Source organism: Paraclostridium dentum, from assembly GCF_048568265.1.
GTDB classification, from domain to species: domain Bacteria; phylum Bacillota; class Clostridia; order Peptostreptococcales; family Peptostreptococcaceae; genus Paraclostridium; species Paraclostridium dentum.
Genome location: NZ_CP183813.1, coordinates 922742 through 1038084 on the forward strand (window position 1 = coordinate 922742; position 115343 = coordinate 1038084).

General features: G+C 27.9%; 94 protein-coding genes (2 of these 94 running past the window's edge). 79 read left to right on the forward strand and 15 right to left on the reverse strand.

The genetic code is table 11. The features are described from left to right. From ACN6I1_RS04075 to ACN6I1_RS04145, 15 genes are all read left to right on the forward strand, one after another. Positions 1-731, forward strand: partial view of an efflux RND transporter periplasmic adaptor subunit gene (locus tag ACN6I1_RS04075; protein ID WP_419742807.1) — the 3' portion only. It extends 340 nt beyond the left edge of the window; 731 of the gene's 1071 nt are visible here — the last part of the coding sequence; its start codon lies beyond the left edge, outside the window; its stop codon occupies positions 729-731. 130 nt (positions 732-861) lie between these two features. After that, a complete protein-coding gene (locus ACN6I1_RS04080) occupies positions 862-1347 on the forward strand; it encodes a hypothetical protein (RefSeq protein ID WP_419742808.1) in 486 nt (161 codons plus the stop codon). Positions 1348-1575: 228 nt separating this feature from the next. Next, positions 1576-1761, forward strand: coding sequence for a hypothetical protein (locus tag ACN6I1_RS04085; RefSeq protein WP_021429319.1), 186 nt, complete (start codon positions 1576-1578; stop codon positions 1759-1761). A 35-nt stretch (positions 1762-1796) separates the two neighbouring features. Beyond that, positions 1797-2489, forward strand: a complete 693-nt coding sequence (locus tag ACN6I1_RS04090) for an iron-sulfur cluster assembly scaffold protein (protein ID WP_419742809.1) — start codon at positions 1797-1799, stop codon at positions 2487-2489. A 22-nt stretch (positions 2490-2511) separates the two neighbouring features. Beyond that, positions 2512-3510 (forward strand): GGGtGRT protein, encoded by a 999-nt coding sequence (locus tag ACN6I1_RS04095; protein ID WP_419742810.1) that lies wholly within the window; start codon positions 2512-2514, stop codon positions 3508-3510. 215 nt (positions 3511-3725) lie between these two features. After that, the gene (locus ACN6I1_RS04100) at positions 3726-4142 is read left to right on the forward strand and encodes a hypothetical protein (RefSeq protein WP_025162867.1); all 417 of its coding nucleotides are present in this window, start codon (positions 3726-3728) and stop codon (positions 4140-4142) included. 323 nt (positions 4143-4465) lie between these two features. Then, positions 4466-5695, forward strand: coding sequence for a nitrogenase component 1 (locus ACN6I1_RS04105; RefSeq protein ID WP_419742811.1), 1230 nt, complete (start codon positions 4466-4468; stop codon positions 5693-5695). A 119-nt stretch (positions 5696-5814) separates the two neighbouring features. Then, positions 5815-6339: a hypothetical protein gene (locus tag ACN6I1_RS04110; protein ID WP_419742812.1), complete on the forward strand. Its 525-nt coding sequence runs from the start codon at positions 5815-5817 to the stop codon at positions 6337-6339. A 135-nt stretch (positions 6340-6474) separates the two neighbouring features. Beyond that, a complete protein-coding gene (locus ACN6I1_RS04115) occupies positions 6475-7011 on the forward strand; it encodes a hypothetical protein (protein WP_419742813.1) in 537 nt (178 codons plus the stop codon). A 189-nt stretch (positions 7012-7200) separates the two neighbouring features. After that, positions 7201-8022, forward strand: coding sequence for an N-acetylmuramoyl-L-alanine amidase (locus tag ACN6I1_RS04120; RefSeq protein ID WP_419742814.1), 822 nt, complete (start codon positions 7201-7203; stop codon positions 8020-8022). A gap of 166 nt (positions 8023-8188) precedes the next feature. Next, complete coding sequence (gene kdpA, locus ACN6I1_RS04125) at positions 8189-9934, forward strand: potassium-transporting ATPase subunit KdpA (protein WP_419742815.1); 1746 nt, start codon at positions 8189-8191, stop codon at positions 9932-9934. 25 nt (positions 9935-9959) lie between these two features. Then, positions 9960-12020, forward strand: a complete 2061-nt coding sequence (gene kdpB, locus ACN6I1_RS04130; protein WP_419742816.1) for a potassium-transporting ATPase subunit KdpB — start codon at positions 9960-9962, stop codon at positions 12018-12020. 20 nt (positions 12021-12040) lie between these two features. Further along, positions 12041-12610, forward strand: coding sequence for a potassium-transporting ATPase subunit KdpC (gene kdpC / locus ACN6I1_RS04135; RefSeq protein ID WP_419742817.1), 570 nt, complete (start codon positions 12041-12043; stop codon positions 12608-12610). A gap of 15 nt (positions 12611-12625) precedes the next feature. Next, positions 12626-15322, forward strand: coding sequence for an ATP-binding protein (locus ACN6I1_RS04140; protein ID WP_419742818.1), 2697 nt, complete (start codon positions 12626-12628; stop codon positions 15320-15322). 16 nt (positions 15323-15338) lie between these two features. Then, the gene (locus ACN6I1_RS04145; RefSeq protein ID WP_419742819.1) at positions 15339-16034 is read left to right on the forward strand and encodes a response regulator transcription factor; all 696 of its coding nucleotides are present in this window, start codon (positions 15339-15341) and stop codon (positions 16032-16034) included. 279 nt (positions 16035-16313) lie between these two features. Here the strand turns inward: ACN6I1_RS04145 and ACN6I1_RS04150 are convergent, their stop codons facing one another. Beyond that, positions 16314-16733, reverse strand: a complete 420-nt coding sequence (locus ACN6I1_RS04150; RefSeq protein WP_419742820.1) for a flavodoxin — start codon at positions 16731-16733, stop codon at positions 16314-16316. 197 nt (positions 16734-16930) lie between these two features. Between ACN6I1_RS04150 and ACN6I1_RS04155 the strand changes: the two genes are divergently transcribed. The 4 genes from ACN6I1_RS04155 (at position 16931) to ACN6I1_RS04170 (ending at position 21626) form a co-directional block, all read left to right on the forward strand. Further along, the gene (locus tag ACN6I1_RS04155; protein WP_419742821.1) at positions 16931-17650 is read left to right on the forward strand and encodes a viroplasmin family protein; all 720 of its coding nucleotides are present in this window, start codon (positions 16931-16933) and stop codon (positions 17648-17650) included. 267 nt (positions 17651-17917) lie between these two features. After that, positions 17918-19183 carry an MFS transporter gene (locus ACN6I1_RS04160; RefSeq protein WP_419742822.1) on the forward strand — a complete coding sequence of 422 codons (1266 nt, stop codon included), beginning with the start codon at positions 17918-17920 and terminating at the stop codon, positions 19181-19183. Between the two features lie 107 nt (positions 19184-19290). Next, positions 19291-19515, forward strand: coding sequence for a small, acid-soluble spore protein, alpha/beta type (locus ACN6I1_RS04165; RefSeq protein WP_419742823.1), 225 nt, complete (start codon positions 19291-19293; stop codon positions 19513-19515). A gap of 155 nt (positions 19516-19670) precedes the next feature. Beyond that, a complete protein-coding gene (locus ACN6I1_RS04170; RefSeq protein ID WP_419742824.1) occupies positions 19671-21626 on the forward strand; it encodes an ABC transporter substrate binding protein in 1956 nt (651 codons plus the stop codon). 58 nt (positions 21627-21684) lie between these two features. Here the strand turns inward: ACN6I1_RS04170 and tnpA are convergent, their stop codons facing one another. The 3 genes from tnpA to ACN6I1_RS04185 all read right to left on the reverse strand — a co-directional run bounded on the left by tnpA (position 21685) and on the right by ACN6I1_RS04185 (position 24639). Then, positions 21685-22086: an IS200/IS605 family transposase gene (gene tnpA, locus ACN6I1_RS04175; RefSeq protein WP_419742825.1), complete on the reverse strand. Its 402-nt coding sequence runs from the start codon at positions 22084-22086 to the stop codon at positions 21685-21687. Between the two features lie 9 nt (positions 22087-22095). Further along, positions 22096-23163: an FUSC family protein gene (locus ACN6I1_RS04180; RefSeq protein ID WP_419742826.1), complete on the reverse strand. Its 1068-nt coding sequence runs from the start codon at positions 23161-23163 to the stop codon at positions 22096-22098. 123 nt (positions 23164-23286) lie between these two features. After that, a complete protein-coding gene (locus tag ACN6I1_RS04185) occupies positions 23287-24639 on the reverse strand; it encodes an MATE family efflux transporter (RefSeq protein ID WP_419742827.1) in 1353 nt (450 codons plus the stop codon). Positions 24640-24826: 187 nt separating this feature from the next. Here ACN6I1_RS04185 and ACN6I1_RS04190 point away from each other — a divergent pair, with 187 nt between their 5' ends. The 34 genes from ACN6I1_RS04190 (at position 24827) to ACN6I1_RS04355 (ending at position 56747) form a co-directional block, all read left to right on the forward strand. After that, complete coding sequence (locus ACN6I1_RS04190) at positions 24827-25465, forward strand: nitroreductase family protein (protein WP_150842336.1); 639 nt, start codon at positions 24827-24829, stop codon at positions 25463-25465. Between the two features lie 452 nt (positions 25466-25917). Continuing rightward, positions 25918-26502 (forward strand): accessory gene regulator B family protein, encoded by a 585-nt coding sequence (locus ACN6I1_RS04195; RefSeq protein ID WP_419742828.1) that lies wholly within the window; start codon positions 25918-25920, stop codon positions 26500-26502. A gap of 179 nt (positions 26503-26681) precedes the next feature. Continuing rightward, entirely contained in the window at positions 26682-27725 is a 1044-nt protein-coding gene (cax, locus tag ACN6I1_RS04200) for a calcium/proton exchanger (protein WP_419742829.1), read from the forward strand. Between the two features lie 258 nt (positions 27726-27983). Beyond that, a complete protein-coding gene (locus ACN6I1_RS04205; RefSeq protein ID WP_419742830.1) occupies positions 27984-30104 on the forward strand; it encodes an EAL domain-containing protein in 2121 nt (706 codons plus the stop codon). A gap of 74 nt (positions 30105-30178) precedes the next feature. Beyond that, on the forward strand, positions 30179-30844 hold the full coding sequence (locus tag ACN6I1_RS04210) for a response regulator transcription factor (protein WP_419742831.1): 666 nt from the start codon (positions 30179-30181) through the stop codon (positions 30842-30844). A gap of 1 nt (position 30845) precedes the next feature. Beyond that, positions 30846-32285: a sensor histidine kinase gene (locus ACN6I1_RS04215; protein WP_419742832.1), complete on the forward strand. Its 1440-nt coding sequence runs from the start codon at positions 30846-30848 to the stop codon at positions 32283-32285. A 77-nt stretch (positions 32286-32362) separates the two neighbouring features. Beyond that, positions 32363-32776, forward strand: a complete 414-nt coding sequence (locus tag ACN6I1_RS04220) for a hypothetical protein (protein ID WP_419742833.1) — start codon at positions 32363-32365, stop codon at positions 32774-32776. A gap of 775 nt (positions 32777-33551) precedes the next feature. Beyond that, entirely contained in the window at positions 33552-34493 is a 942-nt protein-coding gene (locus ACN6I1_RS04225; RefSeq protein WP_419742834.1) for an SH3 domain-containing protein, read from the forward strand. A gap of 321 nt (positions 34494-34814) precedes the next feature. After that, positions 34815-35693, forward strand: a complete 879-nt coding sequence (locus ACN6I1_RS04230) for a Rossmann-like and DUF2520 domain-containing protein (protein ID WP_419742835.1) — start codon at positions 34815-34817, stop codon at positions 35691-35693. Further along, positions 35668-36495 (forward strand): 3-methyl-2-oxobutanoate hydroxymethyltransferase, encoded by an 828-nt coding sequence (gene panB, locus ACN6I1_RS04235; protein ID WP_419742836.1) that lies wholly within the window; start codon positions 35668-35670, stop codon positions 36493-36495. Before ACN6I1_RS04230 ends, panB begins: the two co-directional genes overlap by 26 nt. Before the next feature lie 13 nt (positions 36496-36508). After that, positions 36509-37348, forward strand: a complete 840-nt coding sequence (gene panC, locus ACN6I1_RS04240) for a pantoate--beta-alanine ligase (protein WP_419742837.1) — start codon at positions 36509-36511, stop codon at positions 37346-37348. A 100-nt stretch (positions 37349-37448) separates the two neighbouring features. Next, positions 37449-37598, forward strand: a complete 150-nt coding sequence (locus ACN6I1_RS04245) for a hypothetical protein (RefSeq protein WP_419742838.1) — start codon at positions 37449-37451, stop codon at positions 37596-37598. A gap of 170 nt (positions 37599-37768) precedes the next feature. Next, positions 37769-38887: an FtsW/RodA/SpoVE family cell cycle protein gene (locus ACN6I1_RS04250; protein ID WP_039966016.1), complete on the forward strand. Its 1119-nt coding sequence runs from the start codon at positions 37769-37771 to the stop codon at positions 38885-38887. 28 nt (positions 38888-38915) lie between these two features. Further along, positions 38916-39605, forward strand: a complete 690-nt coding sequence (locus ACN6I1_RS04255; protein ID WP_419742839.1) for a response regulator transcription factor — start codon at positions 38916-38918, stop codon at positions 39603-39605. Then, a complete protein-coding gene (locus ACN6I1_RS04260; protein ID WP_419742840.1) occupies positions 39592-40992 on the forward strand; it encodes a sensor histidine kinase in 1401 nt (466 codons plus the stop codon). Before ACN6I1_RS04255 ends, ACN6I1_RS04260 begins: the two co-directional genes overlap by 14 nt. Positions 40993-41149: 157 nt before the next feature. Further along, the gene (locus tag ACN6I1_RS04265) at positions 41150-42280 is read left to right on the forward strand and encodes a 1-propanol dehydrogenase PduQ (RefSeq protein ID WP_419742841.1); all 1131 of its coding nucleotides are present in this window, start codon (positions 41150-41152) and stop codon (positions 42278-42280) included. Between the two features lie 187 nt (positions 42281-42467). After that, positions 42468-42818, forward strand: a complete 351-nt coding sequence (gene eutS / locus ACN6I1_RS04270; protein ID WP_021429273.1) for an ethanolamine utilization microcompartment protein EutS — start codon at positions 42468-42470, stop codon at positions 42816-42818. A 2-nt stretch (positions 42819-42820) separates the two neighbouring features. Then, on the forward strand, positions 42821-43246 hold the full coding sequence (locus ACN6I1_RS04275; protein ID WP_021432396.1) for a EutP/PduV family microcompartment system protein: 426 nt from the start codon (positions 42821-42823) through the stop codon (positions 43244-43246). A gap of 20 nt (positions 43247-43266) precedes the next feature. After that, positions 43267-43842 (forward strand): ANTAR domain-containing response regulator, encoded by a 576-nt coding sequence (locus ACN6I1_RS04280; RefSeq protein WP_021432397.1) that lies wholly within the window; start codon positions 43267-43269, stop codon positions 43840-43842. Between the two features lie 4 nt (positions 43843-43846). Continuing rightward, positions 43847-45223 (forward strand): histidine kinase N-terminal domain-containing protein, encoded by a 1377-nt coding sequence (locus tag ACN6I1_RS04285; RefSeq protein WP_419742842.1) that lies wholly within the window; start codon positions 43847-43849, stop codon positions 45221-45223. 160 nt (positions 45224-45383) lie between these two features. Beyond that, positions 45384-46817 carry an ethanolamine ammonia-lyase reactivating factor EutA gene (eutA, locus tag ACN6I1_RS04290; protein ID WP_021432399.1) on the forward strand — a complete coding sequence of 478 codons (1434 nt, stop codon included), beginning with the start codon at positions 45384-45386 and terminating at the stop codon, positions 46815-46817. A gap of 17 nt (positions 46818-46834) precedes the next feature. Continuing rightward, positions 46835-48199 (forward strand): ethanolamine ammonia-lyase subunit EutB, encoded by a 1365-nt coding sequence (locus tag ACN6I1_RS04295; RefSeq protein ID WP_021429282.1) that lies wholly within the window; start codon positions 46835-46837, stop codon positions 48197-48199. 11 nt (positions 48200-48210) lie between these two features. Next, complete coding sequence (gene eutC / locus ACN6I1_RS04300; protein ID WP_419742843.1) at positions 48211-49092, forward strand: ethanolamine ammonia-lyase subunit EutC; 882 nt, start codon at positions 48211-48213, stop codon at positions 49090-49092. A 22-nt stretch (positions 49093-49114) separates the two neighbouring features. Then, on the forward strand, positions 49115-49768 hold the full coding sequence (eutL, locus tag ACN6I1_RS04305) for an ethanolamine utilization microcompartment protein EutL (RefSeq protein ID WP_021429304.1): 654 nt from the start codon (positions 49115-49117) through the stop codon (positions 49766-49768). A gap of 9 nt (positions 49769-49777) precedes the next feature. Next, positions 49778-50344: a BMC domain-containing protein gene (locus ACN6I1_RS04310; protein WP_278548244.1), complete on the forward strand. Its 567-nt coding sequence runs from the start codon at positions 49778-49780 to the stop codon at positions 50342-50344. Between the two features lie 2 nt (positions 50345-50346). Further along, entirely contained in the window at positions 50347-51816 is a 1470-nt protein-coding gene (locus ACN6I1_RS04315) for an acetaldehyde dehydrogenase (acetylating) (protein ID WP_419742844.1), read from the forward strand. Positions 51817-51881: 65 nt separating this feature from the next. Next, a complete protein-coding gene (gene eutM, locus ACN6I1_RS04320) occupies positions 51882-52169 on the forward strand; it encodes an ethanolamine utilization microcompartment protein EutM (RefSeq protein WP_021429341.1) in 288 nt (95 codons plus the stop codon). Positions 52170-52243: 74 nt separating this feature from the next. Beyond that, positions 52244-53002, forward strand: a complete 759-nt coding sequence (locus tag ACN6I1_RS04325) for a cobalamin adenosyltransferase (protein ID WP_419742845.1) — start codon at positions 52244-52246, stop codon at positions 53000-53002. A 12-nt stretch (positions 53003-53014) separates the two neighbouring features. After that, positions 53015-53647, forward strand: coding sequence for an ethanolamine utilization phosphate acetyltransferase EutD (gene eutD / locus ACN6I1_RS04330; RefSeq protein ID WP_220797550.1), 633 nt, complete (start codon positions 53015-53017; stop codon positions 53645-53647). A 14-nt stretch (positions 53648-53661) separates the two neighbouring features. Further along, complete coding sequence (locus ACN6I1_RS04335; RefSeq protein WP_419742846.1) at positions 53662-54342, forward strand: TIGR02536 family ethanolamine utilization protein; 681 nt, start codon at positions 53662-53664, stop codon at positions 54340-54342. A 13-nt stretch (positions 54343-54355) separates the two neighbouring features. Then, positions 54356-54628, forward strand: a complete 273-nt coding sequence (locus ACN6I1_RS04340) for a EutN/CcmL family microcompartment protein (RefSeq protein ID WP_195946488.1) — start codon at positions 54356-54358, stop codon at positions 54626-54628. Further along, positions 54621-55178, forward strand: a complete 558-nt coding sequence (locus tag ACN6I1_RS04345; RefSeq protein ID WP_419742847.1) for a BMC domain-containing protein — start codon at positions 54621-54623, stop codon at positions 55176-55178. The genes ACN6I1_RS04340 and ACN6I1_RS04345 overlap by 8 nt, the downstream gene beginning before the upstream one ends. Before the next feature lie 2 nt (positions 55179-55180). Beyond that, on the forward strand, positions 55181-56272 hold the full coding sequence (eutH, locus tag ACN6I1_RS04350; protein ID WP_419742848.1) for an ethanolamine utilization protein EutH: 1092 nt from the start codon (positions 55181-55183) through the stop codon (positions 56270-56272). A 1-nt stretch (position 56273) separates the two neighbouring features. Beyond that, complete coding sequence (locus ACN6I1_RS04355; protein ID WP_419742849.1) at positions 56274-56747, forward strand: cupin domain-containing protein; 474 nt, start codon at positions 56274-56276, stop codon at positions 56745-56747. Positions 56748-56884: 137 nt separating this feature from the next. Here ACN6I1_RS04355 and ACN6I1_RS04360 read toward each other — a convergent pair whose 3' ends face one another. Then, on the reverse strand, positions 56885-58126 hold the full coding sequence (locus ACN6I1_RS04360; RefSeq protein WP_419742850.1) for a peptidoglycan-binding protein: 1242 nt from the start codon (positions 58124-58126) through the stop codon (positions 56885-56887). Positions 58127-58332: 206 nt separating this feature from the next. Here ACN6I1_RS04360 and ACN6I1_RS04365 point away from each other — a divergent pair, with 206 nt between their 5' ends. After that, entirely contained in the window at positions 58333-60315 is a 1983-nt protein-coding gene (locus ACN6I1_RS04365) for an ATP-binding protein (protein WP_419742851.1), read from the forward strand. Between the two features lie 46 nt (positions 60316-60361). Here the strand turns inward: ACN6I1_RS04365 and ACN6I1_RS04370 are convergent, their stop codons facing one another. From ACN6I1_RS04370 to ACN6I1_RS04380, 3 genes are all read right to left on the reverse strand, one after another. Then, positions 60362-62230: a hypothetical protein gene (locus tag ACN6I1_RS04370; protein WP_419742852.1), complete on the reverse strand. Its 1869-nt coding sequence runs from the start codon at positions 62228-62230 to the stop codon at positions 60362-60364. Between the two features lie 2 nt (positions 62231-62232). Beyond that, positions 62233-64326: an efflux RND transporter permease subunit gene (locus tag ACN6I1_RS04375; protein ID WP_419742853.1), complete on the reverse strand. Its 2094-nt coding sequence runs from the start codon at positions 64324-64326 to the stop codon at positions 62233-62235. A 76-nt stretch (positions 64327-64402) separates the two neighbouring features. Then, the gene (locus tag ACN6I1_RS04380) at positions 64403-65065 is read right to left on the reverse strand and encodes a TetR/AcrR family transcriptional regulator (RefSeq protein WP_419742854.1); all 663 of its coding nucleotides are present in this window, start codon (positions 65063-65065) and stop codon (positions 64403-64405) included. 187 nt (positions 65066-65252) lie between these two features. Between ACN6I1_RS04380 and htpG the strand changes: the two genes are divergently transcribed. Beyond that, on the forward strand, positions 65253-67127 hold the full coding sequence (gene htpG, locus ACN6I1_RS04385) for a molecular chaperone HtpG (protein WP_419742855.1): 1875 nt from the start codon (positions 65253-65255) through the stop codon (positions 67125-67127). Between the two features lie 87 nt (positions 67128-67214). Here the strand turns inward: htpG and ACN6I1_RS04390 are convergent, their stop codons facing one another. Further along, positions 67215-67466: a hypothetical protein gene (locus tag ACN6I1_RS04390; RefSeq protein ID WP_419742856.1), complete on the reverse strand. Its 252-nt coding sequence runs from the start codon at positions 67464-67466 to the stop codon at positions 67215-67217. A gap of 467 nt (positions 67467-67933) precedes the next feature. Beyond that, positions 67934-68239 (reverse strand): hypothetical protein, encoded by a 306-nt coding sequence (locus ACN6I1_RS04395; RefSeq protein ID WP_419742857.1) that lies wholly within the window; start codon positions 68237-68239, stop codon positions 67934-67936. 165 nt (positions 68240-68404) lie between these two features. Between ACN6I1_RS04395 and ACN6I1_RS04400 the strand changes: the two genes are divergently transcribed. The 11 genes from ACN6I1_RS04400 to ACN6I1_RS04450 all read left to right on the forward strand — a co-directional run bounded on the left by ACN6I1_RS04400 (position 68405) and on the right by ACN6I1_RS04450 (position 92111). Then, entirely contained in the window at positions 68405-70393 is a 1989-nt protein-coding gene (locus ACN6I1_RS04400) for a diguanylate cyclase (protein WP_419742858.1), read from the forward strand. Between the two features lie 604 nt (positions 70394-70997). After that, on the forward strand, positions 70998-72383 hold the full coding sequence (locus ACN6I1_RS04405) for a peptide MFS transporter (RefSeq protein WP_419742859.1): 1386 nt from the start codon (positions 70998-71000) through the stop codon (positions 72381-72383). A 347-nt stretch (positions 72384-72730) separates the two neighbouring features. Then, entirely contained in the window at positions 72731-74668 is a 1938-nt protein-coding gene (locus ACN6I1_RS04410) for a sigma-54-dependent Fis family transcriptional regulator (protein WP_419742860.1), read from the forward strand. Positions 74669-74907: 239 nt separating this feature from the next. Beyond that, positions 74908-75981, forward strand: a complete 1074-nt coding sequence (locus tag ACN6I1_RS04415) for a 2,3-butanediol dehydrogenase (protein ID WP_419742861.1) — start codon at positions 74908-74910, stop codon at positions 75979-75981. Between the two features lie 376 nt (positions 75982-76357). Continuing rightward, positions 76358-77485, forward strand: coding sequence for an ABC transporter ATP-binding protein (locus ACN6I1_RS04420; RefSeq protein WP_234248583.1), 1128 nt, complete (start codon positions 76358-76360; stop codon positions 77483-77485). A gap of 1 nt (position 77486) precedes the next feature. Continuing rightward, a complete protein-coding gene (locus tag ACN6I1_RS04425; RefSeq protein WP_419742862.1) occupies positions 77487-79046 on the forward strand; it encodes a glycine betaine ABC transporter substrate-binding protein in 1560 nt (519 codons plus the stop codon). 193 nt (positions 79047-79239) lie between these two features. Then, positions 79240-80688, forward strand: a complete 1449-nt coding sequence (locus tag ACN6I1_RS04430) for a YjiH family protein (protein WP_419742863.1) — start codon at positions 79240-79242, stop codon at positions 80686-80688. Positions 80689-81242: 554 nt separating this feature from the next. After that, entirely contained in the window at positions 81243-83663 is a 2421-nt protein-coding gene (gene dptF / locus ACN6I1_RS04435) for a DNA phosphorothioation-dependent restriction protein DptF (protein ID WP_419742864.1), read from the forward strand. Between the two features lie 2 nt (positions 83664-83665). Beyond that, complete coding sequence (gene dptG / locus ACN6I1_RS04440) at positions 83666-85069, forward strand: DNA phosphorothioation-dependent restriction protein DptG (protein WP_419742865.1); 1404 nt, start codon at positions 83666-83668, stop codon at positions 85067-85069. After that, the gene (gene dptH, locus ACN6I1_RS04445) at positions 85050-90215 is read left to right on the forward strand and encodes a DNA phosphorothioation-dependent restriction protein DptH (protein WP_419742866.1); all 5166 of its coding nucleotides are present in this window, start codon (positions 85050-85052) and stop codon (positions 90213-90215) included. Before dptG ends, dptH begins: the two co-directional genes overlap by 20 nt. 66 nt (positions 90216-90281) lie before the next feature. Continuing rightward, positions 90282-92111 (forward strand): DUF262 domain-containing protein, encoded by a 1830-nt coding sequence (locus ACN6I1_RS04450; protein ID WP_419742867.1) that lies wholly within the window; start codon positions 90282-90284, stop codon positions 92109-92111. 29 nt (positions 92112-92140) lie between these two features. Here ACN6I1_RS04450 and ACN6I1_RS04455 read toward each other — a convergent pair whose 3' ends face one another. Genes ACN6I1_RS04455 through dndC form a run of 3 tightly spaced genes read right to left on the reverse strand, consistent with a single transcriptional unit; the run spans position 92141 to position 96139 of the window. After that, a complete protein-coding gene (locus ACN6I1_RS04455) occupies positions 92141-92524 on the reverse strand; it encodes a DndE family protein (RefSeq protein ID WP_419742868.1) in 384 nt (127 codons plus the stop codon). A 2-nt stretch (positions 92525-92526) separates the two neighbouring features. After that, positions 92527-94686: an AAA family ATPase gene (locus tag ACN6I1_RS04460; protein WP_419742869.1), complete on the reverse strand. Its 2160-nt coding sequence runs from the start codon at positions 94684-94686 to the stop codon at positions 92527-92529. Beyond that, entirely contained in the window at positions 94676-96139 is a 1464-nt protein-coding gene (dndC, locus tag ACN6I1_RS04465) for a DNA phosphorothioation system sulfurtransferase DndC (protein WP_419742870.1), read from the reverse strand. Before dndC ends, ACN6I1_RS04460 begins: the two co-directional genes overlap by 11 nt. A 979-nt stretch (positions 96140-97118) precedes the next feature. On the opposite strand from dndC, the gene ACN6I1_RS04470 reads away from it, so the two are divergent. The 6 genes from ACN6I1_RS04470 to ACN6I1_RS04495 all read left to right on the forward strand — a co-directional run bounded on the left by ACN6I1_RS04470 (position 97119) and on the right by ACN6I1_RS04495 (position 105330). Beyond that, on the forward strand, positions 97119-97718 hold the full coding sequence (locus ACN6I1_RS04470) for a hypothetical protein (protein WP_419742871.1): 600 nt from the start codon (positions 97119-97121) through the stop codon (positions 97716-97718). A gap of 437 nt (positions 97719-98155) precedes the next feature. Further along, positions 98156-99499, forward strand: a complete 1344-nt coding sequence (locus tag ACN6I1_RS04475) for a PTS sugar transporter subunit IIC (RefSeq protein ID WP_419742872.1) — start codon at positions 98156-98158, stop codon at positions 99497-99499. 27 nt (positions 99500-99526) lie between these two features. Beyond that, entirely contained in the window at positions 99527-102196 is a 2670-nt protein-coding gene (locus tag ACN6I1_RS04480; RefSeq protein WP_419742873.1) for a glycoside hydrolase family 38 C-terminal domain-containing protein, read from the forward strand. Between the two features lie 12 nt (positions 102197-102208). Further along, entirely contained in the window at positions 102209-103726 is a 1518-nt protein-coding gene (locus ACN6I1_RS04485) for a DUF4127 family protein (RefSeq protein WP_419742874.1), read from the forward strand. An 83-nt stretch (positions 103727-103809) separates the two neighbouring features. Further along, positions 103810-104550 (forward strand): MurR/RpiR family transcriptional regulator, encoded by a 741-nt coding sequence (locus ACN6I1_RS04490; protein ID WP_220796715.1) that lies wholly within the window; start codon positions 103810-103812, stop codon positions 104548-104550. Between the two features lie 180 nt (positions 104551-104730). After that, entirely contained in the window at positions 104731-105330 is a 600-nt protein-coding gene (locus ACN6I1_RS04495; RefSeq protein ID WP_419742875.1) for a hypothetical protein, read from the forward strand. A 162-nt stretch (positions 105331-105492) separates the two neighbouring features. Here the strand turns inward: ACN6I1_RS04495 and ACN6I1_RS04500 are convergent, their stop codons facing one another. Then, positions 105493-106656, reverse strand: coding sequence for an SLC13 family permease (locus ACN6I1_RS04500; RefSeq protein ID WP_419742876.1), 1164 nt, complete (start codon positions 106654-106656; stop codon positions 105493-105495). Between the two features lie 505 nt (positions 106657-107161). Between ACN6I1_RS04500 and ACN6I1_RS04505 the strand changes: the two genes are divergently transcribed. The 7 genes from ACN6I1_RS04505 (at position 107162) to ACN6I1_RS04535 (ending at position 114231) form a co-directional block, all read left to right on the forward strand. Beyond that, positions 107162-108037 carry a sulfite exporter TauE/SafE family protein gene (locus ACN6I1_RS04505; protein WP_419742877.1) on the forward strand — a complete coding sequence of 292 codons (876 nt, stop codon included), beginning with the start codon at positions 107162-107164 and terminating at the stop codon, positions 108035-108037. 160 nt (positions 108038-108197) lie between these two features. Beyond that, complete coding sequence (locus ACN6I1_RS04510) at positions 108198-108674, forward strand: LURP-one-related/scramblase family protein (RefSeq protein WP_053831034.1); 477 nt, start codon at positions 108198-108200, stop codon at positions 108672-108674. Between the two features lie 89 nt (positions 108675-108763). After that, positions 108764-109477: a carbonic anhydrase gene (locus tag ACN6I1_RS04515; RefSeq protein ID WP_419742878.1), complete on the forward strand. Its 714-nt coding sequence runs from the start codon at positions 108764-108766 to the stop codon at positions 109475-109477. Between the two features lie 129 nt (positions 109478-109606). Then, positions 109607-111529 (forward strand): FUSC family protein, encoded by a 1923-nt coding sequence (locus tag ACN6I1_RS04520; RefSeq protein WP_419742879.1) that lies wholly within the window; start codon positions 109607-109609, stop codon positions 111527-111529. A 216-nt stretch (positions 111530-111745) separates the two neighbouring features. Further along, positions 111746-113161 (forward strand): carbon starvation protein A, encoded by a 1416-nt coding sequence (locus tag ACN6I1_RS04525; RefSeq protein WP_419742880.1) that lies wholly within the window; start codon positions 111746-111748, stop codon positions 113159-113161. Between the two features lie 148 nt (positions 113162-113309). Beyond that, positions 113310-113774: a MarR family winged helix-turn-helix transcriptional regulator gene (locus ACN6I1_RS04530; RefSeq protein WP_150842512.1), complete on the forward strand. Its 465-nt coding sequence runs from the start codon at positions 113310-113312 to the stop codon at positions 113772-113774. A gap of 13 nt (positions 113775-113787) precedes the next feature. Further along, entirely contained in the window at positions 113788-114231 is a 444-nt protein-coding gene (locus ACN6I1_RS04535; RefSeq protein ID WP_419742881.1) for a GNAT family N-acetyltransferase, read from the forward strand. 89 nt (positions 114232-114320) lie between these two features. Here ACN6I1_RS04535 and pseI read toward each other — a convergent pair whose 3' ends face one another. Beyond that, positions 114321-115343: the 3' portion of a pseudaminic acid synthase gene (pseI, locus tag ACN6I1_RS04540; RefSeq protein ID WP_419742882.1), read on the reverse strand. The gene runs 18 nt beyond the window's last position; only the last 1023 of its 1041 coding nucleotides appear in the window; its start codon lies beyond the right edge, outside the window; its stop codon occupies positions 114321-114323.

A 115343-nucleotide genomic window follows, 5' to 3' on the forward strand; every position in this document is an offset into this window, starting at 1 on the left:
AACAGTTAACAACAAAAGAAGAGGAACTAAAAGTTATTCAAGATGAAACTTTAAAGAAAACCATGGAGGAAGAAATAACTAAATTAAATGATAAGATAAAAATAATTGAAGATAAATCTAGTTATTCAGTGGAAGCTCCTTTTGCAGGTAAGGTATATATAAGCCATCAAAACAGTAGTGAAAATGAGACTGCTCCAATTATGACATTAGACTCTGAAGATCTTTATGTAAAAGGGCAAGTTAGTGAACAGGATTTATCAAAGATAAATCTAAATCAAGAAGTACAAGTGATGGTAAACTCTACTAAAGAAAAGGTAAAAGGAAAAGTTACTTTTATCGGGGAGCGACCTTCAGTTGATAAAATTACATCAAAAAAGGATTCAAAGCAAGGTTTATCTTACTATGATATAAAGGTTAATTTTTTAGAAAACCAAGATTTAAAAAATATTAAAAATGGATTTCATGTTCAAACTACTATAGAGGTACTTAATAATCCTATAAAAGTTCCATATACTGCATTATTACAACAGGATGAAAAAAGATTTGTTTATAAGGTAATAGACGGAATTGTATATAAACAAGAAGTTAAAACAGGTGAGACGAATAATGAATTTGCAGTAATAACTGAAGGTGTAGGAGAAAAAGATAAAATAATAAAATCTGCAAATAATAAAAATATAAAAGAGGGAGAAAATATTTATCCTAGTAAAGAAAATTCAATGGAAGATTAGCTAGTTTTGTAAAAATAAATATAAAAAAATGATTATTTGTATAACATTTTGTAGAAAACATGCATATATATTATTAAGATGCTGATATTTATATATCACATTTAATAACAAAAAAAGGGTGAATAGATTTATGACATGCAACTACAAAAACAAGTTTAATAAATGTAATCCAGGTTGTAATGAGGAATGTTTAAATGACTGTAGTGAGTGTAGTAAGTACCAACAATTAGCTCATGAAAAATGTGAACAAGCTAACTGTATGATAAACAAAGCTAGTAGAGTTGCTCAGCAAGCTAAACAAGCAGAACAAAGAGCTGATTGTTTAAAACAACAAGCATTAGAAGAATGTGCAAGAGCAAATTGCTTATGGGAAGAATATAGAAGATTAGCTAAACAAGGTGAATCTTTAATGAATGAAGCTAAAAACTGTATGGAAGCAAGTGTAAAATGCTATAAAGATTGCTACAAAGACGACTTTGGATGTAATATGGCTGACTATGGGTATAAACCATGTTTAAATGAAAATAATGGATGTAATCACGAGTGTAACCATGAATGCAATCACGATTGTAATCATGTAAATAAATGTAGTCACAATGATAATTGCGAATGCTAATAAATAAAATTTATTAATTAAGAGCAACACTATTTTAAATATAGTGTTGCTTTTGATTTGTTATAAAGATTAAATGAGAAAAGTTAGAAAAATAAGAATATTAGGTATTATAAGTCTAATATTGATTTAATTTTAACGTAGTCATATAATAAATGCATAATAAATTTTCAAAAATTTTACTTTTAATATTTAGTTTAGATGGAAATCCTAAGTATGAGGTGATTTAATATGAAGGAAAACAATATCAAAAAAAATATTAAAAGTGAAAACTTACAAAAAAAAGAGAAAAGAATTAACTCTGTTGTAAACTCTATATTAAGCGAAAGTACTAGCAATTCAGATCCAGATGGACACTATACAGGATGTCCTAAAGGAGAGGCTATTAGACCGATACAAGATGTAGATGATTTATAAGAAGAGAAAAATTACACCAAGGAAGGAGATTTCTTATGATTTACACAACAGAAATCACAAATATGTGTAAAATAAACAAAGGACCAAACCATGGACCAGCTCCAATACCAGAAGAAGGTAAATGGGTGAAAGCAACTCAAATTACAGATATATCAGGATTAACACATGGTGTAGGATGGTGTGCGCCTCAACAAGGAGCATGCAAACTTACACTAAATGTTAAAGAGGGTATAATTCAAGAAGCCTTGGTTGAAACAATAGGATGTTCAGGTATGACACATTCAGCAGCAATGGCGTCTGAAATTCTTCCAGGCAAAACTATATTAGAAGCATTAAATACAGACTTAGTATGTGATGCTATAAATACTGCTATGAGAGAACTGTTTTTACAAATAGTATATGGTAGAAGCCAAACTGCATTTTCAGAAGGTGGATTACCTGTAGGATCTGGACTTGAAGACCTTGGAAAAGGACTTAGAAGTCAAGTTGGAACTATGTATGGAAGTCTTGAAAAAGGACCTAGATATTTAGAAATGGCAGAAGGATATATTACTAAATTAGCATTAGATGAAGATAATGAAATAATAGGATATGAATATGTTCACCTAGGAAAAATGATGGAAATGGTGGCTAAGGGAATTGAAGCAAATGAAGCTCTAGAAAAAGCTAAGTCTAACTATGGTAGATTTGATGAAGGTGCTAAATTTGTTGACCCAAGACATGAATAAATAATAAGGAAGGTGAACTATAATGGCTTTATTTGAAAGTTATGAAAGAAGAATAAATCAAATAACTCCAGTATTAGAAAAATACGGAATTAATTCTATAGAAGAATGTAGAGAACTTTGTAAATCAAAAGGATTTGATCCTTATCAAATAGTTAAAGATACTCAAAACATAGCTTTTGAAAATGCATGCTGGGCATATACAGTAGGAGCAGCTATAGCTATAAAAAAAGAGTGCAAAAAAGCAGCAGAAGCAGCAGAAGCAATAGGAGAAGGATTACAAGCGTTTTGTATTCCAGGTTCTGTTGCAGATGATAGAAAAGTTGGGATAGGACATGGAAACCTAGGTGGGATGCTTTTAAGAGATGAAACTAAATGTTTTGCGTTTTTAGCAGGCCACGAGTCTTTTGCCGCAGCTGAAGGTGCTATAAAAATAGCTGAAAAAGCTAATAAAGTTAGAAAAGAAGATTTAAGAGTTATATTAAACGGACTTGGAAAAGATGCAGCATATATAATATCAAGAATAAATGGATTTACATATGTACAAACTGAGTTTGATTATTATACAGGTGAATTAAAAGTAGTAAAAGAGAAGGCTTTTTCAAAGGGTGAAAGAAGTAAAGTTAAATGTTATGGATGTGATGATGTTAGAGAAGGAGTTGCAATTATGCACCATGAGGGAGTAGATGTATCTATAACTGGTAACTCAACTAATCCAACAAGATTCCAACATCCAGTAGCAGGAACTTATAAAAAGGAGTGCTACCAAGAGGGGAAAAAATATTTTTCAGTAGCTTCAGGAGGAGGAACAGGAAGAACTCTTCATCCTGATAATATGGGTGCTGGACCGGCATCTTATGGTATGACTGATACTATGGGAAGAATGCATTCTGATGCACAATTTGCTGGATCTTCATCTGTACCAGCTCATGTTGAGATGATGGGACTTATAGGTATGGGAAATAATCCTATGGTAGGGGCTACAGTTGCAATTGCAGTTGCCGTAGAGGAAAGTTTTAAATAAATTTTAGTGGGTGTAAAATAAAAAGGTAGTGATTAAAATTTTTAATCACTACCTTTTTATTTTTAAAACATTACAATTTTCTCATTTTATTATAAAAATAGATAATAGTATTTAATGATTTATATAAGTACTTTAATAGAAAAAAACTATACTAAGAGACTATCGTTCATAAATACAAATCAACTTGATATAATAGAAGAAAAGGGGGGATTATTGTGAATTTAAATTCAATGGATTGCAGATTAGAAGAACAAAAGAAAAAGGTTATACAAGAATATAGATTACATTTAAACTCTAATTGTAATTGGGAGTATATACACCCAAAAGGAAAGTATCAGCCTATTGAATACTTTTCACAGAAATTTGTGGAAAAACATTCTGCGCTTGCTATGGTGTTTCAAATACATAAACTTTGCTTTGCTAAGATTAAATATTTTGAAAACAACGTAGATGATTTTATACCATATTCATACTCCTTTAAGTCTGGATTTGAAAGATGTGAAATGCATAAAGTTCAGTTTTTATACCACATATATAGTCACTATATGATTGGAATTGCTGAACTTCAGGATATAAAAGATATAGATGAATTTAAAAAATTATGTGCTTATTTGGAAAGCTTTAAAAATTAATTTAAAAAAATAAAAAAATATGATTCGAATAAAAAAAAATGGGTATAAACAAAAATAAACGTTTAAATAAGTAATGTTAAATGTAAAAGCTTATATAGGGGACAATCCAATTATTGCTTTTGAAATTGTGAATATTTAAATGATTTAATAAAATTATATAGTAAAATTAAAAATCTAAATAGTATATAAATTATTTAAAATAAATCTTTTCCAAAATGGAATTCCAATATGTAAGCTAAAAATAGCTTTTAACTTATTTATACAATCTGAGGTTTAATGATTGTATAAAAATTTGATGTTGGCACCATTGGAGGAATTATATTATGGATGAAGAATTTAAATATTTAAAAATACCTGATGATAAAATAGGAATAATATGGACACTATCGTGTATAAGTGATATATGTGTAATTGAATTTGGAACGCACATAAAGACTCATCATTTTGTAGAAAATATAAACAAAATATGCAATGAGAATAAATGCAAGATATATTCTATACATATTGACGAAGAAGAAAATGTTTGCAATGTATTTGGGAAATTGAAAGATGCTATTATAAATTTAGATAATGATATTAAACCTAAATATATTTTTATTGTAGAATCTTCTCAGCCATGTATAATTGGTGAAAAGATATTAGATTTATGCAAAGATTTAAAGGGTGTTGCAAATTGCAAGTTACTACCTATAAATATGAGCAATTTAAATTATGACTATAATATAGGACGAGAATTTGCATTAGAATTTTTAGCTAAAAAAATAGTAAAGCATAATGAAAAAGACATGAATAAATATAACATAATGGGATTTAGTGTTGATAAATACAATTATTTAGCAGATATAAAAGAGTTACAAAGGATAATGAAAGAGCTATTTAATAAAGAAGTAAACACTATGTTTACAGTTAACTCTAGTATTGAACAAATAGAAAATGCATCAAAGGCATCATTGAATATAGTAGCTAGAAAAGAAGCACTAAAAGCTGCTAAATATATGGAAGAAGAGTATGGAATACCATATATTTATATAAATTTATACGGATTTAAAAATGTTATAAAATTTATAGAATCGATAAAAAAAATAGATGGATATAAATTAGATGAAGAAAAATACAATGATGAAATGACCCAAGTAAAAAAGAGATTGCTTCAAGTAAAAAAGAAATTTTATTTTTATAAAGGAAGTAAAGACTGTGCTATATTTGGGGATTTCGATACTGTTATAGGAATTAGTGAAATGCTAAAAGAATTAGGATTTAATGTTGATAGAAAAGAAATTATTTATAAGACGTGTGATGATGCAAACATTGTAAATGAGAAATTATATCTAGAAACAACCAAATATTTAAATGATAAAGAACTATTGATACTTTTAGGGGATAGGGTTAGTATCGATATGAGACATAAATCTAAGAAAGATTTACAAATAAGCAGTACCAGTTTAGATTTAGTTGATAAATGTATTGATACACCTTATATTGGTTTTAAGGGATGTATGTATATAATTAATCAGATTTTAAATATAGATATAAATAGTGAAATAGAAGCTTAGATAGCTTCTATTTTTTTTGTTTTAAAATAGAAGAAAATGTTAACAAATATATTATTTAGGCATATTATATATTACAGATGAAAAATCTGTAGAATAAATAAAAGGGTGTGTATTTATCTATGAGTTGTAAAAAGAATATGTGGAATAACTGCGAAAGTAATAAATGGGACAACGTATGCTACTATAAATGTAAAAATGGATGTTCTAAAAATTGTAATAAAGAAATAGCTAGAACAAAATGTCTTATAGATGATATAAGAGCTAAAAATAATTTATTAGGCAAAGACTTAAAAGATGCTAAGCAAAATCAAAAAGTTGTTAAATCAGCTTTAGATAATATAGATGATAATGTAGCTAATTTAGTTAAAGATATAGGACATATAGAAGATGCCTTAATTAATGCTGTAAAGAGCTTAAATTGCATAATTAAAGATTTAGATAATGCTATACCAGCACAAAATGCAGCACTAGAAGACATAAAAGATGCTCAAGATAAACAAAAAGATTTAAAAGATTTGATAGACAATTTAGAATGTGCTTTTGATGATACAGTAGAATGTTTAAAAGAAAAAGACGGAAATCCAATATTAATACCTTTGGATGATTGTGATGAAGAAAAACCAGACTGGGGTTGCGGTTGCTAGTTATATAGTATTTTTAGGAATGTAAATTTATTTACATTCCTTTTTTGTGAGATCAAAAAGTAAACAAAAGCAAGTGTTAGGCATAATATGGATTACAGGCTAAAAGCTTAAAAATTTGTAAGGGGGATTTTAAAGATGAGCTATAAACAAAATGGTTGGAATGAATGTGAAAATGCAAATAAATGGGAAAATGTATGTTATTACAAATGTAAGGATCATGGATGTGGTGGAGAAAATTGTAAAAAGGATATAGAGAGAACAGAAAATATTATAGATAGTATAAAATTAAGAAATGAAGAATTAGGCAATGATTTAAAAAATGCTAAAGACAACCAAAAAGAAGTAAAATCAGCACTAGTTGCAATTAATGATAATGTTGGAAACTTAGCAAATAATTTGGGAGAAATAGAAGCTGCACTAGCGCAAGCAGCTTGTGATTTGAAATCCATAATGGATGAATTGGAAAAAGCTGTTCCAGCACAAAATGCAGCTATTAAGGATATAAAAGATGCTCAAGGTAAACAAAATGATATAAATGTATTAGCTGATGAGCTAGAAAAATCATTTGAAAAAACTGTTAATTGTTTAAAGAAAAGAGATAAACCGCCAGTATTGATACCTTGGGATGACTGTGATGATGATTCTGAAGAATCTGGATGTGATTGTGATTAATAACTAAAATAAAAAAGGTGCATTCTAGTTAGATTGAATGTACCTTTTTTATTTTGATTATTAATTTGAGAAAATTTGGGTATGGACTCATAAAATGTAAAAAAAAATAAGGGTGTTGAAAAAAATGAAAAATTATGTATAATAGTTTGTGTAGTAAAAATTACATAAAAGTTAAAAAGGAGGAATATTTTGAAAATTACGACAATAAGAAAAGGTGTAGTAGCTGTAGTTTTATCAACAGCATTTATGTCGACAATGACAGTTTCTCACGCAAATAATTATAAGGTGTTCATAGATGCAGGCCATGGTGGAAATGACAATGGATCTGCTTATAATAATAGAATCGAAGATAATTTAAATCTTCAAATAGCTAATAAAGTTGAAGCAAAGCTAGAAAAACGTGGAATAGATATTATGACTAGTAGAAAAAGTGATGAATATGTTTCACTAAGAGAAAGAACAAATAAGTCAAACTTAGCAGATGTTGATATGTTTGTATCTATTCATCAAAATGCAGCAGAAGATACAACTACAAAAGGTATAGAAACTTTTTATTATAACGATGAAAATAAAGAGTTTGCAGATGTAGTTCAAAAAAGTTTATTAAGTAGCACTAATGGACTTAATAGAGGTGTTAAAAAAGGAAACTTACAAGTTTTAAGAGACAATGAAGCTCCAGCAGTACTTGTAGAGTGTGGGTTTATATCTAATGAGGATGAAGGAAATAAGTTAACAACTAATGAATATCAAGAAAGAGTAGCTAATGGTATAGTTGACGGAGTTGTTTCAAACCTAGGATTTAAAGATGAAAAAGGACTTAAAGTTAATAAAAATGTGGCTATAGCTTTATCTGATGGGGTTTGTGTAAGAAACGGAAGAGGTAGTATGTTTAACTCAATCGGATATTTATCAAAGGGAGAAAAAGTTGAAGTTTTAGACACTAAATTTGATTGGCATAAAATAAAGTTTAATGGACAGATTGGATATGTATCTAATGTGTATGTAAAATAATAAATATCATTTAAAAGGTTATCTAAGAAATTAGGTAACCTTTTTTGTTTGGAGTTAATTTGTCTATTTTTATCTTTATACAATCTTAATGCAGTAATAATTATCTTAACCTCCACTTTATACTAAAACACATAAAATGAGTATATAGAAAATTTAGGAGGAGATTATGAAGATGAGTATTGTAATTCAAGTATTTATTTTTCTTGCAGTAGTTATATTACTAGCAAAACCTTTAGGTATTTATATATCGAAAGTATTTAAAGATGAAAAGGTGTTTTTAACTAGGATATTAGCACCAATCGAAAAATTTATATACAAGGTGTTAAATATAAAAAAAGATGAAGAAATGAATGGTAAGGAATATATATTAAGTGTTATTTCATTTAGTATAATAAGTCTAATATTTGTATTTTTATTACAAATGATTCAATATATACTTCCATTAAATCCAGAAAAGCTAAAAAATTTAGATTGGAAATTAGCGTTTAACACAGCTACAAGTTTTGTTACAAATACAAACTGGCAAGCTTATAGTGGAGAAAGTACTTTAAGCTATTTAACTCAAATGTTAGGATTAACGGTTCAAAACTTTTTATCAGCAGCAGTAGGAATAAGTGTACTTATGGTATTAATAAGAGGATTTAAAAGAAGTAAATGCAACTCTATAGGAAATTTTTGGAAAGATTTAACTAAATCAACTTTATATATACTTTTACCTCTTTCTGTTGTTTTAGCTATATTTTTAACAACACAAGGTGTAGTACAAAATTTAAAACCTTATCAAGAAGTTAAGTTAGTTCAGAGTGTAGAAACAGAAAATAAGGGTGTAGTAGACAATCAAATAATTCCAGGAGGCCCTGCAGCAAGTCAAATTGCTATAAAACAATTAGGTACTAATGGAGGTGGATTCTTTGGTACAAATTCAGCATATCCATTTGAAAATCCAACTTATTTATCTAATATGGCGCAAGTTGTTTCTATAATTTTAATACCTGCAGCATTATGTTTTACATTTGGAGAGATGGTAAACGATAGAAAGCAAGGAAATGTAATTTTATGTGCAATGATGATTATATTCACACTAGCGATATCATCTGCAATGTATTTTGAATTTAAAGCTACTCCAGAACTTGCAAATAATAAGTATATAACAAGTGAATTTAAATCTGACCAGTCTGGTGGAAATATGGAAGGAAAAGAATCTAGGTTTGGAGTAATAAATTCAGCTATATGGGGAGTAACAACTACTTCGGCATCAAATGGATCTGTAAACTCTATGCATGACTCTTTTACACCAATGGGAGGAATGATTTTAACATTACTTATGCAATTAGGTGAGGTTGTATTTGGAGGCGTTGGATGTGGTCTTTATGGAATGCTTGCATTTGTAATTCTTACTGTATTTATATCAGGGCTTATGGTAGGTAGAACTCCAGAATATCTAGGTAAAAAAATAGAACCATTTGAAATGAAAATGGCATCAATTTTAATAATAACTACACCGGCGTTAGTATTAGTTGGAAGTGCTATCACATGTATGGTTCCAAATATAGACTTTTTCTTAACTAATAATGGACCACATGGTTTTTCAGAAATTCTATATGCACTAAGTTCTACAGGAAATAACAATGGAAGTGCGTTTGCAGGATTTTATGCAAATAATAATTTTATGAATATATTAACAAGTATAATAATGATATTAGCTCGTTTTATACCAATAGTTTTAATTATAAAGATAGCCCAATCATTAGCTAGTAAAAAAATAGTACCACAAAGTGCAGGGACATTAGCAACTAATAATATGCTATTTGTATTTTTATTAGTGGGAGTTGTTCTTATGATAGGGGCATTAGGTTTTTTACCATCACTAGCCCTTGGGCCAATTGCAGAACATTTGAATATGTTTTTTTAAACTTTAGTATAAGGGAGATATTATTATGAGTAATTCAAATAAAAGTTTTATAAGTAAAGATATTTTAAAAGATGCTATAAAAGATTCTATTAAAAAGTTAAGCTTTAAAGTGCAGCTTAAAAACCCAGTTATGTTTGTAGTATATATAGGATCAATAATTACTAGTTTAATAACTATTATGTCATTTTTAAATATGACGAATGACAATACATCATTTGCTTTAATGATAAGTATTTTTTTATGGTCAACAGTACTATTTGCAAATTTCGCAGAAGCTATAGCTGAAGGAAGAGGTAAAGCTCAAGCTAGTAGTTTGAGAGCTGCAAAAAAAGATGTATTAGCTAAAAAGCTAAAGTCTTGCAATAAAAATAGTGAGTTTGAAATGATACAATCAAGCTTATTAAAAAAAGGAGATATAGTTTTAGTTGATGCAAATGAGCAAGTTCCTGCAGATGGAGATGTTATAGAAGGAGTTGCATCAGTAGATGAAAGTGCTATAACTGGGGAGAGTGCTCCAGTTATAAGAGAATCAGGTGGAGATAGATGTGCAGTAACAGGTGGAACTACAGTAGTTTCTGATTATTTAATAGTAGAAGTAACATCAAGTCCAGGAGAAAGTTTTCTAGATAAGATGATTGCTATGGTAGAAGGAGCTAAAAGGAAAAAAACACCAAATGAAATAGCTTTACAAACATTATTAATTGCATTAACTTCAATATTTTTAATAGTAACAGTAACTTTATATCCATTTAGTTATTTTGCAGTAAAACAAAATGGAGTAGGGACTGTAGTTTCTATAACTTCACTGGTAGCTTTATTAGTTTGTTTAGCTCCAACCACTATTGGAGGGTTACTTTCTTCAATTGGAATTGCAGGAATGAGTAGATTAAATAATAAAAATGTTCTTGCAACATCAGGAAGAGCTATAGAAGCAGCGGGAGATGTAGATGTATTACTTTTAGATAAAACAGGAACTATAACTCATGGAAATAGACAAGCAAGTGATTTTATACCTCTTAAGCATGTAGACATGAAGGAATTTATAAACTGTGCAAAATTAAGCTCTATATTAGATGAAACCCCTGAGGGAAGAAGTATAGTCGTGCTTGCAAATAAGATACATCCATTAGATGATAATAATTCATCAAATAATGATATAGAATTTGTAGCCTTTTCAGCAAAGACTAGAATGAGTGGAGCTAACTTAATTGAAGATAAAATAAGAAAAGGTGCAGCTAGTGCTATAAAACAGTTTGTAGAAAAACAAGGTGGAAAATATCCAAAGGAATGTGATGAAATCGTTGAGGAAATTTCAAAAAAAGGTGGAACTCCTTTAGTTGTTTGTAAAAACAATAGGGTATTAGGGGTGATATATTTAAAAGATATTCTTAAAAAAGGAGTATATGAAAAGTTCAATGATTTAAGAAAGATGGGAATAAAGACGATAATGATAACAGGAGATAATCCTTTAACAGCAGCGGCAATAGCAGCAGAAGCTGGAGTTGATGATTTTTTAGCAGAGGCAACACCTAAAGCTAAACTTGATTTAATTCATGAGTATCAAAGAAAGGGGCATTTGGTAGCTATGACAGGTGATGGTAGTAATGATGCTCCTGCCCTTGCTCAAGCAGATGTTGCTGTTGCTATGAATACGGGGACACAAGCTGCAAAAGAAGCAGGGAACATGGTAGATTTAGATTCTAGTCCAACCAAATTAATAGAAATAGTAAAAATAGGCAAACAGCTACTTATGACAAGAGGAGCTCTTACGACTTTTAGTATTGCAAATGATATCGCTAAGTATTTTGCAATAATACCACCATTATTTTTAGGGGTTTATCCACAGTTGAATAAGTTGAACATAATGAATCTTAATAGCCCTGAAAGTGCTATAATGAGTGCGGTTATATACAATGCAATTATAATAATTGCATTAGTACCACTTGCACTTAAAGGAGTTAAGTATAGAGAGTTACCTGCAAGTAAACTTTTATCAAGAAATTTAATGATATATGGTGTAGGTGGCATTATAACACCATTTATATGTATAAAAATTATAGACATGATTATAGGTACAATTTTATAATATGATAAGGAGATTGAGATATGAAATATATAAAAAGAGCATCGTTAATATTTTTAATTATGACAGTCATAACTGGGGTTATATATCCATTAACAATAACTGCTTTTGCTCAAATATTTGTACCAAATAAAGCAAATGGTAGTATAATTGAAGAAAACGATAAAAAGATAGGATCAAAACTTATCGGGCAAAACTTTACAGATCCAAAATATTTCTGGTCAAGACCATCAGAAACGCAAGATTATCCATACAATCCGTTAGGGTCTTCTGGAAGCAATATGTCTCCAACTGGGGAAAATTTTAAAAAAGTATTAAATGAAAGAATAAAAATGTATAAAAAATATGATGAAAAAAATACAGAAAAAATTCCTGTAGATTTGGTAACTGCATCAGCAAGTGGGTTAGATCCAGATATATCTTTAAGGGGAGCTAAGTACCAAGTTGATAGAGTTTCTAAGTATAGTAAAGTTTCTAAAGAAAAATTATTAGAACTTATAGATAAAAATACAAATTCTAAGCTTATAGGTATGTTTGGAGAACCTACAGTAAATGTATTACAGCTTAATCTAGATTTGGAAAAAATTAAATAATTAGTAGGGGGATTTATGAATAGACCAGATCCGGAAAGTTTATTAAATAAAATAAATAAAGAAGAGAAAAGTCAAAAAAGAGGTCAATTAAAAATTTTCTTTGGATATGCAGCAGGAGTAGGTAAAACCTACTCCATGCTTGAGTCTGCACATAGTTTAAAAGAAAGTGGAATAGACGTAGTAGTAGGATATATAGAACCTCACTCTAGGAAAGAAACACTAGCATTGCTAGATGGATTAGAGGTACTTGAATTAAAATATATAAAATATAAAACTATAGATTTAAAAGAATTTAACTTAGATTTAGCACTTAAAAGAAAACCAGAGGTTATACTAGTAGATGAACTAGCACACACAAATGCTAAGGGGTGTAGACATAGTAAAAGATGGCAAGATATAGAGGAACTTTTAATAGCTGGGATAGACGTATATACAACTGTAAATGTACAACATTTAGAAAGTTTAAATGATATAATTGAAATTGTAGCTAATGTTTCAGTTAAAGAAACTATACCTGATAAGTTAATTGATATTTCATCACAATTAGAACTTATAGATGTAGAGCCAGATGTTTTGCTCGAAAGGTTTAACCAAGGTAAAATATATAAAAAAGAGCAAGCTATAAAGGCACAAGAAAACTTTTTTTTAAAAGAAAACTTAGTAGCATTAAGAGAATTAGCTTTAAGAAAAACGGCTGAAAAAGTTAATAAAGAAGTTGAAATAACTAGGCTATCAAAAGGTGGAGTAGAAGTGTTACCGACAAGTGAGACTATTCTTGTTTGTATATCTCCATCACCATCTACTGCTAAGTTAATAAGAACTGCATCTAGAATTTCTCAATCATCTTTATCAAGGGTAATTGCTATTTATATAAAAGACCCTAATAAAGAAGAATTATCTAAAGAAGCAAAAGCTCAGCTAGAGTCTAACTTAGAACTTGCAAAAAAGTTAGGAGCAGAAGTTGTATTATTACATGGAGATAATATGATAGAAGATATACTAAGATATTCTAAAATGAGAAATGTAACTAAAATTATAATTGGAAGAAATCATAGAAAACATAGTGTATTTTCAAGATTTGTAAAAAGAGATGTAGTTGATAAATTAATTGATGAGGCCGATCATATAGATGTGCATGTAATACCATATAAAGGTGAAAAAAGTAGAAATTATAGACCTAAAAAACAAAATGGATTTATTTCTAAATTTAAAATTAGTGGAATAGATATAGTTAAAATTTTTATAATAACAATAATAACAACACTTATTGCACATATGTTAAAAAGTGCTGGATTTATACAAGAAAATATATATTTAATGTATATGTTAGATATAGCATTAATATCTGTATTTACAAATGGATATGGAACAGGTATAATAAGTTCAATTTTAAATATAATTTTATTAAACTACTTATTTACAAGCCCACTATATACGCTAGATATAGATGATACTAACTATATAATTACTTTATTTGTATTTTGTATAGTTGGTATAATAACTTCATCACTTACATCAAGAATAAAGCAGCAAGTAGAAATTTATTCAAAGCGTGAACAAAACACACAGATGTTATATAAAGTTGGAAGAAGTTTTTTAAGATTATCAAATAAAGAAGATATTATAAATACTGGTTTGGAGCTTTTATCAATTGGATTAAATAAAAATGTTGCGTGCTATGTAAGTGATAAAAATAAAAAGCAGTTAAATCTTTATAAAAACATAAAAAACAAACAAGACGAAGAATTTTTTATAAATGATTCTGAAAAAGCTGTTGCAACCTGGGCTTTTAATAATGATTCTATAGCAGGTACAGGTACAGATACTTTGCCAGGATCAAATGGATTTTATATGCCAATAATTGGAATGAGCGAAACGCTAGGAGTGATAGGGGTAGCTTGTATTGATAAAAAGCTTGATAATGAAGATATATGTTTAATTGAAGCAGTAATTGCTCAAATGGCAATAGCATTAGAAAGGGAAATTTTATCAGAAGTTCAAAAAGAGGCTAGTCTTGAAATAGAAAGTGAAAGGTTAAGAAGTAGTTTATTACGAGCTATTTCCCATGATTTAAGAACACCACTTGCTGGAATAAGTGGAGCTGTGAGTACTATAATTAAAAATAAAAGCTTGATAGATGAAAGCATTATTGATGAGTTATTAAATGGAGTATTTGAAGATACACAATGGTTAATTAGATTAGTAGAGAATTTACTTAGTATGACTAGGATAGATGAAGGTAAACTGGAGGTAACTAAAAATCCAGAAATAGTTGAAGAGGTTATTTCACAATCTTTATCTCATATAAAAAAGAGAATTCAAGATATAAAAATTAAAATAGAAATGCCAGATAAAATAATTTTTGTTCCAATGGATGCAAAGCTTATAGAACAAGTCTTTATAAACTTAATTGATAATGCTATAAAGTATTCAAATGGAGCATGTGAAATTAAAATAAGTGTATATGAATTAGGTAATAATGTAGCATTTGAAGTTATAGATAATGGACCTGGAATTAATGAGAAAGTAATAGACAATATATTTGATAGATTTTTTACTGGAGAATTAAATTATTCAGATTCAAGAAAAGGAGTAGGTCTTGGACTATCAATTTGTAAATCAATAATAAATGCTCATAAAGGTGAAATAAGTGTTAAAAACAACTTAAATAAAGGTGCAACTTTCAAATTTACATTGCCTAAGGAAGAGTAATTGAATGGGGGACAATATGAATAAGCATAGTATTTTAATTGTTGAAGATGATTATACAATTCGCAAATTTATAAATACATCTCTTGCAACTCAAGGCTATATAATAAAAGAAGCAATAAATGGAAAAGAAGGAATATCGCTAGCTATGTCACATTCTCCAGATGTTATATTGCTAGATTTAGGTTTAGGAGATATGGATGGAATAGAAGTAATAAAAAATATAAGAAACTTATCCGATGTTCCTATAATTGTAGTATCAGCAAGAGAACAAGATAGAGAAAAAGTAGATGCATTTGATATGGGGGCGGATGATTATATAACTAAGCCATTTTCAATAGCAGAATTACTAGCAAGAGTTAGAGTAGCTATTAGACACTCTGAAAAAAATAAACCAAAGATAAACTCAAAAACTGATTTTGAATACAAAAGTTTATTTATAGATTTTGAAAAAAGAAAAGTTAGTATTGATGGGGAAGAGATACATCTAACACCTAGTGAGTATGATATATTGTCATTACTTGTAAAATATCATGGAAAAGTTTTAACTCATAAATTTATTGCAAAAGAAATATGGGGAAGTGCACTTGGAAGTGAAATAAAATCATTAAGAGTATTTATGGCCACATTAAGAAGAAAAATAGAAAAAGAGCCAGCTAATCCTGAATATATAATAACTGAAATTGGGGTAGGATACAAATTAAATGATGAATAACAAAAAGGACTGTTCAATTGATAAATTGGGGGACAGTCCTTTTTGAAATTTGTTTGTTTTAGGAAATATACAATATTTTAAAATATAGGCTACTTATGAGCTGAGTGAAATGATATTAATTATCATTTGCTCTAATATAATGATAATTGTTTTCAATTAAAAAGTCAATATTAAATTGAGCAAATTAAAAAAACTTAATATAAAAAATAGAGCTAATTTTTTAGCTCTATTTTTATGAACATAATAATTTTAGGATACATTTATTGGCTTTTAAAAATTTTATAACTTAGCTATACTCTCTCCAAATTTAACACAAAGGTCTTTGTCCTCACCTTCAGGAGCTTCGTTTACTATTATTGATTCTAATGGAAGTTCAAATCCATATGAGTCCATTTGTTCTTCCCATTTTTTCATCCATTCACCATCGCCCCATCCATAAGATCCGAATAAAAATGCTTTCTTACCTGCACCTAGACCTTTTAAAGATTCTATGAAAGGCTCAAAGTCAACTTCTTCTAGATTTTCATCACCCATTGATGGGCAACCTAGGATTAATATATCTTCATTTTTTAAATCATCTACATTTACTGCCTCTACTCTTAAAAGCTCAGCTGACTTACCTTGGTTAGATAAACCACTACTTATAAGATTTGCCATAGTTTCTGTATTACCAGTACCACTCCAATATATAATTTTCATAGTTTTACCTCCTAAATGGAATTGATAATTAATATCAACTGCTTGATTTAATGATAATTGTTTTCAATTACTGTGTCAATATAAAAAGTTAAAATATAGTAAAAAAGTTTAAAAAGTTTATAAAATATTTGATAAATTAATAGATTCATAATAATATTAAATTATAGACAAGGAAACTAAAGATAGGAGAGTATGCTGTGAGTAAAAAATTTTATGCAGTTAAAGTAGGAAAAAAACCGGGAGTTTATACAACTTGGGATGAATGTAAAGAACAGGTTAATAAATTTCCAGGTTCTATATATAAGAGTTTTAAAACGTTAGAAGAAGCTGAACAATTTGCAGGAATAAAGGTAGAAAATATATCAAAGAAATCTAAAACTAATGTTAAAAGTAAATTAATATCAGAATCTAAAGATAAAGAATTAAAGCCAATAAAAAGTAAAGCAAATGTAGATTACTTTGAAAACTACATTGAACCAGAAGATATAAAATGTAATTATGACATGATAGCTTTCGTCGATGGAAGTTATGATAGAGTATCAAAAACTTTTGGATCAGGTATTGCAGTAATTGATATTGAAAAAAATTCAATTCAAGAATATAAAACAGCAGGACATGATAAGTGGGATCAATGGAATATAGTAGGTGAAATAGAGGCGGCTAAATATGCTATAAAATTAGCTCATGATGAAGGATTAAAAAAGTTATGTATATATCATGATTTAAAAAATATTTCACTTTGGGCAGCGGGGACTTGGCAAGCTAAAAATGAATACACTCAATCATATGTTAGATTTGTAGAAGAGTATAGTAAAGATTTATCAATAACATTTATAAAAGTTAAAGGGCATAGTTGTAATAAATATAATGATATAGCAGATAGATTAGCTAGAGAAGCAATAGAAGAATATTTATAAATAATAAAAAAATATAGCTAGAAAGGGCTACTTTTATGTAGGCCTTTTTTAGTTTTAAGGAAATTATTATTTGCATTTTAGAATAATTAAAATATTTAAAAAATTAATAATGGAATATATAAATTGATAAAATTAATAAAATTAATGCTTAAAATTGAATAAATTAAAAATTAAATTGAATAATTTAAGTGAATTAGTGACAAATATTACTCTCGTGTATATACTTATAGCATAAATAAAAAATTAAAACTAAAAGGCGGGTTAATTGTGGATAGTATAAAAAGCTTTGAAAAACCTAAAAAATTATGGAATAAAAACTTTTTTTTATTGTGGCAAGGTCAGTTAGTTTCGTGTCTTGGGGACGCATTTTACTCTATGGCTTTAGGGTTTTGGGTTCTAGATAAAACAGGGTCATCATCTATAATGGGAATATTGATGGCAGCTATAAGCTTACCTAGAATTATAATTGGGCCTTTTGCAGGAGTCATAGTAGATAGATTTGATAGAAAAAAGATGATAATTTTAGGAGATCTAATAAGGGGAATAGGAATTTTATTTGTAGGGTATGCAGCATATAAAAACATATTAGAAGTTTGGATGGTTATTTTAATTGGAGTAATATGTGGTATATGTTCTGCATTTTTCAATCCGGCAATAAGTTCAGTTATTCCAGATTTAGTTTCTAATGATAACATAGTAAAAGCAAACTCAGCACAGCAAATGGCAGTGTCAACAACAAGTCTAGTAGGTAGCCTATCAGGTGGGTTTATATATTCAATTCTTGGAGCTTCAGTAATGTTTATATTTAATGGAATAAGTTATATTATATCAACTGTAACTGAAATGTTTATAAGTATACCTAAAGTAGAGCAAAAAGAATCAAAATTGACATTTAGAGAAGATTTTAAAGAAGGACTAAACTTTACATTTGGTTTTAGGGGATTAGTGGTATTGCTTGCTGTATGTTTTGCGTTAAATTTTTTCTTTGCTATTTTTTCTATACTTTTAAGACCATGGTTTATGATGGAAGAATCTTTGGGAGTGGCAAGATATGGAGTTATATCTGCTTTCCAAAGTATAGGGATGATTGTAGCAAGTATATTACTTACAAATATAAATATAAAAGCTGAAAATAGAGCTAAAACAATGCTTATATCATTATTTTTAACTATTATTTTTTTCTTTTTAGGAGTACTTATAAATAAATTTTATGTAATGTGTGTATGTTTTTCTTTTGGGTTATTTTTTAATACAATATCAAATACAGTTATGATGTCATCGATGATGGTTACTGTGCCACAAGATATGAGAGGAAAAGTGATGAGTATAGTTATGACTTGTTCTATAGCTATACAACCAATAGGAACATTAATAGGTGGAGTTCTTGGTGATATTTTTTATCCAAGAAGCATTATGATAGGTTGTTTTTTAATTTGCATGATAGGATGTGTACCTTTATTTTTTAGCAAAAGTACAAAGAAAGTTTTAAACTATAATCCGGAAATCCAAAATTTAGAAGATATAAAAAGGTAAAATATTAATAAATTTTAAAATATACAGTTGATTAACATAAAATGCATAATAATACTTTTTAAAACTGTAAAAATTATAGATAATTACAGTTTAAGGAGGTAATTTTTATGACAAATAAACCGTTAGTGAGTAATGCAAAAAAAGCTTTAAATCAAATGAAGTTAGAAATGGCTGGAGAATTAGGAATACAAAGTGAACATATTAATGGAGAGAATAAAACGTCTTATGAAATCGGAGTTATGGGTGGAAATTTGGGTGGAATGATGAGCAAAAAATTAGTTGAATTAGGAGAAAGAGAGCTAATTAGAGAATATAATAATAAAAATAAATAATTAATTAATTGGGCTAAATTTTAGCCCAATTTTAAAATTGTTTTTTTATGTTTAAATTTGGAAATTACGAGCACGAGAAAGTAAAACTTGATATAATATTACTTGATAGGACAAATTCATACAAAAGATATTAAACAAGTAAGGGTTGGGGGAGAATGATACAAAAAAACAAAATAAACATATTATGTATTTTAGTTGGATTAGCATGGTTTTTGATTTTTAATACAACGTATGCATCTGAAAAAGAAAAGCATGTTTTATTTATAAGCTCTTATAATCCTAATGTTGAAACGTTTTCAGACCAAGTTGAGGGGATACAGTCTGGAATAAATGAAGATGTAAATCTTCAAATTGAGTATATGGATTCAAGAACATTTTTAGGAGAAGAAAATAAAGAAAAATTTTATGAGTTACTAAAGCATAGGTTAAGAAATCAAAAAGGGTATGATGCTGTTATTTTAGGGGATGACCAAGCCTTTGAGTTTGGCATGGAACATAGAGATGAATTATTTAAAAATACCCCAATAATCTTTTTAGGTGTAAGTTCTAATAATAATATTGAGTTAGCAAAAAAATCAAAATTAGTTTATGGAGTAACAGAACCACAATCTATAAAGGAAAATATAGACTTAATAAGAAAACTTCATAAAAACAAAGACATAACAATTGTAACTGATGCATATTCAAATTCTTTAAATTTAGATTATAACTTAGATGTATTAAAAAAGGAATTCAAAGATACAAAATTTAATTTGATTTCTTTAAAAGATATGAGTTTTGAAGAACTTAAAAAGAAATTAAAAACTTTAGGTGATAATGATGTATTGTTTGTAATGTATGCATATAGAGATAAATTGGGAAATGTAAAGTCTATAAAAGGTTCATATAAGCTAATTAGTGAAAGTACAAATGTCCCAATATATTCAACTATGAATTATGGAATAGAATGTGGATTTATTGGTGGGAAAGTAGTTAGCCATGCTGAACAAGGAAAAGCGGCAGGTAAAATAGCAAAGGAAATATTAGATGGTGAAAATCCAAAAGAAAAAATTATTGACGGGAATAATATAGATAAGTACATATTTGATTATAATAAGTTGAAATTTTATAATATAAATATAAAAAAATTGCCAAATGACTCTCAAGTAGTTAATAGTCCAATTGACACTCTTTATAAATATAAAGAAATGGTATATGGGTATTTGTCATTAACAATAAGCTTATTAATTGTTATAGCTTCATTAATATTATATACTGTAAAAAAAATAAACTATCAAAAAGAGTTAATAAAAGCAAAAGAAACAGCAGAGAATATGCAAAAATCACAAAGTAATTTTATATCTAATATTAGTCATGAGTTAAGAACTCCAGTTGCTGTTATAATGTCTGCAAATCAAATATTAGATATTAACATGAAAAAAGTTAATAATAGTTATTTAGAAAGCAATTTGAATAAAACAAATATAATAAAGCAAAATTGCAATAGGCTTTTAAGACTTACTAATAATATTATTGATATAGCTAAAGTTGATTCAGGATTTATGAACTTGAAATTAAAAAATTTGGATATAATATTTTTACTAGAAAGCATAGTTACATCTGTTATACCATATGCGGACTGTAAGAATATAGATATAATATTTGATACTAATTGTGAAGAATTAATTATGAGCGTAGATCCTGATAAAATAGAACGAATAGTATTAAATTTAATATCAAATGCTATTAAATTTTCAAAAGACAATACAAATATATATATAAATGTAAATGTAGATGAAGAAAAAAATGTTCTTGAATTTTCAGTAAAAGATACTGGAATTGGAATGAAACCTGAAGATTTGGAACGAATATTTGATAGATTTACGCAAGTAGATGATATTATGGTCAGAAAAAATGAAGGAAGCGGAATAGGTCTATCTCTTGTTAAAATATTTACAAATATGCATAAAGGTGATGTTATTGTAAATTCAAAACTCGGAGAAGGAAGTGAGTTTATAGTAATTTTACCTATTAGATTTATTGAAACTGAAAAAGATAATGATTTTGAAATAAACTCTTATAGTTCAAGCAACTCAAAAGCTGCAGTAGAATTTTCGGATATAAATTTTTAAATATATTAAAAAATGGCATGTATATAGGTAAAACTATATCATGCCATTTAATTTAATGTTAACCTCTTTTTTTCTGAAGTTCTAAGTACTCATTTAAAATATCATCGTCAATTTCATCTTCTGTAGTTACAAAAGAGGCTCTAGTCCAAAGACTTTCCAAGTGGTTAAGATGATCAAACTCACTTCTCAAAACCTTAGAAGAATTTACTTTGAATTTGACAATAATATCATGTGGACTTATATCAGAAAGAGCATTGACTTGAAGTTTACAGTAATCTTCTCCGCAATATATAGATAAGATTTGTATATTTAAAAGTTCTGCTTCAGACTTTATTACATCATAAAATCTTTTTTTCACCTCATCATTCTCAAAAATCTTTCTTCTATACCTAGGACAAAATACGTAATTGTACTTCAAATAGCTTATTCTTTTTTTATCTATCCTATATTTTTCTCTCATATAAATATATTACATATTAAATTTAAAAAATTCAACACTCTGATAAGTATTATTTAGATCAATACTATCGATAGATTCTTTTAATTTAATTAGGGATTCCCTATATTCTAAAACTCGCCCTAACAATAAAACGCTTAGTGAATTGTTTAACTCAAATTTACTATGATCTATATCTAGTAGCTCAAAAACTTGAATATGATTATTGTTTAGCACATTATCTAATAAATATTTATGTTGGATAGTAAAATTATATAAAAGTTCTTTTATATATAACTTTTCTTCAATGGATGAATTATTAAATTCGCCTAAATTTTTAGAAATCAAACTTAAAAAATCATAATAACTTTCACAAACAATTCCTAGATAATCTAGAGTATTAATTTTATATTTATAATGTTTTAAATGATTTTTAAGTGAATTAATTTTTGCTTCTTTATCTAAAGTTAATAAATTGGGTTTTATAGCCTGATTATACAGACTTAAATTTTTAATGTTTAAAACATCTAAACTAGATATATTTAAAATAATATAATCGGTAATTTTAAAGGCTTCTTTAGAAAAATTAAATATCAATTCCTCTACTTTAAAGCCTTGATTAATAGGTAAAATTAACTCATTTATGGTAATTGCTATAAGTGATCCCAATAAAATAGATGAAAGTCTTACTAATATTTGTGATGGGTCACTCATAGTAAAAAATAAAATTAAACTACCTGAAACTAAACTCATTAAACTGAGCTTTGTTTTATTTAAGTTAAATTTATAAAAAATAAATACATCTAAAGAACAAATTAATGCAAGTGAATATATATTCCAGCTGAAAATAGTACCTATACAAAATGTTAGTATCGCTCCTAATATATTTGCAAAGAATCTTTGTATGCAATAAGTTCTAGCGCCTGAAACCGTTGGAAGCATTGCGAATACAATTCCCACAGTTATTACGGTAGTTGATATTTTAAAATAATTAGTTAAATTACATAAATAAATGCCTATTATAGCTGATAAAAGAACTTTTAGAGCTCTAGTTTCATCTTTTACTGATAATCTTTGTAATGAAAATTTATTATGATTCATAAGTAGTCCTCCGATTAAATTATATTACAATATTGTATCAGTTAGATTGATTAATTGCAACGAAAATATCAGTTTAATATAAAAACTGATACTAAAAAACAGTCTTAAAATATTTTAAGACTGTTAAATATGAATAGATAAAACTTCAGATTCACTTAATGTATTTATTTTTTTGATATAATCAAGTATTAATGGAATACAAGCTGCAATCCAAGCCATAGGACCTGCTAAGCAAACTCCAAAATAACCTAAGAATAAAGGTAGTGTAAATGCAACAACTGTTCTAGCTAATAATTCACAAACTCCAGCCAACATAGGAACTAAAGTGTAGCCCATTCCTTGAAGTGCATTTCTATATATGAATATTAAGCTAAGTGGTATAAAGAAAAATGCAACTGTAGTTAGGTATTTCATAGAGTAAGCAACTACATCTGGGTCAGAATTTGATACAAACAGCTTAACAAATTGATCACCAAATAAGAACAGTATAAGTCCTCCCACAAGACCTATAACAATATTTATAATAGTACATTTTTTAACGCCTTCTTTTATCCTATCTATGTTTCTGGCTCCTAGATTTTGAGCACAATAAGTTGCCATCGTAACTCCAAATGTTATACTAGGTTGCATAACTAATTGCTCTACTTTAGATGCAGCAGTATGAGCGGCTACAACTGTTGAGCCAAATGCATTAACCGCACCTTGAAGTATAATTGCTCCTATAGCGGTTATAGAAAATTGAAGAGCCATTGGGATTCCAATACCTAAATGTTTTTTAAAATATACACTGTCAAATTTAAAATGTTTTTTCTCTAGTTTTAATATAGGAAATTTTTTAGCAGTATAAAATAAACATAAAACTCCCGAAACGCCTTGAGCAATTACTGTTGCGTAAGCTGCTCCGGCAACTCCCATAGATAAATTTATTATAAAGAATAAATCAAGAATTATATTTAAAATTGATGCTACTATTAAAAAATATAGAGGTGTTTTACTATCACCAAGAGCACGGAGTATACTCGATATCATATTATAGAAAAAAGTAGCAAATATTCCTCCATAGATAACTACTATATAAGATTGCGCGTCATCTATAATATCACTAGGTGTATTTATTAAGTGCAAAATTGATTTTGATGTAATAACACTTATGAATGTTATTAAAATTGACATAATAATAGATAGAACAATTGCACTACCAACTGCTTTTTTTACTCCATCAACATCATTTGCTCCAAACTTTTGAGATACTAAAACAGAAAAGCCTGAAGTAAGACCTAATACGAATCCTATTATTAAAAAATTCATGGATCCAGTTGATCCAACTGCGGCAAGAGCCTTGACCCCTAAAAATCTTCCTACTATTATAGTATCAACCATACTATAAAATTGTTGAAATATATTACCTATGAGAAGTGGTATAGAAAAGTATAAAATTAGTTTTACTGGATTACCAGCGGTCATATCTTTTGTCATAAAATCCCCCTTTGTAAAAAATATATGCTTGCATATGATAGCATTATTTAAAAATTCCGACAATACCATTATATTAAAATTATTAAAAAAGGATAGTAAATTATATAAATAAAATAGTTTGACATAAAACTATTTTATTTATATAATTTAAATTGTTAATCAGTTTATAGACAAAGGAGAATTTAAAATGACAAACTTAGATTTTATATATAACCGTCAAAGTATAAGAAAGTTCAAAGATGAACCTATTCCAAAAGAAGATATAATGGAACTTTTAAAGGCTGCAACATTTGCTCCATCAGCAAAGCATCAGCAAAACTGGCATTTTGTAGTACTTCAAAATAAAGATATGATAAATGAAATGGCTGATATAGTTACTAGAAGCCATGAAAAAATAGGTGAACTAGCAAAAACTGAAAAAGATAAAAAAATACATATGAGTGTTATAAATTATTATACATGTTTTAAAAATGCTCCTGTTGTTGTATTAGTTTATGGATGCGAATATAAAATGATAGAATACAAAATTTTAAAAGAAAATGATGCTCCAAAGGACCTATTAGAGGTATTAGTATCTCCTCAATCAGGAGCTCAAAGCATAGGAGCAGCAGTTGAAAACTTCTTACTAGCAGCAACTCAAATGGGATATGGAACTTGTTATATGACAGGTCCTACTCATGCAAAAACTGAAATTGAAAATCTGATAGGATTTGAAAAGCCTGGATATGAGTTAATGTCAATGATAGCTTTAGGTGTTGCAGAGGACAATCAACCACAACAACCACCTAGAAAACCATTAGAAGATGTTACTACATTTATAGATTAAAACTTAAATTAAAACAAAGAGCTCAAATTAGCATACTAATTTGAGCTCTTTATTTTAAATACAATAAAAAATAAATTAAAAAAATTTTACATAAAAAAATAATTATACTATGGACTAATAAAAAAATAAATGGTATATTGTATACATAGACAACGAGATTAGACAAAAAACAACGTGACAATAGGAAATGACATAATTTATATAAAATTAAAGCACTTTAATATAAATATATTTTAAACAAAGAAGACTTAAGGAAGTTTTCAAAATCCCCCTAAAAGTACAATAATACTATTTAAAGACTGTTTTCAAAACAGTCTTTTTTGTTTGGAAAAGTCAGTTTTTGCATTAAAAAATGGTAAATATAAACATTTAATGACTAGTTTTTTAATTTGTATTGAATAAACAAATAGAAGATGGTAATTTAAAGTAAAAAGGTAAAAAGGGAGGACTTAATGATTGAATCACTTACCGACAGACTTGTGTCATTTCTTGTGCTAAATAATATAATAGACACAGAAAAATTTGAAAAATATAGAGATAAAATAAAATCTTTAATATTTTTGGTAATAAGCTTTGTAAGTGTAATTTTAGTTGGGATTATTTTCGGGAAAGTTACTCAAGGAATAATACTTTTAATATGTTATTTGATAATAAGAAAATTTGCCTGTGGATATAAAGCTAAAAGTTACATTATAAGATTACTAATGTTTATGGGGATATATATATTTACTATATATTCGAGTAGTTATGAGGATTTAACAACATATAAGTTTTTAATTATTTTATTTACAGTATTAAGTTGGGGATGTATATATGTTTTAGCGCCTGTAGAGAATATAAAAAGTAAAATGGATTTTAATGATGTACTAAGAAAAAAAATTATATCTAGAGTAATAGCCACAATAATTACTTTTTTAACAATTACATTATTAAGGATAGAAATTATAAATGAATATGCGGCATTTACTTGTAGTGCTTTATATTGGAGTGCATTTATGTTAGTACTGGGGACTATAAAAAATTACATAAACAATTAAGTAAAAAACATTTATGGGTAGATTTTTAAATTAGGAAATCCTTACCTATAAATGTTTTTTATTTTTTATGCTTATTTTTATATACAATAAGGTAGATAATATAGACAAAGGAAAATTATAGGAATATAATAAGTTAGAAAAAATACTATAAAAAAACTAAATATCTAAGAGGTGAAAATATGAAAATATTAAAATATTTACTTATATTTATACCGATAAGTATAATTGGAGAATTTATGCACTTGCCACCAACAGTAATGTTTTTATTGGCGGCATTATCAATTATACCACTAGCGGGACTTATGGGAGAAGCTACAGAAGAAATATCTTTTTATACAGGACCTAAAATAGGAGGCTTTTTAAATGCTACATTTGGAAATGCAACAGAACTTATTATTTCGTTCTTTGCTTTAAAAGCAGGGCTATTTGACGTAGTAAAAGCATCTATCGCAGGGTCGGTAATAGGAAATATACTACTTGTACTAGGAGCTAGTATGCTATTAGGAGGACTAAAGCATAAAAATCAGAAATTCAATAAAAAAGTTATAGAAGTATCATCAAGTATGCTTTTATTTGCAGTTATAGGACTTTGTGTGCCTGCAATTTTTACTCATACAATTAATCCTAACTTACTAAATACAAAATATGAGGGATTAAGCATTATTGTAGCTGTAATAATGTTTATAATATACATATTAAGTTTAGTATTTTCGTTTTATACACATAAAGATATATATTCATCAGAGCCTGAAGAAAATGGCGAGGCTAAGTGGACACTTAAAAAATCTATATTTGTTTTAGCAATAGCTACTATATTAATAGCTATTGAAAGTGAATTTTTAGTTAGTGGCGTAGATTCATTAACGGCAACATTAGGATTGAGTGAATTTTTTGTAGGTATAATAATAATACCTATAATAGGAAATGCGGCAGAACATTCTACTGCTGTTGTAATGGCAATGAAAAATAAGATGGATGTTGCTGTAGAAATTGCAGTTGGATCTAGTTTACAAATAATATTATTTGTTGCTCCTGTATTAATATTTTTAAGTTTACTGTTTACGCCTATGAGTATTGTATTTAATCCGTTTGAATTAGTAGCATTAATTGCGTCTGTTCTTATTGTAAACAGAGTTGCAAGTGATGGAGAATCAAATTGGCTAGAAGGTGTACAATTATTATCTGTTTATTTCATTATTGCAGCAGGATTTTTCATATTATAAATAAAAATAGGCCTTTAAAAAGGTCTATTTTTATTTATAATATGAAAAGTTGTTTGACATAATAAAAAAATAGATATATATAACAATGACACTATATTTAAATCTAGAATAAAGTAAATAAATAGATTAAATATAATAAGGGAGGGAACTGAGATAAAAAAACTAAACAAAAAAGTTTTACTAAGTTTTTTTATATTTATTTTAATATTTGGGTCTTATTATTTAATAAAGAAAGCAAATAATGATATTATAGATCATATGGCATATAGTTATGAAAATAACAAAGAAATAGATAAAGAAAAACTAAAAAAGAAAATGACTGAAATATTGTTAAAATCAAAAAAAGATTCTAATGATTATTTTGTATTAGGATACTATAATCTAAAATTCGATAAAAACAATAAAGAAGCAAAACAATACTTTAAAAAGGTAGTAGAAAATCAAAACAAATATACAGATGATTTTGCTAAATTATATAGTTACTATTATTTAAGCAAAGATGCTATAGAAAATAAAGAAGAAAACAAAGCGTTAGATTATGCTAAAGAGGGCTTTAATAGTATAAGTCCAGATAGCTATAGTAAGTATAAAAAAATTATTTGGAATATTCATAGTGGATTGCTGGGTTTAGAAAATGGTAGAGAATTAGCTATTAAAGATTATAGAAAGATAGAGCAAAATGAGAATTTACTAAATGATGAGTCAAAACTATATTTATATCAAAAACTATCTACACTGAGTTTATCATTATATGGGTATAATTATGACATAGAAACTAATTTAAAAGCAATAGAACTTGCTAAAAAGTTGGATAAAGAGGAAGAACTGTACAGACTTATAATACACTTGGGAGTTTCAGCCAAACAAATTGGAGAATATGAATCTGCAATTAATATAATTAAATATACGGATAAATTGAAGATAGATGATAAATATGAGAATTCAATTTTAAACTGTTATAAATTAATACAGCTAGCTCAAATTGAAAGTAGGCTTGGCAATTATGAAAAATCATTAAGTTATGTAAATGAAATAGACAAGTACAGCTATTCTATAAAACAAGATGCACTAAATGATATTAAGGTTTTACAACTTTCAATAAAGAGTGAATATTATGCAGAAATAGGTGATTTCAAATCTGCACATAATTATTTAAACAAGGCTGAATCTATGATAGATGATAATAGTCTAGATATTTATGCAAATAAAGAAATGTATTATTATAAGGCATTAGCAAATACTTATAAAAAAGAAAAGAAATATCAAGACGCTATAGATGTATACAATAAAGGGCTGAATCTAGCAAACAAAGAAAACAGTATAGAGTATAAGGATATATATTTACATGGATTAATAGATGTATATTCAACGTTGGGTGATGAAAAAAACGAATATAAATACAGTATTGAATTAGCTAACCTTATAAGAGAAAAGAGCAAAGAGTTTTATAAAAATCATTATTATGAAAATGTAATAGCTAAATATGGTATGAATAAAGCTAAGGAAGAAAATATAACAATAAAGTCCTTAAATAATTTTTTTAAAGCTATAATATTTATACTATTCGCTGTAATATTTAAGCTTCAGATATATCCTATTATTTATAAATATATACACAGATCTAAAGTGAAAAAATATATAAAAGAAGATAGATATTTTTTAAACTATCAACCTATAGTCAATCCAAAAGAAGATAAAATTATGGGTTTTGAGGCATTAATAAGACTACAACTAAAAAATAAGCTAATTATGCCTAATATAATAATAGAAGAAATTAATAAATGCGATATGATGGAAGAAGTTTCTGTTTGGATATTAAAGAGAATAGTTAAAGACTTTAAAAGTTTGAAAAACGTAGAGAATATAAATGAAAAATTTTATATTTCTATAAATTTATCGCTTAAAGAAATTGAAAGCATATATATAGTAGAAACATTTAAAAAGATAATAAAAGAAGCTGAATTACCTAAAGGCTCTATTTGTATAGAGATTACTGAAAATATTAGCTATAAAAATAAAGAGTCTGCAAGTGAAAATATAAGAATTTTAAAAGAAAATGGATTCTTAATAGCGTTAGATGACTTTGGAGTAGATTATTCGAATATATCTATGTTAGACAAGTTTGAATTTGACATAATTAAATTAGATAAATATTTTATTGATAATATAGGGACTTCATCTATAAATAAGACACTTATAGAAACAGCAGATTACTTATCTACTATAAAAGATAAAACTATAGTAGTTGAAGGTGTAGAAGAAAATTATCAAATGAAAATTGTAAAAAATACAAAATCGAATAAAATTTATATACAAGGATATTTTTATAGCAAACCTTTAAGTATTGAAGAATTAGAAAAATTTAAATTATTTAAATAGAAGAAAAGCTCTGGTATTTAACCAGAGCTTGTTTTGTGTTAACATAAAACAAAAAGTATGAAGGAGAATGGAAAATGGTTAACATATTAGTTGCTGATGATGATTTAAGAATACTAAGATTAATAAATGATTTCTTAAAATTAGAAGAATTTAATGTATATAAAGCTGAGAATGGAAAAGAAGCAATTGAGTTGTTTGAAAAAGAAAATATAGCACTAGCTATATTAGATATAATGATGCCTATTGTAGATGGGTGGGATGTATGCAAGCATATAAAATCAAAATCAGATATTCCAGTACTTATATTAACAGCAAAAGACAGTGATATAGACGAACTATTTGGTTTTGATATAGGCGCAGATGAATATATGTCAAAGCCATTTAATCCTAAATTACTAATTGCTAGAGTAAAAAATTTATTAAAAAGAGTTAATTCATTGAAAGAAAAGCAAACCTTTAAGTATGGAGACATAGTTCTTCAATTAAATAATAATGTAATAAGAGTTAGAGAAAAAGAAATTGAACTTACACCTATAGAATATGAATTAATGTTTATATTTTTAAATAATGTAGGAATATCGCTAAAAAAAGATAAATTATTAGATTTAGTATGGGGCTATGACTACTATGGGGATCCGAGAACATTAGATACTCATATAACAAGGTTAAGAAAAAAATTAGGCTATGAATCAGAGTTGATTAAAAACATAAGAGGTTTTGGCTATGTTTTTGGGAGTTAGTATGAAATCTATAAAAAATAAATTATTAACATGGATAATACTTATCAACTCAATGATGTTAGTTGGAATATTAATATTTACTATTAACTTCAAAGATATATATATAAAGTATACTAGTTTACAATTAGATAAATTATCAAATGAAATAAAAGTGATATTGAATGAAAATTTAGATGAAAATACATCAAATAAGCTCCTAAAATTAACCGAAAGTAAGGGTGTAAATCTAGATATATATAATAAAGAAGGAAACTTAGCATTTAAGAACAGAATGAGCATGAATAATCATATGATGGGGAAGATGAAAAACAAATATGAAGTAGTAGATAAATACTATATAAATAGAGACTTAACTTCATATATAATACATGAAAACTCAGAAAATATTGAGTTTTTATCAATCATATCGAGCACAGATGATAACTTATACACTATAGTTATTAAAACACCTATAAGTTCAATTGAAAATAGTATAAAGATAGCTTCTACTTTTTTAATAATTATTTTTATTCCTATAATAATTATTTCTATTATAATGGCTATAATTTTTTCAATTAAGTTTACGAAGCCTATAAGAAAACTAAATGAAGTAACTGATAAAATTTCAAACTTAGATTTTAATGAAAGAGTAGATATAAAAACTAATGATGAGATTGAGAAATTAGGACAAAGTATAAATAAATTGTCTGATAAGATAAATAGGAGCTTAAATGACTTAAAATATAAAAATGACGAATTAGAAGTGCTTATTAAAAATAAAGAAAAGCAAGAAAATCTTAGAAGAGAATTTGTGTCGAGTGTATCTCATGAGCTAAAAACTCCGATAACGGTTATAAGTGGATATGCTTTAGGTTTAAAAAGCAATATAGCAAAAAGTTATGAAGATCAAAAGTACTATATAGATGTAATATATGAAGAAAGTGAAAAAATGGGGGTATTAGTTAAAGACTTATTAGATTTATATAAGCTAGAGTCTAAGATGTTCAGTATAAAAAAAGAACAAATAAGTATAAAAGACTTAATAATAGAAACTATTAGAAATTTTGAAATAAAGATTAAAGAAAAAGATATAAATTTAACCTTAAACATAAATGATGTCTATATATATGTAGATAAAATTAGAATTCAACAAGTTTTATACAATTTTATAGATAATGCTATACATCATATAGATAATAATCGTATTTTAAATATAACTACATATAGATGTAAGGGAAATTTAAAAGTATCTATATATAATAATGGAGAAAATATAGAAGATGAATATTTAGATGAGATATGGGATTCTTTTATGAGAATTAATAAATCCAGAACATATAGTGACAATAGAGTGGGGCTGGGATTGTCTATTATAAGAGAAATAATAAATCTTCATGACGGTAAATGCGGTGTTTTGAACAAAAAAGATGGTGTCGAATTTTGGTTTGAATTAAAATTGTAAAATTTTTTACTTGTAACTAAGTTGTAACAATCGATAGTCATAATGATATTAAAGATAATTTAACAGGAGGTAGTTTTATGAAATTAAAAAAAATAATATTATCACTTAGTGTTATATCAGCTATTGGATTTGGATCTATGGGGGTTATAGCAAATGCAAATGAAAAATCATCTACAGATAATTCATTTAGTTACAGATACCAAAATAGACAAGAATGTAGACTTACAGATGAGCAACAAAAACTTATAGACAAAGGCTATAATGAACTTACAAAAGATGAAAAAACAATATTTGATAAGTACTACAAACAACCAAAAAGTAATTTAAGTGATGAAGAATTAAACAAATACTTTGAAATTCATGATAAAGCATATAAGTATTTAGGAAGTGATTTTTTAGAAAATATGAAGCAAAACAGATCTGAAAGATTAAATAATGGACATATGAAAAATGGACAAGGACAAGGTAGAGGTATGTGTAATCAACGATAAAAGTTAATATAAATAAAAAATAAGGTTAGTAAAACTAACCTTATTTTTTATTTATATAAGGAAATGATAAATATTTATCGTTATAGATAAGTAGACAAATGGCATCTATGCAATAACTTAACATTAAGTTAACATAGAAAAAATCTATAACAAATCTATAATGCATATAAAGAAATTAAAATAAAAGCTATATATAAATTAGCAATCAATATTAAAAAAATTAACAAACTAGAATTTTAGTATTGTGTCGAAATTAAAAATTTAAGATTTATATTAAATTGAGTTTGAATTACAAACTGGATAATATGATTTTTTAATTAGTAACAAAATATATAAGCAGAGCTAATAAAAAAGAGTAAATACATTTGTAAAAATTAAAAGTTACAAAGTGAATTTACAAAATTTAAAATAGAAAAGGTGGTTAAGCTATAATTTATGCTATTTTTTACAATGATTATCATATAAAACAAGCAAAAAATAGCATAAATTATAATAGTTACAAAAAAAATTTAAAAAATTTTTAAGTGAATTTCACATACCTATGAATCCTTGTAATTTCAATAGATAAACATTGTTACCAATTGTAACTCTTTTGTAACCAAATTTGCTTTTTTTTGGTTCTAGGTGTTTACAAAAAGAAAAAAGTGTATTAACATTAATAACAAGTTAAAAAAAGTTACGAAAAAGTAACAAACACAAACAATATGAATTTAAAAAGACAATAAGGTCAATAATATATAATTTTTAATTTTATTTAATTGAATGGAGGAATTTTATGAGTATGAATAAAAGAGCAAAGAAATCAATAGTATTAACATTAGGTTTAGTAGTTGGAGGTATGTATGCTTCAACAAACAGCATATTTGCTGCAGAGAAAGAAATAGTTACACCAGAAAAATTAAACGTGAGAAAAGGACCATCTGTAGAAAATGATAAAATAGGATCATTAGATAGAGGAATGGTTGTTGAAATATTAGAAAGCAACAATGGATGGAACAAAGTTAAACTTTCAGACGGAAATGAAGGATGGATAAGCGGAGATTACACTGCAAAAGAAAAAGCAACTGTAACAGCTACTGAATTAAACGTAAGAAAAGGACCATCTATAGAAAATGATAAAATAGGATCATTAGCAAATGGAACTGTAGTAGAAGTATTAGAGCATGAAAATGATTGGTATAAAGTTAAGCTTGATGACAATCAAGAAGGATGGATATCAGGAGATTATGCATTAACTGAATCTCAAGCTATGGAGCAACAAGCTAAAAAGACTGAAGTAAAAGCTGCTACAACAAATACAGTAGATCAAAAAAATGATTCAAAAGATTCAACTGTTAAAGAAGAGAAGTCAGAAGAAGCAGTTTCAAACACTGCACAAAATAACAACCAAAATAATAATTCAAATGAATCATCAAAACCTGAAGAAACAACTTCATCAAACAACAATAGTGGAAGATTAATGACTGTAAATGCAAGTGCATATGCAGGTCATAGTATAACTGCTACAGGAACAACTCCTAAGTGGGGAACTATAGCTGTAGACCCTTCAGTTATACCTTACGGAACAAAGGTTTATATACCTAAGTTTGATATGGTATTCACTGCAGAGGACTGTGGAGGAGCTATAAAAGGAAATAAAATAGATATATTCATGAATAGTGAATCTGAGTGTACAACTTTCGGAAGACAAAATATAGAAATACAAATATTAGGATAATAAACAAGAGAAGTCTCTATGGAGACTTCTTTTTTATATACTTCAAAAGCTATTTAAATCGATTTTAAGGGCTTTGTTGATACTTTAGGGGCAACTGTGCTTAAGAAATGAAAGAAAACGTAAATTTGGATAAATATGAGAGTGGAAAAAAGTGGGCTTTTTAAGTCCACTTTTTTATTGACATGGCACAAAAATGAAGTTACATTTATCATGGGTGGTATTTTAATTAAACTGCACCAATTGGATATTAAAAAATTTTATTATAGGAAGCTCATATCTTTTTAGAATGAGACTGATTAGTAGTATCACACTCATTAGGAGGTGGTAACTATAAACTTTGGAATTATTGGAGCGGGGAAGATGGGATTTTCCCTGGGAAAATATTTAAAAGAAAACAATATAAATTTAGTTGGGTATTATAGCAAAAGTGAGCATTCTTCTAAAGAAGCATCAACTTTCACAAATACCAAACAATATGTTAAATTAGAGAATTTAGTACAAGATAGTGATGTTATATTAATCACTACTCAAGACTCACAAATAAAAACTGTGTGGGAGAATCTAATTAGCTTTCCTATTAATAATAAAATAATATGTCATTTAAGTGGAGCAAAATCCTCAGAAATCTTTTCGAATATAAACCAATATGGTGCATATGGTTATTCAATTCACCCAATATTAGCAATTTCAGATAAATATAATTCTTATAAAAATATTTCTAAAGCATTTATTACAATTGAAGGAGACAAAAAATACATAAATTATTTAAAAAATATATTTTTGTCAATTGGTAACAAGGTTTTATTAATCAATAAAGAAAATAAATCCTTATATCATGAAGCCTGTGTAAGTGCTAGTAACTTAATAATTCCTATAATTGATCAAAGTATAAAACATCTTGAAAAATGCGGATTTGAAAAAAATATAGCTATTGAAGCTTTATATCCGTTAATTGAATTTAACATAAAAAACATAAAGGAAAAAGGTATTTTGAACAGTTTAACAGGGCCGATAGAAAGATGTGATTTAGAAACTATAAAAGATCACTATGATGTTTTAGATGATGAAGATAAAGAATTATATACTATTTTATCTAGACACTTATTAAAAATAACTAAAGTTAAAAATTTTGAAAAAGATTATTCTAAAATTGAAAAATACTTGGGGGAACAATATGAAAAATACAGTTGTAACTTTTAAAGAAGCTAAAGAAAGCAATGAAAAATTAACTATGCTTACAGCTTATGATTACTCAACTGCAAAGCTAATTGACAGTTGTGGTATAAATGGAATATTAGTTGGAGATTCATTAGGAATGGTGTGTTTAGGTTATGAAGATACACTATCTGTAACTATGGATGATATGATACACCATACAAAAGCAGTATCAAGAGGATGTACAAATACTTTAATAGTTGCTGATATGCCTTTTATGTCTTATCAAACATCAACATATGATGCTGTAGTAAATGCAGGTAGACTTATAAAAGAAGGAAGAGCACATGCAGTAAAATTAGAAGGCGGAGTAGAAGTTTTTAACCAAATACAATCGATAGTGAACTCTTCTATACCGGTTATGGGGCATATTGGACTGACTCCACAATCTGTAAATGCTTTTGGCGGATTTAAGGTACAAGGTAGAGATGAATTAGCAGCAAAAAAACTTATTGAAGATGCACTAGCGGTAGAAGATGCAGGCGCATTTGCTGTTGTATTAGAAGGAGTGCCATCAAAATTAGCATCACTTATAACTAAAAAGCTAAATATACCTACTATTGGAATTGGAGCAGGTGCTAGTTGTGATGGACAAGTACTTGTATATCAAGATATGTTGGGTATGTTTAGTGATTTTACACCTAAATTTGTGAAAAAGTATGAAAATATAGGAGAAAAGATGAAAAATGCATTTTCAAATTATATAGATGAAGTAAAAACAGAAGTTTTTCCAAGTGAAGAACATAGTTTTAAGATAAATGAAGATATAATAGAAAAACTATATTAAAGGGGATTTGGACATGAAGATTATAAATAACATAAAAGAAATAAGAAAACAAGTTAAGGATTGGAAAAATGATGGATTAAGTGTAGCACTTGTACCTACTATGGGATACCTACATGAAGGACATGAAAGCTTAATAAAAAAGGCTAGTGAGGATAATGACAAAGTGATTGTAAGTATATTTGTAAATCCAATGCAATTTGGAATAAATGAAGATTTATCTACATATCCAAGGAATATAGATAGGGATAGTGATATATGTGAAAAAAATGGAGCTAGTTTAATATTTAATCCAAGTGTTGAAGAAATGTATACAGATGGATTTAGCACTTTTGTAGACTTGAATAATTTAACTTCTGGACTATGCGGGAAAAGCAGACCAACTCATTTTAGGGGAGTTTGTACAGTTGTGAGTAAGCTATTTAATATAGTAAATCCAGATAAAGCATATTTTGGACAAAAAGATGCGCAACAACTTTCTATAATAAAGCAAATGGTAACAGATTTAAATTTTGATATTGAAATTGTAAGTTGCCCTATAGTTAGAGAAGCTGATGGATTAGCTAAGAGTTCAAGAAATACATATTTGAGTAAAGAAGAAAGACAAGCTTCAACTATAATAAACAAATCATTAAAAAAAGCAAAAGCTTTAATAAAAAGTGGAGAAAGAGATTCTAAAAATGTAATTGACTTTATAAAAAATGAAATTAATAAAGAACCTTTAGCAAAAATTGATTATGTAAGTATAGTTGATAATAACACTATAAAAAACACAAAAACTATTGAGGATGGTTCGTTGATTGCAGTAGCTGTTTTTATCGGAAATACAAGATTAATAGATAATTTCATTTTCTAAGTTGTGTAAAAAAATTTCATTCAATTTGGTTGTATGATTATATAGGAAAATTAAGGGTATATTTATTAACATAATTATACAAAGATTGGAGAAAAATGAAATGAAATCTAATATGAATGAAAAAGATTATGAAGAAATAAAAAAAGATGAAGAACTGAAAGATAGAGAACTATTTGGAGAAAAAGAGTTAGAACAAGAACATAAAGATTTAGAAATAGAAAAAGAATTAGATCCAATGAAAAGATTATAAGATTTAAATTATTTATAAATAAATAGAGTACACATAAAAGGGATATTTTAAAATATCCCTTTTATGTGTACTCTCAAATAATCTCCATAATTTCTCCATAATTAATTTTTATAATCCATTTATAAATTTGTAGTTTATATAACTGGAAAATAGAAATTAGAAAGAGGATTATGATTATGGGAAAATTAACACTTAAGCATATAAAAAATTTAAACTGGAGATTAATATTAAATGTTACACTTATATTTATATTTGGACTTGTAATGCTAACAACTGCAACTCATGCAAATAGAACCGGTAACTATAGAGAAATAATGAAACAATTGTTGGCATTTGGAATAGGGGTTACGTTAATAATTTTCACTATAAAAATTGACTATATTAAAATAGGTAAATTTTATAATGTTTTTTATATATTTACTATAATATTATTATTAATTATATGGGTACCTGGATTAGGAGTAGTACAAGAAGGTTCTAGAAGATGGATAAAACTAGGGCCACTATACCTTCAAACATCAGAAATTGCCAAGCTTACTTTCATAATAAGTTACGCTAAAATTGCAGAAGGATATAAAGGTAAACTAAATACCATAAAACAAATAATACCAGCAGTATTAAAAGCTATGCCAGTCTTATTTTTAATGTTAATGCAGCCAGATTTAGGAGGGACTATAGTTTTTATATGTATAATGTTTGGAATGCTATTTGTATCAGGACTTAATGGTAAAATAATAAGAAATACTATTTTAATAGGGGTATTATTATTACCATTAATTTACACGTGTTTAGCTCCGCATCAAAAAGTTAGAATAGAAGCTTTCTTAAATCCTAATGATTTAAGTTATAAAGGAAATTATCAAGTTGTCCAGTCCATGATAGCTATAGGATCAGGTGGTGTAAAGGGTAAAGGTCTTTATGAAGGAACACAAAGTCAAAATGGTTTCTTACCAGTACCAGATAGCGACTTTATATTTGCTGTTATAGGAGAAGAATTAGGGCTAATAGGAATGGGAGCTTTAGTGCTATTATATGGAGCATTTTTATTAACGATGATAAAGGATGCAGAAGAATCAAAGGATTTTTATGGAACCTTAATTATAATTGGAGTAACTAGTATGTTTGCATATCAAATTATTCAAAATATAGGTATGACTATGGCATTAATACCTGTTACAGGAATAACACTTCCATTTATTAGTTATGGAGCAAGTTCGTTGGTTGGTTCTTTAGCAGCTCTAGGTTTAGTACTTAATGTAGGAATGAGGAAAAGAAAAATTAATTTTTAAGCAAAATTAATAAGAGATGAGGTAGGCGATGATAAATATACTACTTATAGATGATGAAAAAAAGATTTGTGAGTTTGTAAAAGCTTATTTAGATAAAGAAGGATATAAAACAGATATAGCATACAATGGAAATGATGCTATCAATTATCTTGATAACAATCAGTATGATATAGTTTTGCTAGATAGAATGTTACCTGATATAAGTGGAGAAGAAATTTGTAATTATATAAGAAATAATTGCAAATTGATAAATGTATCTATAATTATGTTAAGTGCAAAAACAGAAGATGATGATCGGATTGAAGGTTTTGAGTTAGGTTGTGACGATTATATATGCAAACCATTCAATGTTAAAGAACTAATTCTTAGAATAAAATCTGTATTAAAACGAAGTCATGATTTAGAAAATAATGAAAATATAAAATTTAAAAATCAAATTGAAATAAATACAAAAACCCATGAAGTGAAAGTTAGAGGAGAAATTGTTATTTTAACTAATACAGAATACAAATTATTGTTAGTAATGGCATCAAATCCTAAAAAAATATATACTAGAGAAGAACTTTTAGAAAATGTAGTAGAGGACCATTTAGAAAAATTTGATAGGGTTATAGATAGTCATATAAAAAATTTAAGACAAAAGATAGAGGTTGACTCTAAAAACTGCAAAATAATAAAAACCGTGTATGGAGTAGGATATAAATTTGAAGAAGAATAAAAAATATATTTCTCTAAATAGTCAAATTTTAATAGCATTTTCAGTTATAGTTACTTTAATAACAATTATTATTTCTATATTCATAAACTCGTCGTTTAAAAGTGTATTTAGCAAATATGTTGATGAGAACAATAAGGATGAGGTAAATCACCTTGTATTTGATTTGCAAAATGTATATGACAATGACACATGGGATGTAGAAAATATAAAACTTTTAGGTGAAGATGCAATAAGAAAAGGGATAGCTCTAGAGGTTTATGATAAAAATGGGGACTTGGTTTGGAGTGTTTTTGAAGATGAAAAGCTATTATCAAATCAAAGATTGAATACAATAAAAACGAATATGAAAAGTATTAATCAAAATTGGAATGGAAAACTCAAAGAATATAAGTTTGACATATATGATGATAAAAAGTTAGTAGGATATGAAAGGATAATACATTATGATTCTATTTACTACATGGAAGATGATCTTGAATTTTTAAATATTATGAATAAATTTATGGTATTTATAAGTATAGTAGCTGTAATAAGCGTTATAATTATATCTGCAATAATTTCAAAATCTATTTCTAACCCTATAAAAAATGTATCTAAAATTGCTAAAGTCATAGGAAGTGGAAACTATAAAAATAGATTAAATTACAAGAGCAATATAAAAGAAGTTAATGAACTTACAAAGTCTATAGATATGTTAGCTGAGGAGCTTAATAAGCAAGAAGTTTTGAGAAAGCAGTTAACAACTGATATAGCACATGAGCTTAGGACACCTGTAACCAATATACAAGGGCATTTAGATGCTATTATTGATGGAATTTGGGATCCGACTCCAGAAAGACTTACGAGTATAAGAGAAGAAGTTCAAAGGTTAGGGAAGTTAATAGGTTCAATTAAACACTTATCAGCATTTGATAGTTCATTAAGTGAGTTGAATAAAACTAAAACTAATTTAAGTGATTTTATAAAAAATATAACATATACTTATGAATCAAAAGCTTTAGAAAAAAATATAAAAATTGAATATGATTTAAATGAAGTTTTTGCATATATAGATAAAGAAAAATTTTCTCAAGTTATAGTCAATATTTTAGTTAATGCAATAAAATATACAAACTATGGAGGAAATATTTTAATTAAAGTAGAAAATTATGATGATAGTATAAACATAGCTATAAAAGACAATGGAATTGGAATACCTAAAGAAGAATTAAACTATATATTTGAAAGATTTTATAGGGTTGATAAGTCAAGATCTAAAGACACAGGAGGTATAGGTGTGGGGCTGGCTATATCAAAAGCTATAGTAGATGAGCATGGAGGAAATATTTTAGTATATAGTGAAGTAGGCAAAGGAAGTGAGTTTATAATTAAGCTTCCAGTTATGTAAATAAAATATAACTTATTTATTGACAATGATAAATTTTATATAGTATATTTAAAATAGCACAAAGAGGTGCATTAGGAAGCAACGAAGCTCCATAGATTAATCTATGGAGCTTTTTTGTACTTAAATTTGTACTTAATAAAGAAAAGGGGAAATACAAATGTACAACTTTGAAATAAAGACAAAAATAAGCTGCGGTACAGGAGCTTTAGAATCATTAAAAGATATAAAAAATAAAAAAATATTTATAATAACAGACCCATTTATGATTGAATCTAAAACAATAGATAAAATATTAATCAATCTAGAAGGAAATGATTGTAATATATTTAGTGAAATTGTGCCAGATCCTCCAATCGAAATAGTTGTAAAAGGTATGGAAAAGATAAAAGATTATTCTCCAGACATAATTATTGCATTGGGTGGAGGCTCAGCAATTGATGCAGCTAAAGCAATAATGGATTTTTCAAAACAAATTTTTAAGATAGATGAAATCGAGTTTATTGCAATACCTACAACTAGTGGGACGGGATCAGAAGTAACATCTTTTTCTGTAATAACAGATGCACAAAAAGGTACAAAATATCCACTTGTTTCAGATGATTTGATACCTAATAAAGCTATATTGGACCCAGAACTAGTAAAAACTGTTCCGAACTTTATAACAGCAGATACTGGTATGGATGTATTAACTCATGCTATAGAAGCTTATGTATCAACTGATAGTAATGATTTTTCGGATGCATTAGCAGAAAAGGCAATAAAACTTGTACACGAATATTTAATTGATGCATATAAAGATGGATCAAATTTAGAAGCTAGAGAAAAAATGCACAATGCATCATGTATGGCGGGATTAGCATTTAACCAAGCTTCATTAGGATTAAATCATGGAATAGCACATATAGTAGGTGCAAAGTTCCATATACCTCATGGAAGAACCAACTCAATATTACTTCCTTATGTTATAGAATATAATGCTAATATTTCAGGATACAATAATGCATCTTACTCAGACACTGCTAAGAAATATGCACAAATAGCTAAAATGTTAGGGCTAGAATCTTCTAATGTTAGATTAGGTGTGAAAAATTTAGTAAATGAAATTAAGAAAATGCAAAAAAGTATGAACATGCCGATGAAATTAACAGACTGTAAAGTTAATAAAGTCGATGTGGAAAATTTATTACCAGAAATTGCACAATTAGCGTTAAAAGATGGATGTACTAAGACAAACCCTAGAATTCCAAATGATTCGGGAATAATCGACATATTAAAACAAATAATTTAATAAAAACTTAGTAAAATGGTTTTTTAAATATTTTGAAATAAATATTGACAAGTGGAAAACGTATATCTATAATTAAATTATCACAAGGGCGTGATAATTGATTAAAAAGCAACGGAGCTTCTTAAAGATATATTGATAGTATATATTTTTAAGGAGCTTTATTTGATTTAAGAAAGAAGGTTTCAAAATGACAGAAGAAACTAAAAGTAGAGTTATTCAGGAATACGTTCCTGGAAAACAAGTTACATTAGCACATGTAATAGCGAATCCAAATGAAGATATATACAAAAAATTAGGACTTATAATAGATAAAAAAGATGCAATAGGCATACTTACAATAACTCCAAGTGAAGCATCGATTATAGCTGCAGATGTAGCAACAAAAGCATCAGGTGTACAATTAGGATTTATAGATAGATTTAGTGGATCTGTAGTTGTCACAGGAGATATAAGTTCTGTTGAATCAGCACTTAATGAAGTTGTAGAAGTGCTAGGAAATATGTTAAACTTTACATCAACAAAGATAACGAGGACTTAATTATGAAAAATATAATATTTATGGGTAAAACAGGTAGTGGAAAAACAACACTATGCCAAAAGCTTGATGATTTAGAAATAAAGTATAATAAAACTCAATCAGTTGAATTATACAATCAATCAATAGATACACCTGGAGAATATATTGAAAATAGAAGTTTGTATAGTGCACTTATAACTACAGCTGTAGATGCAAAAACTATAGCATTAGTATACGACCCTACACAAGGTGAAGGATATATTGCACCAGGCTTTGCTAGTATGTTTGCTAAAAATGTAATAGGAATAATTACAAAAATAGATATAGCAAATGAAGATGAAATTGAACTAGCAAAAGAAAAGCTTAAAATGGCAGGTGTTAATGAGATATTTTTAGTAGATACTATCAAAGGCATAGGTATTGAAGAGTTATTTGAATATTTAAGTTAGCTAAAGTGAGGTGGCAACATATGAAAGGAAATATATTGGTAGTCGATGATGAACCAATAATCAGAATGGATATAAAAGACATTTTAACTGACAGAGGATATAATGTTGTTGGAGAAGCATGTGATGGATTTGAAGCTGTTGAAGCATGCAAAAAGTATAATCCCGATTTAGTTATAATGGATATAGATATGCCAATGTTAGATGGACTTAAAGCTGGTAAGATAATAACAAAAGATAACTTAGCAGGAGGAATACTTTTATCAACTTCTTTTGAAGGCGATGAGTATTTGAAAAAAGCAAAAGAAATAGGTGCCTTTGGATACCTAGTAAAACCTATTAATGAAAAAATATTTATACCTACAGTTGAAATGTGTATAGGTAAAGTAAGAGAATTTGAAAAGATGAAAAAAGACCTCGATAAGATAAGCAATAAGTTGACTGAAAGGAAGTTAGTAGAAAGAGCTAAAGGGATACTTATAAGAGAATTTGAAATTGATGAGGAAGAAGCATATACAAGAATAAGAAAACTTAGTATGGATAAAAGAACTTCTATGCTTGAAATTGCAAAAACTATTATTATAGGTTACGAGGAATAATCATATGATAAAAGAGTTATGTCAAGAGTATTCTAACTTAAATAGTGAAGAAATTGACAAAGTAATTGATATTTCAAAATCCTTAGATCTAATGGCTAACTTTTATGAAAGCGATGTCTTTATAGACATATTAACGAAAAACCAAGAAGAGGCTATTGTAGTGGCTCATGGAAAAGCTAAAAATAATTCTATTTACAAAAATACTGTAGTAGGAAAAAAGGCTTTGAGTATAAATGAACCAGGAGTTATAAATACACTACTAACAGGAGTTACCTCAAAAGATATAAAAGCTTTGACACAAGAGTATAAACTTGTGAGGCAAAGCATACAACCTATAGAACTAAATGATAAAACAATTGCAGTATTGATTGTAGAAAAAGACATAAGTAAAGAGTTAAAAGATGAATTTGATACAAATAAAAAAGAATCAAAAGAATTAATAAACTTAATAAAGCAAAACAGTTTTATAACTGATAATTTAAATGCTGCTATACTTGTGTTTGATAAATATGGAAATTTAAAATTTAAGAATAAAAATACTGTGAAGATATATGAAGCTATAGGAATGAAACAAGATTTAGAAGATGTTAAGTATGACGAGATATCACTAGAAAGTGAGAAATTTATTGATATTATAAAAAGTCATAAAATAGAACAAGTAAGAGAAGTAAATATAAATTATTGCTTCTTTGAAGTAAAAACAATAGTTAGAAAATCTGAAGAACTTAGAGTAATTCAAATAATACAAGATATAACTGAATTGAAAGAAAAAGAAGCAGAACTAGTTTTTAAATCAATTGCAGTTAAAGAAACTCATCATAGAGTAAAAAATAATCTTCAAACTGTAATTTCCTTGCTTAGAAAACAAAGTAGACTAACAGATAACGAAGAAGTTAAGATGTGTCTAGACAATGTGACTAACAGGGTATTTGCAATACTATCTAATCATCATTTGTTATCAAAGCAAATGGATAATAGTATAAGTATATTACAGGCTATAAACTTATTAATCAGCAATATTCAAGGTGGATATTGTGATGATAAAAATATAAACATATACATTACAGGTGAAGATTTTAAAATAAATGGAGAAAAATCCAGTGCATTGCTACTAGCTATAAATGAAGCTATCCAAAACTGTTATGACCATGCTTTTGAAGGTAAAGAGAGTGGTAATATACAAGTACTAGTAAATGAAGAAGGAAATAAAAATATTATAGCTATCGTTGATGATGGAATTGGATTTAAAAATGATGCTAAATTAAAAACTAATTTAGGTACATTTATAATAGATAGCTACATAAAACAGGTTCTAAAAGGTGATGTTGAAAAAATATCCACTGATAAAGGAACAAAAATAATTTTTAAAATTCCAAAATAATTTAATATATGTATTAATAACTATATCTACAAGGTGGTAGTATTAATTAAGCAAAGGGGCTTAAGGTTATTGATAAGTTAGGTAAATATATGCCTAAACTTATTATAACTTTAAGCCTCTTTGCTTGTTTAAAACACACTTTGTGTATGGAGGTGAATAAATGAAAGAAGAGTTATTAAGTGTTGGAATTGATATAGGAACAAGTACTACACAACTTATATTTTCAAAGTTAATAGTAGAAAATATGGCTTCAAGCTTTTCAGTTCCAAGAATTAGTATTGTAGATAAAGAAATTATTTACAAGAGTGAAGTTTATTTTACTCCACTTATTTCTAACACTGAGATTGATAGAGATAAAATTAAAGAACTAGTAGAACTAGAGTACAAAAAAGCTAATATTTGTAAATCAGATATACAAACTGGAGCAGTTATTATAACAGGTGAAACTGCTAGAAAAGAAAATGCAAATGATGTACTTCATTCATTAAGTGGTTTTGCAGGAGACTTTGTAGTTGCAACAGCTGGACCTGACTTAGAAAGTATTATTTCTGGAAAAGGAGCAGGAGCACATATATATTCAAAAGAACACTCAACGAGTGTTGTTAATCTAGACATAGGAGGAGGAACAACAAACTTAGCGCTTTTTAAAAGAGGCGAAGTTTGTGACACTGGATGTCTAGACATAGGTGGAAGGCTTATAAAAATTGATAAGTCAACAAAAGAAATTATATATATATCACCTAAAATCAAAGAGATTATAAAAAATAACAATTTAAATTTAGATTTAGGAACTATTGCTACAGTTGAAAATTTAAAGCCTGTTATAGATATAATGGTTAAACTGTTGCTTGAAAGTGTAGGCATAAGACCTAAAAGTGAACTATTTGATTATATAGTTACCAACAAAAATATTAAATTAGATGAAGATATAAAATGTATATCTTTCTCTGGTGGAGTTGCAGATTACGTTTATTATGATGGCGAAATTGATGACTACTTTAAATATGGAGACATAGGTATTTTACTTGGTCAAGCTATTAAAAACTGTGAAGAATTCAAAAATCTTAAAATTATAAGATCTATGGAAACTATAAGAGCAACTGTTGTAGGAGCAGGGTCTCATACAACTGAGGTTAGTGGAAGTACTATAACATATACTAGCGAAAGTTTTCCTCTTAAAAATTTACCAGTTTTAAAATTATCAAAGGAAGATGAAATAGGAGATAGTCAGCACATAAGTAAAGCAATAAAAAATAAATTAAATTGGTTTAAATTAGAAAATGATCTTCAAAATATTGTAATTGCTATTGAAGGTAAATCAAATCCTAGTTTCTCAGACATACAAACATATGCAGATGGACTAGTAGATGGAATGCAAGAAATAATCGATAGAGATTTAGAATTTATAGTTATTGTTGAATGTGATATGGCTAAAGTTTTAGGTCAAAGTATGTATTCCAAATTGAACTTTAAAAAGAACTTAATATGCCTAGATAGCGTTAAAGTTGAAAATGGAGATTATATAGATATTGGAAAGCCAATAGCACAAGGTCAAGTATTACCAGTAGTAATAAAGACACTGGTTTTTAACTAATAAAAGGAGGTAAGTCAATGATTTTACAAACGAAACTATTTGGACATACGTATAAGTTTAATGGGTTATACGATGTAATGGCTAAGGCTAATGAAGAAAAATCAGGAGATAAGTTAGCAGGCGTTGCGGCTACTTCTTCAGAAGAAAGAGTTGCAGCTAAGGTTGTTTTATCTAATATAAAGTTAGAAGATATAAAAAATAACCCAGCTGTACCTTATGAAATAGATGAAGTTACAAGAATAATAATGGATGACTTAAATGAAAAAATATATGAGGAAATAAAAGATTGGACAGTATCAGACCTAAGAGAGTGGTTACTAGACTCAAACACTACAGGTGATGATATAAGCAGAATTTCAAGAGGATTAACTTCTGAAATGATAGCTGCAGTTGCAAAATTAATGTCTAATATGGATTTAGTTTATGCAGCTAAAAAAATAATAGTAAAAGCACATTGTAACACAACAATAGGAGAACCAGGAACTTTATCAGCAAGACTTCAACCAAACCATCCAACAGATGATCCAGATGGAATTTTAGCATCACTTTTAGAAGGATTAACTTATGGAATAGGAGATGCAGTACTTGGATTAAACCCTGTTGATGACTCAGTTGAGAGTGTAACTAAAGTTTTAAAAAGATTTGAAGAAGTAAAACAAAAATTTGATATACCTACTCAAATTTGTGTACTTGCACACGTTACTACTCAAATGGAAGCTGTTAGAAAAGGTGCTCCAACAGACCTTATATTCCAATCAATTGCAGGTTCTCAAAAGGGAAATGAAGCATTTGGATTTGATGCTGCAACAATTGAAGAAGCAAGACAATTAGTTTTAAAACAAGGAACTTGCACAGGACCGAATGTAATGTACTTTGAAACAGGACAAGGTTCAGAACTTTCATCAGAAGCTCACCATGGAATAGATCAGGTTACTATGGAAGCTAGATGTTATGGATTTGCAAAGAGATTTAATCCTTTCTTAGTAAATACAGTTGTTGGTTTTATAGGGCCTGAATACTTATACGATGCAAAAGAAGTTATAAGAGCGGGACTTGAAGATCACTTTATGGGTAAATTAAGCGGATTACCAATGGGTGTTGATGCTTGTTACACAAATCATATGAAAGCAGATCAAAATGATATAGAAAATTTAGCTATTTTATTAACAGCAGCAGGATGTACATACTTTATGGGAATACCTCATGGAGATGATGTAATGCTTAACTATCAAACAACAGGATACCATGAAACAGCTGCTCTTAGAGAAATGTTTGGATTAACAGCAATTAAGAAGTTTGACAGCTGGTTAGAAAATATGGAATTTAGTAAAGATGGTAAGTTATTAGAAAAAGCAGGAGATGGATCTATATTATTAGGATAGGGGGCTAAGTTATGAACGAAAAAGATTTAAAAGCATTAGTAGAACAACTAGTTGGCCAAATGGTTGGACAAGTTGACACAAACTCAATAAACGAGGTAACAAAGCAGGTTGCTACACAAATAGATGGAAATGATGAATTTATAGAAGATATAACAACAGTAGATATAAAGAAACAATTATTAGTTGAAAATCCAAAGGATAAAGATGCTTACTTAGATATGAAAGCAAAAACTCCTGCAAGATTAGGAACTGGAAGATGTGGAGCAAGATATAAAACAGCTACTGCACTAAGATTTAGAGCAGACCATGCTGCGGCGCAAGACTCTGTTTTCTCATATGTTTCTGATGAATTTATAAAAGAAAATAACTTATTCGAAGTTGAAACACTTTGTGAAAGTAAAGATGAATATATAACAAGACCAGATCTTGGAAGAAGATTTTCAAAAGAAACTATAGATAAGGTAAAGTCTAAGTTTGGAACTAATCAAAAAGTATTATTAATGGCAGGAGATGGATTAAGTTCAGCAGCAATAGAAGCTAACTTAAAAGATATAGTACCAGCTATAAAGCAAGGTTTAAAAATGTATGGAATAGATTCTAGTGAAATATTATTTGTTAAACACTGTAGAGTTGGAGCTATGGATCACCTAGGCGAAGAATTAGGAAGCGAAGTTATATGTATGTTAGTAGGAGAAAGACCAGGTCTTGTAACTGCAGAATCTATGTCAGCATACATTGCATACAAACCATATATAGGAATGGCAGAAGCTAAGCGAACTGTTATATCAAATATCCACAAAGGTGGAACTACAGCAGTTGAGGCTGGTGCACACATAGCAGAATTAATAAAAACTATGTTAGAGAAAAAAGTTTCAGGAATAGATCTTAAGTAATCTATATAGGAGGAGTTAAACTATGAAAAATGATGCAATACGCCCTAATGTCCTAGGAGTAAAAATAATTTCAAATGTAAGTCCAGAAATGGCTAAAAAATTAAATTTAGAGCAACATCATAAAAGTTTAGGATTAATAACAGCTGATTGTGATGATGTAACATATACTGCTCTTGATGAAGCAACGAAAGCTGCTGAAGTAGATGTAGTTTATGCAAAGTCAATGTATGCAGGAGCTGCAAACGCTTCAACGAAATTAGCTGGAGAAGTAATCGGAATTATAGCAGGACCAAGTCCAGCAGAAGTAAGAAGTGGATTAAATGCAGTTTTAGATTTTATGGAATATGGAGCAACTTTTATAAGTGCTAATGATGATGACTCAATAGCATATTATGCTCACTGTGTTTCAAGAACAGGAACTTACCTTTCTAAGGTAGCAAACATAAGAGAAGGAGAGGCATTAGCTTATCTAGTAGCACCTCCACTTGAAGCAATGTATGCTTTAGATGCAGCACTTAAAGCAGCAGACGTTTCTTTATGTGAGTTATTTGAACCACCTACAGAAACAAACTTTGCAGGAGCACTTCTTACAGGTTCGCAGTCAGCTTGTAAGGCAGCATGCGATGCTTTTGCACAGGCGGTTATAGCTGTAGCAGATAACCCAACAGGATTTTAAGGTTAGATAATGAATGCTTTAGGATTAGTTGAAACAATTGGTTATGTTGCTGCGATAGAAGCTCTAGATGTTTGTTTAAAATCTGCAAGCGTAGAAGTTGTTGGAATACAAAAGGTAGGACAAGGCATAGTTACAATTGAAGTAAGTGGAGATGTTGGAGCTGTAAAGTCAGCAATAGAAGCTGCTAAGTATGCTGCTGAGAAAGTAGGAGTATTAAGAGCTACACATGTGATACCAAGATTACATCCAGATGTACACGATGCTTTATTTAAAAAAGAAGATATTAAAAATGCAGAAGAAGAAACTGTACATGAAATAGAAGAAATAGAAACAGAAGTTGAAATAAAAGAAGTTGAAGATATTCAAGAAGAGATAGAAATAGATAGTGTAGACGTAGAAGAAAACAATGAGAAGAAAGATGAGTTAGAAAAACCTAATTTATCAAATCTTAGTGTAAAAGAACTTAAAAACTTAGCTAAGTCATTGGGATCAAAGAAGACATATAAAGAATTAAATGCTTTAAAGAAAGAAGAATTAATTTCTTTAGTAGATAAGTTTTATAGAGAGGATGAGTAGAGATGACACTTTTAGATAAAGATTTAGTATCAATACAAGAAGTTAGAACTCTTGTGAAAAATGCTAAAGCTGCACAGCAAAAACTAGAATCTATGAACCAAGAACAAATAGATAAAATAGTAAAAGCTATTGCAGATGCAGGATTTGAAAATGCTGAAAAGTTAGCTAAAATGGCTAATGAAGAAACTGGATTTGGAAAATATGAAGATAAAATAATTAAAAATGTATTTGCATCTAAGATGGTTTATGAAACTTTAAAAGATACAAAAACAGTTGGGATAATAGGTGAAGATAGAGAAAACAAAACTATAGACATAGCAACACCAGTTGGAGTTGTAGCTGGACTTATACCATCAACTAACCCAACGTCTACTGTAATATATAAAGCTATGATTGCTTTAAAAGGTGGAAATGCCATAGTATTTTCTCCTCATCCAAATGCTAAAAAATGCATCCTTGAGACTATAGAAATAATAAGAAATGCAGCAGTTAATGCAGGATGCCCAAAAGATGCAATAGGATGTATAACAACACCTAGTTTACAAGGGACAAGTGAATTAATGAAGCATAAATTAACTTCATTAATACTTGCAACAGGTGGAGAAGCAATGGTTAAAGCTGCATATTCATCAGGAACACCAGCTATAGGGGTTGGACCTGGAAATGGACCAGCTTTTATAGATAAAAGTGCAGATATCAAACTAGCTGTTAAGAGAATAATAGATTCTAAAACATTTGATAATGGAACTATATGTGCATCAGAACAATCTATAGTAATAGAAGAATCTATTGAAAATGAAGTTGTAAGTGAACTTAAAAATCAAGGAGCTTACTTATTAAATGAAGAGGAAAGTCAAAAACTTTCAAAATTCATAATGAGAGCTAATGGAACTATGAATCCTCAAATAGTTGGTAAAAGTGTTGAAACTATTTGTAAATTAGCAAATTTAAACAACGTACCAAGCACAGCTAAAGTTTTAGTAGCAAGAGAAACAAAAGTAGGACCAGATGTAGCTTACTCTAGAGAAAAGCTTACACCAATACTTGCATTCTATGTAGAAAAAAATATAGATTCTGTAATAACTAGATGTAGAGAAATACTATTAAATGAAGGGGCTGGGCATACATTCTCAATGCATGCAAACAATGAAGAACTAGTAAAAATATTTGCTCTTCATATGCCAGTATCTAGAGTTTTAGTAAATACTCCATCTACTCTTGGAGGAATAGGAGCTTCAACAAACTTAACTCCAGCTCTAACATTAGGATGTGGAGCTATAGGTGGAAGTTCAACATCAAACAATATAGGACCACTTGATTTAATAAATATTAAAAAAGTAGCCTATGGAGTTAAAGAAATGGAAGAAATAAGAGGAGATAGACCTCAAAATACAAATGCAAATATATCTTTAGGTGACAACGAAGACTTAATAAATATTTTAGTGAAAAGAATAATTGAAGAATTGAGATAATTAAAAATTATATTAAATAAAAATTAAAATTAAAATAAACTATAAAAATTTTGGAGGATAAGATTATGGCAAACGCAAACGCATTAGGAATGATAGAAACTAAAGGATTAGTAGGAGCAATAGAAGCAGCAGATGCAATGGTTAAAGCAGCAAACGTTCAATTAGTTGGAAAAGAGCAAGTTGGTGGAGGATTAGTTACAGTAATGGTAAGAGGAGATGTTGGAGCTGTTAAAGCAGCAACAGATGCAGGAGCAGCTGCAGCTGAAAGAGTAGGAGAATTAGTATCAGTACACGTTATACCAAGACCACACTTTGAAGTAGACGCTATATTACCAAAAGTTAGCGAAAAGTAATAAAAATTTAAGTAAATAGGGGTTGTTTCAATTGAGACACCCCTTTTTACACATCCGATAGGAGTTGTGAGGATATGGGTGTTTTAACAGAAAGTGAAGTAAGAAAAAAAATAGGACATACAGATGTAAAAGAGTTTTATATACAAAAAGGTCAAATTATAACTCCTTCAGCAAAATCGTATTTAACTGACAAGAACATAGTTTTAAAATACGTAGATTCATTAGATGAAATAGAAAAAAATAAATCTAGTGAAGAAAAAGCTGATGTAAAACAAGAAAAAAGATATAAGTATGTTACTGTATTTGGAGCTAACTTAGACGAAAAACCTGAACATATGACTTCTTTAAACGGTAATTTACTAGTATTTAAAGATCATAAAAGAATTGTTTTAAGAGGCAAGGTAGATTCCTTAGAAGCTAGAATTTTACAAGCTCAGATTTTATGTCAAAAGCATGACATGAAAAAGTTACTAAAAGATCTTCAAGAAGTTTTGGTGTTTGTTAGAACTATAATGAGATGTGAAGTTTTAGAAGAAAAATTAGAAGAATTTAAGCTTTTAGGATTGACACCTGAAGAACTAAGAGAACAATCTCATTATCCTAAAAAATACTTTGGAATAGGTCATGAATTTCCAAATTATGAAATGGGAGAAATGGTAGTTGAGATAAATAGTATAAGAACACTAACAAGAGAGGTTGAACTTGCTGCATATGAAGCTTTTAAAGGAGAATATGGACAAGTTGAAAGAGAAGATTTAATAAAAGCTTTAAACCGATTATCCTCAGTATTTTGGATTATGATCTATAAAATTAGAACAAATAAATATAAATAGTTGGAGGATAGCATGAATATAGCATTAGAGAATATCGTAGATGAAGTTGTAAAAAGAGTAAAAAAAGAAGCATTTATAGAAGTTGAAGCATCCGGAAGACATATTCATTTAAGTAGAGCTGACATAGATAAATTATTTGGAGTAGGTCATCAGCTTACAAAGATAAAGGATTTGTCTCAACCAGGTCAATATGCTTGTAAAGAGAGAGTTTGTATAAGTGGACCTAAAGGCGAATTTAAAAATGTTATAGTACTTGGGCCAGAAAGAGCACAAACTCAAGTTGAAGTGTCTTTAACTGATTGTTCTCAATTAGGATTAAAAGCACCTATAAAGCAAAGTGGAGATTTAAACGGAACATTAGGTATAAAAATATATACAGAAAAAGATAGTGTTGAATTAGAAAAAGGGCTTATGGTAGCAAAAAGACATGTACACATGAATGAAGAGGATGCAAAAAAGTTCAACGTTTCTGACAATGAAGTTGTAAAAGTTAAGGTATTTGGAAAAAGACCATTAATATTTGATGATGTTGTTATAAGAGTTAACAAAAACTTTGAGACATATATGCATATTGATTATGATGAAGCCAATGCATGTGGATTTAGCAAAGGATGTTTAGCTAGAATAATAAAAGATAATCTATAAGGTAGGTGATATGTATGGATTATGATAAGCTTATAGAATTTATAGTAGATGAAATATACAAAAAACTTGAAAATCAAGATGTAAAAGTAAATAATAATCTTCCTAAGTGTGTATTAATGTGGGAAAGAGATGAAGAAAAATATAAATTCTTAAATGATAAATTTAAAGTTTTAAATTACAACAAAGATATAAAAGACTGTGATGTTTTAGTAATATCAAGACTTTGTTTAAGAGGTCTTTGTAATTTAGCTATGGGAAACAGTGTGTCAGATGAAGAACGTTTTATATTAAAGATGATTATGAGCGGAAAAAAAGTTTATGTAATGGAAGATGGACTTGAATATAAAAGGTACAAACAAACAGCACCTAAGACTTTATATAACAAATATTTAAACTTTGAAAAAGAAATTAAGAGCTATGGAGTAGAAATTATAAATAACCCTAAAAACATATTAAATGAAGCTAAGGTTATCTACAAAGAGGAATCTACAAAAGAGAATAAAGAAATGACCATAGCTGTAAACTTAAACGAGAATACACTTGATTTGAGAAGTAAAAAACTTATATCAGAATCTGATTTAAGAAAACCTCAAATAAATGGTATAGATAAGATTTTATTAGGGAAGAGAAGTATAGTAACACCACTAGCTAATGATTTTATAAGAATACACAACTTAAAAGTAGATAAAGAGTAAAGGAGATATTCTTATGGAGATTGGAAAAGTAGTTGGAAATGTTTGGGCCACAAGAAAAGATGAAAAATTATGTGGACAAAAATTATTAGTTTTAAAACTTTTAAAAGATAAAGATTCATATAGTGATGGATTTTTAGTTGCAGCTGATAATGCAGGAGCAGGTAATGGAGATTTAGTATTAGTAACACGAGGATCTGGAGCTAGAGAATCTTTGGAAGATAGATCTATACCAGTTGATGCTACTATAGTTGGAGTTGTAGATTCATTAGAGGTACATGATGAATAAAAGCATAGGCTCTATAGAGTTTAGAAGTATTGCAAAGGGAATTGAAGTATCTAATGAAATGGTTAAAAAATCTTATGTTGATATATTATACTTAAAAAGCATTTGTCCGGGAAAGTTTATAATAATTATAAGTGGTGATACAGGAGAAGTTAATACTGCTGTTGAGCATGGGCTTAGTATATCACAAGGATTTGTCGTAGATAGTTTTGTTATAAACTCAGTACATGAAAGTATAATCAGTGCATTAAAAAACAAATACGAACCTATAACTGAAGTTAGTTGTATAGGGGTTATGGAAACTAGTAAAGTATGTGCAGGATTAAAAGCATTAGACAAAACATTAAAAAGTAGCGATACAACCATAATTAAACTTCAATTGTCATTTGCAATAGGTGGAAAACTTGTATATATAGTTAGTGGAAGTCTAAGTAGTGTAAATTATGGAATAGATGAAGGTAAAAAAGAGTTGAAGGACAAAGATGTAATTCAATCTTTAGTAATGCCTCATGTAGATAAAAAAATAATAAAACATTTAATAGGGAGAGGATAGCCATGAGTATAAATGAAATTATAATCTATTTAATGGTAGCATTTATGGTATTGGGTGCTATAGATAAGTGTATAGGCAATAAATTTGGTTTAGGCGAACAATTTGAAGAAGGTATTGTGGCTATGGGGTCACTTGCAGTTGCAATGGTAGGAGTTATATGTCTAGCTCCAGTGTTAGCAGATGTATTAAGACCTATAGTAGTTCCAATCTTTGATATGTTAGGAGCTGACCCAGCTATGTTTGCAGGTTCTATACTAGCAAATGATATGGGGGGAGCGCCTCTAGCAATGGAACTTGCAAAAGATCCAAATGCAGGATTGTTTGGAGGACTTATAGTTGGAGCTATGATGGGGCCAACTATAGTATTTATAATACCGGTAGCACTTGGAATAATTGATAAAAATGACCAAAAATTCTTAGCTACAGGAATTCTTGCAGGTATAATAACTATACCTATAGGAGCATTTGTAGGAGGATTAGTTGCAGGATTTGATGTAATGATGATAATTAGAAACTTAATTCCTATAATAATATTTGCAGCAATAATAGCTTTAGGATTATTAAAGTTTGAAAGTGCAATGATAAAAGGGTTTACTTATTTTGGTAAAGGGGTTGTTATAGTAATAACTTTAGGACTTGCAGCTGCAATAGTTGAAGCTTTAACTGGAATTGTTGTAATACCAGGTATGAATCCTATTAGTGACGGAATAGAAATTGTTGGAGATATAGCTATAGTTTTAGCAGGAGCATTCCCACTAGTATTTGTTATAACTAAAGTTTTCAATAAGCCACTAATGGCTTTAGGTAAAGTTTTAGGCATGAATGATATAGCTGCAGCTGGATTAGTAGCAAGTTTAGCTAACTGTATACCTATGTTTGGTATGATGAAAGATATGGATGATAGAGGTAAAATCATAAATGTAGCATTTGCGGTATCTGCAGCATTTGTATTTGGAGATCATTTAGGATTTACTGCTGGATTTAATGCTGACATGATAGCACCTATGATAGTTGCTAAGTTAGTAGGAGGAATTACTGCAGTTATTTTAGCTATGGCATTAGCAAACAAAATGTTAAAAAAGGAGAATGCTTAAGATGGATATCAAGAATCTAGATAAATCTATGTTAGAACAATTAGTAAGACAAATTATACAAGAAAAGATAAATGGTAGCGATAACAGCGTTGACTTTTTAAGAGATAAGGATGAAAGTGGAGTGATTTCTATAAAACTTCCAACTGTAAAAGTTGATGAATCAAATAGATTAGATACAGGGAATCCAAGTGATGTAGTGTATACTAAAGATTTATTTACATTAGAAGAAAGTCCTAGATTAGGATGTGGAATAATGGAGATGAAAGAAACTACATTTGATTGGACATTAAATTATGATGAAGTAGATTATGTAATAGAAGGAACATTAGATATTATAATAAATGGAAAAACGGTATCAGCATCTGCAGGAGAATTAATATTAATACCAAAAGGTAGTAGTATACAATTCTCAGTTAAGGATTATGCTAGATTTATATATGTAACTTATCCTGCTGATTGGGCTTCACAAAATTAAATTAGATTTAGAAACTAATATTCAAAATACTATATAGGTGAAGGATACAATATAAGTTTTGCTTCCAAAGCTGGAAAGATGCTTTAAAGGTCGCTAAAACTTACATTGTACCCTTCTCTATTTTGTATTATTTTAATTTATATTTCAAACTCTGCTATTTTAGTTACTGCTACGTAAATTTTAGATATAGCATACCAAGTAGCAAAATCAACGTTTCCACTTTGGGTCATTCTAAATATTTCTTGGAATTTACGCACACTTTCTTGTGTTTTTGGACCGTAAATACCATCAGCATCAACTTTAGGTAAAGCAGGATAAGCATTGGCTATAGCGTTTAATTGATTTTGTATAGTTTTAACTGGTTCGCCTGTAGACCAAAGTGTAAGTGTATATCCAGGGAATGAAGAAGGAACTCCTTTTATCATATCTGTACCTTGAAGTCCTATGTCTTGGCCATAATAATATCTTAAAATTTCATCAAATTTATAACCTTGATCTCCTAGGTACTTACTTCCCCATTGAGTCATTTTTCCAGGGCATTGAGTTTGAATTCCATCACAGTATTGAGCTAAAAGTGGTTGAGGATTTCCTTTTGGTCTTTGAATATAGACATTAAATATATTATCAACAACAACACTTATAGTATCAAAAATATTTCTATTGTATATAAATTTATGGTCATAGGCTGTAGTAGATGTAATTGTAAAATCATATCCCATATTTCTGTACCATTCAGTATAGACCCTATTTAAAGTAAATGAAACTATAGCTACTACATTTGCATATATTGTTTCTGTTGGCCATGTAGCGTATATCTCAGAACTTGCAACGTTTTTAATATAATCTCTAAATGGAATCCAATAATTAGGTGCATTTTTATCACTTGGCATACCATCATGAACTATTATATATTCTGGAACTACAACATTAGGTAAAACATATGGAACCGGTTTTAAATCATCTTCAAATATTTTAGGTTGATAATTTCCGTATAATACGTTGTCGCCGATTTTATAAATTTTTTTATTTGTAGTAGTAAAAGCAGATATTTTTGAAAGTGAGATGTTTTGAATTGCTTCTACAAGAGGAAGTATCTGAACTCCTTGTATTACAACGCTTTGATAACCATCTTTAGATATTGTGAGTATATAAGTACTATAAGCCCTAGGAGAATTAGGAACTTGAGAGTAAATAAAATTTGGAGCATCTAATGATACTTTTTTTACCATCCCAGATGAATTGGTAATTAGATTTTTATAAATGTATTTACTTTTAGTGCTTCCTTCTTTAGGCATTGCACATATATTTATAGAAACTCCTTCAATTGGGAAGTTTGTAATTTCATCAGTTACTTTAATTGTCAATAATCCTTTATACAAAAAAATCCCCCCTAAATAATCTATTAATTTATATGTATGAATAAAATATTTAAAGTGTACCATTTGTAGTATTAAGTTAACTTTATGATAAAAATAGAATAAATTAAAAAATGTAAAAATTTTGAAAAACAGAAGGTAAAAAGGGACTCTATGTAGAATTATTATACATGAAGTACATTTAAGTAAAGGCAGGGAGAACTTTATTAATGAAAAAAAAACGGGGAATGAAAAAATATATTTTTATATTCATATTTATTTTTATAATCTTTTTCCAAATGTTTAATTATAGGGTGGACGCATATGAAAAAGAATCTAGAGGATTTAATGTTTTGGTATTAAACTCATATAATCAAGGGCATCACTGGGAAGCAGCTATAATGGATGGGCTCAAATCTTATTCTAAAAAAAATCCTGATGAGGGTATAAACTTTAAAATCGAGTATCTAGATTTTAGAAACAATTATAATGATGAATACATAGAGTCATTAAAACACATGTTAAATGAAAAGTACCCAAGAGGAAGTATAGATGCTATATACACTGTAAATGATGAATCTTTTGAAGTGTTTAATAAAGAAGTTTTAAATCAAAATAGCAGTTTTTATAAAATTCCCTTAGTATTTAGTGGGGTAGATGGGAAATTAGATATAAGCAAAGAAGAAAAAAAATATATGGCAGGGATATATCATGGTGACGATAGTTTAAGTTTAATGAACTTGGTATATTCACTTAATCAAAAAACTCAAAATATAAATTTAATAGTTGAAAAGTCTAAGTATGGAGAATCTGTGAAAAGCGAAATTAATAAACTGATAGATACTTATTTAAACAATCAAATAGATATAAATTACATACAAAGTAACTATACTGAAGATCTAATAGATAAATTAAAAAAGTCAGATAATAAACCAGATACTATAAACATTATAGCTGGTGAATTTCAGTGCAAAAAATCAAGTGGATATGTAGAACCTAAGGATTTAATAGATGATATTAAAAAGTATAGTAGTGAACCTATATATTCAAATGACCAGACTTATTTATATTCAGGTATTCTTGGAGGACATGTAGATATAGGTCAAGAACAAGCAAAGATTATTTGTGATATGATAGTTAAAATAAAAAATAGAATACCTATTGAAAAGATTGAAAATGAGGTAGAGCCAGGTGCAAAGGCATATGTTGATTATAAGAGTATATATGAATATGATATAGATCCTTTTGATGTAGGAACAAGTGTAAATTTAATAAATAAAGGACCATATGAGGTACTAGCTCCAAGATGGATGAAACATTTATTACTTACTTTGCTTGTATTATTTTTGATGTCTATTGTATTTGTTGCTAAAGCAGCTTCAAGATATAGAAAAGATATTAAAAAGCAACAAGAAGATGAAGAAAAAGCAAAGGAACGTGAAAAATTGAAGTCTGACTTCATAGTTAATTTAAGTCATGAGTTAAGAACACCTATAAATATAATATTGGGCACAACTAAACTTTTAGAATGCAATATATCTAAGGGGAAAATTGAAGAAGAAGATATTATAGATAAACTAGAAAATATAAATCAAAACTCATACAGATTATTAAAAATATCAAATAACATAATAGACATGACAAAAGCTGAGTGCGGAATGCTTAGTCTAAATTTAGAAAATTGTAATATAGTTAGTGTAATCGAGGATGTTTTTGAATCAAGTATTGAATTTGCCAAAATAAAAAATATAGGTATGATATTTGATACAAAATATGAAGAAATAAATACTGCTGTGGATGTTTATCAAATACAAAGGGTAGTATTAAATCTTTTATCAAATGCAATTAAATTTACAAATGAAAATGGAGTTGTAGATTTATCAATTTATAAGGATGAAGAGGACATTATTATAGAAGTAAAAGATAATGGAGTAGGAATACCCGATAATAAGTTAAACTATATATTCCAAAGATTCTACCAAGTGGAAAATTTATACACTAGAAAAAACGAAGGCAGTGGAATTGGACTTTGTATATCCAAAGAAATAGTAGAAATTCATGGTGGTAAGATAGAGATAGAAAGCAAAATAGGAGAGGGATCCTTGTTTAGAATTATTCTTCCTATAAAAATAGATGAAAGTTTAGCAGAATATGATCCTTCAAATTATATAGAGACAAACAAAATTGTGAATTTGGAGCTATCAGATATTTAAATAAAGCGTAAAAAAAGAAGCTATAAAAATAGCTTCTTTTTTTATGTTATTCATTTATCTTCATTATAAACTTAACTTTTCCATCCATATCCTTATTAAGGCCAGAGAAGTTATTATAATCTTTAGATAGTTTAACTATTTCATCTTTTACATCTACTAAACCTTGTATATCGGATAATTTAGTATTTCCTTCTTGATAGATTTTATCTAGCCCATCTTTCTTTAATTTATTAACACCTTTATATAATTCATTAGATCCTTTTGCTAGGTCATTTGTTCCTTTTAAAAGTTTGCTTGAATTATCATTTAAAGTTTTAGTACCACTAACTAAGCTTTTACTACCTTGAGATAGTTGGTTAGTACCTTTGCTTAACTCACTAGTTCCTGCAGCCAACTTTTTACTACCATCTTCAAGTTTATTAGTAGCGGCTGATAATTGTTTTGAACTACTACTTAAAGTTGAACCGGCATCTATTAAAGATTTGAAATTAGAGCTAAAACTATTTGAACCAGATTTTAAGTTTTCTAGTCCAGCACTTAAGTTATTAGCCCCACTTACAGCACTGCCCATTCCATCTTTTAAACTATTTAGGCCACCCCTTTGACCTTCAGAAACTTGACTTAAAGAACCTGCTAATCCTCTTAATTGATTAGCAACTTCTGGATTAGATTCATCTAAAGACCCAGCTATATTGTTTAATCCTCCAGCAACTTGGTCTATATTATTTGTAGAGGCTATTAAGCTATCTACACCAGAAGCTCCATTAGAAAGTCCAGAACTAAGTGCATTAGCACCGTCACTAGCACTATTAATTCCATTGTTAATAGCTGAGTAAGCGTCATAAAGCTTATTAGTATTTCCTACAAAAGATTCAACACCATTAGAAAACTTACCTTGAGAATCATTTAGCTGACTAAGGCCACTACTTACGCTTTTTGCACCGTTATCTAAAGATGGAGCTGATTGATTTAATTTATCTATACCACTACTTAAATCCTTAGATCCTTTATCCAAAGATTTTACACCCTGATCAAATTTGGCAAAATTAGTGTTTAGTTCATTGTTTCCGTCCAATAATTTTTTAGATCCATCTAATAAATCATCTCCGCCTTTTCTTAAATCATTTAAAGATTTAGATAAATCATCTAACGTAGAGTTTTTATCAATTCCTTTAAGTTCTGGAATTTTTGGAGTTGCCATGACCATTATATTAGGCATTTTAAATTTATTAGCATTTCCTTCAATAACTAGTGTGTCTTCTAATTCTAAATAATCTTCTATATCTTTACTTAAGTCTAAGCTTTCTTTTAAACCAGGGAAAGATGCAAATGTTACACTAGATTTTTTACCATCATCTAGAAGTTCTCCACTATTTATTTTTATATTTTTAAAATTATCTCTTTCAAATAAAACTTCAGTAGCTGTTAAAAATGGTACATACATATCTCTATTTTTACCATTTACTTTACGGATTTTCTTTTCATTATTTTTAAGATCTATAGTTATTTTAAATTTACCTGATTTTCCATCAATTTCTTTAGCACTAACTTTTTTGCCATTTAATTCATATTGAATATCTACATCAATAGGGAGTTTTTTAGAACTCTCTCCTTGGTAGTATAAATCCTCTTTATTGACATTCCACTCAACTGAATCATCATTTATTACAGGTTTTTCATCACCTTTTACATTTTTTATATTTTTAAGATTACTAGAATCAGTAAATTTTCCAAGTTTTTCATCGCTGTTTATCCAAGTAGAAACAATAGTTTTTTCAACGCTACCATTATTATTTAATATGGCATATACAGTTTCTTCTTTTTTTACATCTGCAAAGCAAATCCCAGTATTTAAAAATATCATAAGTGTAGTTAAAGTAGCTATTGAAGCCTTTGGTAAATTAATTCTTTTCATCCTTATATATCCCCCTTGTTTAAATTTTTAGGTTGTGGAGTAACAAACCCTTTACTAGTTTTTATTATAAATTTATGGCAAACTAATAAAATTGCAGGAAGCATAAAAATGATTATAAACATACTTATGATAGCTCCTCTTGCCATAAGTGAACATAATGCACTTATCATTTCTAGTTTAGAAATAAGTCCAACACCTATTGTAGCGGAGAAGAATGATAAAGCACTTGTTACTATTGATCTTGCACTACTTTGTATTGAAGCTGTCATAGCTTCAAACTTATTATCATTTACAGCCAATTCTTCTTTAAACCTAGAAGTTAAAAGTATTGCATAGTCAACGGTTGCACCCAGTTGAATAGTACCTATTACTATTGATGCGATAAAAGGTTCTACAGTACCTGTATAGTAAGGTATTCCAAGGTTTATAAATATAGCTGACTCAATGGCTAAAACTAATAAAATAGGTAGAGAAAGTGATTTAAATACTATTGCTATAATTACAAATATAGCTATTATAGATACTAAACTTACTTTCTTAAAATCTGTGTCAGCAATTTTTATAAGGTCATCAGTTAAAGGTGCTTCTCCTCCAACTAGACCATCTCTGTCATACTTATGAACTATGTTATTTAGTTTATCTATTTGAACACCAGCTTCATCTGTTGCAGCTCGATACTCTGAATTTACTATGAGTTGTTCGTATCCACCAGACTTAACTGAACTTATTAAATCATTTGGAAGTATATCTTCAACTATTGCAGGACCTATTACTTTTTCAAGTGCAACAACTGAATTTATTCCATCTAAATTCTCAATTTCTTTAATCATTTGGTCAACTTTATAAGAATCAAGTGAATCTTTAACCAAAATTATATTTGTACTATTCATTTTGTAGTCATCTTTTAATTTGTTTGTAGAAACTATAGATGGTAAATCATCAGGTAAAGATTCGTCTAGGTTGTAATAAACTTTTGCATTTGATGAACCTATTACAGATGGTATAAACATCAATAAAAATAAAACTACTAATAATTTGTAATGTTTAACAACTATTTTTGATGATTTTTTAAATGTAGGTAAAATTGGTTTGTGTTTGTATTTATGAATTTGCTTATCAAAGATTAGTATAAGAGCAGGAAGTATAGTAACTGTACATATAACTCCTAGTAAAACCCCTTTTGCCATAACTAAGCCCATATCCATTCCAAGGGCTAAATCCATTGCACAAAGAGCTAAAAATCCTGCTATTGTAGTTAAGGAACTACCAAATACTGCTGTTGTGGTATTTGAAATAGCTATTGCCATTGCATCTATATGACTATCATATCTGGATCTTTCTTCATCATACCTGTGAAGTAAGAATATGGAGTAGTCCATGGTAACTCCCAGTTGTAATACAGCACTTAGTGCCTTGGTTAAATAAGAAATTTCACCAAATATTATATTACTACCGAAGTTATAGATTATAGCAAATCCTATACTAAGTAAAAATATAAATGGAGTAACATATGAATCCATTGTAAAACTTAAAACTATTAATGTAAGTATTACAGCAACTACTACATATAGTGGAGTTTCTTTATCTGAAATGTCTTTAGTGTCTTTTATGATACTTGCCATACCACTTAGAAATGCTTGCTTTCCTGTAACTTTTCTTATTTCTTCTACAGCATTTAATGTTTTAAGAGCTGCAGAACCTTCTTCTAATTTAATAACCATGAGAGTTGAATTTTCGGTATACAATAAGTCTGTTACATCTTTTGGTAGAAGTTCTCTAGGTACTGATAAATCTACAACATCATCAACCCACAAAACATCTTTTACACCTTCAACTTTAGTTAATTTTTCTTTGAGCTTAGCTACATCTTTATCTTCCATGTTTTCAACTATTAACATAGCCAAAGATCCGCAATCAAACTCGTCTTTAAGAATTTTTTCTGCCTGAGTTGTCGATAAATTATCTGGTAAATAACTTAAGATATCATAGTTTATGTCTGTGTTTAAAAAGCCAATTGCTGATGGAACTAATAATAGTATAGCTATTACTAAAATTAACTTACTTTTTTTAGCTATTTGTTTTGACAATCCCCTCATCTAAAGTTTACCCCCCTCTAAAATATTTAGGCATGCCCAAATTTGTTTACAAAATAGATTGTATGAGTAGTACAACCTATATGTCAAGTATATTTATGTTTTTTATTATTTCATTAATTTCTATGTTATTAGTTGAATCTTTAGTGTCTAAAATAATTTGAATTACTTTTTCTTGGCTTATATTTAATAGTAAAAGCCTAGTTTTTATTGTACTTTCAATAATTTCATCTAGTGTTAAGTTGATATCATTTTTATAAAATCTACGCAAAAGTTCATCTTCACCAGCTGAACCAATTACAATGCTTAGACTTATGTCCTTTTCTTTAAAATCAAAATTTAACTCTCTTAGATTAGCTTTTAATATTTCACCTAGAGTTTTAAGATATTCCTTTCTCACTGAGTCTATTTCAGATGCTTCTATGTAAACTCTAAATAAAGATTTATTAGTTGCTATAGTCTTTATGTATATATATTGGGTTATAGCATAACTAAGCAGAGGATCTATAGACTCACTATTTGATCTCTTTGTATGAAAATAAATTCTTTCGATCAAATTTTTATAAAGATATAAAACAATATCTTCTTTTTTCTTGAAATAATAATATAAATGACCTCTACCTAAATTACAGACTTGTGCTATTTGCCTTATTGTTGTTTTTGTATACCCCTGTTGAATAAAAAGCTTAGATGCTTCTATTATTATCGTATTTCTAATGTCATCCTTGTGTTCAAACTCCATATTGATCACCCCTTTAATTTTGTTTATAGTATCATTTTAACAACATTTTTTTGATTTGTAATCTATTTTAAAAAAATTAGCACTCTAGTATTGACAGTGCTAACAAAGATGATAAAATAATAAATGTAGGGGGATTTACTTTATCCCAATTTTATTTAATAAAGATAAATTTAAGGAGGAGATAAATATGGAAAATAAAAAAGGAAACATATCAATACATACAGAAAACATATTTCCTATAATAAAAAAGTGGTTATATTCTGATAAGGATATATTTGTAAGAGAACTTATAAGTAATGGTTGTGATGCAATAAATAAATATAAAAAATTAGTATCACTAGGGGAAATAGAAAATAAACAAGAGCAAGATTATAAAATTAATGTAACAATAGACAAAGATAATTCAACTCTTATATTTGAAGACAATGGAATCGGGATGACTGAAGAAGAGGTTGAAAAATATATAAATCAAGTTGCATTTTCAGGAGCTGAAGACTTTGTAAATAAATATAAAGATAAAATGAGCGAAGAAAATGATATTATTGGACACTTTGGATTAGGGTTTTATTCAGCATTTATGGTATCTAGCAAAGTTCAAATAGATACTTTATCATATAAAGAAGGTGCTCAAGCTGTAAAATGGGTAAGTGAAGGTCAAACAGAATATGAACTTTCAGCAAGTGAAGATAGAAAATCAAGAGGTACTACTATAACTTTATTTTTAGCTGATGATAGCAAAGAGTTTTTAGAAGAGTACACAGTAAGAAGTATAATAGATAAATATTGTTCATTCTTACCTGTAAATATTTATTTAGATGTTAAAGATAGCTCTAAAGAAAAAGATGAAAATAGTGAAAATGAAATAAAACCATTAAATGATACTTATCCTTTATGGTTAAAATCTCCAAAAGATTGTACAGATGAAGAATATAAAGAGTTTTATAGAAAAGTGTTTAATACCTTTGATGAACCATTATTCTGGATACATCTAAACGTAGATTATCCATTTAATTTAAAAGGAATATTATATTTCCCTAAATTAAAAAATGAATTTGAACTTATAGAAGGTAAAGTTAAATTATATAATAACCAAGTTTTCGTTGCAGATAACATAAAAGAAGTTATACCGGAGTTCTTATTATTACTGAAAGGTGTAATAGATTGCCCAGACTTACCATTAAATGTATCTAGAAGTTTCTTACAAAATGATAAAGATGTAAGTAAAATATCTAAGCATATAATTAAAAAAGTTGCAGATAAACTAAAATCACTTTATAAAAATGAAAGAGACAACTTTGAAAAATTCTGGGATGATATACAAGTATTTATTAAGTTTGGATGCTTAAAAGACGAAGGATTCTATGATAAGATAAAAGATATTTTATTATTTAAAGATATAAATTCAAACTATATTACACTTAATGATTACTTAGAAAAATGTAAGGAAAAACATGAAAATAAAGTATTCTATGTAAGTGATGAAGAACAGCAATCACAATATATTAAGTTATTTAAAGATTATGATTTAGATGCAGTTATACTAGACTCTAGTATAGATAATCACTTTATATCTTTTATAGAATTTAAAAACCAAGGAGTTACATTTAATAGAATAGATGCAGATTTATCAGATGTATTAAAAGACAAAAATGAAGAGGAAAACAAAGAAAATAAAACAGAAATAGAAAATTTATTCAAAGAATATGTTAAAGATAAAGTAAAAGATTATTCTGTAGAAAGCTTAAAGAGCGAGGATACTACAGCTATAATATTAGTATCTGAACAATCTAGAAGAATGGCTGAAATGAAATCACAATTTGCAGGAATGGATCTAGGAATGAGTTTTGAAGAAGAAAAAACTTTAGTTATAAATGACAATAGTCCTATAATTAAAAAGTTAGTATCTTTAAAAGACGATGAAAGTAAAAAAGATCAAATAGAGTTAATATGTAATCAAATTGTAGATGTTGCATTGCTTGCAAATAAAGAATTAGACGCTAAGGAATTAGATGAATTTATAAGTAGAAACAATAAACTTATGAATATGTTAATAGGGTTATAGGGATAAGGGAGTATTAATATGTTTTGCTACACAAGCTGAAAAGATGCTTGAAATGTAGCTAAAACATATTAATACTCCTTACTTATGTTACAATTTTTTATTTATAAGATAAGTTTCAATAAGCAGTAGTGCTATTGAAGCTATGGTTGAGATTATAAAGTTTATAAAGCTAGTAGAACATATTAATACTCCAACTACCATAAAGATAAATCCATTTGCTTTGATTTTAATATTAAAAGTAGGTAATCCATCATATTTTTCAAGTGCAGATAATAAAAGGCCATAACCTATGAAACATATACCTATAACCAATCTTAGACCTACTAATTTGGTAAACATATTTAACACATCCTCATTAGAGATAATTTAAATGGTAGTTATTTTATTATATGCGTGGGTGAAAATAAATTGAATATTAACAGTAATAATTGGTGTGAAAATTTGGAAGGTTCCGAAAATAGATTGATATATATATACAAAAATGGTATATTTGAATTGTAAAAACACAATGTTTGTAAAATAACAGAAAAGTATGGGGGACATGATTATGAAAAAATTATTATCAGTATGTTTTATGCTTATATTATCAGTTATAACATTAATTGGATACCTAAACCAAAAAAGAAAGAATAAAACTGTTTAAGCTCCATAGATACAATATAGTATTTCTATAGTGTATTACGCTGAATATTAAAATGAAATTAGTATAAAAGGGTTCATTATTATATTAAAATACAAGCTAAAAGCTTTGGTGTATTTTGAATATAATAATGAACCCTTATTAGTTATAATTTATCAGATTGATTTTACATATTTTTATTATTTTTTTCTTGTTTTTTTATTTTATTTTCAACTACTTTGCCGACTGAAAACTTTACTATAGCGTATAAAGCAATAGCAATAATAGCACAAAGCATACCTTGTTTTGGATTAGTCCATAATAATAGTACCCCTACAGATAAGCATATAAAACCATTTATAGATCCATTTATCTGGTCTTTAGAATAAAAGAAAGGAAGTCCTTTGTACTTCTCTATTCCGGAAACTATAAGCCCATAAGCTATAAATAATAATCCTAGAATAGCTCTTATTCCAATTTCAGTACCAATCATTAAAAAACCCCCTAAAAAATCATATTTACTATAATCGTAATCAGTTTACAATAAAAAAGTCAAGTAACAAAATTTTATACTAATTTTTGGGTATTGTTTGATAATATAAATTTAGGGTAATATTAATATAGTTTAAACACGGGAAACTTGAGGAGAGAAATGATTTTGAGAAACAATATGAAAAAAATATTTATATATGTATTAGTTATAACATTTATATCTTTGGGAGTGATAGCTATAGATGGTATATATGATAATATATACACCATTAAATTGATAAACACTGAAAATGAAAAAATGGTAGGGGATTTATCTGAAAAAGATATAAATGAATATGAAGGTAAAATAAAAAATGAGTTGAGAAATGAGCTTAATCAAAAGCTTATGAAAAATAAAAAAAATATAAAAAATAGTTATTATGCTCTGGGGAAAATAGAGTCATTGAAAAAAAACTATAAACAATCAAATTACTACTTAATAAAATCTATTGGATATATGGAAAATAAAAATAGTGAGGTAGATTTTAAAATATATAGAAACTTATCATTTAATGCTATTCGTACAAATGACATTAATCAATTTAAAAAATACTTTAAAGAAGCTAAAAAAATTGCAACTAAATCAAATTTAACTGATGAACTATCAAATTTTTACTTTTCACTAGCAAGGATGAATTTAAGATATAAAGGAAGCATGTACGATAGTATTGATTTAATGAAAAAAGCTATAGAATTAGAAAGCACAGATAAAACAAAAATGGCAGAATATAATTTTTTGGCATCTTTATATAGGTCTAGCGGGCAATTTAGCTTATCATTAACTTATGTTATGGAGGGTTGGAAAATTGCATATGAGAATAAAGACTATGAAAATATGTGTAAAGCAATTATAAATTTAGGCGAAAATTATTATGTTCAAGAAAATTATAAAAAAGCCGCATATGTATACGAGTCAATTCTTAAGGATGATAAGTTTAAAGCAAATGATAAAAATTTATCAGTTATAGGATATTTAATGGAGTCGTATTTCAAATTAAATGAAAATGAGAAAGCAGAACAATTAAAATCTAGATATGAAGATATTGCAAATGAATTAGAACCTAGTGAAAAAAATAAAGAATTAATATGGCTTTATATGGTTTACTCAAATGTTAAACTAGAGCAAAATAATCTAAAAATATCTGGGGAATATTTAGATAAAGCTAAGAAATTGTATAATGAAAATTCTTTAAATGCTTATCCTAATTCAGACTTGTATTTAAAAAAATTAGAGATTGGAAATGATTATAAAGGTGATTCAAATATCACATACTCACAAACTCTAGAAAGTTATAATGAATTATTAAATGAAATTATAAAAAGAGGAATAAAATCAGATATATATATAACTGTATTAAAAGATATAATCAGTTTAACAGAAGAACACAATGATTATAAAAATATTATAAAGTATAATAAAATTTTAGATGAATACGAAAATAAATCTGAAAATGTAGAATCTACAGATACAATATTTTTTGAGTTACAAGCTAAAATATATAAAGAAAGCCAAAAAGCTCAAAATCTTAAATTATTATTTTCTATAATTTTATTAGCATTAATTTCTATACTCGCACTTATAGTAGCTATAAAAAATAGCAAGATAAATAGGCTAAATAAAGATTTAGAAGAAATTTCTATAAAAGATCCTTTAACGGAGGTATATAATAAAAGACACTTTTACAATGTATTAGAAAAGCTTTCAGATGATGAAAAAGAAATTACATTTATAATGATAGACATTGATTTTTTTAAAAATTTCAATGATAATTATGGCCATTTAAAAGGCGATGAAGTATTAAAAAAAGTAGCTAAAATACTTGAAAATACATTTAGTCAAGATTATGTATTTAGATATGGAGGAGAAGAGTTTGCTATTGTATCCGAAAAAAGTTTAAAGGAAAGTTTATTGCTAATAAGTATATTAAGAGACAAATTATACAAAGAAAATATAAAACATGAATTTTCTGCAGTTAGTGATAGAGTGACTATTAGTATAGGAATTGAGTGTAGTAAAATAAGTTCTAAAGAAGATGTAGAAAAGATTATAATAGATGCGGATGAAAGATTATACAAATCCAAGATAAATGGAAGAAATAGATATACTTGCTTTTAAAATATCGTATTTCCGAGGAAATTTCGATATTGAAATTGTTGTAAATTGAAAAAAATTAAATTTAAATTGGGATTTCTAAGTACTATTATAAATAAATGAAAAAGTATAAGTTAAAATAGGTCAGGCAACTTTTGTTGCCTGACTTTTTTTCACTTGATAAATTGCAATTATAAAGAATATGTATAACTTATAAAATTTAGTTATACAAAACTGGGTGTTCTTTGAGTGGAAAAAAGCTTTTTAAGCAACGGACGAAGTCGTTGGCGACATGATCGAAGAGAATTTTTCATGAAAAATTTAACAATAAAATTCTAATATGTTTGAAGATTTCAAACAAAAAGAAAATTTATAATTAATTTGTAATTTAAGGGATTGTACAAACTTGTCGAATATGATAAGATTTAGTCAACAAGATAACTACGAGGGGTTTTGTATATAGGGCATTAAGGTATGACATCAGACATTATAATTTAATTATTTAATTTAAAATGAAAACGTTAACCTTAGAAAAGGGGCCAGGAAAACAATAACATACGTAATTATCTTAAGTTATCATCAATGTATTTTGAAATTATATTATACTTAAGAAAGGACGAGTGAAATTATGAGTACAACAGCAGTGAAGAAAAAAAATAAATTTCCAATGGGATTTTATATTTGTGCAACTACATTTGCATTTGAGAGAGCAGCTTACTATGCTTCAAAATATCTAATCTATATTTTCTTAATTACAGCAGTAGTTAAGGGTGGTTTAGGTATAGAAAAAGGTCAAGCAGCTATGATGCAAGCAAACCTTGTAGCATTTACTTATCTTTCACCTATAATAGGTGGATATATATCTGATAGATGGATAGGTGCTAGATATACGATACCTTTAGGTATGTTTATTATGGGGGCAGGTTATTATGTAGGATCAATAGCCACATCATCATCTATGGTAGGTTTAATGGTTATTTTAGTAGCAATTGGGACAGCGTTTTTCAAAGGGAATGTTTCAGCTGTAAATGGACAATTATTTAAGAATCAAGAAGAGCTAGATTCAGCTTTCTCTGTTCAATATTCATTTGTTAATATAGGTTCTTTTGTAGGAACTACAGCAGTTGGAGTTTTATATGCTCAAACATTTGCTAAAAATGGAGTTTTAGGATTCTCTCAATGTTTCTTCCTTGCAGCAATCTTATGTATTATAGGTGGATTATGGTTTATATTTGGATGGAGATTCTTAGGAGATGCAGGAAAGAGACCTTTCAAAGAAGGTGTCGTTGCTGAAAAAACTGAGGCTAAGGATAATACACCTTTAACTCGTACAGATAAAAAGAGAATATGGGCTATAGTTTTAGTTTCTGCTTTCTCTGTATTATTCTGGTTATTCTGGTATTTAACTTACCTTGCAGTTTATGATTATGGTGCAGCATTCGTTGATATGAATGTTGGAGGATTTGATGTACCTTTAGCTTGGTTTGACTCATTAAATGCATTAACTTGTATAGTATTAGGTCCAATATTTGCAGCTTTATGGTTAAAGCTTTCAAAGAGACCTCAAGGGGATATAAGTTTATTTAAGAAAACTGGATTAGGATTTATATTCTTAGGATTATCATTCTTTATGCTAGTTGGAGCAGAGTTTGCAAGAGGAATAGGGGCTCCTGATACAGCTAAGGCTAGTATACTTTGGATAGTTGCATTTGGAGTTTTATTAAGTATGGGAGAGATGTTCTTCTCACCACTTGGAAACTCATTTGTAAGTAAGTATGCTCCTAAGAGAGTATTAGCAGTTTTAATGGGAGTTTGGACTTTCGCAACTTTCGTTGCTGGAAAGAGTTACGGATATTTATATGACTTTACTTTAAAATTCGATATGATAACTGTATACACTGTTATACCTGTTATATTATTCGTTGCAGCTGCATTACTATTTATATTTGATAAGAAGTTAAATAGTCTTGTTGAAGATGAAGAATCTAATGCAAAAGAAAAGTCTATAGCATAGATAAGAAAAGGAGAAGGAGCCTTATATGTTTTGGCACACAAGCTGGGAAAATGCTTGAAATGTGCCTTCAACATATAAGGCTCCTTCTGTATGAGTAAGAGCAAGGAAGTTTTGCTACACAAGCTGGAAAGATGCTTGAAATGTAGCTAAAACACAATAGTACTCCCTCTTTGTGTTGGGGGCGATAGATGGATATTATATTTTGCCACACAAGCTGGAAAGATGCTTGAAATGTTGCTAAAATATAATATCCATCTATCTTAATTTGAGAAGGTGATTGTATAAGGTTGGGATTTGAAATAAAATAGATATAGATTAGTAAATATACAGGTATTGGAGTTATGCATATGGGAGATTATATAAGCTTTATTGAAAATGCGTGGAAGAGATTTATTAATACAGGGGAAGTTGATTTAAGCGTTAGAAACGATATAAGAGATTCTTGGATAAGATGCAAGTCTTATGGAGTTGATTACAATAATGGTTGTGGAAGTGTAAAACATGATAATATTAAATGTTTAATAGAAAAAAATAGTGAGCTTATTTCTGTATCGAAGCCTATTATGGAAGGTATATATAGTATGGTTTCAGGTTCAGGATTTGCAATTATGTTAGCTGATAAGGATGGATATATTATCGAAGTTATTGGTGATAAGGATATAATGGATAGGGCTAATGAGCTAAACTTTTTAAAGGGAGAGCTATGGACTGAGAATATAGTTGGGACAAATGCAATAGGAACCGCTTTATATCTTAATAAGCCAATTCAAACAATAGGAGCAGAGCATTATGGTAAAAATCAACACTCTTGGACTTGTTCAGCATCTCCAATTTATGATGAAGATAACAACTTAATAGGTTGTATAAATATGTCTGGAAATTATTATGATGCACATTTACATACTCTAGGAATTGTAACAGCTGCAGCTAAGTCAATTCAAAATCAGCTAGCCTTAACTCTTTCATATAAATTACTAAACATTACTTTTGACTCTATATCAGAAGGTATGATTGTTGTTAATCAAGATTTAAGTATAAAGAAAGTAAATGGAAGAGCTTTAAAAATATTAAATACATCATTAGATAATTTAATAAAGGTAAATGTTGAAAATATATTAAAAGATATAGATTTTTATGAGATTTTAAATGAAGATAAAAAACTAACTAATATAGAGTGCGATTTTTATATTAATTCTAATAGAATAAAGTGTGTAGTAAATATAACTACATTAAATACACATGGCAACAATACTGGTTTTGTAATAACTTTCAATGAAGCAAAGAAAGTTCATAAATTAGTAAATAAAGTAGTGGGATATAAAGCTCAATACAAGTTTGAAGATATAATAACTGAAAATGAAAAAATGAAAGCTATGATTTCTTTTGCAAAGAAGATATCAAAAACAGATTGTAACATATTGATAGAAGGGGAAAGTGGAACAGGAAAAGAATTAGTTGCCCAATCAATACATAATTTTAGTGAAAGAAAAAATGGACCTTTTGTTGCTATAAACTGTGCATCTATACCTAGAGAGTTAGTTGAAAGTGAACTATTTGGATACGAAAAAGGAGCATTTACTGGAGCATCAAAGGAAGGTCATCCAGGAAAGTTTGAATTAGCTGATGGAGGGACTATATTTTTGGATGAAATAGGGGAATTGCCATTAGATACGCAAAGTAAACTACTTAGAGTTTTAGATAATGGAAAAGTGATTAGAGTTGGTGGTACATATGAAAAGCAACTTGATGTAAGAATTATTGGGGCAACAAATAGGATACTAAAAAATGAAATAGCTATAAAGAACTTTAGAGAAGATTTATATTATAGATTAAGTGTAATGAACATAAACACTATTCCTTTAAGAGAAAGAATAGATGATATAGATGTGTTAGTTAGTCACTTTATAGAAAAATTAAATCATAAGAACAACAGTAATAATGTAGAGGTTAGTTTTTCATATATACAGGAATTAAAAAAATATAATTGGCCAGGAAATATAAGAGAGCTTAGAAATATAATAGAAAGAGATTATTATCTAAGTGAAAATAACTTAATAAGCATGAGTAGATTAGATAATATAAGCATGTTTAAGTATGAAGAAAACAAAGAAAAAGAAATAATACCTTTAGATTGTTTGGAGAAAAAAGCTATACAAGAAGCTATGAAAAAGTGCAATGGAAACATGGTTATGGTATCTAAATTATTAAATATAGGAAGATCCACATTATATAGAAAAATTAATAAATATAATATAATGTATCAAAATGAAACAGAAAATATATAGTGTTTCAAAATGGGATAGCAAATGTATTAAAATGATACACTTGCTATTTTTATTTTAAGTAAATTTGTAAATTATGAATTTATACAAATATAAGAAAACAACACAATTCCTTGGAAATACTAGGTTTCAGCAGAATTATAATAAATAAAATACATAACTTATATTTTGGCATAGGTGTTGCTATATAAAATGTGAATAAATTAACACTTTATATAATGAAACTTAGGGAGGATTTGGGAATGAAAGCAGCACTATGGTATGAAAAAAGAGATGTTAGGGTAGAAGATATTGAAGAGCCAAAAGCTACAAAAAATAATGTGAAAATTAAAGTTAAATGGTGTGGAATATGTGGATCAGATTTACATGAATACTTAGGAGGGCCTATATTTATTCCAGTAGGACAACCTCATCCTGTAAGTAAAGGAGTTGCACCGGTAGTTTTAGGTCATGAGTTTTCAGGGGAAGTTGTAGAAATAGGTGAAGATGTAAGTAAATTTAAAATTGGAGATAGAGTTATAGTTGAGCCTATTGTAGCATGTGGTAAATGTGAAGCTTGTTTAGAAGGTAAATATAATTTATGTTCATCTTTAGGATTCCATGGACTTTGTGGAAGTGGAGGGGGACTTGCTGAGTATACAGTTTTTCCAGAAGAATTTATTCATAAAATACCAGATGGAATGGATTATGAACAAGCAGCATTAGTTGAACCTATGGCTGTTGCACTACATTCAATTAGAATATCTAATTTTAAAATAGGGGATAGTGCATTAGTATTAGGATCAGGACCAATAGGTTTAGCAACTATAGAATGTTTAAAAGCAGCAGGAGCTAAGTTAGTAGTTGTTCTTCAAAGGAAGTCTATTAGACAAGAGTATGCTAAAAGAGCTGGAGCGGATTTTGTTTTAGATCCTAATGAAGTTGATATAGCAGAAGAAGTGAAAAAGCTTACTGATGGATTGGGGGTAGATGCTGTATTTGAAACTACTGGAGCACAAATAGGATTTGATATAGGTATTAATAGTTTGAAGTTTGAAGGTACTATGGTTATAACTAGTATTTGGGAAAATCCTATAAACTTTAATCCTAATGATTTGGTGTTTACTGAAAAGAAAATTGTAGGAACGTTAGCTTATAGACATGAGTTTCCTGCAACTATGGCCCAAATGAATGATGGAAGAATTAAAGCTGAAGGCTACATAACTAAGAAAATTTATTTAGATGATATTGTTGAAGAAGGGTTTGGTACGTTAACTGGGCCTGAAAAGAAAAAACATGTTAAGATATTGGTTACTCCGGATAAAGAGTTGCTATAAAGTTTAGGGGAGAAGGAGCCTTATATGCTTTGCCACACAAGCTGAAAAGAAGCTTGAAATGTGGCTGCAGCATATTAAGGCTCCTTCTTTGTGTAAGGGCAAGGAAGCTTTGCCACACAAGCTAGAAAAAAAGCTTGAAATGTGGCTGCAGCATATAAGGCTCCTTCTTTATGTAAGAGCAAGGAAGCTGAAAAGAAAGTAGGTTTCTATATAAGCCTGAAAAAGCTTGAAATGTACCTAAAATATGCTATTTATTGCTATTGCTTTGGTTAGTGAAATTTGACAAGGTGCTAATTTAGGTGTAGTATTATATTACGACAAGAAACAACTTTTATTTAAAAATGAAGTTGTTTCTTAATAAGATGGGAGGGGTAGTATGCTCAAATTTGAGAATATAGTAAAAAAGTTTAATGGTAATTATGTTTTATCAGACGTTTCTTTCGAAATAGAAAAAGGGAATCTTGTAGCTATCATTGGAGAGAGTGGATGTGGAAAAACAACATTACTAAAAATGATTAATAGATTAATAAAACCAAGTAGCGGAAAAATTTATATAGATGAAAAAGATATTTCAAAGATAGACCCTATTAAACTTAGAAGAAATATAGGATATGTTATTCAGCAAACGGGATTGTTTCCTCATATGACTGTCAGAGAAAATATTGAAATCATATCTAAAATTGAAAAAGTAGATAATGCAAAGATTGAAGAGAGCACGTATAGATTAATGAACATGGTAGGACTTGATGCTGAAAAATACCTAGATAGGTATCCTTCTGAACTAAGTGGAGGACAGCAACAAAGGGTAGGTGTAGCAAGAGCATTTGCAACAGATCCAGAGATAATATTAATGGATGAGCCTTTCTCAGCATTAGATCCAATTACAAGAGTAGATTTACAAGATGAGCTTGTAGAATTACAGTCAAAATTCAAAAAAACTATTATATTTGTTACGCATGACATGGATGAAGCAATAAGAATTGCAGATATGATATGCATAATGAAAGACGGAAAAGTAGTACAGTATGACACGCCTGAAAATATTTTAAAAAATCCAATAAATAACTTTGTATCAAACTTCATAGGTAAAAATCGTATATGGTCATCTCCTGAATTTATAAAAATTTCAGATATCATGATTGAAAATCCAATTATGTGTGGTTCAGAACTACCAATCTTAAAGTGTATTGAGAAAATGAGAAGAAATAAAGTCGATAGTCTTATAGTTAATGATGCTACAACTAAAGAGTTTATAGGAGTTGTAAAAGCTAAATTTATAAGAAATATAGAAAATAAGTCTCAAAGAATTGGGGACATTGTAAAGAATGAAACTCCAACACTTACGGCAAATGATACTATTTTAGATGCATTAAATATTACCAACAAACATAAAATTTCAGCTATCCCAGTTATCAATGAAAATAAAATTGTTGAGGGATTAGTTACAAAAAGTAGTTTAGTTACTACATTGAGTCAGCAGTATTTAGAAGTAGAGGAGGAATAGAATGAATTTATTAAACTACTTTATTCAAAATAAAGAACAAATAATAACATTATTAATTGAACATATAAACTTAACTGTAATATCTGTGTGTATTGCTATTTTAATTGCAATGCCATTGGGGATTTTAATAAGTTATAAAAAGAAATGGAGTAAGCCAATTTTAAGTGTAGCAAATGTAGTTCAGGCAATTCCTAGTATGGCATTACTTGGATTTTTAATTCCTTTTTTAGGAATAGGTAAAATACCGGCAATAGTAACAGTTATAATGTACTCTTTATTGCCTATAATTAAAAACACATATACAGGGTTAGAAAGTATAAATCCAAATACTTTAGAAGCAGCTAAAGGAATTGGATTAACAAAATTTCAAATACTAGTGAAAGTTCAGATTCCGCTAGCGTTGCCTGTCATTATGGCAGGGGTTAGGATATCAGCTGTAACAGCGGTAGGACTTATGACGATGGCTGCATTTATTGGAGCTGGAGGATTAGGATACCTTGTATTTTCAGGAATAAGAACTGTTAACAATAGTCAAATATTAGCGGGTGCAATTCCAGCATGTTTACTTGCTTTAGCTGTAGATTTTATTGTTGCAACTATAGAAAAATTAGTTACACCTAAAAATATGCAAAAAAATACTAATACTAAAAGTAAAAAGCACACAAAAACTATTATAGGAATAAGTGCTGCTGTTGTAATAATAGCTTTAATTGCATCATCACTAACAGGTGGTGTAAAAAAAGATAAGTCTATAACAATTGGTGGAAAAGACTTTACAGAACAATCAATTTTAACAAACTTAGCAGCATATATGATAGAAGAAAATACTGACATATCAGTTAAAAAGAAAACTGATCTTGGAGGTACACAAGTTATTTTTTCAGCTTTAAACACAGGTGAGATTGATATGTATTTAGAGTATATGGGAACTGCATATTCTGATTTACTTAAATATCCGCCTGCAAATGACATGGATAAGGTGTATAACACTGTTAAAAGTGAATTGAAAGAAAAAAATGACTTACAAGTATTAAGTCCAATGAAATTTAATAACACTTATACATTAGCTGTAACTAAAGAAACAGCGAAAAAATATAACTTAGAAACAATAAGTGATTTTGCTAAGGTTTCAAAGGATTTTAAGTCAGGAACTACATTTGAATTTTTAAATAGAGCTGATGGGCTTTTAGGATTAAAAAAGGCGTACAACTTTGATTTAAAAGATGAAGTTGCATTAGATAGTTCGCCTAGATATGTTGCTTTAAAAAATGGGGATGTAGATGTAATAGATGCGTTTACTACAGATGGTTTAATCAAAAAATTTGATTTGAAACTACTTAAGGATGATAAACAATTTTTCCCTCCATATTATGTAACTCCTATAGTTAAAAGTGATGTTTTAGAGAAGTATCCTGAAATTGAACCTGTTTTAAATGATTTAGGAGCGGTTTTAACAGAGGAAATTATGATGGAACTTAATTATAAGGTAGATGAGCTACATATGGACCCAGATACTGTAGCAAAAGAGTTTTTAATAGAACAAAAGTTAATTAAAGAGTAGGGTTAAGTTAAGAGGGAGTAATATTGTATTTTGCTACACAAGCTAAAAAGAAGCTTGAAATGTAGCTAAAACACAATATTACTCCCTCTTTGTTTAGTTTTGAAGAGGAGCAAAAACAATAATTATCAGAAAATTCACGAGGACGAGATATATTCCATATACATATTAGCAATAAGATTAAAGGAGGTTCATTATGAGTAAAAATTTACAAAAGGCAAGTATTACTCCTGATAATTTAAATGATTCGGGTTTTATAGACTCGCTTAAGCTTACCAAAGATGAAAGAAAAATTGGAACCGTTAAGTTTCTTATATTTTCAGCTATTGCTATAATGATATTTTTTATACCTATAGAACAAAATGGAAAACACAATATATTATTTGGAATTATTTATAATGCTATAGTTAATTTTTTAGGAGTACCAGGATTTTGGTATGTAGCAATTTTAATTACAGGAAACGGCATCTGTAGTGTATATGGAAAGTATATAGCTAGGCCTGGAAATAAATTATATGAATATTATAAAAGTGATTCAAAAATACACCCTATTTTATATTTGATGGCAGCTATATTTATGCTTATGTACTGTTTGCAAATTACAATACCTAATATGAATTTACCACAAATAATAGTAGGAAATGATATAGGTGGAGTTGTTATCCCAGACATTGTAATAGGAGTTGCTTGGATTATACCTGTAGGAGCTTTCTTTGTTCCATTTTTACTTAACTATGGAAGTATAGATTTCTTTGGAGTATTGCTAGAGCCTTTGATGAGACCTTTATTTAAAGTTCCTGGAAAGAGTGCAGTTGATGCAACAGCTTCATTTGTAGGTTCAACATCTATGTCTATAATAATAACTAGTAGGTTGTTTAAAAATATAACTTATACCAAAAAAGAAGCAACTATAATAGCTACATCTTTTAGTGCTGTTAGTGTGGGATATGCTTTTGTTGTAATGAAAACAGCATCTATTGAACAATATTTTTTACCTGTGTATTTCACTTCATTTTTATTAGCTTTTATTGTAGCATTTTTCGTAGTTAGGATACCTCCTATTAATAAAATGGAAAGTGTTTATATAAATGGAAGAGAACAAAGTCTTGAAGATATAAAAAATGAGCCCAAATATGGTAAAGGTATGGTTAAAAAAGGTGTTGATAGAGCTACTAAAAGAGCTTATTATTCGGAAAGTTTGATTAAGAGTATCAAGGATAGCTTGGTAGATGGGTTTAAGGTTTTACCTAAGGTTGTTTCGTTACTTTGTGCTATAGGAATTTTAAGTATGATTATAGCTAAACATACACCCGTTTTTGAATGGCTTGGATATTTATTTTTACCTATTTTGAAAATTTGTCAAGTTCCTGATGCTAATGCTATTGCAGCTTGTATGCCTGTAGGTATAACAGAAATGTTTATTCCTACGTTAATAATTGCAGATCAAGCTAATGTTATAAGTGAAGCAGCTAGAGCTTTTGTCGTTATGGTTTCTACCGTTCAGGTTATATTTTTTGCTGAATCTATTGTTGTTATGAAGTCTACTGGAATACCAGTTAGCTTAAAGCAGCTGATTATATTGTTTATAGAAAGAACTATTATTGCGATACCATTTGCTGCGGTTTTTGTTAAGATACTTTTCTGATTAGTTTTTTGTTGGGCGAGGGATGGATAGTATATTTTGCCACACAAGCTAGAAAGATGCTTGAAATGTGGCTAAAATATACTATCCATCCCTCTTTTGATAAAAAAGATAGAAATATAAATAACATTAAATTATTATCCTCACTTAACAAATATGAGAATATGTATAGATAATTTGTATTAGCTTTTAGTTTATCAATAAGGTGCTAAAATAATTAAATAGAAAATATGTAGAATATGAATGGAAATAGAGTATGGAAGTGATAAACAAAGAGGTATTAAAAGAGTTGATTGTATATTGAAATATTATGAAAATTAAGATTTTTTTACATGGAGAAGATTAAAAAATATTTTAAGTATAAATATATTTTCTAGTAAAATGAAAATACACTTAATAATAATTAGGTTTATTAAAAATTTAGGGATAAAGGGATCTCAAAAGAGTAAATACAATTTATAATATATAATAGAGAAAATAATTGGATTTAAGTGGTAATATACAAGAGATTAAATAGCACTCTTACATTTAAATAAAAAGTAATGGAAGGAATATATATGTCAATAAATGGAATATTTGAATATTTAAAATTAGACTACAGTGAACTATATAGCCTTAGTATAGATATAGATAAGCTTTTGTTTACTGCACCACACAGTGTTATATTAAAAGCAAGAGTATTCATAGAACAACTAAGTAAAGAAATATCAACACTAGAAGGGTTAGAATCGCTGAATAATCTAAACTTAGCAGAACGTTTAGCTACATTAAAATATGATGGAATTATAGATAAAGAAATAAGTGACTATCTATATGAAACAAGAAAAATAGGAAATCAAGCAGCACATGAAGAAATAGAGGATGAATTAGTACTAGCTTTAACTGTACACAGAAATATATATAAAGTTACAGGGTGGTTTATAGAAACATATATAGATTATAATTTTAAAACACCTATATACAAAAACCCTACTCCTCAAACCAATGAAGAGAAAGTAAGTTCTAGTTTATTAGTGAAATGGATGGGAAAAGTAGAAGAATTGCTAGTAAATAATAAACGAAAAGAAGAAGTTATAGTTGATTCAGCAATATTAGCAGATAAAAATGAATCAACAAATACTGAAATAGTAGTTGAAAATGAAATAGATGATGAAAGTGTTAATGAAAATGAAGTAACTGACGAAATAGAAACTCTAGACAATAATCAACATGAGGATATGCATATAAAAAAGAGTGATTGTTTAATCGAAGAATTATCTATGCTTAAGGAATCATCAAAAGAAGCGGTAGAAGGTCTAAATATATTTACAAATTTTAAGAGGTATATGCATGTGGATAGAAATGCACAAACGGAACTTGAACATATAATAATAGAAGCAAGCAAAAGCAACAAATCACAGCTTATATTAGTATGTGGTAGTGTTGGAGATGGTAAATCTCACATAATATCATACTTTAAAAATAAATATCCAGAAGTAATATCTAAATTTATATTGCATAATGATGCAACAGAAAGTTTAGAACCTAACAAAACATCTATGGATACATTAAATGATTTATTAAAAAGCTTTAGTGATGAAAATATTGAAGATAGTAATGAAAAGATAATATTAGCAATCAACTTAGGTACACTTAATAATTTTATAGATTCAGACTATGGGGATAGATTTACTAAACTAAGAGATTTCGTAAATGATAAAAAAATATTAGAAAAAAGTATAGAAGATAATAGTTTTGGTAGCGATGAAAATATACAATTTGTAAACTTTAGTGATTATAGTTTATTTACATTGAAGGATGAAAAAGTAGAGTCTGAGTATATTAAATCATTAATGAAAAAGATTACAGATAAATCAGAATATAATGTCTTTTATGACTCATATAAAAGCAATTGTAATAACTGTAAAAACAAGGGAGTTTGTCCTATAAAAGCTAACTATGAGCTAATAAGCGAAAATATTGTTCAAGATGCAATTGTGGATTTACTAGTACAATGTATTATTAAAAATAAGATAATAATATCTACAAGAGCATTATTAAACTTTTTATATGATTTATTGGTACCTAGACAGCATATAGATATAAACTCACCAATGTTTAAAAATGATATCTATAGGTTAAAGGATGAAGAGTATATAAACTCATTAACTCCAAATATAATATTTGATCATAAAGAGTTATCATTTATATTTAACTCATTAAATACATTAGATCCATTGAATGTAAGGAATGAAAAAGTAGATGACTTTATAATCAAATTTAATAACTCAACATATGTAGAAGAGTTCTTTAATGAAAATATAGATTATCCTAAGGGATACATTGAGAAGATAAATGAAAAATACAAAGAAAAAGGTCCTGATAAAAAGTTAAAACACAGCCTATTAAAGCTATTTATAAGAAGTTACTATTTATGTGGAAAAGGTAATTTATTTAATCTTAAGGATGAGGTATACGAAGAGTTTATAAAGTACGTATACTACTGGAACAAGGGAGATAAAATTAAATTGCAACCAATGTATATCAATATTAAAGATGGTATATGTAAGTGGAACGGACAAGCTGATAAAAATCAAATAAATATATTTATAGGTAAGAACCAAGTTAAGTACAAGGTAAGTGAAATACTAGAGATTAAAGCAAATCCTAGTAATTTACCTACTAATAGTGAAAATAAATTAGATAAATTCCTAACTACACTAGAGATAATGTATAAAGGGAAAGATTTTGATGAATCTTGTGTGCTTGAAATAGACTTCCCATTATATGAACTTTTAATGAGAGTAAGTGATGGATATAGACCTAATAAAAAAGATAAAAATCAATTTATAAAGTTTATAGAATTTATAAATAAGATGGAAATGGCTGGATCTCAAAAGAGTGAATTAATTTTCACTGAAAAGAATAGAGATCAAAATAAAAAATTCAGATTAGAGTATGATGATGAATTTGAAATTTATAGATTTATGGAGATTTAAATATGGGAGAAATAAGTAAATTTAATATAAACTTTGATGAAATAAGAACTAATTTTAAATTTGTAGATGAGCCTGTTCAAGGAAAAGTAGGATTGACCCATAAGACAGGTGAAAAATACAAGCTTTTACCGTATGTAGCGAATGAAAAAACTCTAGTATCTGAATTTTCAGGAGTTGTAGGTGCTTTTTCAAGAATAATTTGCGATAAAGATCTTAGTGAAAAATTCAATGTAGAAGCTTTTATAGAAGAAGTAGTAGAACAAGTTGCAGACTTTAAAGGTAATATGAGTAAAGAATACTTCAAAGATATAGTAAAAACAATGTTTATAGATAATGGAGAATTAGTAGATTTTGATATAAAAACTATTAATTATATTCCATCTACTAATGCAGATATAAGAATAGCAACATTCTTATATTCTGTGTTAATGGATACGAATTTAAAAAAAGATATAAAGGCGCATTATGATAGAGAAGTTGATAACATAATGTATAAGTTGGTACTGAAGTCTTTACCAAAATTAAAAGATAAAGAAACATCTATAGGAGAATATAACTGTTACCTTCCTTATGTAAGAGAAAAATTTATAGAAGATTTTAAGTTTATAATAACAAATGAAGAACTATATAAGGATTCTCTTAAAAGATTGTTAGAGTATTACTATATGTACTATATTTCTCAATTAGTTATGAAGCTTAATGATTTTGAAAGTGCAGATTTAAGTAAGCCAGATGCATTATACTATACATTAGATTGGGAGCGTACATCTAAAACTAGAACAGCTTATCAGTTTGGTTTAGAGAAGATCAAGAAAGACATAAAGTCGTTATTCTCTCATGCTGTAGTATTAGAATTATTAAATCATAATTATATTGATGAAGCACTTGATTACAAGAAGCTTTCGGAAATATTCAGTAATATGGATGAAAATGATATAAATCAACAATTAAGTAATTTAGTAGAACTTTATAAAAATCAAATAAAAGATGTACCTTGGGACGGATTTACATTTACCAATAGAAATAGTGATGTAAATGGATTTGAAATGGTATATGAACTATTTAGAGTAGTTGGATACCAATTTGAAGAGTCGACAAGAAGTAGAGCTAATGAATCGTATTCTAACTGGTATCTTAAGTTTTTACAACAGAATTTTGCAAAGAGAAGAGGTCAGTTAGGATATAACTTAAATATGACAGAAGATGATATTATTTTAATGACAAAAATTTGTATAAAAGATAAAGGTAAAATGAAGCTTAATAATCTTATGAAAGAATTTGAACAAAGAGGGTTATTCTTTGATATGGAATCACATAAGAAGATAGTACAGCTATACGAAAAGCTAAATTTACTAGAAAAGAAATCAGATAGTGGGGATGCACAATATGTCAAATCAGTTTTATAGTTACTTATCAAGTAAGATAATAAGTTTCTTTAAAGATAATCCTTTAAAACCTGGTTCAAAGTACAATATTCAGTTTGAAAAAGAAGAACAGGTAAGGGATTTATTTGAAGAATTAAAAGAGAATAATTTATATAGAGAATATGAATATAAAGACAAGAATGGAAATGTAAAATATAAATCATATCAATTGGATTTTAATGGAGTATCATTAATAGTTTCTTCAACTATGGATGGTGTTCAACCGGACTTTTTAACAAGGTTAAGAAATATGGTAGGAATAGAAGATGGATATGAGAAAAAAGCAATATTATTTATTCATAATACTACACTAGACAGTATTATGGGTGGAACTGAATCTTTTAGCAAGGAAGGGATGCCTTTCCATATAGATTCGATTCAAAAGAGTATAAAAAATGATATAGTAAGTAAATCTTTATCAGAGGTTGATAAAGCTATAATTGAGATGGACTTAGAAAGAAAGAAAAATACTTTATTTACAGAAAATAATTCTATATTTGAGTATAAAGAAGTCTTAGATATTATAAATAAAGGATCTATAGATGAGTCACAATATAAAAATTTTGGACTATTTAAAGATAAAGAATTTAAAAATTTAACAGGTAAAGATTTAAAAAATAGAATAAAAGATAACTCATCATACTTTACTAAAGTTGATGAAATTCATAACTATGGAAATCCGGATACTCAATTAGAAAAGTATTTTGATGATAATGGTATAAGTAAACTTAAAGATAAAGAATGGATGGATACTGATTATTCTATAGTAAAAAAATCTATTGATGAGAAGAAGAAAGAAAAGCCGTTACAATACTTAGGTTGTAATCAAGAGTGGGATAAAGAAGAAGGTACTTCTAAAGTTAAATCAAGAGTAAGGAATATAGTAGTATTTAATGAAAGTGATAAGGATACTGTTGATTTAGAATTTTATTTTGATGAACACTTAAGAAGTCAATATATAGGAAAATCTGAAGGAGAAGTAAGTGTTTCTACATCAGGGAAAAAGTTAAAAGTAATGATAGAAGACAAAGAAGGCAAGTCAAACTTCTATAAAGTTAAATATTCAGTTGATAATGTGAAATTTGAATTCAAAATAGTTATGTTTAGATGTAGTTCTAAATACTTTGAGTCTATAAAATCTCGATACTCAATAGTAATAAAAAAAGACAAATATATTTCTATAAACACAAATGATTCTGAAATTGTATTTAATGAATTTAAAGAAAATAATGTAACCTATGAGATTGATTCAAATAATGATATAGTCAATTTACATGATGATGAAAAGTTAACCGTAAAAATAAGCGATAATTTTGAATATGAAAATGACAGTGATATAGCAAGATTTAATATAAAAGTAAATAATGAAATAATACCATTCGGGGTAGAAGGAACAAGCGAAAAAATATCTGCAATAGAAGGTTTTAAAGTTTGGAAACTAAAAAGAGAAAAGAGCTGTGACTTTAGGATAATTGGAGATAACAAACTTCAACATGGTACTAAAGAATATTTCGCAAGAGATGAATTTAGAAAAAATTTAGAACTTGAAAAGAAAATACTAGAATTAGGTGGAATAGCATTTATAGAAGACAATGAAGGGATTACAGTAGAGGATATAGATATAGACAATGAAGTTAAGTTAGCTTATGAAAATATATTAGAATATTATAGATTATCTAATAAATTACCAAGCTTATCTCATCTAAGTAATAAACTAAAAGATCTATATCAAAAGTTTATAACGATATATCTAAGCGCATTAAACAAAATAGATGAAGGGTCTTATCTATCAAAGAAAGAAAGGCATCTTTTTAAAATTGGTACAATAAAAAGAGAAATAGAAGATAAAGAGTTATTATTTACTCCTCTACATCCATTGAATATAGCTTATCAACTTCACTTAAATAATGAAATTGATGAAGATGATACAGCAGAAGATATATTAAAGAAATTTACATCGACTTATTTATTACCATATATAATAGATGAAGACGATAAGTTATATATACCTATGGAACAACAACACTCTCCAGAATGGAAATATTATGTAGATGAAAAACTACCAAGATATAAGAGTTCAAGAGAGTTTGTATCTAAGCTAGTTACTGAAAAAATAGAGGAATTTGTTGGACATTTTAAATATATGTTTGATATGGGTAACAATGCACCAATAAAAATTAATTTAATTAATACAGGTGACAGTAAAGAAATACTGCAAGGTGTATTTAAATACTACACTAAGCAATTAAGAAAAAATGAAGTAGATAAGGTATTGCCTATAGACTTATTTATATATTCAGAGAAAAATATAACCAATGCATTTGAAGAAGTTGCGTTTAATGAAGATTTAAAATCATTAAAGGAGATATATAATTTAGATTTATCACTAGATAGTATGTCTGAAGAAGATGTACTTAACTTATATAGAGAAAAGGTACGTTTCTATTCTAAGAATGTAGAAGAAGGTATAGAATATGCACATATTACTTTCTTAGAAATGAATAATGAAGTTAAAAAGATAACGTCAAATATGGATGATATCCCAACAGGTACAATACTAAAAGGTATTATATCGGGAGTTCCATCGGTGTTTTTAGGAGATTCATATAGAACAGGATTTGGTACTAAATACGCAAATACTACTACTAATCTTATGAATGTTTCAATAAAACTAAATGCTTTAAATACAGCATTTTCAGGAGAACCATTTAATAGTAATCAGTGTAAAGCTATTTCAGTCCCAAATAAAAGCAAGCTAGAACTAGACAATGTTTATAATTCTAGTCACTGGATTACATTTATTAATCCTAAAGTAGATTTAAACTTCTTTAAAAATGATCCAGATAGTAAAGATTTATTAATAATACACTATAGTGATCAATATACAACAGCAGGTGGATATGATGCTATAACAGTAACTCGTAAATCTGGTCCATATCAAAGAGTTATAGAAGAATTTTTAAGTAAAAATAAAATACAAAATGCTAAAGCGTATTCTCCAACAGTAATAAATATGTTTAATGCTATAAATGGGGATTGGTTGTTAAGGCTATTATCGAGCAAATCACATTTCCCTAAAGAAAAGATAAGTATATTATCGGCTGTTAAATTAGGCATAGCTCAATTTAAGAATGAAAATGTAACTTGGGTACCTATATCGCTAGAGGAAGTATTAAGAGTTTCAGGAGGGGCAGGGTTAAAGCAAAGTGAAGGATTCTTCTCGGCTAAAAATCTTGGGTTTGATAATGGAGTTACAAGTGATGATATATTATTTGTAGGAATTGAAGAGAAAGAAGATAATGTATATGTTCATTACTATCCAGTTGAAGTGAAAATTGGAATAAATGAAACATCATATGTAAATAAAGGAATTGAGCAAGCTAAAGCAACTAAGAATATATTTGATAAGACGTTATTACCAGATGAAAATGGTGATTTAACTAACACTCAAAAGGTATATAGAAACTTCTTAATGCAATTGGTAGTTACAAGTGCTGAGAAGTTGAATCTATACAGTGTATGTACAGGAGAAACTTGGGATAATATTATAAATTCTGATTTAAGAAGAAAGTTACTTAATGAAGAATATATTATAAGTGATTCATTAGAAAAATCTCTAGGTAAAGCTGCTGTTATATCATTTAAAAAAGGTTCTGATAGAAATACAGAATTAAAAGATGATGTTATGATTATAGAAATGTCAGAGGATGATGGAATACAATTTATTACTAAGAGTGTAGAAGAAATAAGAGCGTGTGTGGAAAACATAGATATAGAAACCTCAAAAACTGAAATAGAATACGTTCAAACTGTGAATGATGATAATTATAAAGAAGAGATAATAGATATAAATATAGATTATGAAAAACATAATAATATAGTCGATGAAATAATTAGTACTGTTACACCTGATATACTTGAAGAAAGAGCTTGTGAACCAGAAGATACATACAGTACAACTGATAATGTTTATTTAGAAGAACGAAATATGGAAATATTATTTGGAATTAATAAAAAGAATAATAAACAAGTATATTGGTATCCAAATGATACAGATAAAGTGTTCCATACGAATACTGGTATTATAGGTACGATGGGTACTGGTAAGACTCAGTTTACAAAATCAATGATTACTCAAATTTATAGAGAATCAAAGTATAATGTAGATGGAAAAGATGTAGGTATATTAATATTTGATTATAAAGGTGACTACAATAAGTCTAAAAAAGACTTTATAGAAGCAACTAATGCAAATGTATATGAATTATATCATTTACCGTTCAATCCATTGTCAGTTATAAAAGCTAAAAACTCAAAGCCAATGTTGCCACTACACACAGCTAATAGTTTAAAAGTAACATTAGCAAAAGCATTTGGATTAGGTATCAAGCAAGAAACATTATTAAGAGATTTAATAATGGAAGCTTATGATAGAAGAGGGATAATTAAGAATAATCCAAGTACATGGGATTTACCAGCTCCAACATTAAAAGATGTATATGATATTTATGTAAATAGAGAAGATTTAAAAGAAGATAGTTTATATGCAGCATTTAGCAATTTAATAGATTTTGAAATATTTGAACCAGATCCATTAAGTACGAAGAGTTTATTCGATTTAATTAATGGAGTTACTGTTATAGATTTATCTGGATATGACCCAGATATTCAAAATCTAGTTGTGGCAATAACGTTAGATTTATTTTATTCACAAATGCAAGCGCATGGACATAGTAAAGTTGATGGTAGCTTAAGACAGTTAAATAAAATGATATTAGTTGATGAAGCTGATAATTTCTTAAGTAAAGATTTTGAGACATTAAAGAAAATACTTAAGGAAGGAAGAGAGTTCGGTGTAGGAACTATACTTTCCACTCAGTTATTAAGTCATTTTTCTACAGGTGAGAACAAGTATTCAGACTATATACTTACTTGGATAGTTCATAATGTAGCAGAGATAAATCCAAAAGATGCTAAGTATATATTTAATGCTCAAGCTAAATCCGACCAAGACACTATATGCAATAAAATTAAGAGTCTTAATAAGCATTACAGTTTAGTAAAGTTGGGTGATAGTGATAGAGCTATATTTATGAAAGATAAAGCATTTTGGGAGTTAGATAAATAGATAAATATAAAAAATGCTTTATCTTTATAAAATAAGAGTAATATTTATAAGAGGAGATTGATATATATGGAGCTACTTCCAACAAAAGATTATTTTGAAGCACATGAACATAATTTACATGATATATTTTTTGAAAGTAAAAAATTTATAGTACCAGACTATCAAAGAAAATATGCTTGGAGTATAAATCAGTTAGATCAGTTTTGGGAAGATTTTATTAAAACATATGAAAGTTGCTATAATATAAATACAAATGTTTTAAAATCATGTAATTCACATGCACCACACTTTTTTGGAGGTGTTGTATTAACGGTACTTGGAGAAGGTAAATATGAGATAATTGATGGACAACAACGAATAACGACTACATCTATTTTTATGAAGTGTATTACTGAATTGGCAGAAAGAATAAGTGATATGAGCAAAATGGTCCATATTATTAAGCTAACTGAACATTTTATTAAACAGACAGATAATATAACTATGGACTTTGAGGCTAAATTAGAATTGGATTCTACTATTAATGGATTCTTTAGAGATTTTATACTGCTTAAAAATAATAAGAAGGATAGAGATTTATATTTAAATGGTAAGAAATTTAAGAAAAATTCGTCTCAAAAACTAATATCAGAAGCCTATGAGTATTTTTATGATAAATTAAGTGAAGAGTTCCCACAAAATATGAATTCAGATGATTTATATCAGAAGTTACTTGCATTTGTTACAGTTATAACTAGATATTTTCTAGTATTAAAAATAGGTGTGAAAAAAAAGAATACCGCATATACAATTTTTGAAACTTTAAATAAAAGAGGTAAAGACTTATCTGAATCAGATATGATAAAAAATGAGTTATTTAAAGCTATAAATGGAAATTCTGATGAAATAAAGTTTAAATGGGATAATATATGTGAAAACATAGAAAATGAAGATCTTACGGAGTATATAAGATTTAGTTATTCATCAACATATGAAAATGTAACTCCAGCAAAATTGTACGAAAAAGTAAAGAAGCTAATAACTAATAAGAATGCATATGACTATTTAACAAAATTAGAAGAGGAATCGGATGTATATGGAAATATAGTAAATATAAACTCAAACTATTGGCATTCTTATGCAGGTAAAACTATAGGTCAAAATATAAGTGATAATTTAAATGCAATTAAGTCAATGGGAATAACAAATTGTACACCTTTATTACTTTCTTCGGCAATTCGATATATAAACAATGAAGGTGATAAAGTAAAGTTTGACAGACTACTATCAAATATAGTTACATTTTGCTTTAGGTATTTTACTATTGGAGGAAATACAGTAGCAAACTTTGAAAAAGAAATAGGTTTTATAGCTAGAGCAGTCAGAGAACCTGGATGTAAATTAAAAAGAGGTACTAAGGTATTTGTGATTAATGATATAGATGATATAATTGAGTATATGAAAGTTTTGACACCAGATGCTTTGTTTAAAAAGAATTTTAAAGAATTCACTACTAAAAGTATGTCATTAGCATATTATATATTATTTAACCTAGAAAAATATTTAAAGCCAGGAGTACAACCACTGCCACATAGCCCGAAACAACATATAGAACATATAATGCCTAAAAAACCATCAATAGCAAAAGACAGGATGGATGAGTGGAAACATGTGAGAGATAAAGCAGAATACTCAGAATATGTAAATAAACTTGGAAATTTAATGATATTAGAAAGTGATATCAATGCAGAAATAAGAAATAAAGATTTTAAGTATAAATTAGAAAAATATAAAGGTTCTAATTTATTTTACCCAAGCATGATAGTTCAGAATTATTCAGATTGGGATTTTTCAGATATAGAAGATAGACAAAAACTAATGAGTAATACAGCATTAAATATATGGAATTATAAATAAAAAGAAAAGACATTGTCTTTTCTTTTTATTTATATACCAACCTGACCACTAACAATTTGTGTTATAAAATGCTCTAAATTGCTTGAATAATTATATTTATTTTTAAGCATAACAGCACCACGATCTATATGAAGTTTAGCATGAGTGGGAAAATACTCATCATCAGTTAAACTCTTACCAGCATGTTGTTCAAGTAAAGCTTTAAATAATCCATCATATTGAGCTGTTATAGTTTGTCTATTTAATTCAAGTCCGTTATTATCAAGACTTTTATAATCTTCAATAGGTTCATCACTAGTTAAAGACATTGAAATTGCAAGTTTACAAAGTGCAAATGGCTTTAAATTCATTCTAGAACCTAATTCTTCAAATATTTCTTTTGTTTGCATTGATGTTTTTAATCTAAATCCCATAATTACACCTCGAAAAAGTATCCTTTAGACTGTATAGTCTTTCTATTTATATCATCATAATCAATTAAATACTCCCCATTTAATCTAGGTTTTATATCTTTATATGACTTTTCATCTATTTCTGTATTAGTAGATAAAATAATAACCTGGTCACTTATAGTAGAGAAATATTCATTAGTAATATTATTTCTATGAGTTTCATCTATTCTAGCATAAGGAGTATCTATTATAAAAGGTATCTCTATATCAGAAGCTTTAAGTAAAGCCCAGTATAAGCAAAGAATATATATTTGCTTTTCTCCACTAGAGAATCCATTTATATCAACTTTTGTTCTTAAAGTTATAAAGGCTGATTGATTACCATTTTTTATCTTATTAAGTAACTCAGAACGATTTTTAACTTTATACTCAGTAAATAAATCATCGAAAAATAAGTTACCTAATTTTTTCTCCATTTCATCGTAACCTATATTTTGTATAAGGTTTTCGATTTCAAGAGAGTTATACATTTTGTTTATATATAAAGCTGTATTAAAATTACTATCTATATCTATAAAATCTATAAAATTATCTTTACGTATAATCTTTTTAAATATATACATAAAATTATTTTGAATTTCTTTTGTTTTACTTTCAGTTAAAGTTGTAATCATATCATCTAACATTAGTATAAGGTCAGAAGACATATCTACAACTTTGTTAGATTGAAGTAAATCTGTATACTTTGATTTAGCTTTATTTTTAGAGATTTCAGTATTTGAGACTAATAACTCTAAATCTTTTAACTTAATTTCTAAATGATTTTTAACCTCAGACAAATGTCCGATTTTGTTAGATAAATCTGTTAGTTCATTTATATATTTATTTAAAGATTCGTCTTCAAGACTATTGTTTAGAGTAGTTCTGATTTCTGCTAACTCTTCACCTATATTCCTATGTTCATCAAACATTGAAAGTATATTGTTATTATCAATACTTAACATATTATCGATTAAAGCAAGTAGTGAATTACTTTCATCATTAGAAAGATTATGAATAACCTTGAACTCATCTTCTTGATTACTAGGTTTTATGTCATCGATTAAAGATTCTGAAACAGTTAGAGCTATTTCATCTATACTAGAAGTATCTAATTTATTTAAAAGAAGATTTTTAAAATAATCTACTGATAATTTATCTTTTAATTGAGAATATACAAGATTGTCGCTTTCATTTTTAATTTGATTTTTTAAATTAAATATTTGATTCTTAACAATTAAAAATGGAAGAATATCATTACAAAAATCTTTTATAGATTGATTTATTACAGATCTTCTAGTTTCTAGTTCTATAGTTTTTTTATTAAGAAGTTCTCTTTCCTCAGCAAGAACTCCGCCTTTTTTTCTAAAATCTTTTTCTAATTGTATTTGTTTTTGTTTAAAATCATCAAGCTCACTAGAAATACTAGTACAATCATTCTTTAAATTAGCGTGTTCTAAATTAAGATTCGCTAATTCATCATCTAAAGCTAAATAATTTGTCTTAGCTAACTCCAATTCAGCATCGTCATTTTTACTATTTCTGATACTTGAAAGTATAGTGCTTTTTAAAACATCAAAAGTATCAAAATTACAAAGTGATAAAAGTGATTGTTTTAAGTGAGTATTAGAATTTTTACCTATGAAAAATTCTGAAAGATGTTCTCCATCAAAGAAGAAAAATTCAAATATTTTGGGAGAAATTATTGATGTTATATAATTTTCAAAAAAATTAAGCTCTTCATCTTTTAAAGGGATAGTTGAGTAGTTTTTATAAACTAAAAATATCTCATCTAATTTTTTATTTTTAAAAGTCCATTTTCTAGTCAATGTATATATGTTTATTTCTGTACCTTCACTTAACTCTAAGTCAATAGAAACAAATGCATCTACTGAATCAGACTTAAGAGAGTTATTATTTATATTTGATTTCAATTTAGATATATAAGAAGCATTAAAGCCTTGGTATTTATAAGCCATAGGCCCGTATATACAAATTTTTATAGCTTCAAATATTGTGGATTTACCAGCTCCGTTTTTACCACCAATAAGTATAATATTTTTATTATTAGTAGTAGCAAAATCGAAGACAGTTTCTTCTTCATAAGATCTAAAGTTTTTAAGTTTAAGCTTATTAATTTTCATTGTCTAACTCCTTGCTACTTTCTTCTTCAATTTTTTCAACAATATCTTGATGAAGCCATTGTTGATTTAAAGTTTTATTTATTGAATTTTTAAGCTTAGTAGTATTACTAAAATGTTTATACTTATTAGTATCAATAATTAATTTATTAAATAAATCATGGTTTATATTATACTGATTACATTTTTCATTTATTGCACATAGAGTAGAAGAATCAAATACTGGTTTTTTGTACTTAGACCAAGGAAGATCTTTATCAGTAATTTCTCTATATATATCTACTAATGTTGTAGCTGTTAAGTCTTCTTCATCATCCCATATTGCATCTATAGCTTTTAGTTCATCCAAAGTAATTAGTTCTATATCAGGATAAAACTCTTGCATTCTTATTTGAGTTTTTAATAATTCTCTAAGTATCATTTGTCTAGCTTCAAAAGTAAAAGGTCCAAACATTATACGACCATCTCTTTTTACAACAGAGCCATTTCTTTTATGTTTTTTACGATTTTCAGGAATGTCTCTTTGAGATAATATCCATGTTCTAAAATCAAGTAGGGGTTGCAATTCTAAATGACCTGATTTTATAAATCCATTTAAAGACTTGTCCTCTTTTACAACAGTACAAATCCAACAACCAAATCTACTATTACCACAGCTACTTTTAGCAGTAGATTCATCGGCTATAAATGGACATTCTCCAGAGTCTCCAGAACCTTTAGTATACATATGGAATAATTCCATAGTATCAGTTCCCCATGATGTTGCAGTAGAACCAAATCCATCATTAGCTTCTTCTAGTATATTATCATTATTATTAACCAATACATCCCAAACATCAGCAGTAGTAAAATCTACTATAGGAGTATATACATAAGCTAAATGATTTTTACTTTTCAAAGTTTGGTGAGGAGTAAGAAGGTATCCTTCAATTTCTCTTTTTTCTATTCTAGATTTTCTAGCTATACTTTCATCCTTACGAACTCCAAGTAAAATAACAACATCTTCACTTTCTAATTTGTTTTGAATAAAATTATTAGATGGTCTTATTTTTAGTCTTTCCGTACACCAACGATATTGTATAGATTTAGGAGTAGGGTACCCTTTACCTATAACATTAGCCCAAAAACTATCGTTAGCTTTAGGGTATACAATTTTAGCATGTATAGGTATATTATGTTTATCCGCGCTTTCATTCATCTTATCTATATTATCTTTAAGATATTCTAGTATAACTGGATTTTCTATAAGTGTATCTGAAGATACTATATAAACAGGTTTATGTCTTTTTTCTTTAGGAAGATTTAGAAGCATTCTGAACGTAAGTTCGGTCAAACAGCTACTATCTTTGCCTCCGCTGTACCCTATAATCCAAGGTCTATTATCATTTAGATATACGGCTTCCATTTCCTTATAAATGTCTTCTAATGCATAGTTGTCAAAATAATTAACAGCCATATATATTCATATCCTTTCTTCTAGATATTTAGTAAGTGTAAAAACAGATCTTTACATACTTACAACAATTATATAATTATAACATATATATTATTAAAGTTAAATTGATATGGACTATATTATTTGAAATAAATAACGGTTTATGGTTGTATATGAAATATTCAACTAAACTATATAACTATAAAGAAAATATTTAAACTTGTTTAGAACTTGGAACTAAAGAATAGTATAGAAATAGATATGAAAGTAAGCGAAATAAATAGTTTTAGACCTGTGTCGGAAAATCCGACAGGGGGTATTAAACTATAAAATTAGCGAAGGATAAACATATAAACTTTATCTATCTTTAAAGTGTTTTTATAGCTTTGGGAGAAAAACTTATATGTTATCCGAAGCACCAAAACGTAGTACCTTATATATTGTAAATAGTAGTAATTAAATTTTTAATATTAACAAGATTATTAGGAGGGATAATATGAGTATAGAACAATTTGTTTGTATGATATTTCTACCGATAGAGTTAATGTTAGGAGGTATAAGCATATATTAAACAAACTATATGTTTGGGATAGAGACTTATTTAAGTAAACTCAGTAAAAAACATAATGTAGAGATTGATGAAACAACATATTGTAGATTTGAAGCCATTCAAACAATTAAAAATGCAACTGGATTACTAGAATAATAAAGCTTTATTATACCCTGTGTCGGAAAATCCGACAGGGGTATTAAATCGTAAAAACATCAAATAATAACCTTTCTAATGTTCAGCTGCGTTTTATTAAATATTGTATAAGTATTTTAATATATTATTAAATTCTTATAGGAAATAAATCAAAGAACATTTACAATATAAGATAGTTCATAATTTATCTAATGTAAGGGCTTAATTAGGATTCTACTTATACTAACTATAGTTGGATATTGACTAGGGATGATAGTTATAGTTACTGGAAAATCGAAGATTGGGGGTCTAAAAATGGGAACTAGGCATAATAAAAAAAAATTTACTTTAATAAAAGATATAATTATAGTAGCTATATTAATATTAACATGCACTATAATAATGAGGGGCCGAAATAGTGAAACAATTGGTAATACAGATGAGGAAGTATTGAATAATATAATATCAAGTGATTTGATGGATTCAATAGGTAAAGAAAATATATCTATTGTAGATACTATAGGGATAGAGGATTCTAAGATAGTAGGATTCAAATCTGATACAGGTCACGGATATGCAGTATATGAAAAGAACAAGCAAGGTGATTTTGTAATGACAGATAGTGCAGCACAAGGTATTTCAGATAAAGGACTAAGAGCAAGTGATTTTGTTGTTCATTATAACACAAGTAATGGATTTGAACATAGTGAGAAAGCTTATATTTCAATATCAGAGGATAAACATATTTCAAAAGTAGCTATGAGTATTAATGAACGTACATTTATTACGCCTTTTGATAGTAGTAAGCCTGCTATGGTTGTTGTATCAGATGTTGATCCAATCACACATAATAAAGATGGAGTTACTTATAAATGTATTTACTTCGACCAAAATGGTAAAGAGATTATAGAATAATTTACATATAAAAAAGAGATATAGTTAGAATACATGTATTTCAACACCTCTGTCGGAAAATCCGACAGGGGTATTAAACTATAAAAATAGCGAAGGATAAATATATAAGTTTTATCGACCTTTAAAGTATTTTTACAGCTTTGGGAGAAAAACTTATATTTTATCCTAAGCGCCAAAACATAGCACATTACGTTTAATATCCCCATTCAACAATTTTCCAGTTTTTAGATTTATCATCTCTAATTAAAACCCAATTGTAATCAGTATAAGTAGAATTTGGCTCTAAAACAGGATTTTTTCCTGAGCCATCTACATCAAAATCAAATTTATCCTAAGTAATACACTAGTAAAAATATTACTCAATCTGTAATAGGAAAACATTTTTACAACCTATATAATAAAGATAACAAAAATAAAATAAAAGGCAGGGGATTATGATGAATAAGCTTTTAGACTTTCTAGAAAAATTTATGACACCCATTTCGATGAAGATTTCATCAAACAAATTACTACAGTCTATAAAAGATGCATTTATACTAAGTATACCATTTACGGTTGTAGGATCTTTTGTTGGACTTATAAAAATGCAATTAGAATACTTTACAAAAGGAACAGAAAATCAAATATTATTAGCAATAATAAATATACTAGGAACTGTTGGAGATATATCAATGGCTCTAATAGGAATAATAATAGTCATGGCATCAGCTTATTATTTATCAGAAAGGCTTAAAAATGATAAAGTTCATATAAACTCTATCGCAGTAGCTTTACTTGCACTAGTAGCTTATGCAGCAACTATACCTACGACAGTAGCTGATCCAGAAACAGGAAATTTAATATCAGGATATGCTAGAAACTTTTTTAACTACGAAGGTATGTTTACAGGATTAATAGTTGGATTAACAACAGCTTATTTGTATTCAAAGTTAATAAAAAGCAAAATAACTATAAAACTTCCAGATAGTGTTCCCCCAGGAATATTAAACTCATTTAAATCTATAATTCCTATGGCTATAATAATAACTTTATTTGCTGTAGTAAAAGAACTTGTAATACTTACTGGATATGGATCATTACAAGAGCTAATATCTACAATTATAGTTGCACCTTTAACAAATGTAGGGACAGGCCTACCAGCAATAATTATAGTAATTATATTTATGCAACTACTATGGTTCTTTGGACTTCATGGATTTTCAATTATGTGGGGGTTAATATCAGCTATATGGTTACCTATATTTATGAGACATATAGAGATATTTGCTAAAACTCAAGATTTTTCAGCTATAACAGAAGTTGCTCCAAATGTAATGAGTAATATATACGCAATGATAGGTGGATCAGGATCTACATTAGCTTTAATAATAGCTATATTATTAATATCAAAGAAACAATCAGCAGAAAGAGCTATAGCTAAAATATCTTTAGTTCCAGGTCTATTTAATATAAATGAGCCATTAATATTTGGGTTACCAATAGTTTTAAATCCTATAATGTTTATACCATTTATATTTGTTCCAGTTATAAATGCTGTTATAGCATACTTTGCAACAGCATCAGGGCTTGTAACACCTATGGTTGTATTAAATGCAGGAGTTGAACCAGTATTACTTAATGCATGGGTACTCGGAGCATTTAAAATAGGACCAGTATTATTAATGTTAGCTTTATTGATATTAGATGTAATTTTATATGCACCATTTGTAAAGTTATTACAAAATCAAAATAAGATTGAAGAAGAGGATGATTTTGATTTAAGTGACGGATTTGAATTATAAAAAAGTACTAATTGGAGGTAAAATATTATGAAAAACGTACATTATATACCACATACTCACTGGGATAGAGAATGGTATAGATCATCAGAGGCATTTAGAATAAGACTTGTATATAGCTTTGATATGCTATTAGACATATTAGACAAAAATCCAGAGTATAAATATTTTACCTTCGATGGGCAAACAGCAGCAATAGAAGATTATCTTTCAATTAGACCGGAAAATAAAGAAAAGATAAGTAAACATATTTTAGATAAAAGATTATATATAGGTCCTTGGTTTATACAACCGGACCTATTCCTTGTAAGTGGGGAATCTATACTTAGAAATTTGGTTATAGGATCTAATATAGCTAGCGATTTAGGAAATTGTATGGAGATAGGATGGGTTCCAGATGCATTTGGACAAATTCAAAGTACACCTCAAATTTTTAAGGAACTAGGAATGAAAGCTGTTTTTGCATGGAGAGGATTTAATTATAGAAAAACTAAAGACTCTGTTTTTCTTTGGGAAGCTCCAAATGGAGATAAGTTATTAACTGTACATTTTCCACTTGGATATGGTCATTATAGATATCTACCAACAAATAAAGATGATGCGATAAAAGATATACAAAATGTAATAGATAGTGTTGAAAATAGATTTATTGATAATCAACTGTTATTTATGGGAGGTAGTGATCATGCAAGACCTCAAGGAGATATAACAAATATATTAAATGAAGTTTGCGAAGAGTTTGAGAAAAGTGGATATAATTTAAAGATTTCTAATCCAGAAGAGTTTGTAGAAGATGTGTTAAAAGAACAATTAAAATCAAACAGAGAAGTAGAAGTATATAAAGGAGAAGCTAGATCGGCAGATTTAGGAAGAATTCATGCAGGGATTTCATCTACTAGAATGGATATAAAAAATCCTATGAAAGATTACGAAACAAAACTTCCGTTAATAGCTGAACCTATGTCAGTTATAAATAGTTTGTTTGGAGGAAGTTATAGTCAATCTATAAGTAATTTCTTCTGGAAGATATTATTTAAAAATCAATTCCATGATTCTATTTATTCATCTTCCCCAGAATCTGTAAATAATTCTGTAGAGAATAGATTGCTAAGCTTAAGACATGGAATAAATGAGATGATATGGTTAAACTTTAGATTTTTAAGAGATAAGATTAACTTTAGTAGTTTAAATGAAAATGAACAACCTATAGTATTGTTTAATACACTTCCATACAAAAGAGATGATTTAGTATTCATTAATTTATATGTAAAAGATGACAACTTTACTATAAAGGATTTTGATGATAATGAAATTTATTTTGTAAAGGTTGATAAATTGGAAAGTATAAATAATGAAATTGAATATTATAATGGATTATTAAATTTAAATGATATAGCTGAAGTTTCAGAAGGCACTATGAAACAAGTGCAAATAAAAATAAAGGCAGATATATTGCCACCTATGGGCTACAAAGCTATAAAGGTATGTTATGGAGAATCACCTAAGTTAAGTGAAAATAGTGACTTATTATTAGATAAAGAAAATAGAATATTTGAAAATAAATATTTAAAAGTAAACATAAAAGATGATGGAACTTTAACTGTTTTAAATAAAGAAAGTAATTTAACTTATGAAAACCTACTTTACTTTGAAGAAAAAGGTGATGATGGAGATGAGTACAATTATTCACCTCCAGTTAAGGATTTAGTTATAACAACTAAAAATACTAATGCAGATATAAAGTTGATAGAGTCAAATCCTTTATTTATAAAATATGAGATAATTCATAAGATAGATGCACCTTTTGAGTGTATAAACCATGAAAGATGTGAAAAAATAGAAACTTCTCATATAGTTACAGAAGTGGTTTTAAAGTGTGATAGTAAAAGAATAGATTTTAAGACAACAATTATAAACAATAATAAAGATCATATAATAAGAGCTGTATTTGATGATGTGTATGAAAGTAAGCAAAGTTTAAGTGAGGATCATTTTGGAAGTGTTATTAGAGACAATGAAATTAAAGATTTTAAAAAGCTAGAAGATGGAGCAACTGAACTTGAACTGCCTATATATCCAATGCAAGGATATGTAAAATTAAATCATGATAAAGAAGTTCTTGCAGTTTTATCAAAAGGTCCTAGTGAATATGAGATTTATAATGATAAATCTATAGCAATAACTCTTATAAGATGTGTTGGAAAATTTGGTAAAGCAGATTTAAAAATTAGACCGGGTAGAGCTTCAGGTTACAGACTAGATGCTTCAAGTTCTCAACTTCTAAAAGAAGTTACTTCTACTTATTCAATATACTTTGACAATAATGTTAGCTTAGGAGATATATCAAAAGAAGCTAATAAGTTAAAAGTAGATGTTATATCAAGACATTTAAAAGACTTTACTAGAGATGTTAATGATAACTTAAAAGATGAATTCTCATTAATTGAACTAGATAATAGATTAGAAATAATGGCTTTAAAAAAATGTGAAAAAAGTGATGATTTTATTTTAAGAATAAAAAATAGTAATGATTTTGACATTGAAAATATAACTTTACAAATCAATGCTTTAATAAATGAAGTATATGTATCTTCTTTAAGAGAAGAAGATATTGATAAGTTAGATATAAATGAAGGTAAAGTTACTATAAATAAAATTAAGAAAAATTCATTCCTAACATTGATGTTAAAACAAGCATAAAGGAGATTAGTCATGAATGTAATTTATATTCCTTTAGATGAAAGACCGTGTAATAGATTATATCCAGAATATATAGCTTCTTGCAATGATGAAATAAATATATTAAGTCCAGATTTAAGTATCTTAGGATATAAAAAAACTCCATGCAATTTAGAAGCCGTATGGAAATTTCTAGAAGAGAATGCTCAATTTGCAGATGTAGCTATACTATCAATAGATATGTTGCTTTATGGAGGGTTATTGCCATCGAGATTGCATAAAAGTACAGCTGAAGAACTAGAAGTTTATATAGATAGAATAAAGAATGTAAAAAGTAAAAATAAAAATCTTAAAATATATGCTTTTAACTTAATTATGAGGACTCCTAAGTATAGTTCTAGTGATGAGGAACCAGATTATTATGAGCATTATGGAGCTGAAATATTTAAAAGGTCATATTTAATTGATAAAAAAGATAGAGTTGGAATATCTATTGAAGAAGAACAAATTTTATCAAACTTAGAAATTGATATTCCTAAAGAATATATTGTAGATTATGAGATAAGAAGAAATACTAATATTCAAATGAATAAAAAAGTTTTAGAGTTATTAAAAGATAATATTTTAGATTATTTAGTTATACCTCAAGATGATTCTTGTGAGTTTGGATATACTGCAATGGACCAAAGAAAAATAAATCAGTATATAGACTTAAATAATTTATTTGGAGATGTGCTTATATATCCTGGAGCAGATGAAGTAGGAGCTACATTATTATCTAGAGCTTTTAGTGATTATAAAAATAAAAGAGTAAAGATATATCCTTTGTACTCATCTACACTAGGTAAATCTATAATACCTTTATATGAAGATAGACCTATGTTTGAATCTTTAAAATCACATATTATGTCAGCTGGGGGACAAATTGTATATAACTATGATTGTGCTGATGTTATACTTGCTATAAACTCTCCAGGAAAGGTAATGCAAGAGTCATGGGATCAATTTGAATGTAGAGATGTATCATATGATTCATATAGAAATATATTATCTTTCACACATAGTATAAAAAAATTTATTGAAAGTGGTAAGGATGTAATAATAGCTGACTGTGCATATGCAAATGGTGGAGATTATCAATTAATAAAGTTATTAGACAAGTATGAAGTATTAGATAAAATAAAAGCATATTATGGATGGAATACTCATTGCAATAGTTTAGGAACCACTTTAAGTCAAGGGATAATAACTCACTTTGGATTTAATAAAGATAATGTAGATAAAAGCTTGATATATCATTTACTAGAAGATGTGTTTTATCAAAGTAAAGTAAGAATGTATGTTAATAAAGAAATACTTCCTAAATATGAATGTAATTACTTTGATATATCAAACTCTATTGATATTGTAGAAGAAAAGATTTGTAGTTTAATAAAAAACGAGTTTGAACAAGTTATTAAAAACTCATTTAAAGATAAAACTATTTCAAATTTAAGTGTGTATAATCCATGGAAGAGAATGTTTGAAATTGGATTAGACTTAGACATATAAACTTATATAATAGACAAGAAAAAATAATATGGTAAAATGGTATAACAAGAACAAGAGAATAAATACTATTTTAGGTGATTATTATGAACTTAGTAGAGAGAATAAATGAATATGGAAATAGTCTAAGTAGCACTGAAAAGTATTGTTTAGACAATATAATAAGTAGTGATAGTATGGTTAAAATAACTATACAGCAACTAGCTGATAATTTAAATGTATCAACTACAACTATTTTTAGAATGGTAAAAAAGTTAAAATATAAGTCATTTAATGATTTCAAGGATGATCTTTTATTAAATAAAACACTAACCCTTGAAAATTCATCTATTCCTGATGAAGATGATGAAATAATAAATAACTTAAGTAGGCAATACTTACAGACTTTGCAACTAATGAAAAGTGTAGATTTTGAACCAATAGTAAAAAGTATAAAAGAAGCTAAAAATGTTTTGATATGTGCTATGGGAATGACTCACTATATAGCTAGAGTTTTAGAAATTAAGACAAAGTTAAATGGAATAAATTCAAGACATTTTAGTGATCCTTGGTTTATGAAACTAGAAGTAAACTCAATGAATGAAGATGATATGGTAGTAATATTGTCAAAGACAGGAGAAACTAAAGAACTTGTTGAAGTAGCTAATATTGCGAGAGTAAATAAGTGTAAAATTTTATTTATAGGTGAAGTTGGAAAATCAACTATAAAAGATATGTCTGATTATTTTATACCAGTTGCAAATACAGAAAATATAGGTTTAGATTTAGATACAAGATTGCAAATACATGTTGCAGCTAATTACTTTATGAAAAAAATATACAAATAATAATAATAATCCCTATGTCGGAAAACATGACATAGGGGTTATTATTATTAGAAAATCCAATTACTATAAAAATAATTATTCTCTTTCGACAAGAAAAGGCAAATTTTTTATAAATAATATGATATATTGTTTGAGCACTAATATGCAATTATTAATATTTATAGGTAAGAGGAGACATAAATGAAAGACAGAATCAAAGAATTTTTAAGAAACAACAAAGCATTAGTTATAGTTGGAGTGGTGTGCTTTATATTAGGGATAGGAGTAGCACCAAAAGGGATAAGTGAAGATGAATACAATAAAGTAAAATCTAACTATGAAACAACTAAAAGTGAATTAGATAATTCTAAAAAAACTATAACTGACTTAGAGGGAAAAGTTAAAGAAGCAGAGCCATTTTTCAAAATGGATAACGCTGAAAAAGAAGCTATGAAAATTGAATCTGAAAAAAAAGAAGCGGAACTTAAAGCAGAGCAAGAAAGATTAGCAAAAGAAAAGAAACAAGCTGAGTTAGATGCTAGAAGTGTAACATTGGGGAATGGTACATATTTAGTAGGTAAGGATATACCAGAAGGAGTATATGACTTAACAGCAGTTAAAGGTGGAGGAAACGTACAATCTTCAGACTTTAAAGTAAACTTAATCATGGGAGTTAGCGGAAGTTCAGACTTCTATCAAAGGGAGCAACAAAATGTAGCATTAAGAGATGGAGCAACTATAGATTTAAAAAATGTAACTGTTAAATTTGTTCCAGATGATGGGTATGTTATAAAAAAATAATTAAAAGCAATACAAAAAATTATAAATGGGGATTTATAAGCGGAAATTAATAATATAAATTTAAAAAAGGTGTATACCAAAATTAGAAAAGGATAAACACATAAGCTTTGTAAGAAAAACTTATATATTTATCCGAAACTTTGGGATACACCTTTTTTACGTCTAAACAAATAAAATTAAATAAACTATTGGAATTGTAACTATAAGTCCTAATACATTATAAAATGTAAAATATTTTAAATAAGTAGAGCTATCATCTTTAAATTCATTAGTATAAATCTTATATGAAATAACACTAGCTAAAGAGGCTATAAGAGTACCCATACCTCCAATATTCACACCGAGTAATAGTTCTTTAAAGTTATTTGTAAATCCAGATAAAAGCATAGTAGCTGGAACATTACTTATAACCTGACTAGATAGTATTGAAGTTATAAAAGTAGACTGAGGACTATTTAAAATTCCTATCATAAAACTTCTAATAGAATCCATTGTAGAAATATTTCCTATAAATATGAAAAATCCTATAAATGTAATAAGTAATGAATAATCAATTTGTGTTAGCAATTTTTTATTTAGGATAAGTACAGTTAATAAAGTTATACTAAATGCTAGCCTATAGTCTACTATATGAAAAACAGATAAAAGTATAATAGCAAATAATATAGAAAAGAAAATTACATCTTTTTTATTTTTAATTTCTACATCTTCTAAGTGTAAGTCTAACTTGATTTTTTTACTTTTTAATATGATAACACTTAAAAACAGTACAGAAAAAATTACCAAAGGAGCAGTTATCTTAAAAAAGTCACTAGGATCTAAATTATAAAAAGAGTATATAAATAGATTTTGAGGATTACCCATAGGAGTAAAACTACTTCCTAAATTTGCAGCAAGTGTTTGTAAAATAACTATTTTTAACACATTAATATCTGACTTTTTAGCAACCACTATACTAAGAGGAACAAAGGTAATAAGTGCTACATCATTTGTGACTACCATTGATGCTAAAAAAGTTATAAACACAAGTGCAAATGATATTGACGTATAAGTACTACATTTTTTTAATAATGATATAGCGATGCTATCTAAAACTTTAAGTTCCTTAAAAGCTGCAACAACTACCATAAGATTAAATAGTAGTATTAAAACCTTAAAATCAATATATGATAATTTTGGACTAGATATAAAAGAAGTTATAATTGCTAAAGAAGCTGAAAGTATTAGTACTATTTCTTTTTTTATAAAGTTTTTTAAATTGTTCTTATTAGAGTTATGATTATCAATTATTGGAATTGATAGTTCTTGGTTGTTATTATTAAGCATTTAAAATCTCCCTATATGTTTTTTCTACCTTAAAAGATTTTACAATAGAAGCTTATTTTTATCTATAAGTAAAATTAAAAAATATCATAAAAAATTATAATTTAGGACATCATATACTTAATGAAAGATGCGTCTAAAAAATGACAATAGTCTGAAAATTGACGTTGTGAAAATTAAATCTAAAAAGTAAGTAAAATAGCCATTAATAGAATATTTTCTTTTGATTGTCCATAAAAAAACGTCTATTTGTTGACTTTTTGACAAGTTTAGAATAAATTACACAAAATTTAGGAATAAATAAAAGTAAACGCAAATATATATAAAATACCAAAGATTTGAAAGATTTCAACGATTTAAAATTTTATTGTTAATAAAAGAACAAGTGGCACAATACTTGCTTTTTTAAAAGGTATTAGGCTTTTACAGGGGGTGAAAGTTGAAATGAGCCGACTCACGAATGTGATGACTAAGGGGAAAAAACAAGTATATATTAGGGGGTTCAACTATGATTAACGTAATAAGAGTTTTACTAGGTGTATTTACAGCTTTCTTTGGATTTTCATATTTCAAGGATATAGCAAAAGCAAAATCAGAAAATAATTTTGAAGATGTATCAACAGGTAAAGCATTAGCAACAGGTTTTGTAACAGACTTTTTTGACACACTGGGAATAGGATCTTTTGCACCAACGGTTGCAATGTTTAATGCTTTAAAGATGAATATATCAGACAGATTAATACCTGGTACATTAAATGTATGTCACACTATACCAGTTGTTTTAGAAGCATTTATATTTACAACTGTTATAAAGGTAGATCCAGTAACTTTAATATGCTTAATAGGAGCAGCTGTAGTAGGTTCATACCTTGGAGCTGGAGTTATAGCTAAGATGGATGAACGTAAGATACAAATTATAATGGGAATTGCATTAGCAATAACTGCACTTTTAATGTTATTAGCTCAATTAGAATTAATGCCTGGAGGCGGAACTGCTACAGGATTAAGTGGAGCAAAATTAGTTATAGGAATAATAGGTAATTTTATATTAGGAGCACTAATGACTGCAGGTGTTGGATTATATTCTCCATGTATGGCTATGGTTTACTTCTTAGGAATGTCACCAGACGTTGCTTTCCCTATAATGATGGGATCTTGTGCGATGTTAATGCCAGTTGCAAGTACTAAGTTTATAAAAGAAGGAGCTTACGCTAAAAAAACTTCATTCTTTATAACAATAGGTGGAGTTGTAGGAGTATTTATAGCTGCATTTATAGTTAAGAGTATGCCAATTGATATACTAAAATGGGTAGTTATAGTAGTTATAACTTACACTTCTATATCAATGTTAAGAAAAGCATTTAAATCTGAAAGAGCAGAATAATTTAATATAATAAAAAAGAAAGTGATTTTTATCGCTTTCTTTTTTTGTATTAAAATTTATAGCTAGAAAAACTTAAAATCTATTGATATTATCATTATGAATACAAGTAAACTATATAATAGATAATATAGGTAAATATTAAAGTTGAAGGGGAAAAATAATGAAATATTATATGAAATCTAAATTGTTTAAAATTAAAGAAGACTTCTGGATACAAAATGAAGAAAATGAAGAAGTATTCTTTGTAGACAATAAATTATTTGCAGTAGGGCTTCAATTTGATCTTATTAAAGATGAAAAAACATTATATTCTGTTAAAGAAACTGTAATATCGCTGCTAGCTAAATATCAAGTTAAAGAAGGTAATGAAGTTGTAGCGGAAGTAAATAAAAAGCCTTCATTTATGAGAGATAGTATAAAAATAGAAAGTAAATATGGGGATTTAAATGTAACAGGGGATATAATTGATCACAATTATGAAATATATAAAGGAAGTGAGCAAATAGCTAGAATTCATAAAGAAGTTTTTACTTTTACAGATAGTTACAATGTAGAAACTGATTTTGAAGATGAAGCATTTATTTTAACTTTAGCAGTTATAGTTGATGATATAATTGATAAACAGAGAAGTAAGTAGTTTTAAATTAAACATTTTTTCGCATCAATATATATTTTTAGGTAACAATAAGTTTGGAAAAATAATATTTATATGTATAGGTGATATATATGAAAGAAAAAAAAGAATTATTGTTAGCAATTTTTATACTTGCAGCATTATTTTGCGTAAAGACATTTGTTGAAGAGATGGAAAAAACGAGTTTAAGTAATGAGAATCAAAATATTATTCAAACTTATAGTTATACAAAGGAAGATCCTTTAAGTAGATTGAAAAAAGGAAATGAAATATATCTAGATGCTACATACAATAAAAATATAATTGACAAAGATGCAAGAAAAAAACTTAATGAGAGTGGACAAAAGCCGTATGCTGTTGTTTTAACTTGTTCTGATTCAAGAGTAGTTCCTGAAAATATATTTTATACAGGATTAGGAGAACTATTTGTGATTAGAGTAGCTGGAAATGTAGTTGATGACACTGTATTAGGAAGTATTGAATACGCTATAAGTAAATTAGATGTACCTTTAGTTGTAGTTATGGGTCATAATGATTGTGGAGCTGTAGAGGGAGCGTCTAAAGATCATGTTAATGGAAAATTAGAAACTATAGTTCAAAAAATTAAACCAAGTTATGAAAAAGCAAAATTACAAGGGGGATCAAAAGAAGAAATTTATAATAATGCAGTTAACTTTAATATTGATAATTCAATTAATTTAATTAAAGAAAATGAAATAGTAAAAAAATATATTAATGAGAAAAAAGTTAAAGTAACTGGAGCTACTTACGATATGAAAACAGGTTTAGTTAAATGGGTAGACTAATTTTATAATTCGGAAAATTTAAACTTAAAGGGAGTAATAAGAAATTACTCCTTTTGTGTTTTAAAAGCATATAAGTAGTGGTATATAATTCTATAGAAAAATTTTGATAAACATCAAAGGAGATTTATTATGGAGAAGAAAAAAATATTATCTACTACCATAATGTTTGTAGTTATAGTAGCAGCAATTATAGGTTTTAAAAGTGTGTTTGGAGATGCAAATACATTGGTTGGAGTTGCAGGTATTACAGCCGCTCTATCTTTACTAGGGACAGATTACACTATAAACCCAGTAAGAAATACAATATATTTTGTATGTTTAGAGGTTGTATTAGGTATAGGAGCTTTTCTAGCCGCAAATAATTCAATTTTATCATTAATTATAACTTTTATAGTAATATTTACAGTTTTATATAATTTTACATATAATACGAAAAAACCTACTTATGTAGCTTTTACATTAGGATATCTATTTATGTTATACAGTCCTGTTGATATAAAAGAATTACCAACTAGATTATTAGCTCTTGTATTTTGTGGATTAGCAATAATGGCAATTCAGATGCTAGCTAATAAAAACAAACTTAAAACACAATCTAAAAAAACAATAAAAAATTCTGTAGAATATATAAATGAGGAAATAAACTGTATATTAGAAAATAAAAATTTAGATTTTGTAAATGAGTTAAACAAAAAAACATACATAGGAATAAGAGACTTGATATCTGATATGTATAAAAGAATAGACAAAGATGTAAACTTACCTATTGAATGTATGCAAAGTTTATTTATAAGTAGATTTTTAGAAAGTATTAACTTAACAATAGGTAAAATTAAAGATGATAGAAATGATAATGAAGGTTATTTTAAAACATTTAATGAAATAAAGAACTTATTAATAGAAATTGAGAATTTTATAGATGAAAAATTAAGTATAGATGAATTAATAAATAAGCTAAGTAGCTATGCTGAGGACACAGATAAAATAGAACCAAATTATTATTTAATATATGAACTTAAAGATGCAGCAGATTTATTAAGTTATGATTTAAAAGATTCAAGGGATAAAAAAATAGATAAAATTAAGGAAAATTATTTTGTAACAAATTTATTAGATAGAGTAGATGATTTAAAAAATAATATAAGCAAGGATTCTCTTAAGTTTACTTTTGCATTAAGAGGAGCTATTGTTACAAGTATTGGTGTTTTTATAGTTAGTATTTTTAACATTGAATATGGAAAATGGTTAGTGTTTAGTTTATCATCTATAGTTCAACCTTATCTTGAAGCTAGTAAGGTAAAAGGTAAGGATAGACTTGTAGGTACTGTAATAGGATTAGTAATTTTTGAAATCTTATTTTACTTAATAAAAGATAATTCTGCGAGAACATTAGTTATACTTGTAGTTGGGTATATAAGCAACTTCCAAACTAAATATAAAGACCAAATGATATGTACAACAATTTCTGCATTAGGTGCAGCAGCTATGACTAGTAGCTTAGAGATGATATCTGTAAATAGACTAGTATTTGTTGTTATAGGTACTTTAATCGCATTATACGCAAATAAAGTTATATTACCTTACAAAATGAGTGATATAACTAAAAAAGATATTGAAAAATCTATAATGATAAATGAAAAAGTACTTTCAAAGCTATATGAATTAGGTCGTTTAGACTTAAAAATAGATGAAGATGTTAAAGATATGTTATTTGTAAATAACTTGATAAATAAAAAAATAGACATAAACAACTTGACACTTTTATCAAATAGCATTGACGATTTTTTATATAATCAACGAATGTTCATGAATGATATTAGATTTTTAGTTAATAACTTTAGAAAATTTACTCAATGTAATATTGGAGTAGTAGACCTAGTTTATGACGTAGATAAGCTAATGCATAGAGAAAATTCTAAAGAGGATATAATTAAGTGTTTTAATAAAAGAGCGGATAAGTTTAGTCAATTAGTTTTAGTTGATGTTTTAGAATTAAAAGAAAATATAATAAATTCTAAGAAACTATCTAAACAAATTTCAAATGAATTATAATTTAAATTTACGTATGAAATGCATTTCATTACATAAAAAATGCATTTCATGAATATAAAATAACGTTTTACTCGTTAATCGACAAATTAAAACATAAAGCAATATATAATGATGTTAAGAAAATAAATTCTTAACATCATTTTTTTAAGCTTAAAGAAATTATAGCTACATGAGCAAAGCGAATTTTTATTAACTTTTAGGGAAGGAGCGATTGATGTGATAAGTTTTTTAGGATCAATAGCGTTACTTATAATTGGGTATTATACTTATGGTAAATTTGTAGAAAGAACGTTTGGCATTGATGATAGCATCAAAACGCCAGCAACTACACTTGAAGATGGTGTAGATTACATTCCAATGAAATGGAAAAAAATATTCCTTATACAATTCTTAAACATAGCAGGACTTGGACCTATATTTGGAGCAATACAAGGTGCTTTATTTGGACCAGCAGCATTTTTATGGATAGTGTTTGGAACCATATTTGCAGGAGGAGTTCATGACTTCTTATCTGGATATTTGTCAATGAAAAACAGAGGTGATTCAGCTTCTGAGCTAGTTGGAAAATACTTAGGAAATTCAACTAAAAACTTAATGAGAGTATTTACAGTTGTTCTTTTAATATTAGTTGGTACCGTATTTATGACAGGGCCAGCAGCACTTTTAACAACTTTAACATCAATAGATGCTAAGATATGGGTTGTTATAATAGTAATATACTATATAGCTGCCACTGTTTTACCAGTAGATGCAGTTATAGGAAAGATATATCCACTATTTGGAGCAGCACTTTTAATAATGGCTGTTGGAGTTGCAGGAGGGTTAATATTTAAGGGTTATGATATACCAAATATAGCACTTCACAATTTACATCCACAAGGACAACCATTATTCCCATTCTTATTTATAACAATAGCATGTGGAGCAATATCTGGGTTCCATGCAACACAATCTCCTATGATGGCAAGATGTGTTGAAAAAGAAAGTGAAGCTAGAAGAGTATTCTATGGTTCAATGGTTGCAGAAGGTATAATAGCTTTAATATGGGCAGCTGCAGCTATGACATTCTTTGGAGGAGTTCCTCAATTAGATGTTATATTATCTCAAGGTGGACCAGCTACAGTTGTAAATGTTATATCAAATACTTTAATGGGACCAATAGGTGGAGGACTTGCAATATTAGGAGTTGTAGTTTGTCCTATAACTAGTGGAGATACAGCATTTAGAAGTGCAAGACTTACAATAGCAGATGCAATGAAGATAGATCAAAGTAGTATAAAAAATAGATTTATGATATCTATACCATTATTTGTAATAGGTATAGCACTTACTTTCATAGATTTCAACATAATATGGAGATATTTCTCTTGGGCTAACCAAACATTAGCTATGATAATGTTATGGACAGGATCAGCATACTTAGCAAAACACAATAAAAATCATTTTATAAGTACTATACCTGCTATATTTATGACAGCTGTAACATTTGCATATATAATGCAAGCGCCAGAAGGATTTAGATTACATGCTGGAATATCTAATGCAATAGGTATTGGAATGGCTATAATATTCACTATATTATTTGCTAGAAAAGCTAAGAAATTAAGAAGTGAAAATAAAGAATTAGCATAGGCATTAAGTTAGTATTTCATATATATAAAATAAAGGTAGAATCTTTTAAAGGTTCTACCTTTATTTATCATAAAATACTTGAAAGTTCAAGTATTTTATGATAAATTGAAAATAGGTGAAAGTTCAAGTATTTTAAAGGAGGAATTAAATGAGTTATTTAATTCTTAGAGAAATAGGTAAAATTGCAAGATGTCTACAAACAATAAGTGATGTAGAGTTTAGAGAGATAGGGCTAGAAAAAGGACAGTACTTGTTTCTAGTAAGAATATGTGAAAATCCAGGTATTAATCAAGAAGTTTTATCTAATTTATTAAATGTAGATAGGACAACAACTGCAAAAGCTATTAAGAAATTAGTTGAAAAAGATTATGTCATTAAAAGACATAATGCAAATGATAAAAGAGCTTATGAGCTATATCCATCAGAAAAAGCTAGTCAAATACATTTAATTTTAAAAAGTGAAGAGGAATTATCTACAGAGAATTCATTAAATGGGTTTAGTGAAGAAGAAGTAGATATTCTATTTACTTTATTAGAAAGAATGAGAAAGAATATAGAAAAAGATTGGGAGTATGTAAAAAAAGGAAATAAAAGAGACTATACAAACAAATAGAGGAGGCAGCTATATGGAATGGAAATTAAAAAAATATGAGGAATTAACTGTAGATGAATTGTATGAGATATTATGTGCTAGGGTAGAAGTATTTGTAGTAGAACAAAAGTGCCCATATCAAGATTTAGATTTTAAAGATAAAAATTCATATCATTTATTTGCTAAAGAAAATGGTAAGATTGCAGCTTATGTAAGAATTTTAAACAAAGGAATATCTTTTGAAGAAGCTTCTATCGGTAGAGTACTAACAAGCAAAGAATATAGAGGTAAGGGTCTAGCAAAAGAAATGATGCTAAAAGCTATAGAGTATATAGAAAATGAGCTAAATGAAAGAGAAATAAAAATATCAGCTCAAGCATATTTAATAGAGTTTTATAAGAGCTTAGGATTTAAAGAGGTATCGGATATATATTTAGAAGATGATATCCCTCATCTTGATATGCTATATAGAAAGTAAATTATTTAAGGATATATATAAATTTAAAATCTTTTCTAGATTAAGAAATAAAATTTATATATATCCTTATTATTTTGTTATTTAATATTTTATTCTAAGTCATTATGACTTAAAGGAGTACCCCTTTTCATATCTTTATTTACTTTTTTGCCTATCACATTATAGTAGTATTTAGGGTGCATGCCGTAACCAGGTCTTATAGATCTTAAGTTATCTTCTTTTAGCACTTCACCTTTTTTTATATCTTTAACTATAAATAAAGATCTAGAAAACTTAATATGTTTTTTTAAGTCATCTTCATTATTGTATGAAATTTTACCTATACATTTTTCAACTTTTCTTATAGAATCAACCATTTGTTTAAATTGATTTTTATCTAGTGAAAATGAAGAATCAGGACCACCTATACTTCTATCTATTATAAAGTGTTTTTCTATTATTTTAGCACCAAGAGCAACAGCAGTTATAGGAACTTCTATATCAACACTATGGTCAGACAATCCAACTATTGTATGAAAAGTGTTTCGCATATTAGGGATGGTATCCAAGTTAGAATCTTCTAACTTTGCTGGATAAGATGATGTACATTTTAATAAAGCAATATTCATGTTATCCATTTTTTTACATGAGCTTAAAGCTTCATATATATCATTTTTAGTAGCTACGCCAGTAGACAATATAATAGGCTTATTTTTAGATGCAATGTATTCTATAAGTGGAATATCTCTAATTTCGAAAGAAGCTATCTTATATGCTGGAACGTTTAAGGATTCTAAAAAGTCTACTGATGATTTATCAAATGGAGTTGAAAATAATGTGATACCTATTTTATTTGCATAATCAAATAGTTCTTCTTGCCATTCCCAAGGAGTATATGCATTTTGATACAATTTATATAATGTAGTCCCATCCCATATGCTACCTTGATTTAACCTAAAGTAATCATTACCACAATCAATGGTTAAAGTATCGGGTGTATAAGTTTGAATTTTAACGGCATTGGCTCCACATTCTTTTAAAGTTTTGATGCTTTGTTTTGCTATATCTATATCACCACCATGATTTGCTGATAGTTCACCTATTATGTAGCAAGGTGAATCATTAGATATTTT

What these genes read in the sequence shown, in the direction of transcription:
- ACN6I1_RS04470 (WP_419742871.1), top strand. Translation starts at nt 97,119, where the DNA reads ATGGGAACTAGGCATAATAAAAAAAAATTTACTTTAATAAAAGATATA.
- ACN6I1_RS04380 (WP_419742854.1), bottom strand. Translation starts at nt 65,065, where the DNA reads ATGGAGTTTGAACACAAGGATGACATTAGAAATACGATAATAATAGAA.
- cax (WP_419742829.1), top strand. Translation starts at nt 26,682, where the DNA reads ATGAAAATATTAAAATATTTACTTATATTTATACCGATAAGTATAATT.
- ACN6I1_RS04250 (WP_039966016.1), top strand. Translation starts at nt 37,769, where the DNA reads ATGATTATGGGAAAATTAACACTTAAGCATATAAAAAATTTAAACTGG.
- ACN6I1_RS04530 (WP_150842512.1), top strand. Translation starts at nt 113,310, where the DNA reads ATGAGTTATTTAATTCTTAGAGAAATAGGTAAAATTGCAAGATGTCTA.
- ACN6I1_RS04255 (WP_419742839.1), top strand. Translation starts at nt 38,916, where the DNA reads ATGATAAATATACTACTTATAGATGATGAAAAAAAGATTTGTGAGTTT.
- ACN6I1_RS04105 (WP_419742811.1), top strand. Translation starts at nt 4,466, where the DNA reads ATGGATGAAGAATTTAAATATTTAAAAATACCTGATGATAAAATAGGA.
- ACN6I1_RS04215 (WP_419742832.1), top strand. Translation starts at nt 30,846, where the DNA reads ATGAAATCTATAAAAAATAAATTATTAACATGGATAATACTTATCAAC.
- ACN6I1_RS04315 (WP_419742844.1), top strand. Translation starts at nt 50,347, where the DNA reads ATGACACTTTTAGATAAAGATTTAGTATCAATACAAGAAGTTAGAACT.
- ACN6I1_RS04210 (WP_419742831.1), top strand. Translation starts at nt 30,179, where the DNA reads ATGGTTAACATATTAGTTGCTGATGATGATTTAAGAATACTAAGATTA.
- ACN6I1_RS04395 (WP_419742857.1), bottom strand. Translation starts at nt 68,239, where the DNA reads ATGATTGGTACTGAAATTGGAATAAGAGCTATTCTAGGATTATTATTT.
- ACN6I1_RS04340 (WP_195946488.1), top strand. Translation starts at nt 54,356, where the DNA reads ATGGAGATTGGAAAAGTAGTTGGAAATGTTTGGGCCACAAGAAAAGAT.
- kdpA (WP_419742815.1), top strand. Translation starts at nt 8,189, where the DNA reads ATGAAGATGAGTATTGTAATTCAAGTATTTATTTTTCTTGCAGTAGTT.
- ACN6I1_RS04420 (WP_234248583.1), top strand. Translation starts at nt 76,358, where the DNA reads ATGCTCAAATTTGAGAATATAGTAAAAAAGTTTAATGGTAATTATGTT.
- ACN6I1_RS04375 (WP_419742853.1), bottom strand. Translation starts at nt 64,326, where the DNA reads ATGAGGGGATTGTCAAAACAAATAGCTAAAAAAAGTAAGTTAATTTTA.
- ACN6I1_RS04110 (WP_419742812.1), top strand. Translation starts at nt 5,815, where the DNA reads ATGAGTTGTAAAAAGAATATGTGGAATAACTGCGAAAGTAATAAATGG.
- panB (WP_419742836.1), top strand. Translation starts at nt 35,668, where the DNA reads ATGAAAAATACAGTTGTAACTTTTAAAGAAGCTAAAGAAAGCAATGAA.
- ACN6I1_RS04505 (WP_419742877.1), top strand. Translation starts at nt 107,162, where the DNA reads ATGATTAACGTAATAAGAGTTTTACTAGGTGTATTTACAGCTTTCTTT.
- ACN6I1_RS04495 (WP_419742875.1), top strand. Translation starts at nt 104,731, where the DNA reads ATGAAAGACAGAATCAAAGAATTTTTAAGAAACAACAAAGCATTAGTT.
- eutM (WP_021429341.1), top strand. Translation starts at nt 51,882, where the DNA reads ATGGCAAACGCAAACGCATTAGGAATGATAGAAACTAAAGGATTAGTA.
- ACN6I1_RS04170 (WP_419742824.1), top strand. Translation starts at nt 19,671, where the DNA reads ATGATACAAAAAAACAAAATAAACATATTATGTATTTTAGTTGGATTA.
- eutA (WP_021432399.1), top strand. Translation starts at nt 45,384, where the DNA reads ATGAAAGAAGAGTTATTAAGTGTTGGAATTGATATAGGAACAAGTACT.
- ACN6I1_RS04150 (WP_419742820.1), bottom strand. Translation starts at nt 16,733, where the DNA reads ATGAAAATTATATATTGGAGTGGTACTGGTAATACAGAAACTATGGCA.
- ACN6I1_RS04145 (WP_419742819.1), top strand. Translation starts at nt 15,339, where the DNA reads ATGAATAAGCATAGTATTTTAATTGTTGAAGATGATTATACAATTCGC.
- ACN6I1_RS04430 (WP_419742863.1), top strand. Translation starts at nt 79,240, where the DNA reads ATGAGTAAAAATTTACAAAAGGCAAGTATTACTCCTGATAATTTAAAT.
- ACN6I1_RS04390 (WP_419742856.1), bottom strand. Translation starts at nt 67,466, where the DNA reads ATGTTTACCAAATTAGTAGGTCTAAGATTGGTTATAGGTATATGTTTC.
- ACN6I1_RS04220 (WP_419742833.1), top strand. Translation starts at nt 32,363, where the DNA reads ATGAAATTAAAAAAAATAATATTATCACTTAGTGTTATATCAGCTATT.
- ACN6I1_RS04310 (WP_278548244.1), top strand. Translation starts at nt 49,778, where the DNA reads ATGAATGCTTTAGGATTAGTTGAAACAATTGGTTATGTTGCTGCGATA.
- ACN6I1_RS04460 (WP_419742869.1), bottom strand. Translation starts at nt 94,686, where the DNA reads ATGAAAATTAATAAGCTTAAACTTAAAAACTTTAGATCTTATGAAGAA.
- dptG (WP_419742865.1), top strand. Translation starts at nt 83,666, where the DNA reads ATGGGAGAAATAAGTAAATTTAATATAAACTTTGATGAAATAAGAACT.
- ACN6I1_RS04410 (WP_419742860.1), top strand. Translation starts at nt 72,731, where the DNA reads ATGGGAGATTATATAAGCTTTATTGAAAATGCGTGGAAGAGATTTATT.
- ACN6I1_RS04510 (WP_053831034.1), top strand. Translation starts at nt 108,198, where the DNA reads ATGAAATATTATATGAAATCTAAATTGTTTAAAATTAAAGAAGACTTC.
- ACN6I1_RS04185 (WP_419742827.1), bottom strand. Translation starts at nt 24,639, where the DNA reads ATGACAAAAGATATGACCGCTGGTAATCCAGTAAAACTAATTTTATAC.
- ACN6I1_RS04405 (WP_419742859.1), top strand. Translation starts at nt 70,998, where the DNA reads ATGAGTACAACAGCAGTGAAGAAAAAAAATAAATTTCCAATGGGATTT.
- ACN6I1_RS04115 (WP_419742813.1), top strand. Translation starts at nt 6,475, where the DNA reads ATGAGCTATAAACAAAATGGTTGGAATGAATGTGAAAATGCAAATAAA.
- ACN6I1_RS04425 (WP_419742862.1), top strand. Translation starts at nt 77,487, where the DNA reads ATGAATTTATTAAACTACTTTATTCAAAATAAAGAACAAATAATAACA.
- ACN6I1_RS04475 (WP_419742872.1), top strand. Translation starts at nt 98,156, where the DNA reads ATGAATAAGCTTTTAGACTTTCTAGAAAAATTTATGACACCCATTTCG.
- eutC (WP_419742843.1), top strand. Translation starts at nt 48,211, where the DNA reads ATGAACGAAAAAGATTTAAAAGCATTAGTAGAACAACTAGTTGGCCAA.
- ACN6I1_RS04365 (WP_419742851.1), top strand. Translation starts at nt 58,333, where the DNA reads ATGAAAAAAAAACGGGGAATGAAAAAATATATTTTTATATTCATATTT.
- ACN6I1_RS04195 (WP_419742828.1), top strand. Translation starts at nt 25,918, where the DNA reads ATGATTGAATCACTTACCGACAGACTTGTGTCATTTCTTGTGCTAAAT.
- ACN6I1_RS04225 (WP_419742834.1), top strand. Translation starts at nt 33,552, where the DNA reads ATGAGTATGAATAAAAGAGCAAAGAAATCAATAGTATTAACATTAGGT.
- ACN6I1_RS04485 (WP_419742874.1), top strand. Translation starts at nt 102,209, where the DNA reads ATGAATGTAATTTATATTCCTTTAGATGAAAGACCGTGTAATAGATTA.
- ACN6I1_RS04275 (WP_021432396.1), top strand. Translation starts at nt 42,821, where the DNA reads ATGAAAAATATAATATTTATGGGTAAAACAGGTAGTGGAAAAACAACA.
- eutS (WP_021429273.1), top strand. Translation starts at nt 42,468, where the DNA reads ATGACAGAAGAAACTAAAAGTAGAGTTATTCAGGAATACGTTCCTGGA.
- ACN6I1_RS04450 (WP_419742867.1), top strand. Translation starts at nt 90,282, where the DNA reads ATGGAGCTACTTCCAACAAAAGATTATTTTGAAGCACATGAACATAAT.
- htpG (WP_419742855.1), top strand. Translation starts at nt 65,253, where the DNA reads ATGGAAAATAAAAAAGGAAACATATCAATACATACAGAAAACATATTT.
- ACN6I1_RS04205 (WP_419742830.1), top strand. Translation starts at nt 27,984, where the DNA reads ATGGCATATAGTTATGAAAATAACAAAGAAATAGATAAAGAAAAACTA.
- ACN6I1_RS04140 (WP_419742818.1), top strand. Translation starts at nt 12,626, where the DNA reads ATGAATAGACCAGATCCGGAAAGTTTATTAAATAAAATAAATAAAGAA.
- ACN6I1_RS04490 (WP_220796715.1), top strand. Translation starts at nt 103,810, where the DNA reads ATGAACTTAGTAGAGAGAATAAATGAATATGGAAATAGTCTAAGTAGC.
- eutL (WP_021429304.1), top strand. Translation starts at nt 49,115, where the DNA reads ATGAAAAATGATGCAATACGCCCTAATGTCCTAGGAGTAAAAATAATT.
- dptF (WP_419742864.1), top strand. Translation starts at nt 81,243, where the DNA reads ATGTCAATAAATGGAATATTTGAATATTTAAAATTAGACTACAGTGAA.
- ACN6I1_RS04190 (WP_150842336.1), top strand. Translation starts at nt 24,827, where the DNA reads ATGACAAACTTAGATTTTATATATAACCGTCAAAGTATAAGAAAGTTC.
- ACN6I1_RS04480 (WP_419742873.1), top strand. Translation starts at nt 99,527, where the DNA reads ATGAAAAACGTACATTATATACCACATACTCACTGGGATAGAGAATGG.
- ACN6I1_RS04090 (WP_419742809.1), top strand. Translation starts at nt 1,797, where the DNA reads ATGATTTACACAACAGAAATCACAAATATGTGTAAAATAAACAAAGGA.
- ACN6I1_RS04415 (WP_419742861.1), top strand. Translation starts at nt 74,908, where the DNA reads ATGAAAGCAGCACTATGGTATGAAAAAAGAGATGTTAGGGTAGAAGAT.
- ACN6I1_RS04085 (WP_021429319.1), top strand. Translation starts at nt 1,576, where the DNA reads ATGAAGGAAAACAATATCAAAAAAAATATTAAAAGTGAAAACTTACAA.
- ACN6I1_RS04325 (WP_419742845.1), top strand. Translation starts at nt 52,244, where the DNA reads ATGGGTGTTTTAACAGAAAGTGAAGTAAGAAAAAAAATAGGACATACA.
- ACN6I1_RS04080 (WP_419742808.1), top strand. Translation starts at nt 862, where the DNA reads ATGACATGCAACTACAAAAACAAGTTTAATAAATGTAATCCAGGTTGT.
- ACN6I1_RS04335 (WP_419742846.1), top strand. Translation starts at nt 53,662, where the DNA reads ATGGATTATGATAAGCTTATAGAATTTATAGTAGATGAAATATACAAA.
- ACN6I1_RS04280 (WP_021432397.1), top strand. Translation starts at nt 43,267, where the DNA reads ATGAAAGGAAATATATTGGTAGTCGATGATGAACCAATAATCAGAATG.
- ACN6I1_RS04520 (WP_419742879.1), top strand. Translation starts at nt 109,607, where the DNA reads ATGGAGAAGAAAAAAATATTATCTACTACCATAATGTTTGTAGTTATA.
- ACN6I1_RS04245 (WP_419742838.1), top strand. Translation starts at nt 37,449, where the DNA reads ATGAAATCTAATATGAATGAAAAAGATTATGAAGAAATAAAAAAAGAT.
- ACN6I1_RS04345 (WP_419742847.1), top strand. Translation starts at nt 54,621, where the DNA reads ATGAATAAAAGCATAGGCTCTATAGAGTTTAGAAGTATTGCAAAGGGA.
- ACN6I1_RS04265 (WP_419742841.1), top strand. Translation starts at nt 41,150, where the DNA reads ATGTACAACTTTGAAATAAAGACAAAAATAAGCTGCGGTACAGGAGCT.
- ACN6I1_RS04285 (WP_419742842.1), top strand. Translation starts at nt 43,847, where the DNA reads ATGATAAAAGAGTTATGTCAAGAGTATTCTAACTTAAATAGTGAAGAA.
- ACN6I1_RS04095 (WP_419742810.1), top strand. Translation starts at nt 2,512, where the DNA reads ATGGCTTTATTTGAAAGTTATGAAAGAAGAATAAATCAAATAACTCCA.
- ACN6I1_RS04180 (WP_419742826.1), bottom strand. Translation starts at nt 23,163, where the DNA reads ATGAATCATAATAAATTTTCATTACAAAGATTATCAGTAAAAGATGAA.
- eutD (WP_220797550.1), top strand. Translation starts at nt 53,015, where the DNA reads ATGAATATAGCATTAGAGAATATCGTAGATGAAGTTGTAAAAAGAGTA.
- ACN6I1_RS04165 (WP_419742823.1), top strand. Translation starts at nt 19,291, where the DNA reads ATGACAAATAAACCGTTAGTGAGTAATGCAAAAAAAGCTTTAAATCAA.
- dptH (WP_419742866.1), top strand. Translation starts at nt 85,050, where the DNA reads ATGTCAAATCAGTTTTATAGTTACTTATCAAGTAAGATAATAAGTTTC.
- ACN6I1_RS04500 (WP_419742876.1), bottom strand. Translation starts at nt 106,656, where the DNA reads ATGCTTAATAATAACAACCAAGAACTATCAATTCCAATAATTGATAAT.
- kdpB (WP_419742816.1), top strand. Translation starts at nt 9,960, where the DNA reads ATGAGTAATTCAAATAAAAGTTTTATAAGTAAAGATATTTTAAAAGAT.
- tnpA (WP_419742825.1), bottom strand. Translation starts at nt 22,086, where the DNA reads ATGAGAGAAAAATATAGGATAGATAAAAAAAGAATAAGCTATTTGAAG.
- ACN6I1_RS04455 (WP_419742868.1), bottom strand. Translation starts at nt 92,524, where the DNA reads ATGGGATTTAGATTAAAAACATCAATGCAAACAAAAGAAATATTTGAA.
- ACN6I1_RS04535 (WP_419742881.1), top strand. Translation starts at nt 113,788, where the DNA reads ATGGAATGGAAATTAAAAAAATATGAGGAATTAACTGTAGATGAATTG.
- ACN6I1_RS04515 (WP_419742878.1), top strand. Translation starts at nt 108,764, where the DNA reads ATGAAAGAAAAAAAAGAATTATTGTTAGCAATTTTTATACTTGCAGCA.
- eutH (WP_419742848.1), top strand. Translation starts at nt 55,181, where the DNA reads ATGAGTATAAATGAAATTATAATCTATTTAATGGTAGCATTTATGGTA.
- ACN6I1_RS04355 (WP_419742849.1), top strand. Translation starts at nt 56,274, where the DNA reads ATGGATATCAAGAATCTAGATAAATCTATGTTAGAACAATTAGTAAGA.
- kdpC (WP_419742817.1), top strand. Translation starts at nt 12,041, where the DNA reads ATGAAATATATAAAAAGAGCATCGTTAATATTTTTAATTATGACAGTC.
- ACN6I1_RS04295 (WP_021429282.1), top strand. Translation starts at nt 46,835, where the DNA reads ATGATTTTACAAACGAAACTATTTGGACATACGTATAAGTTTAATGGG.
- panC (WP_419742837.1), top strand. Translation starts at nt 36,509, where the DNA reads ATGAAGATTATAAATAACATAAAAGAAATAAGAAAACAAGTTAAGGAT.
- dndC (WP_419742870.1), bottom strand. Translation starts at nt 96,139, where the DNA reads ATGGCTGTTAATTATTTTGACAACTATGCATTAGAAGACATTTATAAG.
- ACN6I1_RS04370 (WP_419742852.1), bottom strand. Translation starts at nt 62,230, where the DNA reads ATGAAAAGAATTAATTTACCAAAGGCTTCAATAGCTACTTTAACTACA.